At 70.9% G+C, this 112646-nt stretch carries 97 protein-coding genes, 1 tRNA gene and 5 pseudogenes (1 of these 103 cut by a window edge); 42 read left to right on the forward strand and 61 right to left on the reverse strand.

Going from position 1 to position 112646, the window contains the following annotated elements:
* Positions 1 to 26, forward strand: the 3' end of a protein-coding gene (locus QA634_RS13720; RefSeq protein ID WP_012332552.1) for a lysylphosphatidylglycerol synthase domain-containing protein. It extends 1063 nt beyond the left edge of the window; only the last 26 of its 1089 coding nucleotides appear in the window; its start codon lies off the left edge, out of view; it ends in the stop codon at positions 24 to 26.
* A 126-nt stretch (positions 27 to 152) separates the two neighbouring features.
* On the opposite strand, the gene QA634_RS13725 is transcribed toward QA634_RS13720, so the two are convergent.
* From QA634_RS13725 to QA634_RS13750, 6 genes are all read right to left on the reverse strand, one after another.
* The gene (locus tag QA634_RS13725; RefSeq protein WP_043702381.1) at positions 153 to 2240 is read right to left on the reverse strand and encodes a methyl-accepting chemotaxis protein; all 2088 of its coding nucleotides are present in this window, start codon (positions 2238 to 2240) and stop codon (positions 153 to 155) included.
* 470 nt (positions 2241 to 2710) lie between these two features.
* The gene (locus QA634_RS13730) at positions 2711 to 4051 is read right to left on the reverse strand and encodes a cell wall hydrolase (protein ID WP_012332554.1); all 1341 of its coding nucleotides are present in this window, start codon (positions 4049 to 4051) and stop codon (positions 2711 to 2713) included.
* Positions 4052 to 4310: 259 nt separating this feature from the next.
* Positions 4311 to 6986, reverse strand: coding sequence for a pyruvate, phosphate dikinase (gene ppdK, locus QA634_RS13735; protein WP_012332555.1), 2676 nt, complete (start codon positions 6984 to 6986; stop codon positions 4311 to 4313).
* 150 nt (positions 6987 to 7136) lie between these two features.
* The gene (locus QA634_RS13740; protein ID WP_012332556.1) at positions 7137 to 7796 is read right to left on the reverse strand and encodes a L,D-transpeptidase; all 660 of its coding nucleotides are present in this window, start codon (positions 7794 to 7796) and stop codon (positions 7137 to 7139) included.
* A gap of 271 nt (positions 7797 to 8067) precedes the next feature.
* On the reverse strand, positions 8068 to 10449 hold the full coding sequence (locus QA634_RS13745) for a putative bifunctional diguanylate cyclase/phosphodiesterase (RefSeq protein ID WP_012332557.1): 2382 nt from the start codon (positions 10447 to 10449) through the stop codon (positions 8068 to 8070).
* A gap of 143 nt (positions 10450 to 10592) precedes the next feature.
* Positions 10593 to 12140 (reverse strand): acetolactate synthase large subunit, encoded by a 1548-nt coding sequence (locus QA634_RS13750; RefSeq protein WP_012332558.1) that lies wholly within the window; start codon positions 12138 to 12140, stop codon positions 10593 to 10595.
* A 240-nt stretch (positions 12141 to 12380) separates the two neighbouring features.
* On the opposite strand from QA634_RS13750, the gene QA634_RS13755 reads away from it, so the two are divergent.
* From QA634_RS13755 to QA634_RS13770, 4 genes are all read left to right on the forward strand, one after another.
* On the forward strand, positions 12381 to 13439 hold the full coding sequence (locus QA634_RS13755) for a zinc-binding metallopeptidase family protein (RefSeq protein WP_012332559.1): 1059 nt from the start codon (positions 12381 to 12383) through the stop codon (positions 13437 to 13439).
* 127 nt (positions 13440 to 13566) lie between these two features.
* Positions 13567 to 14559: a fumarylacetoacetate hydrolase family protein gene (locus QA634_RS13760; RefSeq protein ID WP_012332560.1), complete on the forward strand. Its 993-nt coding sequence runs from the start codon at positions 13567 to 13569 to the stop codon at positions 14557 to 14559.
* Positions 14560 to 14635: 76 nt separating this feature from the next.
* The gene (locus QA634_RS13765) at positions 14636 to 15079 is read left to right on the forward strand and encodes a VOC family protein (protein WP_012332561.1); all 444 of its coding nucleotides are present in this window, start codon (positions 14636 to 14638) and stop codon (positions 15077 to 15079) included.
* Positions 15080 to 15355: 276 nt separating this feature from the next.
* The gene (locus QA634_RS13770; RefSeq protein ID WP_012332562.1) at positions 15356 to 16654 is read left to right on the forward strand and encodes a pilus assembly protein TadG-related protein; all 1299 of its coding nucleotides are present in this window, start codon (positions 15356 to 15358) and stop codon (positions 16652 to 16654) included.
* A gap of 31 nt (positions 16655 to 16685) precedes the next feature.
* Here QA634_RS13770 and QA634_RS13775 read toward each other — a convergent pair whose 3' ends face one another.
* From QA634_RS13775 to QA634_RS13790, 4 genes are all read right to left on the reverse strand, one after another.
* The gene (locus QA634_RS13775; RefSeq protein WP_012332563.1) at positions 16686 to 17447 is read right to left on the reverse strand and encodes an SDR family NAD(P)-dependent oxidoreductase; all 762 of its coding nucleotides are present in this window, start codon (positions 17445 to 17447) and stop codon (positions 16686 to 16688) included.
* 20 nt (positions 17448 to 17467) lie between these two features.
* A complete protein-coding gene (locus QA634_RS13780; RefSeq protein ID WP_043701180.1) occupies positions 17468 to 17914 on the reverse strand; it encodes a Crp/Fnr family transcriptional regulator in 447 nt (148 codons plus the stop codon).
* An 85-nt stretch (positions 17915 to 17999) separates the two neighbouring features.
* A complete protein-coding gene (locus tag QA634_RS13785) occupies positions 18000 to 20894 on the reverse strand; it encodes an ABC transporter ATP-binding protein/permease (protein ID WP_043701185.1) in 2895 nt (964 codons plus the stop codon).
* A 314-nt stretch (positions 20895 to 21208) separates the two neighbouring features.
* Positions 21209 to 21412 carry a hypothetical protein gene (locus QA634_RS13790; RefSeq protein ID WP_012332566.1) on the reverse strand — a complete coding sequence of 68 codons (204 nt, stop codon included), beginning with the start codon at positions 21410 to 21412 and terminating at the stop codon, positions 21209 to 21211.
* A 236-nt stretch (positions 21413 to 21648) separates the two neighbouring features.
* On the opposite strand from QA634_RS13790, the gene QA634_RS13795 reads away from it, so the two are divergent.
* Entirely contained in the window at positions 21649 to 21843 is a 195-nt protein-coding gene (locus QA634_RS13795; RefSeq protein WP_012332567.1) for a general stress protein, read from the forward strand.
* A 142-nt stretch (positions 21844 to 21985) separates the two neighbouring features.
* Here QA634_RS13795 and QA634_RS13800 read toward each other — a convergent pair whose 3' ends face one another.
* The 3 genes from QA634_RS13800 to QA634_RS13810 all read right to left on the reverse strand — a co-directional run bounded on the left by QA634_RS13800 (position 21986) and on the right by QA634_RS13810 (position 23981).
* Positions 21986 to 22183, reverse strand: coding sequence for a hypothetical protein (locus QA634_RS13800; protein WP_012332568.1), 198 nt, complete (start codon positions 22181 to 22183; stop codon positions 21986 to 21988).
* Between the two features lie 37 nt (positions 22184 to 22220).
* Positions 22221 to 22724 (reverse strand): hypothetical protein, encoded by a 504-nt coding sequence (locus QA634_RS13805; protein ID WP_012332569.1) that lies wholly within the window; start codon positions 22722 to 22724, stop codon positions 22221 to 22223.
* Between the two features lie 453 nt (positions 22725 to 23177).
* Positions 23178 to 23981 carry a response regulator gene (locus tag QA634_RS13810; protein WP_012332570.1) on the reverse strand — a complete coding sequence of 268 codons (804 nt, stop codon included), beginning with the start codon at positions 23979 to 23981 and terminating at the stop codon, positions 23178 to 23180.
* Between the two features lie 189 nt (positions 23982 to 24170).
* Here QA634_RS13810 and QA634_RS13815 point away from each other — a divergent pair, with 189 nt between their 5' ends.
* Positions 24171 to 24389 carry a NepR family anti-sigma factor gene (locus QA634_RS13815; protein ID WP_012332571.1) on the forward strand — a complete coding sequence of 73 codons (219 nt, stop codon included), beginning with the start codon at positions 24171 to 24173 and terminating at the stop codon, positions 24387 to 24389.
* A gap of 229 nt (positions 24390 to 24618) precedes the next feature.
* Here the strand turns inward: QA634_RS13815 and QA634_RS13820 are convergent, their stop codons facing one another.
* Positions 24619 to 24795: a DUF1328 domain-containing protein gene (locus QA634_RS13820; protein ID WP_012332572.1), complete on the reverse strand. Its 177-nt coding sequence runs from the start codon at positions 24793 to 24795 to the stop codon at positions 24619 to 24621.
* 182 nt (positions 24796 to 24977) lie between these two features.
* Between QA634_RS13820 and QA634_RS13825 the strand changes: the two genes are divergently transcribed.
* The gene (locus tag QA634_RS13825) at positions 24978 to 25181 is read left to right on the forward strand and encodes a hypothetical protein (protein WP_018260782.1); all 204 of its coding nucleotides are present in this window, start codon (positions 24978 to 24980) and stop codon (positions 25179 to 25181) included.
* Positions 25182 to 25717: 536 nt separating this feature from the next.
* Entirely contained in the window at positions 25718 to 26668 is a 951-nt protein-coding gene (locus QA634_RS13830; RefSeq protein ID WP_012332574.1) for a DUF2865 domain-containing protein, read from the forward strand.
* Here the strand turns inward: QA634_RS13830 and QA634_RS13835 are convergent, their stop codons facing one another.
* Positions 26669 to 27106 carry a DUF4332 domain-containing protein gene (locus tag QA634_RS13835; protein WP_012332575.1) on the reverse strand — a complete coding sequence of 146 codons (438 nt, stop codon included), beginning with the start codon at positions 27104 to 27106 and terminating at the stop codon, positions 26669 to 26671.
* 136 nt (positions 27107 to 27242) lie between these two features.
* Here QA634_RS13835 and QA634_RS13840 point away from each other — a divergent pair, with 136 nt between their 5' ends.
* Complete coding sequence (locus QA634_RS13840) at positions 27243 to 28166, forward strand: MBL fold metallo-hydrolase (protein ID WP_012332576.1); 924 nt, start codon at positions 27243 to 27245, stop codon at positions 28164 to 28166.
* 124 nt (positions 28167 to 28290) lie between these two features.
* Here QA634_RS13840 and QA634_RS13845 read toward each other — a convergent pair whose 3' ends face one another.
* The 5 genes from QA634_RS13845 to QA634_RS13865 form a co-directional block, all read right to left on the reverse strand.
* Positions 28291 to 29070, reverse strand: a complete 780-nt coding sequence (locus QA634_RS13845) for a DUF1499 domain-containing protein (RefSeq protein WP_012332577.1) — start codon at positions 29068 to 29070, stop codon at positions 28291 to 28293.
* 75 nt (positions 29071 to 29145) lie between these two features.
* Positions 29146 to 30774 carry a long-chain-fatty-acid--CoA ligase gene (locus QA634_RS13850; RefSeq protein WP_012332578.1) on the reverse strand — a complete coding sequence of 543 codons (1629 nt, stop codon included), beginning with the start codon at positions 30772 to 30774 and terminating at the stop codon, positions 29146 to 29148.
* A 267-nt stretch (positions 30775 to 31041) separates the two neighbouring features.
* Entirely contained in the window at positions 31042 to 31530 is a 489-nt protein-coding gene (locus QA634_RS13855) for a DUF3429 domain-containing protein (protein ID WP_012332579.1), read from the reverse strand.
* Positions 31527 to 32162, reverse strand: coding sequence for a TspO/MBR family protein (locus QA634_RS13860; protein WP_341850695.1), 636 nt, complete (start codon positions 32160 to 32162; stop codon positions 31527 to 31529). Before QA634_RS13860 ends, QA634_RS13855 begins: the two co-directional genes overlap by 4 nt.
* 195 nt (positions 32163 to 32357) lie before the next feature.
* A complete protein-coding gene (locus tag QA634_RS13865) occupies positions 32358 to 33449 on the reverse strand; it encodes an FUSC family protein (RefSeq protein ID WP_012332581.1) in 1092 nt (363 codons plus the stop codon).
* Between the two features lie 191 nt (positions 33450 to 33640).
* Between QA634_RS13865 and QA634_RS13870 the strand changes: the two genes are divergently transcribed.
* Positions 33641 to 34411: a transporter substrate-binding domain-containing protein gene (locus QA634_RS13870; RefSeq protein WP_012332582.1), complete on the forward strand. Its 771-nt coding sequence runs from the start codon at positions 33641 to 33643 to the stop codon at positions 34409 to 34411.
* Positions 34412 to 34420: 9 nt separating this feature from the next.
* On the opposite strand, the gene QA634_RS13875 is transcribed toward QA634_RS13870, so the two are convergent.
* The 9 genes and pseudogenes from QA634_RS13875 to QA634_RS13915 form a co-directional block, all read right to left on the reverse strand.
* Positions 34421 to 36109, reverse strand: a complete 1689-nt coding sequence (locus tag QA634_RS13875) for a methyl-accepting chemotaxis protein (RefSeq protein ID WP_012332583.1) — start codon at positions 36107 to 36109, stop codon at positions 34421 to 34423.
* Positions 36110 to 36474: 365 nt separating this feature from the next.
* A pseudogene (locus tag QA634_RS13880) lies at positions 36475 to 36900 on the reverse strand (methyl-accepting chemotaxis protein); the annotation flags it as partial.
* Positions 36901 to 37115: 215 nt separating this feature from the next.
* Positions 37116 to 39095 carry a transketolase gene (gene tkt, locus QA634_RS13885; RefSeq protein WP_012332584.1) on the reverse strand — a complete coding sequence of 660 codons (1980 nt, stop codon included), beginning with the start codon at positions 39093 to 39095 and terminating at the stop codon, positions 37116 to 37118.
* Positions 39096 to 39249: 154 nt separating this feature from the next.
* The gene (locus QA634_RS13890) at positions 39250 to 41130 is read right to left on the reverse strand and encodes a TRAP transporter large permease (protein WP_012332585.1); all 1881 of its coding nucleotides are present in this window, start codon (positions 41128 to 41130) and stop codon (positions 39250 to 39252) included.
* Positions 41131 to 41142: 12 nt separating this feature from the next.
* Positions 41143 to 42156, reverse strand: coding sequence for a TRAP transporter substrate-binding protein (locus QA634_RS13895; RefSeq protein ID WP_012332586.1), 1014 nt, complete (start codon positions 42154 to 42156; stop codon positions 41143 to 41145).
* Between the two features lie 127 nt (positions 42157 to 42283).
* The gene (locus QA634_RS13900; RefSeq protein WP_012332587.1) at positions 42284 to 43183 is read right to left on the reverse strand and encodes an NAD(P)-dependent oxidoreductase; all 900 of its coding nucleotides are present in this window, start codon (positions 43181 to 43183) and stop codon (positions 42284 to 42286) included.
* On the reverse strand, positions 43174 to 44202 hold the full coding sequence (locus QA634_RS13905; protein ID WP_012332588.1) for a transketolase family protein: 1029 nt from the start codon (positions 44200 to 44202) through the stop codon (positions 43174 to 43176). Before QA634_RS13905 ends, QA634_RS13900 begins: the two co-directional genes overlap by 10 nt.
* Positions 44199 to 45059, reverse strand: coding sequence for a transketolase (locus QA634_RS13910; RefSeq protein WP_012332589.1), 861 nt, complete (start codon positions 45057 to 45059; stop codon positions 44199 to 44201). The genes QA634_RS13905 and QA634_RS13910 overlap by 4 nt, the downstream gene beginning before the upstream one ends.
* A gap of 11 nt (positions 45060 to 45070) precedes the next feature.
* A complete protein-coding gene (locus QA634_RS13915) occupies positions 45071 to 45820 on the reverse strand; it encodes an SDR family NAD(P)-dependent oxidoreductase (RefSeq protein ID WP_012332590.1) in 750 nt (249 codons plus the stop codon).
* Positions 45821 to 46184: 364 nt separating this feature from the next.
* Here QA634_RS13915 and QA634_RS13920 point away from each other — a divergent pair, with 364 nt between their 5' ends.
* Both QA634_RS13920 and QA634_RS13925 read left to right on the forward strand, forming a co-directional pair.
* On the forward strand, positions 46185 to 48038 hold the full coding sequence (locus QA634_RS13920; protein WP_012332591.1) for a tetratricopeptide repeat protein: 1854 nt from the start codon (positions 46185 to 46187) through the stop codon (positions 48036 to 48038).
* 243 nt (positions 48039 to 48281) lie between these two features.
* Positions 48282 to 49199 carry a 4-(cytidine 5'-diphospho)-2-C-methyl-D-erythritol kinase gene (locus QA634_RS13925; RefSeq protein ID WP_012332592.1) on the forward strand — a complete coding sequence of 306 codons (918 nt, stop codon included), beginning with the start codon at positions 48282 to 48284 and terminating at the stop codon, positions 49197 to 49199.
* A gap of 133 nt (positions 49200 to 49332) precedes the next feature.
* Here QA634_RS13925 and QA634_RS13930 read toward each other — a convergent pair whose 3' ends face one another.
* The 4 genes from QA634_RS13930 to QA634_RS13945 form a co-directional block, all read right to left on the reverse strand.
* Positions 49333 to 50370: a polyprenyl synthetase family protein gene (locus QA634_RS13930; RefSeq protein WP_012332593.1), complete on the reverse strand. Its 1038-nt coding sequence runs from the start codon at positions 50368 to 50370 to the stop codon at positions 49333 to 49335.
* 138 nt (positions 50371 to 50508) lie between these two features.
* Entirely contained in the window at positions 50509 to 51126 is a 618-nt protein-coding gene (locus tag QA634_RS13935) for a TetR/AcrR family transcriptional regulator (RefSeq protein WP_012332594.1), read from the reverse strand.
* Between the two features lie 51 nt (positions 51127 to 51177).
* Positions 51178 to 54303 (reverse strand): efflux RND transporter permease subunit, encoded by a 3126-nt coding sequence (locus QA634_RS13940; protein ID WP_012332595.1) that lies wholly within the window; start codon positions 54301 to 54303, stop codon positions 51178 to 51180.
* 17 nt (positions 54304 to 54320) lie between these two features.
* Positions 54321 to 55418 carry an efflux RND transporter periplasmic adaptor subunit gene (locus QA634_RS13945; protein WP_012332596.1) on the reverse strand — a complete coding sequence of 366 codons (1098 nt, stop codon included), beginning with the start codon at positions 55416 to 55418 and terminating at the stop codon, positions 54321 to 54323.
* A gap of 356 nt (positions 55419 to 55774) precedes the next feature.
* On the opposite strand from QA634_RS13945, the gene QA634_RS13950 reads away from it, so the two are divergent.
* The 3 genes from QA634_RS13950 to QA634_RS13960 are packed head-to-tail and all read left to right on the forward strand — an operon-like array spanning position 55775 to position 57760.
* The gene (locus tag QA634_RS13950) at positions 55775 to 56752 is read left to right on the forward strand and encodes a sensor histidine kinase (protein ID WP_012332597.1); all 978 of its coding nucleotides are present in this window, start codon (positions 55775 to 55777) and stop codon (positions 56750 to 56752) included.
* 38 nt (positions 56753 to 56790) lie between these two features.
* Positions 56791 to 57024: a putative signal transducing protein gene (locus tag QA634_RS13955; protein ID WP_012332598.1), complete on the forward strand. Its 234-nt coding sequence runs from the start codon at positions 56791 to 56793 to the stop codon at positions 57022 to 57024.
* Positions 57008 to 57760 carry a tRNA1(Val) (adenine(37)-N6)-methyltransferase gene (locus QA634_RS13960; protein ID WP_012332599.1) on the forward strand — a complete coding sequence of 251 codons (753 nt, stop codon included), beginning with the start codon at positions 57008 to 57010 and terminating at the stop codon, positions 57758 to 57760. Before QA634_RS13955 ends, QA634_RS13960 begins: the two co-directional genes overlap by 17 nt.
* Positions 57761 to 57922: 162 nt before the next feature.
* Here the strand turns inward: QA634_RS13960 and QA634_RS13965 are convergent, their stop codons facing one another.
* The gene (locus tag QA634_RS13965; RefSeq protein ID WP_265576603.1) at positions 57923 to 58222 is read right to left on the reverse strand and encodes a hypothetical protein; all 300 of its coding nucleotides are present in this window, start codon (positions 58220 to 58222) and stop codon (positions 57923 to 57925) included.
* Between the two features lie 292 nt (positions 58223 to 58514).
* Between QA634_RS13965 and QA634_RS13970 the strand changes: the two genes are divergently transcribed.
* The 3 genes from QA634_RS13970 (at position 58515) to glyS (ending at position 62603) form a co-directional block, all read left to right on the forward strand.
* On the forward strand, positions 58515 to 59378 hold the full coding sequence (locus QA634_RS13970; RefSeq protein ID WP_012332601.1) for a S49 family peptidase: 864 nt from the start codon (positions 58515 to 58517) through the stop codon (positions 59376 to 59378).
* Positions 59379 to 59455: 77 nt separating this feature from the next.
* Entirely contained in the window at positions 59456 to 60397 is a 942-nt protein-coding gene (locus QA634_RS13975) for a glycine--tRNA ligase subunit alpha (protein WP_012332602.1), read from the forward strand.
* Positions 60398 to 60488: 91 nt separating this feature from the next.
* On the forward strand, positions 60489 to 62603 hold the full coding sequence (glyS, locus tag QA634_RS13980) for a glycine--tRNA ligase subunit beta (protein ID WP_012332603.1): 2115 nt from the start codon (positions 60489 to 60491) through the stop codon (positions 62601 to 62603).
* A 364-nt stretch (positions 62604 to 62967) separates the two neighbouring features.
* Here the strand turns inward: glyS and QA634_RS13985 are convergent, their stop codons facing one another.
* Both QA634_RS13985 and QA634_RS13990 read right to left on the reverse strand, forming a co-directional pair.
* On the reverse strand, positions 62968 to 64731 hold the full coding sequence (locus tag QA634_RS13985) for a hypothetical protein (RefSeq protein ID WP_012332604.1): 1764 nt from the start codon (positions 64729 to 64731) through the stop codon (positions 62968 to 62970).
* A 132-nt stretch (positions 64732 to 64863) separates the two neighbouring features.
* Positions 64864 to 65073, reverse strand: coding sequence for a hypothetical protein (locus tag QA634_RS13990; RefSeq protein ID WP_198293010.1), 210 nt, complete (start codon positions 65071 to 65073; stop codon positions 64864 to 64866).
* A gap of 310 nt (positions 65074 to 65383) precedes the next feature.
* Here QA634_RS13990 and QA634_RS13995 point away from each other — a divergent pair, with 310 nt between their 5' ends.
* Both QA634_RS13995 and QA634_RS14000 read left to right on the forward strand, forming a co-directional pair.
* Positions 65384 to 65518: a hypothetical protein gene (locus QA634_RS13995; protein ID WP_012332606.1), complete on the forward strand. Its 135-nt coding sequence runs from the start codon at positions 65384 to 65386 to the stop codon at positions 65516 to 65518.
* A 153-nt stretch (positions 65519 to 65671) separates the two neighbouring features.
* Positions 65672 to 65980, forward strand: a complete 309-nt coding sequence (locus QA634_RS14000; protein ID WP_012332607.1) for a hypothetical protein — start codon at positions 65672 to 65674, stop codon at positions 65978 to 65980.
* Positions 65981 to 66263: 283 nt separating this feature from the next.
* Here the strand turns inward: QA634_RS14000 and QA634_RS14005 are convergent, their stop codons facing one another.
* The gene (locus QA634_RS14005; protein ID WP_012332608.1) at positions 66264 to 66458 is read right to left on the reverse strand and encodes a hypothetical protein; all 195 of its coding nucleotides are present in this window, start codon (positions 66456 to 66458) and stop codon (positions 66264 to 66266) included.
* A gap of 677 nt (positions 66459 to 67135) precedes the next feature.
* Here QA634_RS14005 and QA634_RS14010 point away from each other — a divergent pair.
* Positions 67136 to 67861, forward strand: coding sequence for a class I SAM-dependent methyltransferase (locus tag QA634_RS14010; protein WP_265576604.1), 726 nt, complete (start codon positions 67136 to 67138; stop codon positions 67859 to 67861).
* 80 nt (positions 67862 to 67941) lie between these two features.
* Here the strand turns inward: QA634_RS14010 and QA634_RS14015 are convergent, their stop codons facing one another.
* Positions 67942 to 68097 carry a hypothetical protein gene (locus tag QA634_RS14015; protein WP_012332610.1) on the reverse strand — a complete coding sequence of 52 codons (156 nt, stop codon included), beginning with the start codon at positions 68095 to 68097 and terminating at the stop codon, positions 67942 to 67944.
* A gap of 262 nt (positions 68098 to 68359) precedes the next feature.
* On the opposite strand from QA634_RS14015, the gene QA634_RS14020 reads away from it, so the two are divergent.
* On the forward strand, positions 68360 to 68545 hold the full coding sequence (locus tag QA634_RS14020) for a hypothetical protein (RefSeq protein ID WP_012332611.1): 186 nt from the start codon (positions 68360 to 68362) through the stop codon (positions 68543 to 68545).
* An 8-nt stretch (positions 68546 to 68553) separates the two neighbouring features.
* On the opposite strand, the gene QA634_RS14025 is transcribed toward QA634_RS14020, so the two are convergent.
* Positions 68554 to 68772, reverse strand: a complete 219-nt coding sequence (locus QA634_RS14025) for a hypothetical protein (protein ID WP_012332612.1) — start codon at positions 68770 to 68772, stop codon at positions 68554 to 68556.
* Positions 68773 to 69022: 250 nt separating this feature from the next.
* Between QA634_RS14025 and QA634_RS14030 the strand changes: the two genes are divergently transcribed.
* Positions 69023 to 69178, forward strand: coding sequence for a hypothetical protein (locus QA634_RS14030; RefSeq protein WP_012332613.1), 156 nt, complete (start codon positions 69023 to 69025; stop codon positions 69176 to 69178).
* 76 nt (positions 69179 to 69254) lie between these two features.
* Here QA634_RS14030 and QA634_RS14035 read toward each other — a convergent pair whose 3' ends face one another.
* Positions 69255 to 69500, reverse strand: a complete 246-nt coding sequence (locus tag QA634_RS14035) for a hypothetical protein (RefSeq protein ID WP_012332614.1) — start codon at positions 69498 to 69500, stop codon at positions 69255 to 69257.
* Positions 69501 to 69837: 337 nt separating this feature from the next.
* On the opposite strand from QA634_RS14035, the gene QA634_RS14040 reads away from it, so the two are divergent.
* On the forward strand, positions 69838 to 70545 hold the full coding sequence (locus QA634_RS14040) for a hypothetical protein (protein ID WP_012332615.1): 708 nt from the start codon (positions 69838 to 69840) through the stop codon (positions 70543 to 70545).
* A gap of 51 nt (positions 70546 to 70596) precedes the next feature.
* Here QA634_RS14040 and QA634_RS14045 read toward each other — a convergent pair whose 3' ends face one another.
* A complete protein-coding gene (locus QA634_RS14045) occupies positions 70597 to 71184 on the reverse strand; it encodes a hypothetical protein (RefSeq protein WP_012332616.1) in 588 nt (195 codons plus the stop codon).
* Between the two features lie 971 nt (positions 71185 to 72155).
* A complete protein-coding gene (locus QA634_RS14050) occupies positions 72156 to 73049 on the reverse strand; it encodes an FkbM family methyltransferase (RefSeq protein ID WP_265576605.1) in 894 nt (297 codons plus the stop codon).
* Between the two features lie 211 nt (positions 73050 to 73260).
* Here QA634_RS14050 and QA634_RS14055 point away from each other — a divergent pair, with 211 nt between their 5' ends.
* Entirely contained in the window at positions 73261 to 73524 is a 264-nt protein-coding gene (locus QA634_RS14055) for a hypothetical protein (RefSeq protein WP_265576606.1), read from the forward strand.
* 36 nt (positions 73525 to 73560) lie between these two features.
* Here the strand turns inward: QA634_RS14055 and QA634_RS14060 are convergent.
* A pseudogene (locus QA634_RS14060) lies at positions 73561 to 73879 on the reverse strand (transposase); the annotation flags it as partial.
* 235 nt (positions 73880 to 74114) lie between these two features.
* On the opposite strand from QA634_RS14060, the gene QA634_RS14065 reads away from it, so the two are divergent.
* Positions 74115 to 74954, forward strand: coding sequence for a class I SAM-dependent methyltransferase (locus QA634_RS14065; protein WP_012332619.1), 840 nt, complete (start codon positions 74115 to 74117; stop codon positions 74952 to 74954).
* 977 nt (positions 74955 to 75931) lie between these two features.
* Complete coding sequence (locus tag QA634_RS14070) at positions 75932 to 76909, forward strand: AraC family transcriptional regulator (protein WP_012332620.1); 978 nt, start codon at positions 75932 to 75934, stop codon at positions 76907 to 76909.
* 211 nt (positions 76910 to 77120) lie between these two features.
* On the opposite strand, the gene QA634_RS14075 is transcribed toward QA634_RS14070, so the two are convergent.
* Entirely contained in the window at positions 77121 to 77303 is a 183-nt protein-coding gene (locus tag QA634_RS14075; RefSeq protein ID WP_012332621.1) for a hypothetical protein, read from the reverse strand.
* A 379-nt stretch (positions 77304 to 77682) separates the two neighbouring features.
* Between QA634_RS14075 and adh the strand changes: the two genes are divergently transcribed.
* The 4 genes from adh (at position 77683) to QA634_RS14095 (ending at position 83478) form a co-directional block, all read left to right on the forward strand.
* A complete protein-coding gene (gene adh / locus QA634_RS14080; protein ID WP_012332622.1) occupies positions 77683 to 79203 on the forward strand; it encodes an aldehyde dehydrogenase in 1521 nt (506 codons plus the stop codon).
* A 668-nt stretch (positions 79204 to 79871) separates the two neighbouring features.
* Positions 79872 to 81110 (forward strand): acetamidase/formamidase family protein, encoded by a 1239-nt coding sequence (locus tag QA634_RS14085; RefSeq protein WP_168169153.1) that lies wholly within the window; start codon positions 79872 to 79874, stop codon positions 81108 to 81110.
* Positions 81111 to 81151: 41 nt separating this feature from the next.
* Positions 81152 to 82081, forward strand: coding sequence for a metal ABC transporter substrate-binding protein (locus QA634_RS14090; RefSeq protein ID WP_168169154.1), 930 nt, complete (start codon positions 81152 to 81154; stop codon positions 82079 to 82081).
* A complete protein-coding gene (locus QA634_RS14095; protein ID WP_012332625.1) occupies positions 82078 to 83478 on the forward strand; it encodes a metal ABC transporter permease in 1401 nt (466 codons plus the stop codon). Before QA634_RS14090 ends, QA634_RS14095 begins: the two co-directional genes overlap by 4 nt.
* Before the next feature lie 191 nt (positions 83479 to 83669).
* Here QA634_RS14095 and QA634_RS14100 read toward each other — a convergent pair whose 3' ends face one another.
* Together QA634_RS14100 and QA634_RS14105 are read right to left on the reverse strand one after the other, a co-directional pair.
* Positions 83670 to 83861: a hypothetical protein gene (locus QA634_RS14100; protein WP_283027501.1), complete on the reverse strand. Its 192-nt coding sequence runs from the start codon at positions 83859 to 83861 to the stop codon at positions 83670 to 83672.
* A 446-nt stretch (positions 83862 to 84307) separates the two neighbouring features.
* Positions 84308 to 85004: pseudogene (locus tag QA634_RS14105) on the reverse strand (IS5 family transposase).
* A 200-nt stretch (positions 85005 to 85204) separates the two neighbouring features.
* Here QA634_RS14105 and QA634_RS14110 point away from each other — a divergent pair.
* Positions 85205 to 85417: a DUF6494 family protein gene (locus tag QA634_RS14110; protein ID WP_012332626.1), complete on the forward strand. Its 213-nt coding sequence runs from the start codon at positions 85205 to 85207 to the stop codon at positions 85415 to 85417.
* A gap of 1080 nt (positions 85418 to 86497) precedes the next feature.
* Here the strand turns inward: QA634_RS14110 and QA634_RS14115 are convergent.
* The 4 genes from QA634_RS14115 to QA634_RS14130 form a co-directional block, all read right to left on the reverse strand.
* Positions 86498 to 87064, reverse strand: coding sequence for a c-type cytochrome (locus QA634_RS14115; protein WP_012332628.1), 567 nt, complete (start codon positions 87062 to 87064; stop codon positions 86498 to 86500).
* Positions 87065 to 87120: 56 nt separating this feature from the next.
* Positions 87121 to 88407: a PQQ-dependent sugar dehydrogenase gene (locus QA634_RS14120; RefSeq protein WP_265576607.1), complete on the reverse strand. Its 1287-nt coding sequence runs from the start codon at positions 88405 to 88407 to the stop codon at positions 87121 to 87123.
* 875 nt (positions 88408 to 89282) lie between these two features.
* The gene (locus tag QA634_RS14125; RefSeq protein WP_012332630.1) at positions 89283 to 89465 is read right to left on the reverse strand and encodes a hypothetical protein; all 183 of its coding nucleotides are present in this window, start codon (positions 89463 to 89465) and stop codon (positions 89283 to 89285) included.
* A 306-nt stretch (positions 89466 to 89771) separates the two neighbouring features.
* Positions 89772 to 90233, reverse strand: coding sequence for a cupin domain-containing protein (locus QA634_RS14130; protein WP_012332631.1), 462 nt, complete (start codon positions 90231 to 90233; stop codon positions 89772 to 89774).
* A 128-nt stretch (positions 90234 to 90361) separates the two neighbouring features.
* On the opposite strand from QA634_RS14130, the gene QA634_RS14135 reads away from it, so the two are divergent.
* From QA634_RS14135 to QA634_RS14150, 4 genes are all read left to right on the forward strand, one after another.
* On the forward strand, positions 90362 to 91894 hold the full coding sequence (locus tag QA634_RS14135) for a winged helix-turn-helix domain-containing protein (RefSeq protein ID WP_012332632.1): 1533 nt from the start codon (positions 90362 to 90364) through the stop codon (positions 91892 to 91894).
* 354 nt (positions 91895 to 92248) lie between these two features.
* Positions 92249 to 93086, forward strand: a protein-coding gene (locus tag QA634_RS14140; RefSeq protein ID WP_085984491.1) for an IS5 family transposase whose coding sequence is annotated in 2 segments (ribosomal slippage) — positions 92249 to 92605 and positions 92607 to 93086 — 837 coding nt in all. Because the reading frame shifts where the segments join, the coding sequence is not laid out codon by codon here.
* 71 nt (positions 93087 to 93157) lie between these two features.
* On the forward strand, positions 93158 to 94282 hold the full coding sequence (locus tag QA634_RS14145) for an IS630 family transposase (protein ID WP_012332633.1): 1125 nt from the start codon (positions 93158 to 93160) through the stop codon (positions 94280 to 94282).
* 314 nt (positions 94283 to 94596) lie between these two features.
* Positions 94597 to 95220 carry a DsbA family oxidoreductase gene (locus QA634_RS14150; RefSeq protein WP_012332634.1) on the forward strand — a complete coding sequence of 208 codons (624 nt, stop codon included), beginning with the start codon at positions 94597 to 94599 and terminating at the stop codon, positions 95218 to 95220.
* 8 nt (positions 95221 to 95228) lie between these two features.
* On the opposite strand, the gene QA634_RS14155 is transcribed toward QA634_RS14150, so the two are convergent.
* The 6 genes and pseudogenes from QA634_RS14155 to QA634_RS14180 all read right to left on the reverse strand — a co-directional run bounded on the left by QA634_RS14155 (position 95229) and on the right by QA634_RS14180 (position 100949).
* Entirely contained in the window at positions 95229 to 96497 is a 1269-nt protein-coding gene (locus tag QA634_RS14155) for an adenylate/guanylate cyclase domain-containing protein (protein WP_283027502.1), read from the reverse strand.
* Positions 96494 to 96892, reverse strand: coding sequence for a response regulator (locus QA634_RS14160; RefSeq protein ID WP_012332636.1), 399 nt, complete (start codon positions 96890 to 96892; stop codon positions 96494 to 96496). Before QA634_RS14160 ends, QA634_RS14155 begins: the two co-directional genes overlap by 4 nt.
* Positions 96889 to 97317, reverse strand: a pseudogene (locus tag QA634_RS14165) (sensor histidine kinase); the annotation flags it as partial. The pseudogene QA634_RS14165 and the gene QA634_RS14160, both read right to left, overlap by 4 nt.
* A complete protein-coding gene (locus QA634_RS14170; protein ID WP_012330561.1) occupies positions 97295 to 98695 on the reverse strand; it encodes an IS30-like element ISMtsp4 family transposase in 1401 nt (466 codons plus the stop codon). The pseudogene QA634_RS14165 and the gene QA634_RS14170, both read right to left, overlap by 23 nt.
* A gap of 47 nt (positions 98696 to 98742) precedes the next feature.
* A pseudogene (locus tag QA634_RS14175) lies at positions 98743 to 100356 on the reverse strand (GAF domain-containing protein); the annotation flags it as partial.
* 260 nt (positions 100357 to 100616) lie between these two features.
* Positions 100617 to 100949 (reverse strand): hypothetical protein, encoded by a 333-nt coding sequence (locus tag QA634_RS14180; RefSeq protein WP_012332637.1) that lies wholly within the window; start codon positions 100947 to 100949, stop codon positions 100617 to 100619.
* A 35-nt stretch (positions 100950 to 100984) separates the two neighbouring features.
* On the opposite strand from QA634_RS14180, the gene QA634_RS14185 reads away from it, so the two are divergent.
* Positions 100985 to 102580, forward strand: coding sequence for an adenylate/guanylate cyclase domain-containing protein (locus tag QA634_RS14185; protein WP_012332638.1), 1596 nt, complete (start codon positions 100985 to 100987; stop codon positions 102578 to 102580).
* A 116-nt stretch (positions 102581 to 102696) separates the two neighbouring features.
* Here QA634_RS14185 and QA634_RS14190 read toward each other — a convergent pair whose 3' ends face one another.
* Genes QA634_RS14190 through QA634_RS14200 form a run of 3 tightly spaced genes read right to left on the reverse strand, consistent with a single transcriptional unit; the run spans position 102697 to position 106683 of the window.
* Complete coding sequence (locus QA634_RS14190) at positions 102697 to 103083, reverse strand: response regulator (protein ID WP_012332639.1); 387 nt, start codon at positions 103081 to 103083, stop codon at positions 102697 to 102699.
* Positions 103080 to 105863, reverse strand: a complete 2784-nt coding sequence (locus QA634_RS14195) for an ATP-binding response regulator (RefSeq protein ID WP_012332640.1) — start codon at positions 105861 to 105863, stop codon at positions 103080 to 103082. The genes QA634_RS14190 and QA634_RS14195 overlap by 4 nt, the downstream gene beginning before the upstream one ends.
* Positions 105864 to 105906: 43 nt before the next feature.
* On the reverse strand, positions 105907 to 106683 hold the full coding sequence (locus tag QA634_RS14200) for a Tll0287-like domain-containing protein (protein ID WP_012332641.1): 777 nt from the start codon (positions 106681 to 106683) through the stop codon (positions 105907 to 105909).
* A 284-nt stretch (positions 106684 to 106967) separates the two neighbouring features.
* Here QA634_RS14200 and QA634_RS14205 point away from each other — a divergent pair, with 284 nt between their 5' ends.
* The 4 genes from QA634_RS14205 to QA634_RS14225 all read left to right on the forward strand — a co-directional run bounded on the left by QA634_RS14205 (position 106968) and on the right by QA634_RS14225 (position 110524).
* Complete coding sequence (locus tag QA634_RS14205) at positions 106968 to 107288, forward strand: DsbA family oxidoreductase (RefSeq protein ID WP_050777484.1); 321 nt, start codon at positions 106968 to 106970, stop codon at positions 107286 to 107288.
* A 203-nt stretch (positions 107289 to 107491) separates the two neighbouring features.
* Positions 107492 to 109003 carry an FAD-dependent tricarballylate dehydrogenase TcuA gene (gene tcuA / locus QA634_RS14215; RefSeq protein WP_012332642.1) on the forward strand — a complete coding sequence of 504 codons (1512 nt, stop codon included), beginning with the start codon at positions 107492 to 107494 and terminating at the stop codon, positions 109001 to 109003.
* 322 nt (positions 109004 to 109325) lie between these two features.
* A tRNA-Arg gene (locus QA634_RS14220) sits at positions 109326 to 109402 on the forward strand.
* Between the two features lie 420 nt (positions 109403 to 109822).
* On the forward strand, positions 109823 to 110524 hold the full coding sequence (locus tag QA634_RS14225; protein WP_265576608.1) for a site-specific integrase: 702 nt from the start codon (positions 109823 to 109825) through the stop codon (positions 110522 to 110524).
* A 437-nt stretch (positions 110525 to 110961) separates the two neighbouring features.
* Here QA634_RS14225 and QA634_RS14230 read toward each other — a convergent pair whose 3' ends face one another.
* Positions 110962 to 111294: a hypothetical protein gene (locus QA634_RS14230; RefSeq protein ID WP_150108648.1), complete on the reverse strand. Its 333-nt coding sequence runs from the start codon at positions 111292 to 111294 to the stop codon at positions 110962 to 110964.
* Positions 111295 to 111314: 20 nt separating this feature from the next.
* Positions 111315 to 112280, reverse strand: coding sequence for a transporter (locus QA634_RS14235; RefSeq protein WP_012332644.1), 966 nt, complete (start codon positions 112278 to 112280; stop codon positions 111315 to 111317).
* Positions 112281 to 112646: the final 366 nt, after the last annotated feature.

Genomic DNA, 112646 nt, shown 5'->3' on the forward strand with positions numbered 1-112646 from the left:
GGTCGCTGCCGCGGGTGGAAGGCTGAGCGGGATCCGGATCGGTCCTCGCGGCCGTCCGGAGCCTTGCCGGGCCGGCGCGCGCCGCGGAAGCGGTGCGTCGGGCCCGGCGGCCCGGCGAATCCTCGTCCGCGGCGACGCCGCGGCACCGTCGGTCAGGCGGCCCGGACCGAGGCCACGAAGCGCACCATCTCGGCCCGCAGCACCTCCGCCTGGCGCGCCAGCTCGCTCGCCGAGGCCAGGATCTGGTCCGCCCCCGCCCCGGTCTCGGCCGCGGCCCGGGCCACATCCGCGATCGTGGTCGTCACCTCCGAGGTCCCGGCCGAGGCGTGGCTCACCGACTGCACGATCTCCCGCGTGGCCGCGCTCTGCTGCGTCACCGCCGCGGCGATCGCCGCGGCCGTGGCGTTGATCGTCGCGATCGTGCGCGAGATGCCCTCGATCGCCGGAACCGCCCGCTGCATCGTCCCCTGGATCGCCGAGACCTGCCCGGCGATCTCGCTGGCCGCCTTGCCGGTCTGCTCGGCCAGGCTCTTCACCTCCGCGGCCACCACCGCGAAGCCGCGCCCCGCCTCGCCGGCCCGCGCCGCCTCGATCGTGGCGTTCAAGGCCAGCAGGTTGGTCTGGCCCGCGATCCCGGAGATCATCTCGATGATCGCGCCGATCCGCGAGGCGCCCGCCGGCAGGTCCGCCACGATGGCGGCGGTCGCCGTGGCCTCGTGGACGGCCCCGCTCGCCAGCTGGGCCGCGTGCTCGACCTGCCGGCCGATCTCGACGACCGAGCTGCCGAGCTCCTCGGCGGCGCCGGCCACCGCGGTGACGTTGCCGGCGGCCTGCCCGGCGGCGGCGGTGACGGTGCGCGACTGGCGCGAGGCGTGGTCGGCCGAGCCGGTCAGGTGCTGGGCGGTGGCCTGGAGTTCGGTGGCGGCCGAGGACACGACCTGCACGATGCCGCCGACCGAGTGCTCGAAGGCGTCGGCCAGCTCGGTCATGGCGCGCCGGCGCACGGCCTCGCCGTCGCGGCGGGCGGCCTCGGCCTCGGCCTCGAGGGTGCGGTTGCGGGCCAGCCCGTCGCGGAAGACGTGGACGGCCTCGGCCATCGAGCCGATCTCGTCGCGCCGGCCGACGCCCGGGATGGCGGCGTCGAGGTCGCCCGAGGCGATGCGGTGCATGCTGGCGGTCATGGCGGCGAGCGGCCGGGTGACGCGGGTCCGGATGAGCCAGAAGGCGGCGGCGGCGATGGCCAGCATGGACGCGAGGGTGAGCCAGGCCAGCCGGGCCTCGGACCGCGCCCGGGCCGAGAGGTCCTCGATCCGCGCGATCGCGCTGTCGAAGGCGGCGTCGCGCGCCTCCAGCACGATCCGCCACATCTTGAGCGTCACCTCGCGGAAGCGCGGCGCATCCATGCTGAACTGGCCGGTAGCGAATTCCGTGCCGAGCGAGGCGCGCAGGGCCTTGAAGGGCTCGTGGTAGCCGGCGGTGGCCTGCCGGATCGCCTCGCGCAGGGCGGGCGCGGTGGTCGGGCGGGCGCCGGTCGCGGCGATGCGGGTCCAGATCGGGTGCAGCTGCCCGTCCAGCTGGGTGAGCGTGGTGCGGGTCGCCTCGGGCACCGGCTTGCCCTGGACGATCAGGTTCTGGAGGACGCCGCCGATGCGCCCGGCCACGTCGCGCAATTCCCACACGGTGAGAGCGAGATCGCCGGCGCCGAAGGCGACGCCGTCGACCTGCGCGATCGCTGCCAGCTGCGCGTGGATCATGCCGATGATCGCCTCGTTCATCCGGCTCGTGGTGTCGATCGCGGCCTCGGCGGCGTTGCCGCGCTGCGCGATCGGCACGCCGCGGATCATCTCCTCGCTGCGTCGGCGCAGGTCGGCGAAGACCTCCCGCTGGCGGTCGAGTTCGGCCCGAACGGGCGCGAGTTCAGGCAGCGCCTCGACGAGTTGCCCGACCGCGGCCTGCGCGGCCCGGAAGGCGGCGTCGGCCGGCTTGCGGGCGTCGATCAGGGCTTGGCTCTGGGAGGTGTCGCCGGGCGCCACGGTGCCGAGCTGCAGCTGCATGAGGCCGCGCTCCGGATCGGCCGCGGCCGGGATGTCGGCGAGCGCCTTCGCGGCCTTCAGCCGGGTCAGGGTGACCGCGTAGGTGTCGAGGTGCTGCTGGTGTCCGAGGCCGATCCAGAGCGCCAGCCCGCAGCCGAGCAGGGCGAGCGCGAGTACGATCGTCGGAAGCAGCCTTGCGAGCCTCATCATTGTTCCCTGTTCGGCAGATCGACAGCACACGGGTCGGGCGCCGTCCGCGCGGAACGGCGCTGCGCGGATCTGGCCCGACTTGGGACGACGACCGCCGGCGGCTATGCCGGGGCCGACCTTGAGACAAGCCACGTTCCTTGCGGAAATACGTATAAGGCGCGTTTCCTTACGTTTAGTAAGATGCGGTTGGCGTTGTGCTTCGTGCCTCGGGGGCAGCGCCCCGCGGCGGGGCAATGCCGAGCGCTCCTCCCCATCGGTCTTTCCGCCGCTCTCGCCTCGCCCGCGAGGGCGGCGCGAGCCGCGCGGGTGCCGCGCCTCGCCGCGCGGGTGCCTGCGAGCCCTCCGGCCCGGTTCCCGGCGGCCTCGGCCCGGGAGGGGCGTGCGACGGGTTTCGACGCGGCGCGATCGATCGTCGCCGCGCGCCGCGCGCGGCGGGCCGCCCCGCAAGGCACGGGCGGCGCCGGCCCTCAGGTCTGGCCGGGCTTGAGCTGGTAGAAGATGTGACGGCCGATCACGTCCATCTTCTTGAGCCGGCGCGACCAGCGCGGGCGGACGTAGTCGGCGTGGTAATGGGTCGCCCCGCCGACATCGGCGAGGTAGGTGCGGCCCTCGACGACCTCCCGGGCCACGCGCGTCGCGGTGGTCCAGGCGCTCTCGTCGGTGATGCGCAGCGAGCGGCCCTCGCAGGCGAAGGAGAACTGGCAGCCGAGGTAGCGGTGCCGGTTCTGGTAGACCACCCCGCAGATGTTGGACGGGTAGAGCCCGCTCTTGGCGCGGTTGAGCACCACTTGCGCCACCGCCGCCTGGCCCTGCTCGGGTTCTCCGCGCGCCTCGAAATAGACCGCCTCGGCGAGGCAGCGCTGCTCCTTCTCGGCATTGTCGGGCGTGATCAGGGCCGCGTAGCGGCGCCGCGCCTCCTCGGTCGGCAGCACCTCGGGGCTGATCCGCGCCGCATGGGTGAGGCCGGGGCGCGCGTCGAGGCGCGAGGACGGCAGCCCGCCCACGACCGGGGCCGCCGCGACCTCGATCGGGATGGCGTCCGCCGGGGCCGGCGTCGTCGAGGACAATGCGACGGCGCGGGGCACCGCCGGGGTGGCGCCGTCCTGGCGGGCGTCCTGGGTCCGCCCGCCGGTCGAGGCGCCCCGCGTCTCGTCGCTGGCGGCGCTCGACGGGGAACTCTCGGAGGACCGCTCGCCGCCCACCGGCGGGCTCCCGCCCGGTGGAAACGGCACGAAGCCGGTCTCGTCGGGGTCGGGCGTCCAGGTGGCCGGCCCGGGCGTCAGGGCGGCGGCGACGCCGCTCCCGGCGCCGCCGAGCCAGCCCCTGCGCAGGGAAGCGAGGCGCCGCCGCGCGCTCTCCTGGCGCCCAGGCGCGAGGGCGTCCGCCTTGGCCGCGCGCTGCGGCAGCGGCGTCGGCCCGGCATGGGACTTGAGGTCGGGATGCAGCGGCGCCGCGTCGAGGGGCTCGGCGAAGAGCCCGCTTGGCGGGACCAGCCCGCTTGGCGGGACCAGCCCGCTTGGCGGGACCAGCCCGCTTGGCGGGACCAGCCCGCTTGGCGGGACCAGCCCGCTTGGCGGGACCAGCCCGCTTGGCGGGACCAGCCCGCTTGGCGGGACCAGCCCGCTTGGCGGGACCAGCCCGCTTGGCGGGACCAGCCCGCTTGGCGGGAGAGGCGGCGACGCGTGGGCCGAGAGGAGCGCCACCGTGCTGGCCCCGAAGGACGAGTCGACGCCGGCCGCCGCCGTGAACGAGACCAGGACCCCCCCGGCCACGAGCCACGGCGCCGTCGCGGCGCCGATCCAGCGCACGCCTCGCCCTCTTCTCCTGCGCCCTGCTCCCACGTTCCGATCCCACGGCTGTTGCGCCAGAAGCCGCGTGACGGCCGGGGACGATGATCGGGAAGTATGGTTGAGCGGGCGTTAACGGCGGCGCCTCGCCCAGGCGGCGAGGTGCCGGACGGCGTCATCCGCTGTCCGGACGATCACGTCCGGACAGCGGATGAGAAGCCCGCGCGGCGCGTGAGCCAGGCCGACATCCGCCTGGCGACGCAAGCCGTCGGATTCCGGATCAGGCCTCTCCGCGCGGCCTGATCGAGAGCGCCGCCTGGGCGGCGGCGAGCCGGGCGATCGGCACCCGGTAGGGCGAGCAGGACACGTAGTCGAGGCCGACCTCCTGGCAGAAGGCGATCGAGGCGGGGTCACCCCCGTGCTCGCCGCAGATGCCGAGCTTGATGCCCGGGCGCACCGCCCGGCCGCGCTCGACCCCGAGCCGCACCAGTTCGCCCACGCCCTCCTGGTCGATCGACACGAAGGGGTCGGAGGAGAGGATGCCGCTCTTCGTGTAGGGCCCCAGGAAGGTGCCGGCGTCGTCCCGGCTGATGCCGAGCGTCGTCTGGGTCAGGTCGTTGGTACCGAAGGAGAAGAACTCCGCCGTCTGCGCGATGTCGCCGGCCCGCAGGGCCGCCCGCGGCAACTCGATCATCGTGCCGACCTGGTACTCGACCGACGCGCCGGTCTCCTGCGCCACGGCCTTGCCCATGGCGTCGATGCGCGCCTTGACGAGGTCGAACTCGGCCTTGGTGAACACCAGGGGCACCATCACCTCGGGGATGACGGGCTTTCCGGTCCGCGTGGCGGCCTCGACGGCGGCCTCGAAGATCGCGCGGGCCTGCATCTCGGCGATCTCCGGGAACAGGATCGCCAGCCGGCAGCCGCGGAAGCCGAGCATCGGGTTGGTCTCGTGCAGCTCGGTCATCCGGCGGCGCAGCTTGTCGGCCGGCAGGCCCGTCTCGGCGGCGAAGGCCGCGACCTCCTCCTCCTTGGGCAGGAACTCGTGCAGCGGCGGGTCGAGCAGCCGGATCGTCACCGGCAGGCCCGACATGATGGTGAAGAGCTCGACGAAATCCGCCCGCTGGTAGGGGAGGAGCTTGGCGAGCGCCGCGCGCCGCCCCTCGGCGTCGTCCGAGAGGATCATCTCGCGCACGGCCGTGATGCGGCCCTCGTCGAAGAACATGTGCTCGGTGCGCGACAGGCCGATGCCCTCGGCGCCGAAGGTCCGCGCCGCCCGCGCATCCGCCGGGGTCTCGGCATTGGCGCGCACCTTCATGGTGCGGACCTCGTCGGCCCAGCCCATCAGGGTGGCGAAGTCGCCCGAGAGTTCGGGCTCCAGCATCGGCATCTCGCCCTGGATCACCTGCCCGTTGGAGCCGTCGATCGTGACGAGGTCGCCGGCCTTCAGAGTCACGCCGCCGACCGAGAGGGTGCGGGCGTTGTAGTCGACGCGGATCGCGCCCGCGCCGGAGACGCAGGGCTTGCCCATCCCGCGCGCCACCACGGCCGCGTGCGAGGTCATGCCGCCGCGGGTGGTCAGGATGCCCTCCGCCGCGTGCATCCCGTGGATGTCCTCGGGCGAGGTCTCGACCCGCACCAGGATGACCTTGCGCTCGGCCTTCCTGGCCGCCTCGGCCTCCTCCGAGTTGAACACGATCTCGCCGCAGGCCGCCCCCGGCGAGGCCGGCAGGCCGGTCGCGATCACGCGGCGCTCGGCCTTCGGGTCGATGGTCGGGTGCAGGAGCTGGTCGAGCGAGGCCGGCTCGACCCGCCCGATCGCCTCCTGGCGGGTGATGAGCCCCTCGCCGGCGAGTTCGACGGCGATGCGCAGGGCCGCCTTGGCGGTGCGCTTGCCGTTGCGGGTCTGCAGCATCCAGAGCTTCCCGTTCTCGACGGTGAACTCCATGTCCTGCATGTCGCGGTAATGCTTCTCCAGCAGCCCGTAGATGCGCACGAGCTCCGCGTAGGCCTCCGGCATCGCCCGCTCCATCGAGGGCTTGTCGGAGCCGGACTCGATCCGGGCCGCCTCGGTGATGTCCTGCGGGGTGCGGATGCCCGCCACCACGTCCTCGCCCTGGGCGTTGATCAGGAACTCGCCGTAGAGCGCGCGCTCGCCCGTCGAGGGGTTGCGCGTGAACGCGACGCCGGTCGCGGACGTGTCGCCCATGTTGCCGAACACCATGGCCTGCACGTTGACCGCGGTGCCCCAGCTCTCCGGGATGGCGTGCAATTCGCGGTACTTGTTGGCTCGCGGGTTCCGCCACGAGCCGAACACCGCCCCGATCGCGCCCCAGAGCTGGGCCTGCGGGTCCTGCGGGAAGTCCTGCCCGAGCTCGCGCTTCACGATGCTCTTGTACTCGCCGATCAGGTGCTTCCAGTCCTGGGCGGAGAGGTCGGTGTCGAGGTCGAGCCCCTTCGTCTCCTTGTAGTGCTCGAGCGCCTCCTCGAAGGTGTGGTGCTCCACCCCGAGCACCACGTTCGCGTACATGGTGATGAAGCGCCGGTAGCTGTCGTAGGCGAAGCGCGGGTCGCCCGCGCCGCGGGCCAGCGCCTCGACGGTGACGTCGTTGAGGCCGAGATTGAGCACCGTGTCCATCATGCCCGGCATGGAGGCCCGGGCGCCGGAGCGGACCGAGACCAGCAGCGGCGTCTCGGAATCGCCGAAGCGGCGGCCGGTGAGCCCTCCCACCGCCTCCAGGGCGGCGTCGACCTGATCCTTGAGCTCGGGCGGGTACTCCCGCCCGTGGTCGTAGAAGTAGGTGCAGACCTCGGTCGTGATCGTGAAGCCCGGGGGCACCGGCAGCCCGAGATTCGACATCTCGGCAAGGTTCGCGCCCTTCCCGCCGAGCAGGTTGCGCATCGACGACTGGCCCTCGGCCTTGCCGTCGCCGAAGGTGTAGACCCACTTCGCCATCGTGTTCGTCCGTTTGTCCGGGTTGCGACCCCACGCGTCGCCGGGGTTGGACCATCCCAAGGCACAACGCAAGCTGAACGGCGCGCCACGCGCCTGACGCGCGGGCGGTGGGGGCCCTGCTCCGCGACGCGCCGGGGCCGGCGCGGGACCTCAGACCCGGTACCGGCCGTGCCGCTTAACCAGGACGGTCGTCCCGACCGGCACGCGGCCGTAGAGGTCGACGATGTCCTCGTTGAGCATGCGCACGCAGCCCGAGGACATCTGCTCGCCGATGCTCCAGGGCTCGTTGGTGCCGTGGATGCGGAAGAGGATGTCGCGCCCGCCCTGGTAGAGGTAGAGGGCGCGTGCCCCGAGCGGGTTGTCGAGCCCGCCCTTGCGCGAGCGGGGCAGGTCCGGGTTGAGGCCGACCATGGTGCGGGTCGGCCCCCAATCGGGCCAGACGCCCTTGCGGCCGATCGTGGCGGTGCCCTTCCAGGAGAAGCCGAGCTTGCCCACGCCGACGCCGTAGCGGATGGCCTCGCCCCCGTCCTGCACGAGGTAGAGCAGGCGCTCGTCGATATCGACCACGATCGTGCCGGGCTTCTCCGGGCCCGCATAGGCCACGACCTGGCGCCGGTACTTCGGGTCGATCCGGCCGCGGTCGACCAGCGGCACGTCGAAGGGCTGGTCGGGCATCGTGCCGATGTACCAGGCCGCATCCTCGTCGGTCGCCGCGACACCGGTCACCGCCACCTGGGCCGGCCCGCGGGCTTGGCAGGCGGCGAGCGACAGGCTCGCCAGGAGGAGGGGGATCAGGCGGCGCGGCGTCATGGCGGGGAGCGATCCTCGGCGGGCGGTCGGATGCTCCTGCCTAGCCGCTCGCGCGGGCCGCGTGTGTGTCCCGGGAGCCGCAGCGCGCCGCCGAGCGCCCGTCCGGCGGCGACCCCGGCGCGGAACCCGGATCCGAGCCGAACGGCCGCGGCGCTTGAGCGAGGCCGACATCCGCATGGCGACGCAATCCGTCGGATCGCGGATCACGAGCCCGCGCGGCGCTTGAGCGAAGCCGACATCCGCATGGCGAAGCAATCCGTCGGATGTCGGATCAGGCCGCGAGGAGCGGGCGCAGGGCCGCGGCCGGGACCGGGCGGCCGAGAAGGTAGCCCTGCACCACGTCGCAGCCGAAGGCGCGCAGCTGCTCCAGCTGCCGGGGCGTCTCGACGCCCTCGCCCACCGTGACGATGCCGAGGCTGCGGCCGAGATCCGTGACGGCCCGGACGATGGCGGCACTCTGCGGGTCCTCGCCGAGGCGGCCGACGAAGGAGCGGTCGATCTTGATCTGGTCGAACGGGAAGGCGCGCAGGTAGCTGAGGCTGGCGTAGCCTGTCCCGAAATCGTCGATGGCGATCCGCACGCCGAGCGCGCGCAACTCGCTCAGGATCGCGACGTTCGCCGCGTCCTCGGAGAGCAGGACCGTCTCGGTGATCTCCAGGTCGAGGCGCCGGGGGTCGAGCCCGGTCTCGGCGAGGATCGCCGTCACCGAGAGGGCGAGGCCCGGGCTGCGGAACTGCGCGGGCGACAGGTTCACCGCGACGCGCAGCGGGACGCTCCAGCCGGCCGCCTCCCGGCAGGCCGCGCGCAGCACGAAGGCCCCGAGCTCGCCGATCAGGCCGAGATCCTCGGCGAGGGGCACGAATTCGCCCGGGGGGACGAAGCCGCGCGCCGGGTGGCGCCAGCGCAGCAGCGCCTCGCAGCCGAGGATGCGCAGCGTGCGGCAATCGTGGAGCGGCTGGTAGTGCACCTCGAGCGCGCCGGCCTCCAGGGCGGCGCGCAGGTCGGCTTCCAGGATGCGGCGGGCCTGGATCGCCTCGTCCATCGCCGGCTCGAACGCGACGGCGGTGCCGCGCCCGGCCGCCTTGGCGGCGTAGAGCGCCATGTCGGCCCGGCGCAGCAGCACGTCCGGATCCGTGCCGTCGGCGGGCAGGAGCGCGACGCCGACGCTCGCGCCCACCTGGACGGCCTGGCCCGCGACCAGGAAGGGCTGCTGCGCGAGCGCCGCGATGACGCGCCGCGCCGTCGCCATCACCGCCTCCGGCCCGTCCGCGGGCGCGAGCAGGGCGAATTCGTCGCCCCCGAGCCGCGCCACGCTGCCGTCCTGCGCGCAGGAGGCGAGGCGCTGGGCGGCCTGGCGCAGCAGCTCGTCGCCGGCCGGATGGCCCAGCGTGTCGTTGACGAGCTTGAAGCGGTCGAGGTCGAGGCAGAGCAGCCCGGCGCTCCGCCCGTCCCGGGCCTGCGCCTCGAGGGCCGCCACGATCCGCTGCCGGAACAGCACCCGGTTGGGCAGGTCGGTCAGCGCGTCGTGATGCGCCATGTGGGTGATCCGCGCCTCGGCCCGGCGCCGCTCGGTCACGTCCACCAGGGCGGTGAGCGTCGCCGACCGGCCCTCGAAGGGGATGCGGCGCGAATAGGCCGCGACCTCGATCACGCTGCCGTCGCGGCGGCGGTGGCGCGCGGGCGCCTCGCCGCTGCCGGCGCCGCCCGCGACCGCGAGGTCGCGCAGGCTCATGCGCAGGAAGTCCGGCGACGCGTAGCCGTAATGGCCGATCGCGGCGTCGTTCACGGCCAGGAAGCGGCCGGCCTCGTCCGTCACCCACATCGGCAGCGGGTTGGTCTCGAACAGCAGGCGGGCGGATTCCTCCCGCGCCTTGACGTCGCCGATGTCGGTCAGCGTGAGGCCCAGGTGATCCCCGAGGGAGGCGGCCTCGATCTTGAGGTGGAGCACGGCCCCGTCCGCGCGCCGATAGGCCGCCTCGAAGCTCAGGCGCCCGGACGCGCCGGCGATGGGGCGCAGGCGCGCCGTGGTGGCCTCGGCGACGGGGCCCGGCAGGATCGCGGACAGGCGCTGCCACATCAGCGCCGCCGGCCCGCCGATCATCTCGGCCGCGGCCTCGTTCAGCGCCACGACCTGGAAGTCGACGACGCCGCCGGCCTCGTCCCGCACGGCGCTGAGCGCCAGGATGCCCTGGCCGGTGGCGCGCAGGATCGCCTTGAGGAGGTTGGTGCGGCTCGTCTCGCCGAGCAGGCAGAGCAGGACGTAGCGGCCCCCCGTCCGGTCGCGCAGCGGCAGGCCGAGGATCTCGGTGGAGAGCACCATCCCGCCGCTGACCTGGTTGCAGCGCGCCCGCACGGGCTGCCCGCCCGCGAGCGCGTCCCGCAGGATCGCCCCGAGGGAGTGGCCGAGGCCCTCCCCCAGCGCCGCGACCGCGACCCCCTGCGGCGGGCGCCCGAGCCAGGCCTCGAAGGCCTCGCCGCTCCACAGCACGTGCGCCGGATCCTCGCCGGGCAGGGCCACGAGGGCGGCGCGCGGCGCCGCCCGCCGGAGATTGCCGAGAACCACATCCTCGTAGAAGGGCAGGCCGCGCGCGGCGGCCTGCGCGGAAGACCAGCCGCGAAGCAGCGCGTCGGTTGCCGTCGGATCGGTCGCCATGGTCACCGTAATTCCACGCAGAACCGAACCATGTCTCGCGCGGCCGGCGTTACGCTCTGCTGAAATTTTGCCGGCTTTACCCAGAGAATCTGCAGTGCCGGCGCGATTTTGCGCGTCCGGCGTGTTTTGTGCGCCCCTCTCAATCAAAGGGCCACTTCGATCAGGAAGGGTCCGCGCCGCGCGAGGGCGCGCGTCAGGACGTCGACGAGGCGCGGCAGGGTCTCGACCCGGCAGCCCTCGACGCCGTAGCCGCGCGCGAGGCTCGGCCAATCGATCGGCGGATCGTCGAGGGTGAGCATGTCGAGGGCCTTGCGGCCCGGATTGGCCCCCACATGCGCGAGTTCCGCCCGCAGGATGGCGTAGGAGCGGTTCGACCAGATCAGGGTGACGACGTCGAGCCCCTCGCGGGCCTGGGTCCAGAGCGATTGCGCCGTGTAGAGCGCGCTGCCGTCCGCCTGCAGGGCGATGACCTTGCGGTCCGGGCAGGCCACGGCGGCGCCCGTCGCCATCGGGATCCCGAGCCCGATCGCGCCGCCGCTGAGCTGCAGCCAGGTATGGGGCGCGGCGCCCTGCGTGACGGGGAAGAAGTTGCGGCCGGTGGTGATCGACTCGTCGCAGATGATCGCTCCCTCCGGGATCAGGGCACCGAGCACCTGCCCGACGCTGTCCTGGTCGAGGCGCTCGCCGCCCGGCAGGACCGGGCGGGCGGGGGCCGGGAGGTCCGCCGCGGCCGGCGCGCCGACCGCCTCGGCGAGGCGCTCCAGCGCGTCGATCTGGTCCTGCTCGGGGGCGGCCAGGGCGAAGACGTCGCAGGTCGGCGCCGCCAGCGCGGAAGGCTTGCCTGGATAGGCGAAAAAGGCGACCGGCAGCGTCGCCCCGACCAGCATGATGTGCCGGAAGGGGGCGAGCACCGCCCGGGCGGGATCGACCGGGTAGGGCAGCCGCTCGATCGGCACGCTGCCGGCGCCGCGGTCGATCCGGGCGTTCGACGTCATGGCGAGGAGCTGCGCCCCGGTCCGGGCCGCGATCCGGGCCGCGATCCGCCGTCCCTCCCCGCGCACCGCCCGGTCGCCGAGATGCAGCAGCACCGGCTCGCCGCTGGCGAGCGCCGCGGCCGCGTGGGTGATCGCCTCGTCCGGCACCCGCGCCCGCGCCGGGATGGCCGGCACGGGCGCCACCCCGCCTCCCTCCTCCCAGGCGGTGTCGGCGGGCAGGATCAGCGTCGCGACCCCGCCGGGCGGCGTCAGGGCGGCGGCGACCGCCGCCGCGCCGTCCCGCGCCACCTCCCGGGCGCTCAGCCCCGTGCGGAGCCAGGCCGAGACGGGCCGCGCCAGCCCCTCGATGTCGGAGGTCAGGGGCGCGTCGAAGGCGCGGTGGTAGGTCGCGTGCTCGCCCACGATGTTGACCATCGGCGAGCGTGCCCGCCGGGCATTGTGGAGATTCGCGATGCCGTTGCCGAGGCCGGGGCCGAGGTGGAGGAGCGTCGAGGCGGGCCGGTCGGTCATCCGGGCGTAGCCGTCCGCCGCGCCGGTCGCCCCGCCCTCGAACAGGCACAGCACCGCGCGCATCCCCTCGACCCGGTCCAGGGCCGCCACGAAGTGCATCTCGGACGTGCCCGGATTGGTAAAGCAGACCTCGACGCCGCCCGCGACCAATGTGCGGACCAGGCTCTCGGCACCATTCATGGTCATCGGCGGGCGCTCCTCCGTCCCTGTGACGTCGCCGCCGATATAGCGCCGCCCGAGGGATCCCAAAGCCCGCCCGCCCGTTACGGGTGCAAGGCTCGGCCGTTCGGCCCGCGGCCGCTTCCCGGACGCGCCCGCGGTTCCCGCCGGAACCGGGGCGCGCCGGGCTTCCACCCTTACGGCACCGCCCTCGACGAACCGGCATCCGCGTCGTCGGGCGGTGCCCTGCATGGCGGCGAGGCTCCGATGCGACTGTTCCAGTGCCAGTTCTGCGGCAACATCCTGTACTACGAGAACCACACCTGCGAGCGCTGCGGGCACCGGCTCGCCTACCTGCCCGAGACCGGCACGCTCTCGGCCCTGGAGCCGGTGGGCGACGGGTCCTGGACGCCGCTCGCCGCCCCGGACCGGCCCGGCCTGTTCTGCACCAATGCCGAGCACGACGCCTGCAACTGGCTGGTGCCGCCCGGCACGCGCGACGCGTTCTGCCTCGCCTGCCGCCACAACGGCACCATCCCGGACATCTCCGATCCGGGCCGGCTCCTGGCGTGGCGGAAGATGGAATCGGCCAAGCACCGGCTGTTCTACACCCTGCTGCGCTGGAACCTGCCGCTCCACACCCGCGCGGAGGATCCCGAGCACGGGCTGATCTTCAACTTCCTGGCCGATCCGCCCGCGGACGGCCCGAAGGTGATGACCGGCCACGACAACGGCGTCATCACCATCGCGCTCGTCGAGGCGGACGACGCCGAGCGCGAGCGCCGCCGCGCCGCGATGGGCGAGCCCTACCGCACGCTGCTCGGCCATTTCCGCCACGAGGTCGGCCACCATTACTGGGACGTGCTGGTCCGCGACGCCGGCAAGCTCGACGCCTGCCGGGCCGTCTTCGGCGACGATTCCGAGAATTACGAGGAGGCGCTGAAGCGCCACTACGCGGAGGGCGTGCCGCCGAACTGGCAGGAGAACTTCGTCTCGGCCTACGCGACGACGCATCCCTGGGAGGACTTCGCCGAGACCTGGGCGCATTACCTTCACATCGTCGACACGCTGGAGATGGCGAGCGCCTTCGGCATGCAGGTCCAGCCGCTCCTCGACGCGACCGGGACGCTCGCCGCCCGGATCGGCTTCGACCCCTACAGGGCCGACAGCATCGAGCAGGTGGTCAGCACCTGGCTGCCGGTCACCTTCGCGCTCAACAGCGTCAACCGGGCGATGGGCCTCAACGACGTCTATCCCTTCGTGCTGGCGCCCCCGGTCATCGCCAAGCTGGGCTTCATCCACGACCTCGTCCATCGGCGGATCTGACCGGGGCGCCGCCGCCGAGGCCGCGCTGGCGCCGGCTCCCGGACCCGTCCATGATGGGCCGCATGCCCCCGGGGGATGCGCCGACGCCATCGGCGCCTCCCGGCCAGCGGGGCCGGGAGGACAGGACATGAAGCTCGCCAGCCTCGCGCACGGCCGGGACGGCCGCCTCGTCGTCGTGTCGCGGGACCTCACCCGCGCCACCGATGCGTTCATCGTGGTGCCGACCCTGCAGCAGGCCCTCGACGAGTGGGACCGCCACGGCCCGGCCCTGGAGGCCCTGGCCGAGCAGCTGGAGCACGGCTCCGTCCCCTCCTTCCGCTTCCACGAGCACGCCTGCGCGGCGCCGCTGCCGCGGGCCTTCGCGCGCCGCCACGCCGCCGCCTGGCCGGGGCACGTCCGGCTCCTGCGCCAAGCCGAGGGTGCCGAGGCCCCGTCCGATTCCGGCACGCCCCTGCGCCACGCGGCCTCGGACGGGTTCCTGGCCCCGCGCGCGACGCTCCCGGCCGATCCCGCCGCCTCCCTCGACGTCTCCGCGGGCCTCGCCGTGATCACCGGCGACGTGGCCCAGGGCACCGCGCCCGCGCAGGCCGCGGGCGCGGTCCGGCTCGTCACGCTCGTCACCGAGGTGATTCGCCGCGACCGCCTCAAACCGGACGGGCTCGACCTCGACGGCCCCCTGGCGGCGGGCTTCGCGGCGAGCCTCGGCCCGGTCGCGGTGACGCCCGACGAGCTCGGGCCGGACTGGCAGGACGGCATGGTCCAGCGCCCGCTCTGCGTCACCCGCAACGGCGCGCTCCTCGGCCGCCCCGAGGCCGGCTCCGATCTCGGGTCGGGTTTCGGCGAGCTGATCGCCGAGGCGGCGCGCCTGCGCCCGCTCGGGGCCGGCACCATCGTGAGCGCCGGGCCGGTCTCGAATCGCGGCATCGATGGCGGGCCGGGCCGCTCCGTCGCCGAGGGCGGGGCGGGCTTCGCCTCCCTGGCCGAGGCGCGCGCCGCCGAGATCGTCGCGTCCGGCTGGGCGCGCCTGCCCTACCTGGCGCCCGGCGACCGCCTGCGGGTCGAGGTGAAGGACCGCGGCGGCCACTCGGTGTTCGGGGCGATCGAGCACGAGGTCGCCTGAGGCCGGCGCTTCTCGCCGCAAGCGGGCGCCCTCCCTCTCCGGCGCCCGCCCCCTCCTCGACCGCGAGCACGTCCCGATGCCCGATCCCGAACCGCTTCCCGAACTCGCCGAGGTGCTGACCGAGGGCGTCCTGCGCCCGGCGATCCACCTCGACCACTGCGTCATCCACGTCTCGGACTGGGACCGCGCCACGGCCTTCTACAGCGACGTGCTCGGCGCCGAGCCGGTCCCGGTCGGCCGCGGCTTCGCCTACCGCTTCGGCGGCGTGCAGCTCAACGTGCACGGCCCGGGGCAGATCGGCGAGCCGCGCGCCCGCCTGCCGGTGATGCCGGGCGGCAGCGACCTGTGCTTCCGCTGGTCGGGGCCGATCGAGGAGGCCGTCGCCCACCTGGAGCGCCACGGCGTCGCGGTGGAGCTCGGGCCGGTGCCGCGCAACGGCGCGGCCGGCCCGGGGCTGAGCGTCTATTTCCGCGATCCGGACGGGTCGCTGATGGAATTCATCACCTATCCGACGCCGTGAGGCCCGTCCGCGCGGCCGCGTCATCCGCCATCCGCCGCGCGCCGCACGGTCCCGGGCGCCCGCGCGGCGCTGCCACCACCCAGCCGCCTTGATAAGTGCCGTCCCTCCGGCGAGAGACATCTTGTCCCCGGGTCGTCTGCATTCTGTGCCGATCTGCTGGTCAATGAGCCGCTGATTCGGCGAACGGCTTAAATTTTCCGAAAGCCGTGCCGAGTCAGGACTCGCCTATACGGCAGCGCCCCCGGGGCGCCGGCGTGCGGGCGCGTGGAGGCCGGGATGCGGTCCGAGGGCGGATGGGTTCGGCGCGGGGTGACCCGGTCGCGTCGCGTCTTCGCGGCGGACCGGAGCGGCAGCATCGGCATGATGTTCGTCGTCACCCTCGTCCCGGTGCTGCTGCTCGTCGGGGCGGCGGTCGACTTCACCTCCTACCAGAAGGCCCGGACGGAGCTCGACGCTGTCGCGGACCAGGCGGTCCTCGCCGCCGTGAGCGCGGCGGGGATGAAGATGAGCCAGGCGGATGCCGAGGCCGCCATGGCCAAGCTGTTCACGGACGCGGCCGCCGCGCTGCCGAACGTCTCGGCCAGCCCGCGCGCGGCGACGGCCCCGACGACGGACGGGGTGCGCACGGCGAGCCTCACCTACAGCGCCACGATCCGCACGGGAATCATGCGGCTCGCCGGGTTCTCGACGGTCGCCTTCGGGGGCACCGCGACGGCGGCCTCGCCGAATCCGATCTTCACGGATTTCTACCTGCTCCTCGACAATTCGCCGTCGATGGGCGTGGCGGCGACCACCGCCGACATCGCCACCATGGTCGCCAACACCTCCGACCAATGCGCCTTCGCCTGCCACGACATGTCGGCGGGCGGGAACGACTACTACGCCAAGGCCAAGAACCTCGGCGTGAAGATGCGCATCGACGTGGTGCGCGACGCCACCCAGCAGCTGATGGACACCGCGAGCGCCAAGGCGATCGCGGCGGGCCAGTACCGGATGGCGATCTACAGCTTCGGGACGAGCTGCTCCGGGATCGGGCTCAACCAGGTCTCCGCGCTGACCGCCAATCTCTCCACCTCGAAGACCGACGCGGGCGCGCTCGACCTGATGACGGTGCCCTACCAAAATTACAACAACGACCAGTGCACCGACTTCGACGGAATCTTCGCGCGGCTGAACAGCGCGGTGCCCAATCCCGGCAGCGGCGCCAGCGCGGCCTCCCCGCAGAAGGTGGTCTTCTTCGTCTCCGACGGGGTGGCCGACGCGAATTACCCGAGCACCTGCACCAAGCCGACCACCAACGGGCGCTGCCAGGAGCCGATCACGCTCGCCAATTGCCAGGCCCTGAAGGACCGCGGCATCCGGGTCGCGGTGCTCTACACCACCTACCTGCCGCTGCCGACGAACGGCTGGTACAATACCTGGATCGCCCCGTTCTCGAGCCAGATCGCCACCAACATGGCGGCCTGCGCGTCGCCGGACCTGTACTGGCCGGTGAGCCCCTCGGAGGGGATCGCGGACGCGATGAAGGGCCTGTTCAAGAAGGTGGTCGATTCGCAGCGGCGCATCACCAACTGACGCGGCCGGACGTGATCGTCCGGACAGCGGATCACAGCCCCGAGACGAGGTGCCCCCCATCCACAGGCAGCGTCACCCCGGTCATCCAGGCGGAGGCGTCGGTCGCCAGGAGCAGGAAGGCGGCGTCGAGATCCTCGGGCTGCCCGAGCCGGCGCATCGGGATCCGCCTGACGAGCGCCTCGCCGGCCGGGGTGGCGAAGAAGTCGCGGTTGATGTCGGTGTCAATGTAGCCCGGCGCGAGCGCGTTCACCCGGATCCCGTACCGGGCCCATTCGAGGGCGAGGGCCTCGGTCATCTGCACCACCCCGGCCTTCGAGACCGTGTAGGGGCCGACGCCGCCCGCGACCCGCAGGCCGAGGATCGAGGCGACGTTGAGGATCACGCCGCCGCGCGCGGCGCCGCGCCAGCGCCGCGCCGCCGCCACCGACACCGCCCAGACCCCGCGCAGATTGGTCGCGATCACCCGGTCGAAGACCGACAGGTCGGTGTCGAGGGCGGGCCCGCCCTCCGCCACGCCGGCATTGTTCACGACCACGTCCGGCAGCCGGGCGAGGCCCGCGAAGGCCGCCTCGACCGAGTCGGCGTCCGCCACGTCGAGGGCCACGGCCGAGGCCCGGGGGGCACCGGCTTCGCGCAGGGCCTCGACCAGGCGGTCGAGCCGGTCGCGGCGGCGCGCCGCCACGGTGACCTCCGCGCCGCTGCGCGCGCAGAGCCGGGCGAAATGCGCGCCGAGGCCGCTCGACGCGCCCGTCACGAGCACGTGGCGGCCCCGCAGGCCGGCGGCGAGATCCATGGCGCGCTCCCTGTCTGCCCTCAGCCCGACCGGCTCTGGGCGAGCTGCTGGTTCGTCATCTCCAGGCGGTGGGCGAGTTCGCGCATCACCGCGATGGCGATCTGCGGGAACTGGCTCAGCAATTCGAGGAAGACCCTGCGGTCGATGCGCAGCGCCGTGGTGGGCACCACCGCCGTCACGGTCGCCGAGCGGGGCTGATCGGCCAGGATGCCCATCTCGCCCACGAGGGCGTTGACGCCGAGCACCGCCACCCGGATCGGCCCGATCGGGCGGTCGAGGGTGACGGCGGCCTCCCCCTCCAGGATCAGGTAGGCGGCGTCCGCCGCGTCGCCCTGGTCGAAGAACTTCTGTCCGGCCGCGAAATGCACGCGTTCGCTGGTGAAGGCCAGGAGCTTCAGGCGCGGAGGATCGACCTCCCGGAACATCGGCACTTGGCGCAGCGACTGCACCTCGGTCTCGAGCGTCATGCCCCGCATCCCGGCCCCTGACGCGCCGACCTTGCCGCAGCGCGGGTCCGGGCGCCAGCCCCCCGGGGCGGATGGGCGGCCGGCCTCAACCGGAAGTTCGCGCATCCGCGGCGACGGAGGTGCCCCGGGCCCGCAGCACCACGTCGAAATGCGAGGCGAAGCGCTCGTTGGGCAGGACGGCGACGAGGCTGCCCTCGCGGCCGAAATGCTGGACCAGCAGCGTCAGCACCGCCCGGGCCCGGTTCTCGCCCATCGGGCCGAGCGCGCCGTCGAGGACGAGGAGGTCGGGCCGGCGCACGAGGCCGCGCACGAGGCTGATCGCCGCCCGCTGGCCGCCGGTGAGGAAGCGCCCGGCCGGGCCGACCTGGTGGTCGAGGCCGACGCGGGCGACGGCGTCCGCGAGGTTCATGGCCTCGACCGTGGCGGTGATGGCGGCGGTCACGGCGGCGGCGGCGTCCGCGGCCGACTGGTTGATCCGCCCGAACAGCAGGTTGTCGCGCAGCGGGGCCGCCGCGCAGACCGCGTCCGGCTCGTAGAACTCGACCCCGCCCTCGCCGGCCTCGGCGAGCGCCGCGCGCAGGGCCGCGCGGGCCTCGACCAAGCGGGCGCGCAACGCGTCGTCGAGCAGGCCGAGGCGGTGGCGCGGCTCGATATAGGCGAGCGGCAGGGCGATGAGCCGCGTCGCGTCCGCCCCGCCGTAGCGCTCCAGCCCGAGCCAGCGACGCCGGACCCGCGCGAGCCAGGACGAGCCGTGGCGCGCCTCCGAGGCCTCGGTGGCGGTCCGGCGCGCCAGGATCGCCTCGTATTCCGGCAGCTCGTCCGCCGACAGGAAGGAGAATTGCTCGAAGAGCGGGTGGCCCATCGGCAGGCCCTGGAAGATCTCCAGCATCGTCTGGGCAATCTGCTCGCCCATGGTGACGAAATCCTCGGCGAGCCCGCGCTCGTCGAGCACGGCGCGCACCACCGGGTGCTCCGCCATGGCCCGCCCGGTCAGGCTCGCGGTGGTCGGCACGCCGAACAGGAGGTTCTCGCCCACCGTCGCCTGGCTGTTGTAGCGCTCCGGGTCGAAGGGCTCGACGAGGTTCTCCATGCCCTGCGCGGCGAGCCGGGCCCGCAGCGCGCCGCGCGCCTCGATCATGCGGGAGGCGAGGTTCGGATGCCGCTCCGGATCGACCTGCCCGAGGAGGCCGAACCGGTAGACCTCCTCGCCCATGCCGATGCGGCGCAGCCAGCCCAGGATCACCCCGTCCAGGGCCGCCGCGTCCGGCACGCCCGCCTGCGCGTAGTCGATCCAGTCCCCCGACAGGCTCGCCAGCGGGTTGCCGGTGCGCCGGGCCTCCGCGAGGCGGCGGCGGTCCTCGAGGGTCTCGGGCGGCGGCACCTGCTCGGGCGGGCGCTGCAGCCCATAGACGATGTTCTCGCGCAGCGACCCTGGAAACAGGATGGGCTCGACGCTGGCGTAGGCGATGCGGCGCGCCAGCGCCAGCGAGCCCCATTCGCCGAGGTCGTGGCCGCCGACCGTGATCCGCCCGCGGCTCGGCGCGAGGCGGTGGGCGAGGACCCGCGCGAGGGCGCTCGCGGCCTGGCTGCCGTCGCTGACGATGCCCAGCCGCAGGGGCAGCGTGACGGAGAGTGAGACCCCTTCCAGGAGCGGGCCCTGCGATTCCCTGACCCAGAGGTCGTCGGCCTCGAGCGGGCCGACGAGGGGCGTGTCGCGTCCCGGGACCTCGGCCGGCAGCAGGCGGTCCGGCAGGAATTGCTGCACCACCTGCTCGTACTTCACCTGCACGTCGAGCCGCTGCTGATCCCAGTCGATCAGTTCCTTGAGGGGCGGCGGCAGGTCGCGATAGGCGGCGATCACCGCCACGAGCTGGCCGATGCTGAGCTGGCCCTTGAGCGCGAAGTAGCCGCCGATGCAGTAGAACAGGAACGGCGTCATCTGCGCGAGCAGGTTGTTCAGGAACTTGACCATGAACTTGCGCCGGTAGATGCGCAGGCGCAGGTCGAAGAGGCCGAAGAGGCGCTGGCCGATCTCGGCGCGCTCCCACGGCTCGGCCCCGTTGGCGTGGACCGCCTCGATGCCGTCCACCACCTCGCCGACCCGCCCGGCGAGGCGGCGCGAGGCGAGCTGGCGCCGCCGCCCGAGGCGCAGGAGTTCCCGCCGCAGGCGCGGGATGACCACGAATTGCACGCCGACGACCGCGGCCGCCATCAGTCCGAGCCAGACGTTCTGGAGCAGGATGAAGGCCATGGCGGTGGCCGCCTGGGTTCCCAGGAAGGCCGGCAGGATGTAGGCGTCGCCGATGAAGCCGCCGATCGGCTCGACCTCGTCGCGCACGATCGTGGCGAGTTCGGAGGCCTTCGCCTGCCGGATCGACTCGGGCGAGAAGCGCAGGATCAGCGAGAACAGCTGGAAGCGCAGGCGCCGCAGCATGCGCTCGCCGAGCGCCCCCTTGGCCACGTTGATCCAGTACTTGAAGGCGCCGTTGATCAGGACGAGGAGGAGGAACAGGGAGGAGAGCCCGAACAGGAGTTCGAAGCGGTCGACCTCGAACCCGTCGAAGAGCGCCCTCTCGCCGCCGAACCAGTCCGGCACGCGCAGGCGCAGGACGAGGAAGTGGGCGGTCGCGTTGCCCTTCTCGAAGGCGTGGCCCTGGATCGCCTCGTTGACGATGCGCCGCGGCAGGTCGAGGGACGCGAAGTAGAGCGGCAGCGAGGCCAGCACGACGGCGCAGATCAGGATCTGGTCGCGCTTCGAGTGGCGCCAGATGTAGCGGAACAGGCTGCGGTCGAGCCCGCCCGCCGCGTCGGCCGCCTCCGGATCGGTCCCGATCATGGGCGCGGCCCGCGGCGTCGCCCGATCGGCCACCGGCGCGGCGACCCCGTTGCGTCTGAGCGCTTCTGCCCCGTCCATCCGCTCCTGCCCGCTCCGCGCGACGACCCCGTCCCTGTGGCGCCCGCCCCGCGCCGGCACCCGCATGGCAGGATCGCCGACGGTTCGGGGCGGAGCGGGCGGACGCCGCCGGGCCGCCGGCCCGCGCCGTTCCGCAGGTCCCGGCCCGGCCGGACGTCCCTGCCCGAACGACCGAGCGTGACCTCCCGCGCCGGCTCAGTCTAGGCGGGAACCCGGCGGGAGTCGCTAGAGGCTGTGATGGACCGCTCCCGGCGCCCGGCGGGACGTCCGCCCCGGCACGTTGCGGCGACCGGCCGGAGCGGGAGCCGGCCGGGCCGGCGCCGGGGCCGCCCGCCGCCCGCTCCGCGCGGGGCGCGGGTCCCGCGCCCCCCGGGCCGGCCTCACTCCTTCCGGGTCGTCAGCCCGCCGGCCCGCCGCGTGACGACGAGGTCCTGGGCGTGCGGCGAATCCTCCGGGTCGTGGTCGGTGGTCGGCGTAGGGCTGTCCTCGGGCGCGGGCACGGGCGGCACAGCGTCGCAGTTGGGGGCCGGGGCGGTGTCGGGCTGCGTGGCGGCGCGGCGCTGGACCATGTTGGGATTCGTCATCGGGGAGGCTCCTGGCTCGACCGGAGGCGCGGCCACCGCGTCGGCGACGCCCGCTCATGCCGGTCCGGGCGGGATTCCGGCCCGGACCGGCACCGGGGCGAACGTCAGCGCCGGGACACGGTTCCGGCCCCGGCGCCCCCGCCGCCGTCCCAGGCCGGGACGGGGCCGAAGGGGATTAGGAACCATCATTTGCGCTGAAGGTTGAGAGCACGAGGACACCGGCCAAGGAGGCATTCATGGCAACCGGCAATTCGACCTCGAAGCGCGGCTTCGCTTCGATGGACATGGAGCGGCAGCGCGAGATCGCCAGCAAGGGCGGCCGCAGCGTTCCCGCCGAAAAGCGCTCGTTCTCCCAGGATCGCGAACTCGCCTCGTCCGCGGGGCGCAAGGGTGGGCAGGCCTCCGGGTCGGGCCGCTCGAGCGAGGATTGAACCTCATCTGACGCTTCGCCGTGGTCCGGCATGGTTGCCGGGCCACGGCGTCGGCATGCCTCGCCTCACCTTCGCCGGACAAACGAAACGGGCGCCTCGCGGCGCCCGTATCCGTGTCGTCCTCGCCCCGCCGGGGGCGGCCTCAGGCCGCGAGTTGCGTCACCACCAGGTTGCGCTTGAGCAGGGCCGGACAGACCGTGTCGTCGGACGGGCGCGTGACCACCAGCCCGGCCAGCAGCCGCTCCAGGCGCTCGCCCTCGGGCAGGGTCGCGGGCTCGCGCCGGACGCGCTCCGCCGCGGGCGGGGGAGCCGGGTCGTCGATTTCGCGGTAGCCGAGCATGTCTCTCTCTCCATGAACGCGCGTGCGGGGCCGCGGCTCAGCCCGCGGCCGGAGCCAGAGCCGCCTGGGCGAGGCAGCGGCTCGGCAGCAGCCGCCGGGCCTCGTGGCCGGCGAGGCCGCTGATCGCGCCCTCGCAGCCCTCCGGCATGGTGCGGCGCGTGCCGACCTCGCCCGCCGGCGGGCCGGGTGCCCGCTGCACCACCGGCACGCCCTCCCGGGTGCGCAGGGTGACGTGCGGCAGTGCCGTGTCCCGGGCCACCAGCGTGGTGTTGGCGGAGGAATCGGTCTCGAAGACCACGTCGCCCGCCGCGTTGCGCAGCGTGACCTTCGCGGCCCCGAGCCCCGTGATCTCGACCGCCACCGGCTTCTGCGGCAGGCCGGCCGGCCGCGGTGGCGCGATCCGGTCGCCCTTGACAAGCTGAGCCGGGGTCTTGGCCGGCCCGGCCATCGCCGCGAGCGAGTGTTCGACCACTGGCTGCGCGATCAGGGCAAGCAGCGCGGCCGGGGCGGTGATGCTGAAGAAGAGGTGAGCGCGAAGCATACGCGGGTCCTCGGAGCGAAGCTTGACACGTCGATCCGATAACGTCGCGACCGGCCCAGTCGTTCCGTGTGGCCGTGCACGAACGGCACAGTTTTTGGGGCGGATCCGAGTGAGGCCCTTCACGCTTCGTTGACCATGTGCAGGCCGCCCGCCGGCGGCGCATGCGGCCTCGCCGCAACACTCGCCGAAAATCAACGCGCCGGCGCGGGAACCCCGCCGGGCGGGGCGACGTTGATTAGGCAACCCGGCCACCTGGTCCTCCCCGCATTCCCCTTGTGCATCGGCCGGAAACTCAGAACGGGCTGGAGCCTATCCGGCCCGTTTCTTTATGTCGGAGCGACGCAGCGCCCGAGATGATCCCAAAGCCACCTGATGATCCCAAGACCATCTCATGACAAAGGGCCGCCCCGGTGGGACGGCCCTGGCAGGTGTCGCTGCGAGGTCCGGGCGAGATCAGGCCGTTGCCTTGGCCTCGCGGCGGCGGGCGCTCTGCTGGAAGAAGAGGGCTTGGCTGATCACCGCGGAGACGTTGGCGGGCTGGAACGGCTTGGCGATCAGGAAGGCCGGCTCGGGCCGCTCGCCGGTGAGGAAGCGCTCCGGATAGGCCGTGATGAAGATCACCGGCACCTCGAAGGTCTTGAGCAGGTCGTTGACCGCGTCGAGGCCGGAACTGCCGTCCGCCAGCTGGATGTCCGCCAGGATGAGGCCGGGCCTGCGGCCCTCGGCGAGCTTGATCGCCTCCGACCGCGTGCGGGCGACCCCCGTGACGTTGTGGCCGAGCCCCTCGACGAGGGCCTCCAGGTCCATGGCGATCAGCGGCTCGTCCTCGATGATCAGGATCTCGGTCGCCATGTCGGCGGCCAGTTCCCGGCCCGCCTCGTCGACGAGGTCGCGCACCTCCGAGATGTCGACGCCCAGGATCGTCGCGGCATCCTCCTCGGAGAAGCCTTCGAGGCAGGAGAGCAGGAAGGCTTGCCGCGGCAGGGGCGTGATCTGGCCGAGCCGGACCTCGGCGGGCAGGTCGTGCTGCACTTGGTCGCTCTGACCGTTCACCGACAACGAGTTCCAGATCCGCGTGAAGACCCTGAACAGATCGGCCTTGACGTTCGCGCTGCGGCCCAGTGTTTCGGGCTCGTTGACGAGCGTTTCGAGCGTCGCGGCCACGTAGGCATCGCCGGCCACCTGGCTGCCCGTGAGCGCGCGTGCGTAGCGGCGCAGGTACGGCAGGTGCTGCACGACGAGTTGTGCTGTCGACATTCAGTTCCCCTTGAGAGTGGTGTCCGTGTGCGAAGACCCTGATCCACAACGCCGCGCCCGCGCGATCGTTCCGGTTCCGTGGAACCGCCCCGGCCCGGACGCGTTGTCGGCGCAAGAGCGCGTGTTGGTCAACAAGCGCCGCAGTATCGCCCTGCCCGTCTGCCCGGGGGCGGGGCGAAGGGGATTTGCATGATCGATGGCAAGGGGATGGGCGGCGCGCAGACGCCGGCGGACCACGGGGTCGCAGGCGGGTCCGATCAGCCTGGGCTCGATCGACTCACTCAGGGCAGGCTCGGCTCCCACCTTCGCGCCATGTACGACGAGCTCGTGCAGCAGCCGATTCCCGAGCGCTTCGTCGAGCTGCTGGCCAGCCTCGACCAGCCCGCCGAGACCTCGAAGAACTCCTGAGGCGCGCGGCCGCGGCTCGTCCGCTCCCGCACGACGAGGCTCCGGCCATCCTGGGCCGGGGGCCGGCTCGCCATCGTCGGGCTGACATTGCGACGACGTCCCGGAGCAAGCCTCCTTGGGCCCGGGGCCCCTTGGGCCCGCGCCCGCGCAGTTGCGGGGCAAGACCTGTTCAGGTCTGGTCCCGCACGTTGCTGGCCGCCGAACCGATGACGACTTCGGCGGCCGAGGCTCAGAGCGTGGAGGAGCGTCCGCGCAGCAGGCCGACGATGGCCGAGATCGCGAACAGCACCACCGCGACGAAGAAGATGATCTTGGCGGCCTCGACCGCCGTCCCGGCGATCCCGCCGAACCCGAACAGCGCGGCCACCAGGGCCACCACCAGGAAAGTAACCGCCCAACCCAGCATGGCGCGAACCTTTCGTATGGTCGGATCATCGGCCCGCGGCCGATCTTGAGCTTACAAACGTCAAGCCTGTCTCCCGGTTCCGCTTTGTCGCAGCGACAGGGGCCGAATCCGCCCCCATCTTGGGGAAGCGGAACCCCGGTTTCGTGCCGCACGTTGCCGAGGCGAACCATTGGAGGCGCTCGATGAACCGATCCCTTGCCCTGCAGGCCGGCCTGGCCCTCCTGATCGGGCTGATCCTGGTCGGGTTCGTGGAGGCCGGCGCCCTCATCCCGGCCATCGCAGCGGGTGCGGCCCTCGCGGCTGCCGCGGCGGCCCTGCGGGGCGTGGCGCAGCCCGCGCCGGTTCCCGTCCCGGTGCGGGCCCGTCGCGGAAGACGCGGCGGCTGAGCCCGGCCCGACACCCGTCGCGGCCCGCCTCCCGCGCCCGGCCGGGGCTCGCGAGGGCGAAGAACCGTCGCATGCGGGCGTGCCTGTCCGACGCGGCTCTGCCCCGAACCGGAGATCATGAAGCGAGACAGTCGCGGTACCCGAGCCCTCCCCCGACACGAGGGAGAGCGTGGGCACCGCGGGCGGCGTGACACGGTATTCCGTTGCCGGGGGAGCAGGGGTCGGGCAAGGCTGCCGTCCGCCGTATTGAGTTAGTTCCTAGACATCGGCATTGCAAACTCGACACCGCGAGACCGGACGATCGATTTCAAGTCTCCTCGCAGAATAGCTCGTGAAATTATGCTTGAGTTGTTGTTTCCGCGCCATTCTTGACGCGGTGCCGGCGACCACTTTCGGTGAATGACGCCGGCAGCGGAACCCTCTGCCCTTCGTCTGGCCGGGCGGCGCCTGAAATTGATGCAGCCCTCGGTGTTTCGTGCCGATTGCTTGCCGGCTCGACTCGGTCGTATCAGCGCCGAGCTTGTCGGGGAGACGTCATGGGCATGCGGTCTTTGTCGAGCGGCCGGTCGGTGCTGCGCACGAGCCTGCTCGGGGCGCTGATCGGGCTCGGCGGGGCGGTGGGAACGACGACGCTGGTGCGCGCCGCGGATGATGCCGGACTCTTCGAGTTCCTCTTCGGCACGGCTCCCCGCGCGGCCGCCCCGCGCCTCTTCGAGGTGCGGCCGGCCCCGCCGCGCGCCGCGCGCGCCTCGCAAGCGCCGCCGCGCCGGCGCTGGGCGTCGCGCCCGGCGCCGCGCGCGGTCCAGACGATGCGGCCGAGACTCGCCGCCGCCGGCCGCGCCGCCCCGCCGGCGCCGCACGAGAGGGGCGGGAGCCGCTCGGTCTGCGTGCGCACCTGCGACGGCTACATGTTCCCCTTGGCGACCCTGCGGACGAGGGCGGATGCCCCCGCGCACGAGGCGGCCTGCGCGGCCGCCTGCCCGGGCGCCGAGACCCGCCTCTACACCGTCGATCCCGGGCAGGAGCTCGACCGCGCGGTCGGCCTGGACGGCCGGCCCTACCGGGACGGCGCGAGCGCCTTCCTGTACCGCAGCCGCGTCGTCGCCGGCTGCTCCTGCCGGCCGGACGGGGCCCTCGTCGCGGCTCCCCTGCCCCTCGACCGCGACCCGACCCTGCGCGCCGGCGACGCGGTCGCGACCCGGAGCGGCGGGCAGGTCTTCACGGGGCGCAGCGGGACGGTGCGGCCGCGCTTCGTCGAGTTCCGGCGCGCCGAGATCCTCCCGGCGGCGTGGCGCCGGGACCTCGACCGCGCCCTCGACGTGTCGCGCCGCGAGCGCGAGCAGGCGAGCTTCCGCGCAGAGCTCGGCCGGGCGCAGCGGGCCGAGCTGCGCCCGGTCCGCGTCGCCCAGATGGCGAGCTTCGCGGTGCTGGCGACGGATGCCGGCTTCGCGCCGGTGCGCGTCGTGGTCCCCTCGCCCTTCCGCTGATCAGGGCGCGGGCTCCCCCGCGATCCCGGGCTCCCCTGCGATTCGCGGCGCGAGCCGGCGCGCCCGCGCGATCCAGTCGGCGACCATGCGCGGCGTCGGCGACACCGGGCAGTGGCCGCGCTCGGCGTTGAGCGCCGCGAGCCGCCCGCCCAGGGAGGCCGGCTCCTCGCGGGCGAGGTCGCCGACCGTGCGGATGCCGGCGGATTCGAGCAGTTCCGCCATCGGGCGGGCGAGGCCGTGCACCCGGAAGAGGTCGCAGCGCTCCGCCCAGCGCAGCAATTGCGCCGCGTCGATCCCGGTGCTGTCGGCGAGGCGCCGCCGGTCCGCCGGGTCGCCCGCACGGGCGAGCAGCGCGTCGCTGGTCGCGATCCCGGCCGCCCGCAGGCGATCCGCCAGGAAGGGCGCGATGCAGCCGATGGTCTCGATCAGGTACGCCACGACCCATCCAGCGGGATCACGTCGCTCGCGTCACGGTAGCGCGGCGGGCCCGCACGGTCCAGTTCGGCGCGGCGCTCGACAGCCGCCGCTCGCGCCGGTAACCCGGGACGGTGCCGAGGACGAGGGGGGACCCCGGGTGAGCGCTTCCGACGACGCCGAACCGCCGGCCTTCTCCCGCGACGCGCCCGCGCCCGGGCGGGTCGAGGCGGTCTCGCCGCTGATCCGCCGCCTCGTCTGCCCGAACGGCGGTCCCTTCACGCAGACCGGCACCTGCACCTACATCGTGGGGCACGGCCGGGTCGCGGTGGTCGATCCCGGTCCCGAGGAGCCGAGCCACGTCGAGGCCCTCCTCGCCGCGCTCGGCGACGAGACCGTGGCGGCCATCGCGGTGACCCACACGCATCGCGACCACTCGCCGGCCGCGCGCGCGCTGAAGGCCGCGACCGGCGCGCCGATCGTCGGGTGCGGCCCGCACCGCGCCGCCCGGGCGGTGCGCGGCGGCGAGAGGACCATCCTCGACGCGGCCGCCGACCGCGACCACGGGCCGGACGTCGCGCTCGCCGACGGCGAGCGGATCGACGGGCCGGGCTGGACCCTGGTCGCCGTCGCGACGCCGGGCCACACCATGAACCACCTCGCCTTCGCGCTGCCCGAGGACGAGGCGCTGCTCTCGGGCGACCACGTGATGGGCTGGTCGACCAGCATCGTCGCGCCGCCGGACGGCGCCATGGGGGCCTACATGGCGTCCCTGGACCGCCTGAGGGGCCGGCCCGAGCGCACCTACTGGCCGGGCCATGGCGGGCCGGTGCGCGAGCCGCAGCGCTTCGTGCGCGCCCTCGCGCATCACCGCCGCGCCCGCGAGGCCGCGATCCTCGACCGCCTGGGCGCGGGCGGGCGGACCATCCCGGCGCTCGTCGCGGAGATCTACCAGGGGCTCGATCCCCGGCTCGCCGGGGCGGCCGCGCTGTCGGTCTACGCCCATCTGGAGGACCTCGTCGCCCGCGGGCAGGCCGCGACGGACGGGGATCCGGCCCTCGACGGCACCTACCGGCCGGCGTGACGCCTCGTACCAACGCCCCAGAATGCTGACGCATCGGGCCGTTGACCATCCCGGATCGTCGACACCAGAGGCTCGGCGACGATCCGAGAACGGACCCAGCGGTCATGAGACATGACCGCCGGTGTCACTTCACCGCCAGCGCGAGGTTCGACAGCTCCTCCAGGTAGGAGCGGATGTGGTCGGCGTTCTGGCCGAAATCGCGGTCGCCGTAGCGCGAGGCCGAGCGCACGTCGATGCGGGCGCCGTCGGCGCGGGGCCTGACCCGGACGGTGACGTCGTAGGGCAGCCCGAGCAGGCGCGAGCGCACCACCGCCTCGATGCGGCCGTTGCCGACCCGCCCGCCCGGCTTGATCGCCTCGATCACCTGCCACTTGCGGTTCCCGGCCGCCTTGAGGGCGAGGGCGAAGGCCTCGTTCGGCCCGAGATCCAGGGTGAGCGGGGCGATCTGCGGATAGGCCTCGCGCTGCAGGGCGCGGGCGGCGGGTGGGATCTCCGGCGGCAGCGCGCCGCCCCGCGCCGCGTAGGCGGCGCGCGAGCGCGAGTAGGAGGGCGGATCGGCGACGTCGGTGGCGATGTCGGTGAGCCGCGGCAGCACTGCCCCGCGGACCGCCATGTAGCCCGGATAGGCGAGGACGAGCGCCGCGAGGAAGAGGCCGCCCAGGGCGGTGCGCAGGCCCCGCGCCCCCTCGTTCCAGACCCGCACGAAGGCCCCGAGCGCGAGCGCCACGGCGAGCAAAGCCACGGCGATGCCCGCCCCGAGGGCGGCGAGGGCCGGCCCGGTCTCGGCCCGCGGATCCCGCACCAGCAGGAGCGCGATGGCCACCACCGCGACGGCGAACCAGCCGCAGCGCAGCGCCCACGGCGCCGCCCGGGTGACGGGCTCCTCGACGATCAGGCGACGCATGCGGGGAGCGCGGGATCAGCGGTCATCGCCCCTCCCTAAAGCGGTCCGCGGCGCCGCGAAACCCCTCCTGTCCCCTCACGCCGTCCCGGGGAACCGATAGTCCCGGAACTGGTCGCGCAGGGCCGTCTTCTGGATCTTGCCCGTCGCCGTGTGGGGGATCTCCTCGACCAGCACGACGTCGTCCGGCAGCCACCACTTGGCGATGCGCGGGCTCATGAAGGCCAGGATGTCGTCCTTGTCCGGGACGCGCCCGGGCTTGGGCACCACGACGAGGAGCGGGCGCTCGTCCCATTTCGGGTGCGCCACCCCGATCACCGCCGCCTCCGCGACGTCCGGGTGCCCGACGGCCAGGTTCTCCAGGTCGATGGAGGAGATCCACTCGCCCCCCGACTTGATCACGTCCTTCGAGCGGTCGGTGATCGTCATGTAGCCGTTGGGGTCGATCGTCGCGATGTCGCCGGTGTCGAAGAAGCCCCGGTCGTCGAGGATCGGCGTGTCGTCCCGGAAATAGGCCGCCGCCACGGCGGGGCCGGCCACCTTGAGGCGCCCGAAGGTGGTGCCGTCCCAGGGCAGGTCGCGGCCGGCATCGTCGGTCAGCCGGAACTCGACCCCGAAGGGCGGGTAGCCCTGCTTCATCTTGAGGTCGAGGCGCGCCTCGCCCTCCAGCTGCGACACCTCCGGCTTCAGCGAGCAGAAGGAGCCGATCGGACTCATCTCGGTCATGCCCCAGGCATGGGTGACGCTCACGCCGAACTCCCGCTCGAAGCGCTCCGTCATCGCCCGCGGGCAGGCCGAGCCGCCGATCAGCACGCGCTTCAGGTGCGTGATCCGGCCCCCGGTCGCGTCGAGGTGCTGGAGGAGGCCGAGCCACACCGTCGGCACCGCCGCCGTGACGGTGACGCCCGTCGACTCCAGGAGGTCGTGCACGGAGGCGCCGTCGAGTTTCGGCCCCGGCAGGACCAGGGCCGCCCCCGCCATCGGCGCCGCGAAGGCGAGCGACCAGCTGTTGGCGTGGAACAGCGGCACCACCGGCATCGCCACGTCGCGGCTGGAAAGCCCGATATAGTCGGGCCCGTTATTGGCCATCGCGTGCAGCACGTTGGAGCGATGCGAGTAGAGCACGCCCTTCGGATTGCCGGTCGTGCCCGACGTGTAGCAGAGCCCCGCCGCGCTGCGCTCGTCGAGCTGCGCCCAGGCGAAATCCGCGTCCGCCTCGGCGAGCCATTCCTCGTAGGCGACCGCGTTGCGCAGGGACGTGTCCGGCATCCCGGCCGCGTCGGTCAGCACCACGAAGCGCTCGATCGTCGGCAGCTGCTCGGCGAGCCGCTCCACCAGTGGCACGAAGGTGAGATCGAGCAGGAGGATGCGATCCTCCGCGTGGTTGATGATGTAGGCGATCTGCTCGCCGAACAGCCGCGGGTTGACCGTGTGGTAGATCGCTCCGAGCCCGGTGATGCCGTACCACGCCTCCAGGTGCCGCCAGGTGTTCCAGGCCAGGGTGGCGACCCGGTCGCCCGCGCGGATCCCGTCCCGCTCCAGCCGCTTGGCGAGCCGCAGCGCCCGCCCCCTCACCTCTCCGTAGGTGGTCCGGTGCATCGGTCCCTCGACCGAGCGGGAGATCACCGCGCGGTCCCGGTGCTGGGAGGCGGCGTAGTCGATGATGCGGTGGATGAGCAGGGGCCAGTCCTGCATCAGGCCGAGCATGGCGTCGTGTCCTTCCCTCTGGCGGGCGCGTCGGCACGCCCTGTCCGGCCGGCCGAGCGGCCGGCGACGGGCGGCGAGGCCCGTCGCGCCCAGTCTAGCCGATTTCCCGCGCCAGGGGATCGCGGCGAGAGCGTCGCCCGCGCCGTCGCGCCTCGCCGCGCGTCCCGGCGCGCAAGGGTCGGGGTCGCTGCGCGCGCTTCGCACGGTTGGTGTCGGTCGTGCGAAGGGGCACCGCGTGCCGGCCCGACCGGGCGATCGACCCCGCGCTCAGACCCGGCCGGCGAGTTCGATCGCGAGCAGCGCCGCGAGGCTGAGCAGCGCGAGCGGGATCTGCATCGGCCGCAGCCGCGCGAAGTGGCGCGGGGCCTCGCCGGACCGGGCCGCCAGGGGATCGAGGACGACGATGAGGCCGTAGCCGGCGAGGAGCAGCGCCGTCGTGGCGGTGGCGCGCCCGAACAGCAGGCCCGCGAGGGCCGCCAATCCGAGCCCGAACAGGACCATCATGGTGGCGATCTGCGTGGCGGTCGGTCCGCCGACCGTCCGGAAGCTGAGGCCCCGCCGCACGCCCGACAGGAAGGTAAGGATGGCGCCGCCCCACAGGAGCGTGAGGCTGACGATCAGGCGCCGGGTCTCGCCCGCGCTGGCGAGCGCCGCCGCGGCCCCGGCGACGAGCGGCAGCATCGGCCCGAAGCCGTAGAGGAGGCTGAGCCAGGGGATCCGCGGCGAGGCGTCCTCGCGGGTGGGGTGGGGTCTCATCGGGCCGGGGCCCCCGGGGGCTGCCGCCCGTCGAGGTCCGGGTTGCGCCGCCGCAGATCCTCCGTGAGGACGTCGCCGAACACCGACCACAGGGTGAGCGGCAGGCCGCTCGCCGCCGCGAGGCCGTCCACGCGCCCCGCCCGGGCGATGAACCCCGCCCCGGCGGCCACCACGAGCGCGCCCTCCGCGACCCCGCCCGTGAGGCTGCGCGCGCCGAAGAAGACCTTGTTGTAGGCGGTGACCAGGGCGAGGGTGAGGGCCCAGAGGGCGATCGCCTCGTCGCGGGCCGGCGAGCGGGGCTGGCGCATCAGCCGGTAGGCGCCCGCCGCCATCAGCGTGAGCAGGACCGGCCAGCCGCCGGCGAAGACGGGGTCCGGCGGCTTCCAGGACGGGGTGTCGAGGCGGCCGTACCAGCGGGCGATGTCCGGGTGGCTCGGATCGGGGCTGTAGCGGCGGCTGACCAGCCCGCTGAGCAGGAGCGCGCCCCCGACCGCGACGAGCGCCGCGCCCGGCGACAGCGCACCGTCGCGCCGCGGGGGCGGCGCCGCGCGGGCGCCCGGCGCCCCGCGGGGGCGCGGATCGGCGATGCGCCGCCCGCGCGGCGCCGGTGGAGGATTCGGCCATCGGGTGATTCCGGGACTGCGCGGCCCTGCCGGCCGCCCTCCCCCAACGTCCCGCCGCGCGGCATGTTCAAGCGGGGCCGCCCGTGCTGGTCCTCGACCGGGACCGGACCGTCGTGAAGACGGTCTTCGGCCAGCGCCCCCGGAAGGTCCTGCTCCGGGGCGAGATGGTGCTGCGCAAGCGCGCCGCGCCGTGAGCCGCGCGCCTCACCCGGCGGGCGCGGCCCGCCCCTCGGCGGCGCGCTCGGCGAGGTCGTCGAGGTTGCGCCGCATCTGGTCGAGCGAGAAGGCGATCCAGAAGATCTGCCCGACCTCGTCGGTCGGGAGGTCGCGGGTGAGCCGGCGGCGGCGCATCTCGTCGATCGCCGCCCGGTAGGCGGCGATCGCCCGCGGCAGGGCCGGATCCTCCTCCGGGGCCCGGGCGTCCTGCTCGAGGCAGGCGGCGATGCCCCGCAGGCGCGCGGCCGCGGCCGAGGCCGCCGCCGCCCAGGGGGCCGCGAGGTCGGCGCCGAGATCCGCCTCGCGCGCGGCCCGGCGCAGCATCACGACGTCGTGGCGCAGGCGCAGGAGCGTGCGGGCGAGCGGCTCGGGATCCGGGGCGGCGGCGAGGCGGCTGCGCCGCTCGCGGGCGGCCTCCCCCACCAGCACCTCCAGCCGGTCGAGGCTGCGCCGCGTCGCGAGCGGCAGCCCCTTCGCGTCGATGGCGGCGTCGTCGCGGCGCGCCAGCACCTCCAGCTGATCGGCGAGGAGGCGGGCGGTCCGCGCCGCCTGCTCGCGCACCACCCGCGCCGCGCGGGCCGGCGCGACCACGAGCGAGACCGCGAGGCCGATCGCGCAGCCGAGGCCGACCTCCAGGATCCGGTCGAGCGCGAAGGCGATCGGGCCGAGCGTGCTGCCGGTGGTGCTCAGGAGCACGATCACCGCGGTGATCGGCGCGACCCGGAACCCCGCCGACTGCGCCGCCGCGACGGAGAGCGGGCCGATCGCCAGCAGGAGGGCGACCGCCGTGGTGATCCCGCCCTGGTGCGGGACGGCGAGGGCGACCGCGCCCCCGTAGACCGCGCCGAGCACCGAGCCGAGGAAGCGGTCGAGGGCAGCCTTCAGCGAGGAGCCGACGCTGCTCTGGGTCACGATCAGCGCGGTGATCACTGCCCAGAAGGCCTGCGGCAGGCCGAGCCCGGCGGCGAGCCCGAAGGTGGCGAGGCTCGACACCGTCATGCGGGCGGCCTGGACCAGCTTGGCGCGGTTCCGGGACAGCCAAGCCTCCAGGCGCGCGGCGCCGCTCGCGTCGATCGTCATCGTGCCTCCGCGGATGGCGCCTCTTCGACGCCAGCGGGGGCCGGCCTGTCAACCGCGCCGGCGCGCTTCGCCCGCCGCCCCGTTGCAAGCGTGTCCGCTCTCGGCTCTGTTAGGCGGGAAGAACGGGCCCGCGATGATGCGCGGCGCGTCGCCGGGCGCGCCGGGGCCGGGCAGAGCGCAGGGGGTGGGTGATGGGCCGGACTTTGTGGGCCGGGATCGGGATCGTGGCCGCGGCGCTCGCGGCCGCGCCGGCCGCGGCGAGACCCCTCGCGGCGATCCGCGAGGCGGGGGTGCTGCGGGTCGGCCTGACCGGCGACTACGCGCCCTATTCGCTGAGGCGCTCCGAGGGCGACGTGAAGGGCGCCGACGTCACGATGGCGCGGGATCTCGCCCGCAGCCTCGGGGTCTCGCTCGAGATCGTCCCGACGACCTGGAAGGGCCTCAAGGACGACCTCCTCGCCGACCGGTTCGACATCGCCATGGGCGGCGTCTCGGTGACGTCCGACCGCGCCGCGGTGGCGGATTTCTCGGTGCCGGTAATGACCGACGGCAAGCGCCCGATCGTGCGCTGCGCCGATGCCGGGACCTACACGAGCATCGCGGCGATCGACCGGCCCGAGGTGCGCGTGGTGGTCAATCCCGGCGGCACCAACGAGCGCTTCGCGGCCGCCCACTTCCCGCACGCCGCCGTGCGGCTGCACCCGGACAACCGCACGATCTTCGAGGAGGTCGCGGAGGGCCGCGCGGACCTGATGGTCACGGACGGGGCCGAGGTCGATTACCAGGCGCGGCGCCACCGCGGCGTGCTCTGCCCGGCCACGGTGGCGGATTCCTTCGACCACGCCGACAAGGGCTACTGGATGAGCCGCGACCCGGCGCTCAAGGCGGCGGTGGACGGCTGGCTCAAGGCCGCCCTGGCCTCGGGCGCCTACGACAGGGCGCTCGAGGCCGCGGCCGAGTAGCGGACCGCCTCAGGCGGCGCGGATCTCGGCGAGGAAGCGGTCGGTCCCGGCGGAGAGCTGCTCGGATTGCCGCGACAGCGCGCTCGCCGCGCCCAGCACCTGGGAGGCGGCCTCCCCGGTCTGCGCGACCGCGCCCGCCACCGCCCCGATCGTGTCCGTCACCGCCCGCGTCCCGCGCGACGCCTCCGCCACGTTGCGCACGATCTCCTGCGTCGCCGCCCCCTGCTCGGTCACCGCCGCGGCGATCGCCGAGGCCACGCTGCGGATCTGCCCGATCCGCTCCGTGATCCCGCCGATCGCCGTCACCGCCTGGCGCGTCGCGCCCTGGATCTGGCCGATCTGTCCCGAGATCTGCTCGGTCGCCCGCGCGGTCTGGCCGGCCAGTTCCTTCACCTCCGCGGCCACCACCGCGAAGCCGCGCCCCGCCTCCCCGGCCCGCGCCGCCTCGATCGTGGCGTTCAGCGCCAGCAGGTTGGTCTGGCTCGCGACCGAGGAGATCAGCCCGACCATGTCGCCGATGCGCGCGGTGCTCTCGCTCAGCGCCCGCACCAGCTCCTGCGTGTGGTCGGCCTCCCGCACGGCCGCCTCGGCCAGTTCGGCCGAGCCCTCGACCTGCCGGCCGATCTCGCTCACCGAGGCGCCGAGTTCCTCGGCCGCCGCCGCCACGGTGCCGACATTCGCGCTGGCCTCGTCGGCGGCGCGCGCCACGGCGGTCGAGCGCCGGGCGGTGTGGTCGGCGGTCGCCGTCATGGTCTCGGCGGTCGCCTGCAATTCGGTGGCGGCGGCGGCGACCTGCGCGACGATGCCGCCCATGCCGCGCTCGAACTCCTCGGCCATGCTGCGCATCGCGTCGCGGCGGGCGCGCTCGGTCTCGGCGCGGGCCGCCTCGTCGCGGGCACGCTCCTCCAGGGCGCGGCTCTGGAGGCCCTCGCGCAGGGCGACGACGGCGGAGGCGATCTCGCCGATCTCGTCGCGGCGTCCGACGCCCTCGACCGCGGCGGCGATCTCGCCGGCGGCGAGGCGGCGCAGGGAGGCGGTGAGGCTGGCGAGCGGCCGGGCGACGCCGCGCCCGAGCACGCCGGCGACGGCGACGAACAGGAGGGCGACGGGCAGGATCTTCCAGGCGAGCGAGCGCACCTCGCCCCACAGGGCCGCGTCCACATCGTCCACGTGCAGCCCCGAGCCGACCAGGATCTGCCATTCGGGGATCCCGATCACGTAGGTCACCTTCAGGGTTTCCTCACTCTCTCCCGGTTTCAGCCAGTAGAACTGCGAGGATCCCCGGCCGTTCCGATTGACAAGATCGACCATTTCTCGGGTGATCTGGGTGCCGAATTTATCTTTCAGGTCCAGCATGCTCTTGCCTTCGAGCTCGCGCCGGATCGGATGCATGACGCTGCGGCCATCGAAGTCGTAAACGTAATAGTAATTGCCGCCGTCGAAGCGGGCCATCCGGAGGGTCTCGAGGGCGGCCCGGCGCGCCTCGCCCTCGCTCATCTCGCCCGCCCTCGCCCGGGCGAGGTAGCCCTGCAGGATGGTGGCGGCGGCCTCGACGGCGTGCTGGATCTCGCCGCGCTTCTGCTCCAGCATCGCACTGCGGATCTGGGTCAGGGCCAGCCCCATCGAACCCCCGAGAAGGAACAGGGCGGCGAGCGCGAGCGCCACGAAGCGGTGAACGAGGCGAAATCTGAGCGGCATGGAGACCTCGGTTGGGTATGGCTTCATGCAGTTTGGTCAACTTGCCTTAAAAACTTCGTAACCTGCGCTTCAATCATCTTCGTCACAGCTTCCAGCCCAGTGTGTAATTTCTCCAATAATTTTTTTCGTACATCGCGATGACTTTGCGAGAACGATTGATCCTATCAGTTTTTTGCGAGTATATTTTGACAAATTCCACTGAATTGTCGGGTAAAGCATCGTCCCTATGCGGCATGTGAGGGCTGATTCTGCCTCGCCTTATTGGTTCGAGAGGGGTTCCTGGCGGGTGGGATGCGCGCCGCCTGGCTCGGACTGATAACGGGATCCGGGTGCGCCGTCCTCGGATCCCGCGCGAGCGTCGCGCCTCAGGCGGCGCGGATCCCGGCGAGGAAGCGGTCGGTCCCGGCGGAGAGCTGCTCGGATTGCCGCGACAGCGCGCTCGCCGCGCCCAGCACCTGGGAGGCGGCCTCCCCGGTCTGCGCGACCGCGCCCGCCACCGCCCCGATCGTGTCCGTCACCGCCCGCGTCCCGCGCAACGCCTCCGCCACGTTGCGCACGATCTCCTGCGTCGCCGCCCCCTGCTCGGTCACCGCCGCGGCGATCGCCGAGGCCACGCTGCGGATCTGCCCGATCCGCGCCGTGATCCCGCCGATCGCCGTCACCGCCTGGCGCGTCGCGCCCTGGATCTGGCCGATCTGCCCCGAGATCTGCTCGGTCGCCCGCGCGGTCTGGCCGGCCAGCTCCTTCACCTCCGCGGCCACCACCGCGAAGCCGCGCCCGAGCACGCCTGCGACGAAGCACGCCTGCGACGGCGAACAGGAAGGCGAAGGACAGGATCTTCCAGGCGAGCGAGCGGACCCCGCCCCGCAGCGCCGCTCCACGCGAAGCAAGCTCGAAAATCGGCGCAGAGTGGCGGCGTCGAACTGGTCGCAGCACGGCACCGTCCGGCGCCCCGGGCCATCGGCCCGCAAGGCCGATGCCGCGCCGCGGGCTCGGCGGCTCGGGCTCAGAGCCGCGCCCGCACCTCGCGAAGGACCGCCTCCGGCGTGATGCCGAAGTGGCGGAAGAGCTCCTCGCCGGGCCCGGAGGCACCGAAGCCGGTCATCCCGACGAAACCGCCCTCCTCGCCGATCCAGCGCTCCCACCCGAGCCGGATGGCCGCCTCGACGGCGACCCGCACGGTGTCGCGGGGGATCACCTCGCGGCGGTAGGTTTCCGGCTGGGCCGCGAAGGCCTCCCAGGACGGCATCGACACCACGGCGGTCGGGATCCCCTCCGCCTGCAGCGCCGCGCGGGCGGCGAGCGCCACCGCCACCTCGGAACCGGTGCCGACCAGGGTGACCCGCCTGCGCCCGCCCGTCGCCGGGGCGAGCAGGTAGGCGCCCCGCGCGCTCAGGTTCTCCGCGCCCGCCTCCCGCCGCAGGGCCGGCAGCGGCTGGCGGGAGCAGATGAGCGAGGTCGGCCCGTCCCGGTGCGCGAGCGCCATCTCCCAGGCCTCGGCGGTCTCGACGGCGTCGGCCGGGCGCAGCACCAGCATGTTGGGGATCGCCCGGAGCGAGGCCAGGAACTCCACCGGCTGGTGGGTCGGCCCGTTGCGGCCGATGCCGATCGAATCGTGGCTGTAGACCGTGATGACCGGAAGCTCCATCAGCGCCGCCATCCGCAGGGCGGGCCGCAGGTAGTCGGAGAAGACCAGGTAGGTGGCGCCGACCGGGATCAGCCCGCGATGGGCCGCCATCCCGTTCATCATCGCCCCCATGGCGTGCTCGCGGATCCCGTAATGCAGGTAGCGCCCGGCCCTTTCCGTGGCCGTGAAGGCGGCGAGCCGCTGCTTGTGGCGCGTCGGGCCCTCCAGGTCGGGGGCGCCACTGAACAGGTCCGGCACGGTCTCGGCGAGGGCCGCCAGGATGTCGGCCGCCACCTCGATGGTCGGGCGCTCCGGGGCGGTCTCGGACCAGTGCCGCCTGAGGGCGAGCAGCGTCTCGCGCCAGGACGGGGGCAGCCGGCCCGCCATCCTCCGGTCGAACTCCGCCCGCCGGGCCTCCGGCAGGGCGGCCCGGCTCGCCTGCCAGGCCGCGTAGGCGGCCCGGTTGCGCGCCCCCGCCCCGGCCCGCCAGGCGGCGGCGACATCCTCGGGCACCGCGAATGCCGGATGGTCCCAGGCGCGGGCGGCGCGGGCCTCCGCGCAGTCGCTCTCGAAGACGCGCCCGCCATGGGCCCCGCGCTGGCCTTCGAGCCGCGGCAGGCCGCGGCCGATCACCGTGCGGCAGGCGATCAGGCTCGGGCGCGGATCGCCCCTGGCGAGGAGCAGCGCCGCCGAGACCGCCTCGACGTCGTGGCCGTCGCAGTCGATCACCTGCCAGTCGGCGGCCCGGAAGCGGGCCCGCACGTCCTCCGAGATCGACAGGTCGGTGCTGCCGTCGTCGGTGATGCGGTTGTCGTCCCACAGGAAGGTCAGCTTGCCGAGGCGCAGGTGGCCGGCGAGCGAGACGACCTCGTGGGCGATGCCCTCCTGCAGGCAGCCGTCGCCGACCAGGGCGTAGGTGCGGTGATCGACGAGGTCCGGGCCGAACTCGGCCGCGAGCTTGGCCTCCGCCACCGCCATGCCGACCGCGTTGGCGATGCCCTGGCCGAGGGGGCCGGTCGTCGCCTCGATGCCGTGACGGGGCGCGTATTCCGGGTGGCCGTGGCAGGGCGAGCCGAGTTCGCGGAAGCCGCGGATCGCCTCGATCGAGATCGCCGCGTAGCCCGCGAGGTGGAGGGCCGCGTAGAGGAGCATCGAGCCGTGGCCGTTCGACAGCACGAAGCGGTCGCGGTTGGGCCATTCCGGATCGTCCGGGTTGCAGACGAGGTGCCGGGTGAACAGGGCGGTGGCGATCTCGGCGCAGCCGAGCGGCGCGCCCGGATGTCCGTCCCCGGCCCGGGCGATGGCGTCGAGGGCGAGGAACCGGACGGCATCGGCCATGCGGCTCGGCGCGGCATTCATGGTGAGGTCCTCTCAGGCAAGGCGGGGGCGTCCGCGGCCGCCGGGAGGGGCGGCCGCGCGGGGTCGTGATCCGCTTGGATCAACCGGATCCCGGATCATGCGCTGTCCGGACGTGATCGTCCGGACAGCCGATGACCGCTTCGGCGAATGACGCTCAGCCGAGGAAGCCGATGGAGATCCAGGGCACCAGGATGACGACGACGAGGCCGAGGATCATCGCCAGGATGTAGCCGACGATCGGGCGGATGCCCGCGTCCGGGTGGATCCGGCTGATCGCGCAGGCCGCGTAGTAGCCCACCCCGAAGGGCGGCGCGAACAGCCCGATCCCCATGGCGAGGATCACCACCATGGCGTAGTGCACCTCGTGCACCCCCACCGCCCGGGCGATCGGGAACAGCAGCGGGCCGAACAGCACGATCGCCGGGATCCCCTCCAGCACCGAGCCCAGCACGATGAAGGCCAGCGCCGAGACCACCAGGAAGCCCAGCGACCCGCCGGGCAGGCTCTTCATGATCACCGCCAGGCTCTGCGAGAAGCCCGACTGCGTCAGCGCCCAGGCCATCCCGGTCGCCGCCCCGATGATCAGGAGGATCGCCCCCGACAGGGATGCCGTCGAGACCAGCATCGGGTAGAGCCGCCTCCAGTCGAACTGACGGTAGATCAGCAGCCCGGCCAGGATCGCGTAGACGATGCCGATGGTCGAGACCTCGGTGGCGGTCGCCACCCCCTCCACCACCGCCGCCCGGATCACGAAGGGCAGCGCCAGGGCGGGCAGCGCGATCACCAGCGAGCGGCCGATCTCGCGCCCGCGCGCCCGGCGCACGTGGCTGAGATCCTCGCCCCGGTAGCGCCACCAGACCAGCGCGCACAGCATGATCCCGAGCACCACGCCCGGCAGCATGCCGCCCGTGAAGAGCGCGGTGATCGACACGCCCGTCACCGACCCGATGGTGATCAGCACCAGCGAGGGCGGGATGGTCTCGGTCTGGGCGCCGGTGGCGGCGAGCAGCGCCACGAGGTCGCCCTCCTTGGCGCCGCGCGCCTTCATCTCGGGAAACAGCACCGGGGCGACCGCGGCCATGTCGGCGGCCTTGGAGCCGGAGATGCCCGAGACGAGGTACATGGCGCCCACCAGCACGTAGTGCAGGCCGCCGCGCACGTGGCCGAGCAGCGCGGCGAGGAAGCCGACCATGGCCTTGGCCATGCCGGTCATCTCGATCAGCAGGCCCAGGAAGACGAAGAGCGGCACGGCGAGCAGGATGAGGTGGCTCATGCCCTCGTCCATGCGCCCCACCACCACCATGGAGGGGGCGCGGGTGGTGAAGGTGAGGTAGCCGAAGGTGGCCAGCCCGAACGCGAAGGCGATCGGCACGCCCGAGAAGACCAGGGCGCCGACGCCGAGGACGAAGAAGATCAGCAGGTTCCAGTTGCCGAGGGTGCGCAGGGTCGGCTCGGCATAGAACAGGCCGGCCACCACGGCGCCGGTGAGCAGGAGGGCGCCGAGGGAGGTTTTCCAGTCGGTGCTCTCGACGAGGCGCAGCACCGCGATGGCGAGCATCAGCACGAAGCCGACCGGGAGGGCGGCGGCGCGCCAGGCGTTGGTGATCTCCAGCGCCGGGGTCTGGACGAAGAGCTCCTCGCTGGCGAACTCGTAGGCGGGTTCGAGCAGGATGCCGATGAAGACGAGGCCGGCGGCGAGCGAGAGCGCGTCCAGGAAGGCGCGCACCTTCGGGGAGGCGAGGCTGACGACGGCGGTCATGCGCATGTGCTCGGAGCGCCGGTAGGCGACCACCGAGCCCAGCATGGCGAGCCAGAGGAACAGGATCGAGGCGAGTTCGTCCGCCCACACGATCGGCTGGTGGAAGACGTAGCGGCTCACCACGCCCGAGCCCAGGACCACGATCTCCAGGACGACCAGGAGCGCCGCGGGCAGCTCGATCAGCAGGCCGAGCGTGTCGTCGAGCCATCTCAGCCGGGCCCGGCGGCCGGTGAGCGCCGGTGCGACCGGCGACTCATCCGCGAGTTCGAGATGCATGCGTCTCCTCCCTCAGGCCAGCTTTCCGGACACGGCTTCCAGGTGACCCCAGGCCGCGTCGCCGAACTTGGCGCGCCAGTCCTTGTAGAAGGTCGTGCGGCCGAGCGCATCGCGGAAAGGCTCGCGGTCGACCTCGATGAAGGTGATGCCCTTGGCGGTGAGGTCCTGGCGCAGCGTGGTGTTGAGGCGGAGGATGTCGGCGCGCTGATCGTCGGCGGACTTGTCGAGTTCGCGGGTGACGAGGGCGCGCAGGTCCTCGGGCAGGCGCTGGACCGCGCGCTTGTTGCCGAGGATCCAGTAGCCGTCCCAGACGTGGCCGGTGAGGCTGCAGGATTTCTGCACCTCGTAGAGGCGCGTCGTCGCCGTGATGGCGAGCGGGTTCTCCTGACCCTCGAAGATCTTGGTCTGCAGGGCGGAGTAGAGTTCGTTGAAGTTCAGGGGAGCGGCGCCCGCATCGAGGGCCTTGAACAGGGAGGTCAGCATCGGGGCCGGGGGCACCCGGATCTTGAAGCCCTTGAGGTCCTCGGGGGTGCGGATCTCGCGGGTCGAGGAGGTGATGTGGCGGAAGCCGTTGTCCCAGACCTTCGAGACGGCCTGGATCGGCGTCTTGGCGATCTGGTCGCGGATGTAGGCGCCGAGCCCGCCGTCCATCGCCGCCCAGACGGCGGTGTAGTCCTTGAAGGCGAAGCCGGTATTGGGAAGGCTCGCGGCGGCCACGAAGGTGGCGAGGATCGAGGTCGAGAGGTTGAAGAACTCGACGCTGCCGTTGCGGACCTGCGAGAGCAGGTCGGTGTCGGAGCCGAGCTGGTTGGCCGGGAAGAGCTTGATGTCGAGTCGCCCGTTCGAGGCCTCGCGGATGCGGTTGAGGGCCTCCTGCGCGCGGATGTTGACCGGGTGGGTCGGGTCCTGGCCGGTGGCGAGCTTGTACTCGAACTCGGCCGCGTTGGCGGGCCGGCGCAGGACGGTGACGAGGGGGATGCTGGCGGCGCCGGCGAGGAGCGTGCGGCGCGAGAGGGTCGTCGACATGGCGTTCTCCCTGGATTTCCATTGATTGCGAAGCGCCGGTTCGTCCGGCGGTGTTGCCCTGGTCGAGTGGGATGGGAGCCGCACGCGGGGCCGGATCCGCTGGCCCTCGGGCGGGGACGGGCCCGCCCTATCCCGTGCCGTTCAGCGCCCGGTAGGACCCGATCACCTGGCTGTCGTCGGCCGCGCCCTCGCCGCGGCCGGAGGCGGCGAGGAAGAGCTGGTGGGCGAGGCTCGCGAGCGGCAGAGCCGCCTTCTGGTCGCGGCCGGCCTCCAGCACGATGCCGAGATCCTTCACGAAGATGTCGACCGCGCTGGTGACGCGGGGCGCCTCCTCCAGCATGCGCGGCCCGCGGTCGCGCAGCATCCAGCTCGCGGCCGAGGAGCCGGAGAGGATCTCCAGCACGACCGGCAGGTCCACCCCGACCCGCTCGGCCAGCGACAGCGCCTCGGCGGCGGCCGCGATGTGCACGCCGCACAGGAGCTGGTTCACCGCCTTCACGGTCGCGCCCTGGCCGGGCCGCGTGCCGACGTGGAAGATCCGCGCGCCGACCGCGTCGAGCAGCGGCCGGACCGCGCCGAACACCTCCGCGGGGGCCGCCGCCATCACCGTGAGGCTGCCGGCCTCGGCGCCGACCACCCCGCCCGAGACGGGCGCGTCGACGAAGCGGCGGCCGGCCGCCGCGACCCGCGCGGCGAGGCCCTCGACGGCCTGCGGCGGGCAGGTCGCCATCAGGATCACGGCCGCGTCGGGGGCGAGGACCTCCAGCGCGCCCTCGGCCGGGGCGCCCCCGCCGAAGAGCACGGCCTCGGCCTGGGCGGCGTTCACCACCATCAGGACGAGGGCGCCGGCGCCGGCGGCGGCGGCGCGCAGCGTGTCGGCCGCCTCGCCGCCGGCCCGCGCCAGGGCGGCCCGGCTCTCGGGCCGGACGTCGTAGCCGCGGACCGGGAAGCCCTTGGCGACGAGGTTCTGCGCCATCGGCAGGCCCATGGCGCCGAGGCCCACGAAGGCGACCGGCGTCAGAGCCATGCGCGGATGCTCCGCACCATCGCGGCGGTCGAGAGTCCGTAGCGGTCGTGGAGGGTGGGGAGCGCGCCCGCGTCGAGGAACTCGTCGGGAAGCCCGATCTGGCGGAAGCCGCGCTCGACGCGCGTGCCGCCGCGCATCAGCAGGCCCGCCACCGCCTCACCGAGGCCGCCGATCACCGTGTGGTTCTCGGCCACCACCACGAGCCGGCCGCCGCGGCCCGCCTCGCGCAGGATCGTCTCCTCGTCGAGGGGCTTGATCGTCGGCACGTGCAGCACCCCGACATCGACGCCGTCGTCCGAGAGGGCGTCGGCCGCCTCCAGCGCCCGCATGGTCATCAGGCCGCTCGCGATGACCAGCACGTCCCGCCCGTCCCGGATCGTCTTGGCCTTGCCGAGTTCGAACCGGTAGCCGTACTCGTCGAGCAGGAGCGGCACGTTGCCCCGCAGGAGCCGGAGATAGACCGGGCCCTGGTGGGCCGCCATGGCGGGCACCACCTGCTCGATCTCGTGCGCGTCGCAGGGATCGATGATGGTGAGGTTCGGCAGGCCGCGGAAGATCGCGAGGTCCTCGGTCGCCTGGTGGCTCGGGCCGTAGCCCGTGGTCAGGCCCGGCAGGGCGCAGGCGATCTTGACGTTGAGGTTCTCCTCGGCGATCGCGAGGCAGATGAAGTCGTAGGCCCGCCGCGCCGCGAACACCGCGTAGGTCGTGGCGAAGGGCGTGAAGCCCTCGCGGGCGAGGCCCGCCGCCGCGCTGAACAGCAGCTGCTCGGCCATGCCCATCTGGTAGAAGCGGTCCGGATGGGCCTGCGCGAAGATATGCAGGTCGGTGTACTTGCTCAGGTCCGCGCTGAGGCCGACGATGTCGGGCCGCTCGGCGGCGAGCCGCGCCAGCGCGTGCCCGAACGGCGCCGCCCTGGTGCGCTGCCCCGGCGCCGCCAGCGAGGCGATCATCGCCGAGGTGGTGAGCCGGGGCCCGCCCTGCAGCAGGTGGGTCGGCCGCTCGTACTTGGATCGCCTCATTCCGCCCTCCCCTCGGCCAGCACCGCGAGCGCCTGGCTCCACTCGGCCGGCTCGACGCGCAGGAAATGGTTGCGCTCGCGCGCCTCCAGGAACGGCACGCCCTTGGCCATGGTCGTGTCGCAGATGATGATCCGGGGCCTCGGCTCCGGATGGGCCTTGGCGGCGTCGAAGGCCGCCACCAGGGCCGCGATGTCGTTCCCGTCGACCCGCTGCACGAACCAGCCGAAGGCCTCGAATTTCGGCGCCAGCGGCTCGAAGTTGAGGACGCCCCGGGACGGGCCGTCCGCCTGCATGCCGTTCACGTCGACGAGGCCGATCAGGTTGTCGAGCCCGAACGAGGCGGCCGACATCGCGGCCTCCCAGGTCGAGCCCTCGTCGAGTTCGCCGTCGGAGAACAGGTTGTAGACGAAGTTCTTCGAACCCTTGCGCTTCAGCCCGAGCGCGAAGCCGACCGCGATGCCGAGCCCGTGGCCGAGCGAGCCGCCGGTGATCTCCATGCCGGGCGTGTAGGCGGCCATGGCGGACATCGGCAGGCGGCTGTCGTCGCAGCCATAGGTCTCGAGCTCGTCCTCCGGGAGGATCCCGGCCTCGATCAGGGCCGCGTAGAGCGCGATGGCGTAGTGGCCGATCGAGAGCAGGAAGCGGTCGCGGCCCTCCCATTCGGGGTCGTCGGGCCGGTAGGTCATGGCGTGGAAATACGCGACCGCGAGCACGTCCGCGATGCCGAGGGCCTGGGCGATGTAGCCCTGGCCCTGGACCTCGCCCATGCGCAGGGCGTTGCGGCGGATGCGGTAGGCCCGCTCGGGCAGCGAGACGTTCGAGCGCTCGCGCGCCGCGGTGGCATGTGCCGGTGACATGGATTCCTCCGTCAGTGGATCAGCATGCCGCCGTTGACGTCGATCACCGCGCCGGTGGTGTACGCGGAGAGGTCCGAGGCGAGGAACAGGCAGGCCTTGGCGACGTCCTCGGCCACGCCGAGGCGGGCGAGCGGGATGCCCTTGACGATCTCGGCCTTGAGCTCGTCCGTGAGCTTGCCGCCGGTGATGTCGGTCTGGATCAGGCCGGGCGTGACCGCGTTGGCGCGGATGCCGTCGGGGCCGAGTTCGCGCGCCATCGCCTTGCACAGGCCGAGCACGCCGCCCTTGGCGGCGCTGTAATGCGGCCCGCCGAAGATGCCCCCGCCGCGCTGGGCCGAGACCGACGACATGCACACGATCGAGCCGGACTTCTGCGCCCGCATCTGCGGGATCACCGCCTGGCTCATGTAGAGCGTGCCGCGCAGGTTCACGTCGGTCACCGCGTCGTAGTTCTCCGGCGCGATGTCCATGATCCTGAGCGGCTGGGTGATGCCGGCGTTGTTGACGAGGACGTCGATGCGGCCGAGGCGGGCGACCGCCTCGTCGGCGGCGGCCTGGCAGGCCTTCCGGTCGGTGACGTCGCAGGCGAGGCCGAGATGGCCGGCGCCGATGGCCCGGGCCGCCTCCTCCGCCTGGCCCGCGTCGAGGTCGAGGACGACCACCCGCCCGCCCTGCTCGGCGAAGAGGCGGGCGGTGGCGCGGCCGATGCCGCGCAGCGAAGCGGCGCCCGTGATCAGGCACACCTTGTCGGACAGAAGCAAAGCACCCTCCCTGATGCGGCCGGCTCGGCCGCTGGGCCGTGACGGCCCGCGATCGCTCGCGACGGCGGAGGGGCGTGGGCGGCGCGTCGCCGCAGCCCCCGGGCGGGACCCGATGTCCCTCCGGCGGCGTGATCGCCCGGCGTTTCCTCTCGCTGTCGTTGAGGAGACGGTGCCAGCCGGGCGCCGCGTGTTCAAACGCACAGTTTGCAACGTCAGATGAATGCCATTCATCTGACCGGGCGGTCCCGCCGCGCCCTCGCCCCGGTTTGGTCTTGCCGCTGCCCCGTCCAGGGTTCAATGTCGCGCCCGATCTCGCGTGCCGTCGCCGCGGCCGGCACGCCGCTGGAGCCGTCGCTTGGTGCCCATGTCCCGTCCTCTTTCGTCCCGCCTGCGCGGCGGCGCCGCCCTCCTGGCGCTGTTCCTCGCGGCCCCCTCGCCCGTCCTGGCCGCCCGCCTGACGCCCCGCGACGTCCCCGGACCGACCACCTACGAGCCGGCCGACTCCCTCGAGGGAAATTTCCTGGCGGCCTACATCGCGGGCGCGTCCCGGGATACGACGGCGGCGGCCTCCTACTATCGCGAGGCGGTGAAGGGCGACCCGCGCAACGCCGAATTGCTGGAGCGCTCCTTCGTGGCGCTGCTGGCGGACGGGTCCCTGCAGGAGGCGTTCCGGGCGGCCGAGAAGCTTACCGCCCGCGACACGTCGAACGGCCTCGCCCAGCTCGCCCTCGGGGTTCAGAAGCTGAAGGCCAAGCAATGGGGCGCGGCGCGCCAGAACCTGCAGCGCGGCGGCCGGGGCGCCACCGCGGACCTGACCTCGACCCTGCTGACCGCGTGGTCCTACGCGGGCGAGGGCCAGGGGAAGAAGGCCTTCGAGACCATCAACAAGCTCAAGGGCGAGCGCTACATCGGGGTCTTCCGCGACTACCACGCGGGCCTGATCGCCAGCGTGGTGGGCGACAAGGTCGAGGCCGAGCGGCGCCTGAAATCCGCCTACGACGCGGACCGCAACACCCTGCGGATCGTCGACGCCTACGCGCGCTTCGAGGCCGATTCCGGCCGGCCCGACCTCGCGGTCGCGGCCTACGAGGCCTTCGACGCGGTGCTGCCGCGCCACCCGATCGTGCGCGACGCCCTCGAGAAGCTGAAGGCCGGCAAACCCCTGCCGCCGCTGATCGCGAGCGCCCAGGAGGGCGCCGCCGAGGTGCTGTACGGGCTCGGCACCGCCGGCACCTCGCAGGGCGAGGAGCTGCCGGCCGTCATCTACCTGCGGCTCGCCCTCTACCTCGCGCCCGAGCATCCCCTGGCGCTGCTCACCCTCGGCGACACGCTCGAGCGCATGAAGATGCCCGAGCGCGCCAACGAGATCTTCGCCCGCATGCCGGCGACCTCGCCGCTGAAGCTCAACACCGACATCCAGATCGGGCTCAACCTGGAGCAGCTCGGCAAGAACGACGACGCGCTGGCCCATCTCGACCAGGTCGCCAAGGCCAACCCGAAGGACGTCGACGTGATCTCGGCGCTGGGCAGCGTGCAGCGCCTGCGCAAGCAATACGCGGAGGCCGCCGAGACCTACTCGAAGGCGATCGCCCTGATCGGCTCGGAGCCGCCCCAGAATTACTGGAACCTCTACTACTACCGCGGCACCGCCTACGAGCGGGCCAAGCAATGGCCGAAGGCCGAGGCCGATCTCAAGAAGGCCCTGGAGCTGGTGCCGCAGAATCAGCCGAACGGGCGCGCGCAGGTGCTGAACTACCTCGCGTATTCCTGGGTCGACCAGAACATGAACATCGACGAGGCCTTCCGCATGCTGGAGAAGGCGGTCGACCTGCAGCCGCGCGACGGGATGATCGTCGACAGTCTGGGCTGGGCGTATTTCCGCCTCGGCCGCTGGGACGACGCCGTGCGCGAACTGGAGAAGGCCGTCGACCTCAAGCCGGGCGACCCGACCATCAACGACCATCTCGGCGACGCGTACTGGCGCAGCGGCCGCCGGCTCGAGGCGAAGTTCCAGTGGCAGCACGCCAAGGACCTGAACCCGGAGCCCGAGGATCTCGCCAAGATCGAGCAGAAGCTGAAGGACGGCCTGCCCGACGCGGACAAGCCGGCCGCCACCGCGGAGAGCCGGCCGACGCCGGACCAGCCGGCGATGCCGAAGGGCTCGCCCGCCCCGAGCGATCCGCCCGCGATGGGCTCGACCCCGAAGGGCGGCGGCTAGAGCGACGCCCGATCGCGGTGCCGTCGGACGCCGCTCTCGTTCTTTGATTCCGCCGCATTTTCCGCGACGAAGCGGGATCCGCTTCGTCGAAAACGCTCTCGCCTCCTTCGCTCCCGGACGCGCGGGGCCGGTGCGGCCCCGCGCTATCCTCTCGAGACTTGCGGCCGTCGCGGACAGCCTCCGCCAGGGCAGGACACCCGAGCCCGCCCGGCATTCCGGTCGCGCAGCCCCACGAGCCCGACCGTGACGTCCCCGACCACCTGCCCGACCACCTGCCCGACCACTTGCCTGACCACCCGCGCTCCCGCGAAGATCAACCTCACGCTGCACGTCCTCGGCCGGCGACCGGAGGACGGCTATCACGCCCTCGAAAGCCTGGTGGCCTTCGCGGGGGTCGGCGACACGCTGACGCTGGAGCCCGGCCCGGACCTCGCGCTGGTGGTCTCCGGCCCGACGGCCGGGCCCGCCGGCCCGACGGCCGACAACCTCGTGCTCCGCGCGGCCCGTCGCCTCGCCGCCCTGGTCCCCGGCCTCGCGACGGGGCGGTTCTCGCTGGTGAAGCGCCTGCCCGTGGCCGCCGGCATCGGCGGCGGCTCGTCGGACGCGGCCGCGGCCCTGCGCCTGCTCGGGCGCCTGAACGACCTGCCGGCCGATCACCCGGCCCTGATCGAGGCGGCGCGCGGCACCGGGGCGGACGTGCCGGTCTGCCTCGACCCGCGCGCCCGGATGATGCGGGGCGCCGGCGAAGCGATCGGACCGGCGCTCGCCCTGCCGGGCCTGCCCGCCGTGCTGATCAATCCCGGCGTGCCGGTCGAGACCGCACCGGTCTTCCGGGCCCTCGGGCTGAAGGTCGGCGAGGCCAACCCGGCCGCGTCGGTGCCGCATCCGACGATCGGTCCGCGGCTCGACGGCCCGGCGCTGCTCGCCCTGATCGGCCCGGCCCGCAACGACCTCGAAGCGCCTGCCCTGACGGTGGCGCCGGTCATCGGCGAGGCGCTCGGCGCCCTGCGCGAGCGGCCCGGCTGCCGGCTCGCCCGGATGTCGGGCTCGGGCGCGACGGTGTTCGGCCTGTTCGGGCATCGCGGCCGCGCCGCCCAGGCGGCCCGCGCGATCGCGCAGGCGCGGCCGGGCTGGTGGGTCCGCGCCACGATCCTGCGCTGAAGCCCGGGGACCTGCGCGCCCCGCGCCTGCCGGCCTCGCGAGGTCCGCGGCCGGCGCCGCGACCTCGCGCACGCCCTCGGGCGGCCCGGATCCCGAGGAATCCGGCCGGCGGGATCCTCGCCGATCCCGACCCTCAGCGCGCCCGGGCGATGCAGAAATCCACGGCCTGCAGCAGCGCCCGCTTCATCGGCGCGTCGGGGAAGAGCGCCAGCGCGTCGCGGGCGATGGCCCCGTAGTGGCGCGCCCGCTCGACCGTGTCCTCCAGGGCCCGGTGGCGGCGCATGATGCCGATCGCGGTGTCGAGGTCGCGCGCCTCGTCGATCTCGCCCTGTTCCAGGGTGCGGCGCCAGAAGGCGCGCTCCTCCGCCGAGCCGCGCCGGAAGGACAGCACGACCGGCAGCGTGATCTTGCCCTCGCGGAAATCGTCGCCGACGTTCTTGCCGAGCGCCGCGCTGGTGCCGCCGTAATCGAGGGCGTCGTCGATCAGCTGGAAGGCGACGCCGAGATTCATCCCGTAGCTGCGGCAGGCCGCCGCCTCGGATTTCGGCCGCTCCGCCAGGACCGGGCCGACCTCGCAGGCCGCCGCGAACAGCTCCGCGGTCTTGGCGCGGATCACCGCCAGGTACTCGTCCTCGGTCGTCTCGGTGTTCTTGGCCGCGCCGAGCTGCATCACCTCGCCCTCGGCGATCACCGCGGCGGCCGAGGAGAGGATGTCGAGGGCGCGCAGGCTGCCCACCTCCACCATCATCTTGAAGGCTTGGCCGAGCAGGAAGTCGCCGACCAGCACGCTCGCCTGGTTGCCCCACTTGATCCGCGCGGCGACGCGGCCGCGGCGCATGTCGCTCTCGTCCACCACGTCGTCGTGCAGGAGCGTCGCCGTGTGCATGAACTCGACGCTGGCGGCGAGCTTCACGTCGCCGTCGCGGCCGGCCTCCCCCGCCCGGTAGCCGCAGAGCTGGGCCGTCGCGAGCGTCAGGATCGGCCGCAGGCGCTTGCCGCCCGAGGCGATCAGGTGGTTGGCCACCTCCGGGATCATCGCGACGTCCGAGCCGGTGCGCGACAGGATCATCGCGTTCACCCGCTCCATCCCGCTCGCGACCAGCGCGACGAGGTCGTTGAGGCTCGCCTCCGGATCGGAGGAGGTGTCTTCGAGGGGGATGACGACGCCCACGCGCGGCAGATCTCCGATGAGGTGAGGCCCCCGCCGCCGGGCCCGGGACAACGTCTCCCCGCCCGCGGCGCACCTGCCCCTTTGCACGCGTTCCGCCCCGGCGGCAACACGCAAGCTTGCCGCAAGTGGGGCGGCGGGTCAGCGCGCCCGCAGGCCCGCGAGGAGGAAGTCGATCATCTGCTCCAGGGTCGGGCCGACCTCGTCGGCGCATTGGGCGATCAGCGCCGGGTGGCAGAAGCGCACGAAGGCGGTCTGGACGCAGCGCGCCGCCGCCATCGGGTCGCAGACGTCGAATTCGCCGGACGCGGCCCCCTCGGCCACGAGGCGGCAGAGGATGCGGTCGACCCGGTCGATGTGGCGGTGCACCACCTCCCAGCTCTCGGCCATCGCCACCTCGACCATCTCGTGCATGCGGCGGTTGGCGGTGAACTGGCTGGCGTTGCGGTGGTGCATCGTGGTGAGGAGCGCGCGCAGCCGGGCAGAGGCCGGAACCTCGGATTGCGCGGCGATGCGCTCCAGCTCCGTCCCGAGTTCGGTCAGCAGCCGGTCCGCCACCGCCTCGTTGAGGGCCTTCTTCGAGGGGAAGAAGCGGTAGACGTTGCCGGGGCTCATGCGCAGGTCCGCGGCGATGTCGGCCACCGTGGTCTTGCGATAGCCGAGGTCGCGGAACAGGCGCTCCGCGATCGCCAGGATCCGGCAGCGCAGGTCGCCGGACCCTGCGCCCTCGGGCTCCCGGATGAGGTTCCGTGTCGTCATGCGCGGGTTACGCTCTGCGGCCGCGTCGCGGCCCGGGATGTCGGGGTCCTGTCATTCGGCCGCCATCGCCAGCGGCACGACAGTCTGCCGCACCGGCGCCGGTTGTCCAGCCTCGTCGAGGCGCTTGCGGTACCAGAGGGCGTAGAGGGCGGGGAAGAAGAACAGGGTCAGGAAGGTCGCCACGAACAGGCCGCCCATGATGGTGATCGCCATCGGTCCCCAGAAGGCGCTGTGGGTGAGCGGGATCATCGCCAGGATCGCGGCCAGCGCGGTCAGGATCACCGGCCGGGCCCGGCGCACGGTCGCCTCGACGATGGCCTCGCCGCGGCGGTGGCGGCCCGCCGCCACGTCGGCCTCGATCTGGTCGACCAGGATGACCGCGTTGCGCATGATCATGCCGGCGAGCGCGATCAGGCCGAGCAGGGCCACGAAGCCGAAGGGCTTGGCCGCGACGTTGAGGCCGAGCGAGGCGCCGATCAGCCCGAGCGGCGCCGTCAGGAAGACCAGGATCAGGCGCGAGAAGCTCTGCAGCTGCAGCATCAGCAGCGTCAGCATCGCCAGGATCATGACCGGGAAGAGGATGAACAGCGAGGCGTTGGCCTTCTCCGATTCCTCGACCGCGCCGCCGATCTCGATCCGGTAGCCGGGTTCGAGCGCGTCGCGGAGCGGCTTGAGGCCGGGCCAGATGGCGCTCGTCACGTCCGGCGGCTGGACCCCGTCGACCACGTCGGCGCGCACCGTGATCGCCATGTCGCGGTTGCGCCGCCACAGGATCGGCTCCTCGTGGCTAAAGTCGAGCCGGGCCACCTGCGCCACCGGCACCGGCACCCCGCCCCTCGACACCACCGTCAGGTCGCCGATGCGGCCGAGATCGAGCCGCTCGGCCGGCACCGCGCGGGCGACCACGCCGACCTGCTCGACGCCGTCGCGCACCGTCGTCACGGTGATCCCGGAGAGCAGCGTCTGCAGCGTCTGCCCCACGTCCTGGACGTTGAGGCCGAGCGCCCGGGCCCGCTCCTGGTCGACGACGAGGCGCAGGGAGGGGGTCATCTCGTTCCAGTCGAGCTGCGGCTCCACGACGTCTCGGTTGAGACGAACGAGGTCGCGCACCTTATAGGCGAGTTCGCGCACCCGCGCCGGATCGGGGCCGACGACGCGGAACTGCACGGGGAAGCCCACCGGCGGGCCGAAATTGAAGCGGTCGACCCGCACCCGGGCCTGCGACAGGGCGCCGGCCGCCAAAGCCGCCTCGATCCGGGCCTTGACCCGCTCGCGCGCCTCGACCCCGCGGGCGACGACGACGATCTCCGCGGAGGCCTCGTTCGGCAGTTCCGGGTTGAGGCCGAGCCAGAAGCGCGGGCTGCCCTGCCCGACATAGGCCGTGTAGGTCGCGATGTCGGGATCGTCCCGTCCGAGCAGCGCCTCGGCCTCCCGCACGGCGGCGGTCGTGGTCCCGATCGCGCTGCCCTGCGGCAGGCGCAGCTGCAGGAAGAGCTCCGGCCGCTCCGAGAGCGGGAAGAATTGCTGCTGCACGTGGCCGAATCCGACCACGGCGGCGACGAAGATCCCGCAGGTCGCCAGCACGGTCGCGAGGCGCCGGCGCGTGCAGGCCCGGATCAGCCGCCGCAGCCCCCGGTAGAGCCGCGTGTCGTAGAGCGCGTCGGGATCCTGGTGGGCCCCGTGCTTGGCGAGGTCCTTCGGCAGCAGCAGCACGCCCAGATAGGGCGTGAACAGGACCGCCACGAACCAGGAGGCGACGAGGGCGATCGCCACCACCCAGAAGATGCCGCCCGCGTACTCGCCGACCGACGAGTTGGCGAAGCCGACTGGCAGGAATCCCGCCACCGTGACCAGGGTGCCGGTCAGCATCGGGAAGGCGGTCGAGTCCCAGGCGAAGGCCGCGGCGCGCAGCCGGTCCCAGCCCTGCTCCATCTTCACTACCATCATCTCGACCGCGATGATGGCGTCGTCGACGAGGAGCCCGAGGGCGATGATCAGGGCCCCGAGGGTGATGCGGTGGAGGTCGATGCCGAGGGCCTGCATCACCACGAAGGTGAGGGCGAGCACCAGCGGCACCGACAGCGCCACCACGATGCCGGTGCGCCAGCCGAGCGAGAGGAAGCTCACGGCGAGCACGATCACCAGCGCCTCCGCGAAGGAGCGCTCGAACTCGAACATCGCCTCGTCCACCACCTTGGGCTGGTCGGCCACCCGCGTCAGGTCGATCCCCTGCGGCACCGCCGCCATGAACTCGCGCGAGGCCGCCTCGACGCCCGCGCCGAAGGCCATGATGTTGGCGCCCCGCGCCATCACCACGCCGATCCCGAGGGCGGGCTTGCCCATCTGCCGCACCAGGAAGTCGGGCGGGTCGACGAAGCCCCGCGTCACCGTCGCGACGTCGCCGAGCCGGAAGGTGCGCCCCCCCGCCTCCACCGGCGTCTCGGCGACCGCCTGCACCCCGTCGAGGGCGCCGGTGACGCGCAGCGGGATGCGCTGCGCCGCGCTCTCGACCGTCCCGGCGGGCGTCACCGCATTCTGCCGCCCGAGCGAGTCGAACAGGGTCTGGGGCGTGATCCCGAGGGTGGCGAGCTTGGCGTGACTGAATTCGACGAAGATGCGCTCGTCCTGCACGCCGTAGAGGTTGACCTTGACGACGCCGTCCACCTTGAGCAGGCGCTGACGCAGGCCCTCGGCGACCTTCTTCAACTGCGCGTAGTCGGCGCCCTCGCCGGTCAGCATGGAGAGGATCGAGTCGACGTCGCCGTACTCGTCGTTCACGTTCGGGCCGATGATCCCGGCCGGAAGGTCGCCGCGCGCGTCATCGAGCTTCTTGCGGATCTGATAGAACAGGGACGGCACCAGCGCGCCCGGGGTGCTGTCCCGGAAGGTCACCTGCAGGGCCGCGAAGGAGGGCTTCGAGAAGGTGACCACCTTCTCGAAATAGGGCAGCGTCTGCAGCTTCTTCTCGATCCGGTCGGCGACCTGGTCCTGCATCTCGCGGGCGGTGGCGCCGGGCCAGAGCACGGTGACCACCGCGACCTTGACGGTGAAGTTCGGGTCCTCCGCCCGGCCGAGGCGCAGGAAGGCGAGGCTGCCGCTGAGCGCGACCGCCAGGATCAGGAACAGCACCACGGCCCGGTGCTGGACCGCCCAGGCGGAGAGGTTGAGGCGCGGCATCGGACCCTTCCCCCCGGTCAGAAGCGCAGCGCGTCGACGACGCGCACGCGCTGCCCGGCATCGAGCTTGTGCACGCCCAGGCGCACGAACCGCTCACCCTCCGCGAGTCCGCCCGCCACGAGCGCGTCCTGCGCCTCGTAGGCGGCGACGCTGACCGGCTTGAGGCTGAGCCCGCCGGCCTCGTCCACGGTCCAGACCGCCGGCCCGCCGCCCTGATTGTACAGGGCCGAGAGCGGGACGCGGACGATCCGCTCGGCCGAGGCGCCGGACAGCGTCACGGTGGCGGTCATGCCGAGCTGGACCCGCGCATCGGCGTCGGGAAGCGAGAAGCGGGCGAGGTAGGTGCGGGTGGCCGCGTCGGCCGCCGGCGCGAGTTCGCGCAGCCGCGCCGCGAGCTTCGCCTTCGGGTCGGACCACAGGCCGACCGTGGCGGCGCCCTCCCGCACCTGCCCGATCAGGGCCTCGGGGACAGCGATCACCGCCTCCTTCTCGGCCGTGCGGGCGAGGCGGATCGCGGCCTGGCCCGGCGCCACCACCTGCCCGGGCTCGACCAGGGCCGCGGTCACGACCCCGTCCGCGTCCGCCGCCAGCACCGCGTAGGAGACGGCGTTGCGGGCGAGCATCAGGGCGCGCTCGGCCCGCAGCAGCCGGCCGCGCGCCTCCTCGGCCGCCGCCTTCTGGCGGTCGAGGGAGGCGGCGGCGCTCCAGCCCTGGACCGCCAGCGTGGCGGTGCGCCGCAGATCCGCCTCGGCCTGGGCCAGGGACGCCGTGGCGGCGGCGAGTTCGGCCTGCGCCTGCTCGGTCTGGAGGCGCAGGTCGACCTCGTCGAGCCGCGCCAGGGGCTGGCCCGCCCGCACCACGTCGCCGACATTCACGAGGCGCGTCTCGATCTTCCCTTGCACGCGGAAGCCGAGATCGCTCTCGATGCGCGGCCGGATCGTGCCCACGAAGGTGCGGCTCGGCACCCGGTCCTCGAAGGTGGCGCGCTGGACCAGGACTGGCCTGGCCCCGCTGCCCTCCCCCGCGGCCGGCGCCTTCTGCTCGTCGCAGCCCGCGAGGGCGAGCCAGCCGAGGGCGGCGGCGAGGCGGATCGGGGTCACCAAGGGGCGTGCCATGCCGGCGGCTCCGCGAGAGAGGTGCCGCAGCCGGGCCGGGACCGGCCCCGGCCGAGGGGCGGATGACCGCGGTCCGTCCGGCCCGGCTGCTGCGGCGGGACCCTATCCTGAAATTGACGATTGTCAACAATCGTCAATTCGCCAGCCCGGCAGCCCGCAGCGGATTAGGGAAGCAGGCCGGTCGGCCCGCAGCGGGCTTCCGGGCCGCTGCTCGGACTGCTAAGCAGTTCCGAGGGTATAAACGTGTTGGTTGAGCGTCGAAATCCTGAGGCGGATCAGGGGCTCCGGCCGGCCGCGTGCGGACGCGCCGGGGCCGCGGCGCGCGGCGACGCCGCGCATCGGGGCGGGATGCGGCCATGACGCTCATCCGGGCGATGCAGCGCTTTCGCCGGAATCCCTGGCTCGGGCACGGGATCGGCCTCCTCCTGTTCCTGACCGCCGTGGCGCTGCGCGCGGCCCTCGGCAGCAGCGTGCAGGGCGTGCCCTTCATCACCTTCTTCCCCGCGGTGGTCGCGGCCGCGGTGCTGGGCGGGGTGCGGGCGGGCGCGGTCACGGTCCTGCTGACCGCGGGCGCCGCGATCCTGCTGTTCTGGCCCACCGCACCGGCGAGGCCGGTGGGCTGGCCGGGCGGCGCCGTCGCCCTCGGCCTCTACCTGTGCACCACCGGCGCCGTGCTCTGGATCATCGACGCGCTCAACCGCACGCTCGACGACCTGATCGAGGAGCGGGACCGCTCCGCGGCCATGTTCGAGGAATTGCAGCACCGGGTCGCCAACAATCTCAGCCTCATCGCCAGCCTGCTGCGGCTGGAGCAGCGCCGCCTACAGGAGGGCGAGCCCTGCGACCCGGTCGAGGTGCTGGAGCGGGCGCAGGGACGCCTCGCCCTGATGGCCCGCATCCACCGCCGCCTGCACGACCCGCAGGCGGCGGAGCGCCCGGTCGAGGAGCAGCTGCGCGACCTCTGCGCCGACCTGCTGGAGGCCGTGGGAGCGGCCGGGCGGATCCGCTGCGATGTCGCCGCGCCGGGGGTGCGCCTCGACCTGCGCCGGCTGGTCCCGCTCGCGCTCATCGTCGCCGAGACCGTGACGAACGCGGTCAAGCACGCCTTCCCGGACGAGCGGAGCGGGCAGGTGGCGATCACGCTGGACCGGGCCGGGGACGACCTCGAACTGGCGATCCGGGACGACGGGGTCGGCCTCCCGCCCGGCTTCGACCCGGAGACCAGCCGCAGCCTCGGCCTCCGCATCGTGCGCTCGCTGGCCCGCCAGCTCGGCGGCGAGGTCGAGATCACGAGCGGGCCCGGGGTGACGACGCGCGTGCGCTTCCCCGCCTGAGGCTGGCGCCGCCGGCCCGGCCGGGGCAAGACTGCGCCATGGTCGAGATCCTGCGCACCAACGACATCGTGCTGATCGGCTTCGCGCAGTCGCTGCTGGAGGGCGCCGCGATCCCGGTGCTCGTGGCCGATTCGCACATCAGCGCCCTCGAGGGCATGATCGGCGCCTTCCCGCGCCGCCTGCTCGTGCCCGGGGACCACGCCGCCCAGGCCCGCCGCCTGCTCACCGACGCGGGACTCGCCCACGAGTTGCGCGATGCCGCCCGGCCCTGAGCCGCAGGCCTGGCTCGGCGGTCGGCTGCGCCTGCGCCAGCCGCCGCCGGGCGCGCACCGGGCCGGCACGGATGCGGCGCTGCTCGCCGCGGCGGCCGGCGCGCCGGAGGGGGACGTCTACGATCTCGGCGCCGGAACCGGGGCGGTCGGCCTCGCGGTGGCCCTGCGGGCGCCGCTCTGCCGCGTCGTGCTGGTCGAGCGGGATGGGGAGGCCGCCGCCCTCGCGCGGGCCAACGCCGCCGCCAACGGCCTCGCCGGGCGCGTCGCCGTGCTCGAAGCCGACGTCACCGCCCCCGCCGCGGCGCGCCGCGCCGCGGGCCTGATGCCGGACGCGGCCGATCTCGTGCTGACCAACCCGCCCTTCTTCGAGGGCGCCGGGCACCGGCCCTCGCCGGTGGCCGCGCGCGCGGCGGCCCACGCGCTGCCGGAAGGGGGGCTCGACGCGTGGCTGCGCACCTGCGCGGATCTCCTGCGCCCCGGCGGCCGCCTCGTGCTGATCCACCGGGCCGACGCGCTGCCGACCTGCCTGCGCGCCCTCGCCGGGCGTTTCGGGGCAGTCGCGGTGCGCCCGGTCCAGCCCCGCGCCGAGACCCCCGCCTCGCGGGTGCTGATCGCGGGCCGGCGCGGCAGCCGGGCGCCGTTCGCGCTCCTGCCGCCGCTGGTCCTGCACGGCCCGGACGGCCGCTTCACCGCCCTCGCGGAGGCGCTGCATCGCGGCGAGGCGGTGCTGGCGTGAGGCTCCCCGCGCGGGGCTCTCCGCGCGGCCGGGCGCCGCGAGGCGCTCGTCCGGTCATCCCGCGAGCGGGATCCGACCGGGTCGCGATCGGCTCCTGCTCCGGGTTCTTGCGCGTGCCGCATGGCCTGCGGCGAACCGGCGGCCGCTTCGTCGGACAATGCTCTAGAAGTAGAAGCGCGGCCCGTAATAGCGCCGGTACGGCCGGTAGTAGTAGTAGCGCCGATACGGCCGGTAGTAATAGTAGCGGCGGTACGGCCGGTAGTAGCCGTAGCGACGATAGGGCCGGTAGTAGTAGCGCCGGTAGTAGTAGGCCTTCTCGACGTGCGAGGCCGCCGTCGAGAGGTCGCCCGCGGCGATGGCGCCGGCGGTCGGCAGGGCCGCCGCCTCGCTCCGGCCCACCGTGAGGCCGAGGCTGCCCAGGACGAGGGTCAGGACGACCGTCACCCAACGAAGAACACGCATCCACGCTCTCCCGAGTTCCGTCCCCGGCGCGGCCTGCGGCGGGCACGCGAGACAAGACGAGGGCGCCCCTGCGCGGACGCCCGACCTCATGCGCGCCCGCGGGCCCCCCTCGGAAACGGGTTGGACCGGTGAGCCGCCGCCCGATTCTAGGCTTTCCCTGTGAACATTCAATCAAGACTTGGCACAATTCTGCCGGACATCTGTCCGTAATAACCACCGAGAGGTCGCGCTTGCGGGCGGCGGCGGCGCGGCCTACCTCCGCCGGGTCGACCCGAGGGAGACCCGACCCGCCATGCCGTCCGCGTTCCGCTCCGCCCTGCGCGCCCTCCTGCCCGCGCGCTGGCGGCGCGATCACCCGCTCGTCGCGGTGGTGCGTCTCAGCGGGCCGATCGGCGCGGTCTCGCCGCTGCGCCAGGGCCTGTCCCTCGGCACCTGCGCGCCGGCCCTGGAGCGGGCCTTCGGGCTGCCGGGCCTCAAGGCGGTGGCGCTCGTCATCAACTCACCGGGGGGCTCGGCGGCGCAGTCGCACCTGATCCACCACCGGATCCGGGCCCTGGCCGAGGAGAAGAAGCTGCCGGTGCTCGCCTTCGTGGAGGATGTGGCGGCCTCCGGCGGCTACATGATCGCCTGCGCGGCCGACGAGATCGTCGCGGATCCCTCCTCCCTCGTCGGCTCGATCGGGGTGGTCTCGGCCGGGTTCGGCTTCCAGGGCCTGCTCGAGCGGCTCGGCGTCGAGCGGCGGGTGCACACGACCGGCCCCTCGAAGGCGATGCTGGATCCCTTCCGGCCGGAGGACCCCGCCGACGTCGCCCGGCTCAAGGGGATCCAGGCGGACATCCAGGCCCTGTTCACCGACCTCGTGCGCGCCCGCCGGCCCTCCCTGTCGGGGGAACCGGCCGACCTGTTCTCCGGCGCGGTCTGGAGCGGGCGCCAGGCCCTCGCCCTCGGCCTCGTCGACGCCCTCGGCGACCTGCGCGGGGTGCTGCGCGCCCGCTACGGCGACAAGGTCGAGATCCGCGTCGTCGAGCAGGTGCGCGGCGGCCTCCTCGCCCGGCTGCTGCGGCGCAGGGAGCCCGGCGCGGAGGGCCTCGCCCTGGTCGAGGGCGCGCTGGCCGTGCTGGAGGAGCGCGCCGCCTATGCGCGCTTCGGCCTCTAGAAGGATCGGGTTGAGAGCTCCGGGTTGACTTGGGGAGGCCCGCCCGTAAACGGGCCGGGCCTGTCCGCGAGAACCCGATGACCGCCACCGACGACGCCCTTCAGCCGACGCGCTCGTTCCAGGGCCTGATCCTGACGCTGCAGCGCTTCTGGGCCGCGCAGGGCTGCGTAATCCTGCAGCCCTACGACATGGAGGTGGGCGCCGGCACCTTCCACCCGGCGACGACCCTGCGGGCGCTCGGGCCCCGGCCGTGGAAGGCCGCCTACGTGCAGCCCTCGCGCCGCCCGAAGGACGGGCGCTACGGCGAGAACCCGAACCGGCTCCAGCACTATTACCAGTTCCAGGTCATCCTGAAGCCGAATCCGCCCGACCTGCAGGACCTCTACCTCGCCTCGCTGCGGGTAATCGGGGTCGACCTCGCCCTCCACGACATACGCTTCGTCGAGGACGACTGGGAGAGCCCGACGCTGGGCGCCTGGGGCCTCGGTTGGGAATGCTGGTGCGACGGGATGGAGGTGAGCCAGTTCACTTACTTCCAGCAGGTCGCGGGCTTCGAATGCGCCCCGGTGGCGGGCGAGCTCACCTACGGGCTCGAGCGCCTCGCCATGTACGTCCAGGGCGTCGAGAACGTCTACGACCTCAACTTCAACGGCCTCGACGGGCCGGAGCGGGTCAGCTACGGCGACGTGTTCCTGCAGGCCGAGCAGGAATACTCGCGCCACAATTTCGAGGCGGCGGATACCGAGATGCTCTTCCGCCACTTCCGCGACGCGGAGGCGGCCTGCCGCCGCTACCTCGACTTCGGCGAGCCAGGCCCGGCGGCGAACGACGCCCGCCACCGGATGGCGCAGCCGGCCTACGACCAGTGCATCAAGGCGAGCCACGTCTTCAACCTGCTCGACGCGCGCGGGGTGATCTCGGTGACGGAGCGCCAGAGCTACATCCTGCGGGTGCGCGACCTCGCCAAGGCCTGCGGCGCGGCGTGGCTACGCACCCAGGCGGGGGGCGCGGCCGGCTGAGGCGCCCGAGGATCCTCTTCCGCGACGCCCCTCCCCAGCTCTCCGCCGTCCCGTCCGAGGCCCGCCCGCCTCCCCCGATCCCCGGTGCCCGATGCCCGACCTCCTGCTCGAACTCTTCTCCGAGGAAATCCCCGCCCGCATGCAGCGCAGGGCCGCCGAGGACCTGCGCAAGCTCGTCACCGACGCGCTGGTCGAGCGCGGCTTCCTTTACGAGGGCGCCAAGGCCTTCTCGACGCCCCGGCGCCTCGCCCTCCACGTCGCGGGGCTCCCCGTGCGCGGCCAGGACGTGCGCGAGGAGCGCAAGGGACCCCGCGTGGGCGCGCCCGAGGCCGCCGTGCAGGGCTTCCTCAAGAGCGCCGGGCTCGCGAGCCTCGACCAGGCCCGGGTCGTCGCCGACCCGAAGAAGGGCGAGTTCTACGTGGCGGTGATCGAGCGGCCCGGCCGCGAGACGCTCGACGTGCTGGCCGAGATCCTGCCCGCGATCATCCGCGCCTTCCCGTGGCCGAAATCCATGCGCTGGGGCGCGGCCTCGGCCGAGCCCGGCGCCCTGCGCTGGGTGCGCCCGCTCCACGCCATCGTGGCCACGTTCGGTCCCGAGACCGAGACGCCCGAGCGGGTGCCCTTCCGGGTCGACGGGATCGAGGCGGGTTTCACCACCTACGGCCACCGCTTCCTCAGCCCCGGCCCGATCGAGGTGCGCCGCTTCGCCGATTACCTGCCGGCGCTGGAGCGCGCCAAGGTCGTGCTCGACGCGGATCGCCGCAAGGACATCATCCTGCACGATGCCCGCGACCTCGCCTTCGCCCGCGGCCTCGACCTCGTCGAGGACGAGGGCCTGCTGGAGGAGGTGGCCGGCCTCGTCGAGTGGCCCGTGACCCTGATGGGCGCCTTCGACGCGAGCTTCCTCGACATCCCGCCCGAGGTGATCCGCGCCACGATCCGGGCGAACCAGAAGTGCTTCGTCCTGCGCGCGCCCGCGGCGGATCCGGCGGCCAAGGGCCGCGAGCGGCTCGCCAACGCCTTCATCCTGGTCTCGAACCTCGCCGCCTCGGACGGCGGGGCGGCGATCGTGGCGGGCAACGAGCGCGTGGTGCGGGCCCGGCTCTCGGACGCCAAGTTCTTCTGGGAGACCGACAGGAAGATCCCCCTGGCGGAGCGCCTGCCGAAGCTCGACGACATCGTCTTCCACGAGAAGCTCGGCACCCAGGCGGCGCGGGTCGGCCGCATCGCCGCCCTGGCCCGGGCCTTCGCCCCGGTGGTCGGGGCCGATCCGGCCGAGGCCGAGCGGGCGGCGCGCCTCGCCAAGGCCGACCTCGTCACCGAGATGGTCGGCGAGTTTCCCGAATTGCAGGGCCTGATGGGCCGCTACTACGCGGAGCTCCAGGGCGAGCCTGAGGCGGTGGCCGCCGCGATCGAGGAGCACTACAAGCCGCTCGGGCCCGGCGACCGGGTGCCGACCGGGCCGGTCTCGGTGGCGGTGGCGCTCGCCGACAAGCTCGACACCCTGGTGGGCTTCTGGTCCGTCGACGAGAAGCCGACCGGCAGCAAGGACCCCTACGCCCTGCGGCGGGCGGCGCTCGGCGTGATCCGCCTCGTGCTCGGCGCCGGGGCGCGCCTGCCCCTCCTCCCCGCCCTCGCGGCGGCGGCGGGCGGGCACGGGGCCGCGCCGGGCGGCTTCGCGGCGGACCTCCTCGGCTTCTTCGCCGACCGCCTCAAGGTCCACCTGCGCGACCAGGGCGCCCGCCACGACCTGATCGACGCGGTCTTCGCCCTGCCGGGCCAGGACGACCTGCTGCTGGTCGTCCGGCGGGTCGAGGCGCTCGGCCGCCTCCTCGACACCGAGGACGGCACCAACCTCCTGGCCGGCTACCGGCGCGCGGCCAACATCCTGCGCATCGAGGAGAAGAAGGACGGCCGCGCCCATGACGGCGCGCCCGACCCGGCGCGCTTCGCCCTGCCCGAGGAGACGGCGCTCGCCGAGGCCCTCGCGGCGGCGCGGGGCGCGGCCGAGCGGGCGGTGGCGGCGGAGGATTTCGAGGGCGCCATGCGGGCCCTCGCCGGCCTGCGCGCCCCGGTCGACGCCTTCTTCGACAAGGTCACGGTGAATGCCGAGGACCCGGCCATGCGGGAGAACCGCCTCGCGCTCCTCGGCGCCCTGCGGACCGCGACCCTGGCGGTGGCGGATTTCTCCCGCATCGAGGGGTGATCCGTTTTCCGCAAAGTCAGTTCCGGAAAACGTATGATACGGGATCCGCTTGATCGAAGCGGATCCCGTCTCACGCGCCTGAGCGGCGCCTGAGCGAAGCCCAAATCCGCCATCCCGGAGGGATCGAGCGGATTGGGTATGAGTTGCGCACCGGCTTCGCCGTCCCTCACGGATGAAACCTGAGCGTGTATAAGATCAGAGTCTCGCACGCCAGCATAGCGAGTTTCTATTTAGAGGCTGCCCGAGCAGCCGCATGCGGGCGGGCCGGCGGCACCCTCGGGCGGATCGGGCCGCGAGACGGCCGCTCGGGTCATCGTCCCCGCGCGGTTCCCGCCGCCGAGCCGAGGCCCCCTCGCATGCAGGTTCAGGGCACCGGGACGGGCGTCGTCGCGCAGGGGATCGGCAGCGGCACCCGCGCCCGCGGGGTCACGAATTCGGGGATGCCGAGCCGGTGGCCCTGCTCCGCCGCGAAGGTGGCGATCCGCCCGCGCCCGCACAGGGTTTCGAGCTGCGCGGCGTCCATCGCCTGCAGGTGGAGCCGCAGCGGGCGGTTCGAGAGGTCGGGCGCGTTGCGCACGAGGTCGGCCGCGAAGGCGAGCCTGTCGTCGTTGACGACGACGATGTCGGCCTCCGCGCGGGCGATCGCCGCGTCGGCCGCCACGTAGGGGGCCGCGAAAGCGTGCGCCACGCGCGCGTGCACCGGAAGCACCAGGGCGAGGCAGGCGAGGCAGGCAAGGCCCACGCTGCCGCGCGCCCGCGCGAGCGCGTCGGGCGCGAGGCCCCGCGTCGCCTCGATCCAGCCGGCGGCGGCGAGCAGGCAGGCGCTGCCGATCATCCCGTGCAGGTAGCGGTAGCCCCAGCCGTGGCCCTGGAAGGGCGAGAGAACCGCCATCGCCGCGCAGGTGAGCAGGAGGCCCGCCGCGAGCGGCCGCAGCACCCCGTCGCCCCGGCGCAGGGCCGGCCAGGCCAGGAGGCCGAGCGGCAGGACCAGGGGATTCTCCCAGATGAGGAAGCGCACGAGGTTCTTGACCATCTGGTCGCGCGCGAAGGGGCCGACCGTGCCGATCTGCTCGGCGGCGCGCGCCGCGAGGTAGCCGCCCCCCAGGCCGGCGCCGCCGTCCTGCTGCGCGAGCCCGGAGGCTGCCACGGCCAGCTTCCAGTACAGCACCCAGACTATTCCGATCAGGGCGTAGGCCGCGAGGTAGAAGCCGGCGAGGCGCCAGCGCCGGGCCGGCAGCAGGCCCGCCAGGAAGGGAAGCGCGAACAGGGGGTGGAAGACGATCTGGTGCAACCCGCAGGCCAGGAAGGCGACCACGGCGGCGCCCGCGTGGCCGAGCCGCCCGCCCCGCAGGAAGAGGCGCAGCCAGAGCAGGTTGAGGGTGAGGTGGGCGGTCATCGCGTAGGCGGTGGTCGCCGTCACCAGCACCTGCGGGGCGGTGGCCAGGAGCAGGCCCGCGAGGATCGCGGCGTCGGGTCTGGCCGGCCACAGGCGCCGGGCGACGGCGACGACGAGCCACGCCGCCGCCGCGGCCAGGATCGGTCCGGTCAGGGCTTCGAGGCCGAGGAGCCCGAAGCCCGCCCGAAGGGCCGCGTTGACCGGCAGGTAGGACGAGACCCAGCCCGCGTGCCCCGGGACGGGGAGCAGGAAGAAGGGCGCCAGGGCCGGGGCGTAGTCCCGCCACGCCTCCGGCAGCGGCGCGACGAGGTGCCCGCTCCCGATGATTCGCGCGTCGAAGACCGCCATCGCCTCGTCGTAGGAGAGCGGGTGGCCGCGATGGAGCAGGAGGGTGAGGCCGGCAGCCGCCGCCGCGACGCCCGCGGCGAGGACCGCGCCGCCCCGTCCGGGCCGGGCCGCCAGCCGATGCCAAGCGGCCGGCACTCCGGCGCGCGCCCGGAGCCCCGCGAGCGCCAAGAGGAGGCTCAGGGCGACGGCGCCCGAGGCCGCCCGGTCGGTGTTGAAGAACACCGTCACGAGGCTGCCCTCGGCGAGCAGCCCGAGGGGCAGCAGGAGCGCGACCGCTGCGACCGTGAGGAGCCCCGCCAGCAGGCCGAGTCGCAGGCCGCGGAGCGCGGGCGAGGGTCGACCGAGGGACCAGCCGTCGACGGACGGTGCTTGCGGGAGAGACATGACGCACCGCGGTGATCGGGCGTCGCCGCGGTGCGCCGACGCGGGAACGGCCGCGGCGACCCGCCGCGAGGCACGTGCCCAGTCTAGGCGGGCCTCGGTAAACGATTCCCGACCGCGCGCCGGCGGCGCGGCTCAGGCAGCGTTCGGGATGGCGTCCGGGATGGCGTCCGGCCGCGCCCGCCGCATCACGGCGAGGCCCCAGGACTGGAACAGGTAGTAGCCGTTCCACCGTGCCGCCTGCCGGGCCGCCGCCGAGACGAAGCCGCGGGGCGCATCGGCGACGTCGTCGATGACCGTCACGAACTGCCAGGCCGGCATCCGGATGAATGACGGAACGGGCATCCAGGCCGGCACTGCACAATAAAGCTCCCGCTTCTGTGCACTGCAAAACAGATTATATGAAGCCGCCTCGCTATTCATGCGCGTCATCCCTGGCCGCAAGTTTTCGTACTTTGGTCGAAGATGACGTGTCAAGCCCAATAGAGTGCGTTGCGCCGGACTTGCTGACGGAGGATGTCGGAGAGTTTGCGGTCGGTCCGGCCGGGCGGCGGACCGATGATCGGCTTTATTGGTCGGGTGCGGCCATATCGCGCGCGACCGGAGCGCGTGCCGGGGCGTTGCCCCGCCGGATCCCGCCAACCAGGAGATCGTCATGGATTCCGATACGTTCCGCGACCGGTCGGGCCGCACGCTCGACGACGCCGATCAATTGAGCAGCGTGATCCTGCTCGGTCTCGCGGTCGCGGGCGGTGCCGTGGCGGTGGCCGTCCTGACCTTCCTGGCCTGAGGCGCGCGCCGGCCCGGATTCGCGCCGATCGATTGTGCGCAGAAAAATTGCTCGCACGACGCGAACCCTCGCCTGGCTGGCGACTCGCCTGGCTGGCGACTTGGCCCGGCAGGTCGGCGGCCCACCGCCCCTCCCCTCACCTCAAGGAACACCATGATCAGGCTCGCCACGGCCGCGCTCGCGCTCGGCCTCCCCACCTGCGCCCTCGCCCAGATCGTCGAGACCCCGGTTCGGATCCCGGGCGGTGCCGTCCTGGTCGCCCCCGCCTCGCCGGACGTCACCGGCTCGCTCGGCGCGCCCGACAAGAGCGGCCCGGGTGCGGTGGAGGTCGTGCCCGGCCGGACCGGCGCGAGCACGCTGGAATCCGATTCCGCGGCGGGCGCGAACGCCGAGCAGACGACCCGTCCCGTTCCCCAGTACGGTCGGAACGGCGGCAACGGGTCCGGCGGCGGCGGCCAATAGCCGCCCGTCCTTCCGCGCATCGCCCCCTCCCCATGCTGAGCTGCAGACGCGGGCTGCCTCGCAGCCCGCTCGACGGTCACCCGTTCGGATCACCGTTCAGGATGCTTCGGGGCGCAGCTCTCGCTCGCCGCCCGTCATGAGGAAGGGGGGAGTGCCGGCACCGTCCGGCCTCATCGCCTGTTTCTTCTCGAGGGAGATCCGCGCCAGACCGGCCCGCGGCCCGAGACGACCCCTCGAATTCCGGCGGGGCGATCGCGCCGGACATCGCGGGATGTTCGCTTGCTCAGTCGAGGTGCTGGCGGGGGAACTCGGCGAGCGAGGCATCGATCGCGTCCGCCACGCTCAGGGCGGTCCCGATCACCAGGAGCGTCAGTCCTGCCGCGATGAGGCCGATCGCCTCGACCGGCCGCCACGCGCCGCGCCGGGTCCTCCGGCGGGCCTGTCCCGGACGGGCCGGGTGGGCGATGACACGGGACATGGGCGACCTCACCTCGCTCCCGGCCCGCTGCCGCCATGGCCCGGACCGGCTGGTATCAGCGTAGCGTTATGCCGTGGTGGTTAACGTCCGGTTTCACGCCAGCTCTCGGCAAGGTTTGTCCGCTCAGGCTGCCCGCTCGATGCTTCACGAACCGCGTCGCCCATCAGTTGAGAGCGGAGGTCGACCGTGGTCGTGCAGCGCATCCGGGCTGGGATAAAGGTCGGCGGGCGACGCGCCCGGATCTCCTGGCCGTTCGCGCCGCGAGACCGTGCGCGCGTGAACCCGCGGGCGGTTCCCGTATCCTGCGTTCACCCGAGGCCGGATGCGGCGGGCGAGAACGATGTTCCGTAGAGTTTGAGAGATGGATGCGGCGGGAAATCTGCGCGATATGCGCTACGCAGTCTGACCGTCTGTATCCGTCAGCTTCGCATGGTATCGCTCGTCCGACCGGGAGCGGTTTCGTAGGGGCAGGCGATATGAGTATTGCACGGACGGATCGCGCGCGCGGACCCTGTGCTGGCCGTTTTCGTCCGGATTTCGTGCGGTCAATCGGGCGTTCCGGCCCGCGGCACGACATCGTGTCCTTCGCTGTCTCGGCTTTCAACGCGATGGATCGCGACCTCTTCGGAACGCTGAGCGCCGCTTCCCGGGATTGGAATCGGAGCAACGGGCGACGCGTGGTTCGGCTGCTCGACGTGATCCTCGGACAGGTCGCCGAGCGGCAGCTCGACCGCGTCGCGGTGCTCAACCTGTCGGGCCTGAACGAGGGCAAGCCGGATCCCCTGCTGTTCGACCTCGTCGCCGAGCGAATCGGGCCGGGGCGCCTGTCCTGGACGGTGGTCGATCATCCGCTCTCGCAGACCTTCACGGAGCCGACGATCCGCGGCTGGCTCGACGCAAGGGGCATCGCGCGCCTGCCCCGCGATCTGCGGGATCCCGATTGCCGGTTGCCGGAGGGCGACGCCGACGTCGTGATCTGCACCGAGATCCTGGAGCACCTCGACTACACGGTGGCGATGCGGCTGCTGCGCGGCGCCTGCGGGGCCCTGAGGCCGGGCGGGCTGCTGGTGATCACCACGCCGAACGCCGTCTTCCTCGAGCATCGGATCCGGTTCGCCCTCGGCCAGTGGGATTTCCTGCACTTCATGGACGGGCCGGACGATGCCGAGCGCGGCCTGCTCGGCCACGTGATGTACTACGACGGCGCCCGGCTGGCCCGCATGCTGCGGCTGATCGGCTTCGTGGGCGTGACGCCCGGCACGTTCAACGTCGGGCACGGGCCGGGCGAATTCCGCAACATCCTGACGCGCATCGCCGCGCTCACGCTGCACGCGATGACGTGGCTGGTCCCGCATTCGGGCCAGGTCCTGATGGTGCGGGCGGAGAAGCCGCTCGACGCGTGACGCGCGGGCGGGAGCCGACCGCGGCGCGATCGGATCCCGCAGCGGGTCTCGGAGCCGCGCGGCGGGAGGTCGTGCGTCGCTCAGCCGATGCTGTAGGTGCGCTCGATCACCACGCCGCAGCTCTCCGCGAGGCTGAAGGCGAGTTCCCGCGTGAGCCCGAAGATCAGCGGACGATCCCCGCGCAGGAGGGTGTAGCTGCCGTCAGGTTTCACGGTGATGCGCACAGGCTCGGACATCGGCGTCTCCCTGAATCCGGCCAGCTCACCCAGCGGTGGCCGGCATCTTATCCAGCGCAGGCTAAGCTGATTCGCGTCCGGGAAGAAGACCTGCCGATTCGGGAAGAAGGCCCGCCGATTCGGGAAGACCTGCCGATTCGGGAGGAGGCCGAGGGGAGGCGCCGTGCCGTCCGCGTCCCGAACGGCGCGCCCTGGACGGGGGGGCGCCGCGACCCGATCTTCCGCGGGTCGGGCCGCGCGCCCGCCGGTGCGGGACCGGACGATGCCGACGGATGATCCTCGGGAGGATGCCGATCAGCGCGGGCGCGCGCTCCTCGCCCTCGCCCTCGTCGCCGCGCTGGTGCTCGGGAGCGTCTGGGTGTTCACGACCCTGCGGCGCGAGGCGCAGCGGGAGGATTGCCTCGCCGCGCACCGGCGCGATTGCGACCGGCTCGCGGATTCACCCTGACGCGGCGCTCAGCGGCCGGGATTCAACAGGCGCCGCACCTGATCGTAGAATTCCACGGTCTTGTCCTTCTCGACCGGACCCTTGTCGTCGTTCGACGCCACCGCCATGGTCTGGGCGTCGAGCCGCCCGTTGACGTTGACGCCGAACCTCGGATCCGTGTCCTGAAGGTGCTTCGCGATCATGCGCAACGCCGTTTCGATCACGCGGATCCTGATCTCGTCGTCCATGGCCTTGTCCGGGTGCGGGGCAGCGAAACGCGGGCGGATTTCGCACGGGCGAGAGAGTGGTCCGGGCGTATTAAGAAAGCGTTGACTCTCGGGCGCGCGGGCCGGTCGCGGCAGGCGCGCCCCGGCAGCCGGGCCGGAGCGGCCCGGGCCATGCCCGCGGCGCATGCCTGACCGTTGGCATCTGGCATACCAACGAAAATGGTGCGGTGCCATATATGGTGCATCGCACAACGCAGACCGAAAGCCTCCGATGATCGCCTTCGCCCTTCTCGGCCTCGTCGCCGCCCTCGCCGCCAACGCCTCGCTGGTCCTCGTCGCGGCGGACCGGCTGACGCCTCCGGCGGATCGCACCCCGCTGGTCGCCGGGAACGAGAACGACCTGCTGGCGGCGAAGCTCGCGGCCTGACCGGCCGCCTCCCCGGACAGGATCGCCCCCGCGCGGCTGGAGCTGCGCGGGGTTTTTCGCGCGCGGTCCGGGCGGCTCAGTTGCGCGCCGCCCGCATCCGGTGACGCTGGATGCCGATCACGCGGCGATCCCGGTCCCATAATTCGATGTCGAACGGCACGTCGAGGCCGCGCGCCTTCAGCAGCGCCTCGACGTCGTCCTCCGCGTCGATGCGTTCGACTCCGACGATGTGGTCCTGTCCGTCGATGAGGTAGGCGCGATAGCTCAGTCCCGCGAGCGATTCCGCCTCGCGCGGGCGCGGACGATTGCAGCGGCAAGTCATTGGTACCCCGCCTCGTTCGGGCGGGAGATTCTGGTCTCCCCGAGAGGCAGGTTTTACTTACTTTGAAGCGCTGTCAAGTGGTAATCGGCGTTATCTCGAAAGAGTAATCCGGTATATCAGCGCCCCGCCGGTCCACTCGGCCGATCCCGGCGGGTGCGGATGGTGGGTCGAGGGTGGCCGGAGCCGGACGTCAAGGAATCGCGGCCTCGGTACTCTTTCGGCTTCGCCCGCCGCCGCAAACCGGGTAGGTGTCAGGCCGTCCGCGCGCGCCGGACCTCGCCGCCGGCGCGCGACGAGTCCTGCCGACGCCGGGTGCGCCGCTGATGACATCCGATCGATGATCAGTTCATCCGATTTCGTGACCCGGTTGCTCGAGGCCAAGCAGTGGATGCTCGATCTCGCGGCGCCCGCCATTCAGGCCGTGCGGACGCTCGATCGCGACACCTGGCTCCTGGGCGGCGTGGCGGCCGGCCTGCTGGTCCTGGCGCTCCTCCTTCGCGTCCTGGCCCGGCGCGACCGCACCGCCCGGGACCTGGTCGAGGCGACGCAGCGCGCGGTCGCCCTCCAGGCGGCCGGGATGGAGCTGCAGCGGGAGGCGAGCGAGCGTCAGCTGCGGGCCTATGTGGGGGTGACCTTCGCGTCCTTCCAGCGCTTCGCGCCGGGCCAGGACCTCGTCGTTCAGATCGAGCTGCGCAATCACGGGCTGACGCCGGCCCTCGACCTCGTGGCGAATTTCACGCTCGCGGTCGAGCCCTTCCCGGCGGCGAGCCTGCCGAGCGTGACCGCGGCGGCGGACCGCCTCCCCTGCATCGTGGGTGCGCGCGAGACGCGCCTGGTGACCCGGCGGGTCAACCTCCAGGCGGCGCCCGGCGTGGCGGAGCGCCTGCTGAGTTCGGAACTCGGCCTCTACCTGGTCGGTCAGGTGACCTACCGCGACGTGTTCGGCCGCGAGCACCTCACCAGCGCGACCCTGGTCGCGAGTGGGGACCGGATCCGCGGCCGCGAGCCCTTCGTCCTGTGCGAGGGCGGCAATGCCGTGACCTGAAGCGGGCCGCAGGTCGACCGCCGCGGCGGCGGCCCGCTTCCGACCCTGGGCTCAGCGGCAGACGCGATCGAGCTTGAAGCCCCCGGGTCCGCTGAACCCGGCGAAGCGGCAGCCGCCGAAGGTGCCCTCGAAGCCGTAATCGTTCTTCCCGGTCTTCCAGGTGGCGCCGCGGCCGCCGTTCCAGCTCGCGGTCCGGTAGCCGGCGGGCCGCTCCGCCCGCCGCGGGGCCTCGACGAGGTCGCGGTCCGCGACGCGGCCGCGGCGCGGCGCGGCGACGGGCTCGGGGGCCGGGGCGGGCTCCTCCACGGCGGCGACCGGCCTGGCCTGCGGCGCGGATTGCGGGGCCGGCGGGGCGGCGACGTAGGCCTGGTTCTGCCCCTCCGCCCGCGGCAGGTCGATCACGCGCGGCGCGGGCCGGGTGCCCTGAAAGCGCTCGTCGGCGTCGGTCTGCGTCGTGGGTGCCAGGGTCTTCACCTCGGCGTAGCGTTTCGGCGCGGGGCGCGCCGGAGCCTCGGCCACGGCCGGCCCGGGCTGGGCGGCGGGCAGCGCGCTCGGCGGGCTCATGGTGAGGTTCGCGTGGGCGACGGTGCCGAGCCCGACGGTGAGGATCGCGGCCGTGGCAAGCGACTTGCTGATCATGGTGAACTCCCGTGCGGCGGCCCGGGCAGGGCGCGCCCCGATGGTGTCTGATGCCACCCGTCGGGCTCGTTCCTCCTCGCCCTCCAGGACGCGAACACCTTCGCACCGCTCGCGCCGGCGCGCCGTGCCGGGGCGCACGCGCGCCGCGCGGTCCGCGGCCGGCGCCGTGCACGTCCGGATCCGAGAACGCCCGCCATCCCGGGCCGCCTCGCCCGACGCGACGGCTCATCCGAACCGGAACACATCCGAGTCGCCGGATTTCACCGCGCCGAGCGGTCCGCCTCCTGCGACGAATTCAGGGTGATGTCCGCTTCGACGCTGCGCCAGCCGACCCAAGTCGTTGACCGTCCAGGACGCGGTCGCCGCAGCCGCTCCGCATTCCACCCGATGCGATGCAGGCGATCCGCGCCATGCCGCCGCGACGCCGGAGGAGGCTCATACGCCATCCGGTTGATGGCTTCGCCATCTCCCCTTTCGGCAATGCGGATGTCGGCTTCACTCAGGCACCGCGCGGGCTTGGGATACGGGATCCGCTTCGATCAAGCGGATCCCGGATCACTTGATCTTTGTTCGCCACCTCGACTTCGGCGCACAGCGTCGCGCCGTCGTGCCCGTCCCGTATGCGCGGCAGCGGGGAGCGTCGCGGCTCCCGAGGCGCCGGCCCCGGAATCGTTCGTGCCGGCCCTCGCCGCCCGGCCCGCTGCGCGCGCCCGGCCAAGCCGTCGATGGTGGACGGGACCCACTGTCCATTGACAGTCCAACCGGGCCACCTCCTGGCGGCTGATCACCCTTGGGGCTGATCGCCCCGGCGCCGAACCGTTCGAGCGTGGCGGCCCCCGGCGCCGGGGGCAACCAGACTTCGACGTGACTCGGCACGATAGCGAGGCCATCGGCGCCCTGTACCGGGACCTCGCTGACATGGCGCCGCTGGATCCTCGTGAGGCGCAGGCCACTCGTCGGGAGCCAACCGGTCAGACGTGGCGACCGGGCGGAAGCAGCAGGACGTCCTGCGGGCGCATGAAGGACGGGCGGTCCCTGATCTCCGTGAAACTCAACCGCGTTCCGAGCGGCCGCAGCACGCTCTGCCGATGCAACCCGACTGCCAGGAATCGATAGTCGGGCGGCAACACGGCACGGACCCTCTCATAGAAATCGACCCCCTTGCGTTCGTAATAATTCGGTTCGACTTCCATCAGAATGACGGGGCGGTTCCGGGCGATTGTCTCATTTCCACCGGCGAGCACCTCGTCTTCATGGCCTTCCGTATCGATTTTTATGACGCTGATCGGCAAAGCGATCTCGTGCGCGACATAGTCGTCGAGCCGCATCGTCACGATCCTGGTTGTTTCAAATAAATTATCCTCAGTGCTAATGACGATCGCGGCGTTGCCGGTGCGCGATCCGTTCTGGAAATCCTCGCGCAGCGAGATTTCGACCGTTCCCGGCTTCGAGGAGAGCGCAGCCGGGATGATTGTCACGGTCTCATCGAGCGCGTTTATCAGGATGTTTTCCTGCAGGCGGTCGCGGTTCCCTGGGACTGGCTCGAAGGCAAAGACCCGCCCGAAGCGCCGCTGGTCTCGAACGAAGATGCCGAGCGGGACTGTAAAGAAGCCAACATTGGCTCCAATGTCGAGCACCGCCGTCCCCGGCTCGATGAACCTCCTCAGAAGCTCTATTTTCTGCTGGTCGTAGGTGCGCAGATAGAACGGGCCCCGCTCTGTCGTCGAGCGCCGATCAACGAGCATGCGGTGCCCGGCACTCATCGTCACTTGCCGAACAGGGTCTCTTCCCAGAATTTGCTCGGTCGCGTTCAGGGCATCAGCAAGACGACGTGCTCCACGGACGTTCGGAAGGTGAAGCGGCATTGGATGCTCCCCACTGAGACCGAGGCTCAGCGAGTAAAATCTACATAAATTATGTAGTCAATTGCCGATTTAAACTCGTACCTACGAATGGCGATTGCAATCTCAGCGCAACTTGATTTCCCGCGAGTTATAAGGGCCCAAGTCGAACGCTTTCCGCTCAGCGGTGGGGCGCCGGTCGACGAGCATGCAGTGGCCGGCGCTGGTCGTTATCGTGCGGGCCGCCAGCGGGATCTGTGCCTCGCGGCAGGGCTCCGATCGGCTCGCCCGCCTCGCCGAGAAGGACGGGGCCGACACGCCCCTCGAGCGCGTGCTGGAGGGCGTCGCCCACGACTGCCCCTATCCGCCGCCCGACAGGGTGCGTGGGAACGCGTACGTGGCCCGCCGTCACGCCGGCTTCCCCGACCTGACCGGGCCGCCGAAGCCGCCCGTTCTGCCGCCGGCGCGCTGGGTGGGCCCTGGGCACGTCCGTCAATGAGACCGCGTTTCGGGGTCGAGTTGGAGCGGCCACCGGTCAGGCGGCCTGCGGCGGAAGAGTGATCGCCTCCTCGATCAACGCCGGGGTGAGCCCGGCCATGCCCTCGACCTGCACGTAGCGGTGCTGCAGCGGCCACTCGTCGTTGGCTTCCGGCAGAAGCGCGCCGATCGGGCGCCTGATCACCCGCCCCGTTGCGGAAGATGCCGGCCACCTCGGTGCGCCGCTTGGTCTCGCCGTTGAGGCGCTTCAGCGGGTTCGTGCTGCGGAGCTTGGCCCGATATTGGGCCGGGAAGCCCATGGAGGCCGGCACGTCCGGTTCGGCGGCGTCCATCAGGGCGGCGCGTTTCGGCACTCGAACAGGAGCACCGCCCAAAGCCCGCAACCGGCACCCTGGTCAGCCAAGCCCACTCACCGTCCACATAAAGAGCCGGGGCAATCCCACCAGAGCGGGCGTGGACGCACGAGCATGAAGTCTGGCGGCCCGGTCATTCGCTTGGCCGGTCGGCGGCAGTAGTGGTGATCCCCGCAAGGCCGACGCATCGGCGGACGGCCGGAGCGAAGAAGACCACGCAGGAAGACGAGGGCATGCCATGAGCACCGTCATCGATTGCCGCCCGACCGCGGCCGCGCCGGATCTCGCGGCCATCAAGGCCAGGCAGCAGCTGGCTTGGTCGTCAGGAGACTACGCCGTCGTCGGCACGACGCTTCAGATCGTCGGCGAGCAACTCGCGGAGGCGATGGACCTGCGCGCGGGGCAGGACGTGCTGGATGTCGCCGCCGGTAACGGCAACTTCACGCTTGCAGCCGCCCGCCGCTGGTGCAACGTGACCTCCACGGACTATGTCGAGCCCCTCCTGGAGCGCGGGCGGCTGCGGGCCGAGGCCGAGGGCGTGGCCGTCACATTCCGCAAGGCCGATGCCGAGAACCTTCCGTTCGCAGACCGGTCCTTCGACGCGGTCGCTTCCACCTTCGGCGCGATGTTCAGTCCCGACCAGGGCCGCACCGCGGGCGAGATGCTCCGCGTCTGTCGGCCCGGGGGGCGTATCGGCTTAGCCAACTGGACACCGGACGGCTTCATAGGCCAGATGTTCAAGATCATCGGCAAACACCTCCCACCACCGCCAGGCCTCAAGTCCCCAGCCCTGTGGGGAACGCCGGAGTGGATTGACACGAGCTTTGCTGCCGAGGCGTCCTCGCTCATCGCGCAGTCCCGGCACTTCACCTTCCGTTACCGCTCAGTACAGCACTTCCTCGGCACCTTCCGCACCTTTTACGGCCCGATGCTGAAGGCTTTCGAGGCGCTCGGGGCTACCGCCAGGATAGCGCTGGCGCAGGATCTCACCGGCCTGATCGGGCACTTCAACAAGTCTGGTGACGCGACCGTGGTCGTGCCGAGCGAATACCTGGAAGTCGTCGTGACACGACGGTGAGGATGCGGCAGGCCACAGCAGCCGACGGCACCCGCCACCCTGTGCTGTGGCCCGAAGGCCTTATTCCGTCGCCCGGATCAGAAGCGGCGCGGGACGTCTCCCGACCCTGTCATCCGCTGTCCGGACGATCACGTCCGGACAGCGGATGACACGTCCGCGCGGCGCTTGAGCGACGCCGGCATCCGCATGGCGACGCAAGCCGTCGGATGTCGTATCACATTCCCACCGCGGGCCCGTAGCGCCAAGCTGATCGGTGGTGCGTGGATGGCGACAGCCGCCGCACGGGCCTCGACTTGCGCCATCTCGGCTCGGCGACCGCGCGGAGCGCCATGGCCCGCGCGCCGTCATCGCGGCAGCGTCCAGTTCCCGGCCGTTGCGGTCCGACGGAGCAACCTCGCCCTGACGGCATTCCACTCCGCTACCTCGGTCATGGTGCCCTTCCTCGGCGCCATCGCGGGCGCGGTGCAGTTCGTGCACCGCCACGTCGGCCGCGCTAGAGCATTGTCCGACGAAGTGGATGCCGGTTCGTCGCAGAAAATGCGGCAAGATCAAAGACCTAGAGCAGTACCCGATGGCCACGTGATCGGGTGCTGCTCTCACTCACGCCGGCCGCGCCGGTGCTGTATACTCGGCGCGATCCGATGGCCGCGGAGCTGCTCGGGATCGGAGCTCACGACGAGTCGCAGCACCGAACTCTTCGCCAGCACGGCGCTGGATTTAACGCTCGACCTGGCGCTCGACTTGGGGCAGCGGCGCCTGAGCGCCCCACGGATGTGCAGCGCCCCGGCGATCCGGCCGAGCTTCGGTTCGCACGGGGATCGAGGCTGCTGCCCATGGAGGCTCTTGCCCATGGAGGCTCTTGCCCATGGAGGCTCTTGCCCATGGAGGCTCTTGCCCATGGAGGCTCTTGCCCATGGAGGCTCTTGCCCATGGAGGCTCTTGCCCATGGAGGCTCTTGCCCATGGAGGCTCTTGCCCATGACGGCGGACGTGCTTTCGGATGTGCTCTCGGCGGTCCGGCTGACCGGCTCGGTGTTCTTCGACGTCACCGCCACCGCGCCCTGGGTCGCCGAGGCGCCTCCATCGGCGCAGATCGCGGGGGCCGTTCTGCCCGGTGCCCAGCACGCGATCGAGTACCACGTGCTCACGCGCGGCTCGTGCTGGATCTCCATCGTCGACGGTGCGCCATTTGAGCCCGTGCGGTTGCACGAGGGCGACATCGCCATCATCCCGCATGGCGAGCCGCACGCCGTTTCCAGCGCGCCGGGGATGCGCGCCGGGCCCGATCTCGATGCTCACCGCCGGCCGAACGAGGTCGGCGGCCTGCCGATACGGTTGCGGGCCGGCGCGGGCGGCGCGGACGATGCCCACGTGATCTGCGGATTCTTCAGCTGCGATGTGCGCCCGTTCAATCCGCTGCTCGACGCGTTGCCACGCTTCGTGCGCGTCGGACGGGGCGCGTCGCCGGCGACGGACGGGTTGCTGAACCAGTTCGTTCTGCTCCTCTCGCACGAGACGAAGCACCGGCGCCCGGGCGCCCAGAGCGTTCTCAACCGGCTCTCGGAACTGATGCTCATCGAGGCGGTGCGGACCTACATGGACCAGCTCGACCCCGGGCACATCGGCTGGCTGTCCGGGCTGCGCGATCCGCTGGTGGGTCATGCCCTCGGGCTGCTGCACGCCGAGCCGGCCCGGGCCTGGACGCTTGAGGACCTCGCCGCCGCGTGCGGCGCGTCGCGCTCGGCGCTCGCCGGCAGGTTCACCCAGCTGACCGGCTATCCTCCCATCCAGTATCTCACCCGGTGGCGCATGCAGCTTGCGGCCAAGCGCCTGAGCGAGGGGGGCGCCAAGGTCGCCGCCGTGGCCCAGGACGTCGGCTACGACTCCGAGGCGGCGTTCAGCCGCGCGTTCAAGAAGTTTTCCGGCCGGTCGCCGAGCGAATGGCGGTCCGGCTGAGGCGATCCCACGGCGTCGGGCGCATGCCTCGCCAGGCCCCCGTTCCGCGCAGACGAACAGGGGGCAAGGTCGCAACGCACGGCGCCGCTGGCGGGTCTGGAGCCCCTGCAACGAGCCGGATGGCGGGCAACGCTCCCGGGCCTCTCCGCCGTTCCGAGTGCACCACACGTTCGCGAAGGCGAACAAGCCTCGCAATCCGCGAGCCTGCCCCTCACTCTTCGTCGAGCTGGTCGCGAATGTCGAAGGATGGCGGGCACTTGACGTTCGGGTTGTGGCACGCGTGACCCTCGACCTTGAACGAGAGCGAGCGGCCATCCGGCAGCGTCACCACGAAGCGGTCCCCTGCGATCTCGACCTGCGCGTCCGGGTGGAAGAAGTCCTCGTAGAGCTTCATGCCTCCCCTCCTCGTTCTCGAGGTCGGGGTCGCCCGCCCTCGGCCCCGGCCACCGGCCTCATCCGCCCGCCATTCCCGTCGTCAGAGGTGTGCGTCGAGATCTACGACGCGGTCGTCTCGTCTCGGAACAACGCCTGAGGCGGTTCGCGGCAGCCGCCAGGTGCGAGAGAATTTGCGCTGTCGCGCACGGCAGGTCGGCGCCTGCGCCGGCATCATCCTGGCCGCGAAAGTAATCTCATCGCGCGCTGATGTTGAGCTGGATCAATGCCGCTCATGGTCAGGCGTCCATACAGCAGGCGAAGCAGCTACCGTTTCAGCACATCAACGACGGCTCAGCATTCCACGGCTCCACCGTGGGAGGTAGCTGCGGAGGAACGCCATGAACAAGCCGGAATTCCTGCGCGGCCAGACCGCCTCGCCGTTCGCGGCGCGCTACGACAACTTCATCGGCGGGCAGTGGGTGGCGCCGGCGGCGGGGCGCTACTTCGAGAACACGTCGCCGCTCACCGGGCGGCTGATCTGCGAGGTCGCCCGCTCCGACGCCCAGGACATCGAGCGCGCCCTCGACGCCGCCCACGCCGCCAAGGACGCCTGGGCCCGCACCGCCCCCGCCGAGCGCGCCCGCATCCTCACCAGGATGGCCGACCGCATGGAGGACAACCTCGACCTGCTGGCGCTGGCCGAGACCTGGGACAACGGCAAGCCGATCCGCGAGACCACCCACGCCGACATCCCGCTGGCCATCGACCATTTCCGCTACTTCGCCGGCTGCGTGCGCGCCCAGGAGGGCTCGCTCTCCGAGATCGACCACGACACCGTCGCCTACCACTTCCACGAGCCGCTCGGCGTGGTCGGCCAGATCATCCCGTGGAACTTCCCCATCCTGATGGCGGTCTGGAAGCTCGCCCCGGCCCTGGCGGCCGGCAACTGCGTGGTGCTCAAGCCCGCCGAGCAGACCCCGGCCTCGGTCCTGGTCCTGGCCGAGATCATCGGCGACCTGCTGCCGGCCGGCGTGCTCAACATCGTCAACGGCTTCGGCCTGGAGGCGGGCAAGCCGCTGGCCTCCTCGCCGCGCATCGCCAAGATCGCCTTCACGGGCGAGACCTCGACCGGGCGGCTGATCATGCAGTACGCCAGCCAGAACCTGATCCCGGTGACGCTGGAGCTGGGGGGCAAGTCGCCCAACATCTTCTTTGAGGACGTGATGGCGCGGGACGACGCGTTCCTGGACAAGGTGCTGGAGGGCTTCGCGATGTTCGCCCTCAACCAGGGCGAGGTCTGCACCTGCCCGAGCCGGGCGCTGGTGCAGGAATCGATCTACGAGCGCTTCATCGAGAAGGCGGTGGCGCGGGTGGAGGCGATCCGGCAGGGCTCGCCGCTCGACCCGGCCACGATGATCGGCGCCCAGGCCTCGGGCGAGCAGCTGGCCAAGATCCTGTCCTACATCGACATCGGCCGCCAGGAGGGGGCGCAGCTGCTGACCGGCGGCGAGCGGGCGGTGCTGGCGGGCGAGTTCGCCGAGGGCTTCTACGTGAAGCCGACGGTGTTCCGGGGCCACAACCGGATGCGGATCTTCCAGGAGGAGATCTTCGGGCCGGTGCTGTCGGTGACGACGTTCAAGGACGAGGCCGAGGCGCTGGCGATCGCCAACGACACGCTCTACGGGCTGGGCGCCGGGGTGTGGACACGGGACGGGACGCGGGCCTACCGGTTCGGGCGGGAGATCCAGGCCGGCCGGGTGTGGACGAACTGCTACCACGCCTACCCGGCCCACGCCGCCTTCGGGGGCTACAAGCAGTCGGGCATCGGGCGCGAGACCCACAAGATGATGCTCGACCACTACCAGCAGACCAAGAACCTCCTGGTCAGCTACTCGCCCAAGGCCCTCGGCTTCTTCTGAGACCCCGCTCCCCCGCCGGCCTTCGGGCCGGCGGACCGCCCTCCTTCGAGCCATCGACCGGGCAGCGGCGCATCGCATGGCGGCTCAACCGAAGCGTGAAGAGTCGAGCGCGTCGGAGCGTCTCGCCTCGCCTCCTTGAGCCTGCGCAGGGCTTCCGCCGCCGGGACATTCCTCCGCCCGCCCTGCCAGCGCCGCTGCGCGCCCGCAACGCTGTTCGCAAGCGCGTCGCCCGATCGGATGCGGGCCGGCACTCTTGCGGGCGCTGACGTGCCCCCACGGCGCTCGTCGGTGGCGGCCCCGCTCTCGTCGCCGCATCACCACCACGCTCTCTCGAAGAATAACTGCTGTCGGCCGATCGCCGGATTTCAAGCCAACCTCACGAGGTGGACTGGACGGACTGCTCGATGACGAGGCATGCTGCCTCCCGAAGAACAGAGGGAGGAAGTTATCCGATGCGGCAGAACCTCCTCTGTGGCGCTGCGGCCGTTGCCGCATTGGCCCTCGCGGGATCGGTCACTCCGTCTCGGGCTCAAGCCCCCCAGATCTTACCAACGCCCTCGGGGCGCCCGCAGGCGCCGAGCCCGGGTGCCCCGGCTCCCACCTCGCCTGCGCCGGCTCCCGGCCAGACAAAGCCGGCATCGCCCGACCTCAACGATCCCACGACGTTCTTGCCGTTCGTCTACGGCCCACTGCAGCAACAGGGCATGAACGCGCCCTCGCATCATGCCAAAGGCAAAGTTCATCTTCTGCCAGCCACCCCTGCCACGACGCAGTGGGGCTGGTTCGACAACTCCCAGCCGCCCGTGCTGAGAATTCAGTCCGGCGACACGGTCGCCATGGAAACAATGATGCACGCCCACAATCAAGTGGTTCCGGGCATCACAATCGATCAAGTCAAGAAAACCCGCACTGACTACCCGGGCCGGGGCCCTCACACGCTCACGGGACCTATTTACGTTGAAGGGGCAGAGCCTGGAGATGTTCTCCGCGTGCACATCAACAAGATCGTGCCGCGCGCCTACGCGACCAATTTCAATCTTCCAGGCCTGTTCGGTGAGTTTCCGAAAGAATTCCCGGAAGGACAGATCAGATTCTTCTACCTCGACCTCGACCGCAAGACCATGGAGTTCGCGCCAGGCATCGAGATCCCGCTCAGGCCGTTCCCGGGCACGACCGCGGTAGCCCGCGCGGAGCCTGGCCGGTACAGCTCGGTGCCACCCGGCCGCTTCGCCGGGAACCTCGATATCCGCGAACTCACGGAAGGCGCGACGCTCTACATACCGGTCTTCGTCCAGGGAGCCCTGCTGTGGTCCGGCGACAGCCACGCCGGTCAGGGCAATGGCGAGGTGAACCTCTGCGCCATCGAGACGGCGTTCAAGGAGTTGAACGTCACGGTCGAGGTGATCAAGGGTGCGACGCTCGACTGGCCGCGCATTGAGACCCCAACGGACTGGATCACGGTCGGCTACGATCAGGATCTCAACAAGGCTCTCGACCTCCTGCGCGACCAGACCACGAGATTCATCATTGAACGCGACAAGGTCTCACAGGCGCAGGCCGAGCAGTCGATGCTGGAAAATTGGAATTGCCCGATCTCTGAGGTCGTAAACGTCGTCAAGGGCACATACTGCATGCTGCCCAAGGATGGAAGGAAGCCGACGCAGCTGCCGCGAGCCGAGACGCCCGAGGTTTTCGTCACGACGGGCAGGGACGCGGACCTGAACAGGGCGATGGACACGGCGTCGATGGCGATGATCAACATGCTCGTCGAGCGCAAGGAACTGTCGCGCCTGGACGCGTATGCGCTCGCGAGCATGGCGATGGACTGCCGCATCGCGGCACCCCGGGATGCCGAGAAGGAGGTCAGCTGCATGGTTCCCAAGAGCCTGTGGGTGAACCAGCGCTAGCCGGCCTGGCACCAGTGGGCAGCGACCGGAACCTCCGGCGCTTGGGCGCGCTCGCTCTCCTGGTGCTGCCGCTTCTGCTCTGCCCCGCAGCGGTGCGTGCGGCCCAGGGCGGACCGGTGCGGGTCGTCGCGACCACGCCGGACCTGAAAAGTCTCGTCGAGGCGGTCGGCGGTGACGCTGTCGTTGCGGCGAGCCTCGTCCCACCCGGTGCCGACCCCGAGGCTTACGAGGTGCGGCCGGGCGACCTCCTTGGGCTGCGTGGTGCCGACCTGGTCGTCCGCGTAGGCCTCGGCTACGATCACTGGCTCGACCCGCTGCTGGCGCGCCACGCCGATCCGAAGCTCATGCGGGGCGGCGCGGGGCAGGTGGACGCCTCGGCGGGCATCCCACTCCTCGAAGTGCTGGGGAGCAGCGTGGAGGCGGGAGCCACCGGCGGCCATGCTCACGGCTTGGCGAACCCCCATTACTGGCTCGACCCCGCGAATGCCGAGACGATCACCGCCGGTATTGCGGATGGGTTGGCACGGGTCGCGCCGGGCCGAGCCGCCCTGGTCGCCGAGAACCGCGGGCGCTTTCTCGCCGGCCTCGCCCGGCGGCTCGCGTCGTGGCAGGCCCGACTGGCGCCCTACGCGGGCGCACCGGTCGTCGCCTATCACAACGACTGGCCCTACTTCGCCCGCCGCTTCCGCCTCAACGTGGTTGCCGTCGTGGAGCCGAAGGAGGGGATCGCACCGAGCCCGGCCCAACTCGCCCGAGTTGCCGGGCTGATGCGCGAGCAGGGCGTGCGCGTCGTGCTCGCGAAGCCGAACGCGCCGCGCGGGCCGGCCGAGGCCGTGGCGGCCCGAACCGGTGCCCGGGTGGTTGTGCTCGCCGGGTCGGTCGGCGAGCTATCGGGGACCGGCGACTACCTTGGGTTGTTCGAGGTCGATGTCGACGTGCTCCACGACGCGTTCGAGGCGGGTGGGCGTTGATCGCCGATCTCGCCGCCCTGCTCGCGGTGCCCCTCGCCGTGACGGCGATCTTCATCGGGGTCCACACTTACTTGGGCCTCCACGTTCTGCGCCGAAGGGTCGTGTTCGCGGATCTCGCGCTCGCGCAGCTCTCCGCGCTGGGGGCCACGCTCGCCGTGGCCCTCGGCCACGCGCCGAGCGATCTGGCCGCGTTCGCATACGCGATGCTGTTCGCGTTCTCCGGCGCGGTGGCCCTGACCGCGAGCCGTTCGGTGTCCTGGGCGGTGAGCCAAGAGGCGCTCGTCGGTGTCCTCTACGTCGCCGCCAGTGCGGCCACGGTGCTCGTCATCGATCGCGCGCCGCAGGGGGCGGAACACGTCAAGAGGATGCTCGTCGGGACCCTGCTCGACGCGCGACCGGAGCAGCTCGCGAAGATCGTCCCGCTCTATTCGGCCGTCGCATTGCTGCACTGGGCCGCCCGGCGCCCGCTGCTCGACGCTTCGGAGAACCGACTCACCGGCGCCCGTGGCGTCCTGTGGGATTTCGTCTTCTACGCCTCGTTCGGCGCGATCGTGACCAGCTCCGTCGCCGTCGCGGGCGTCCTGCTCGTGTTCTCGTTCCTCATCATCCCGGCCGTCACCGGGACGTTGTTCGCCGCCGACAGAATCGGCTTGGCGCTCCTCATTGGCTGGTGCGTTGGTCTGACGGCCTCACTGGGTGGCTTCGCGAGCTCGCTGGCATTCGACCTTCCGACTGGCGCGTGCGTGGTCCTCACGCTGTTCGCCGCTCTCGGTCTCGCCGCATTGGCGCGCTTTTTGTGGATCGGTGACCCAAACGAGACGACGCAGAGGCGCGCTCGTGCACGCCAGGCATCATCGATCGGTCTGCTCTCACTCATGCTCGCGGGCAGTCTCTGGTCCTTCATCAGGCCCGGGGCCGATCAGCCGCTGCTCGCGGCCCTGAACCGGATTGGCTTGCGGCCTGAGCGCTTCATGGACGATGCCGAGGCGGCTCGCTACGCCGAAGCGGCTGCGATGGAGCGGCGGTATCGCGCCGAGGTCGAGGCCCTCTCCAACCAGGAGAGGCAATCGCGCTGGCGCGGGGCGGGCCTGACAGACGATGAGGTTCGGCGCATTGCGTCCTACCAGCAGACCTACAACGAGATGGCTCGCGGCGAGCGCTTCGTTCAGGACCACCTTCTGGCCCGCGCCCATGCGCGGGAGCGCTGGCAGGTGTCGCTGCCGCTCGCGGTGGTCTCTGCGGCGGCATTGCTCGTCCTCGTATTCCGCACGCGCGTGATGCGTCGACCGACGCGCACGCCCTCGGACGGGGCAGGCGAACCTCTCGACGACGCAACCCGTAAGCCGCCGCTGACCGGTTCGCTGAACGCATTCAGGTGGAGCAAGAAATCCTTGTAGCAGTTCATGCTTGTCGTTTGGACCAGAGCTTGGCTGCTCGCGGCCCGTTCTACGGTTCAAATCCGCGGGGCGCGGGCCCTCAACAGGCTATTTTACTGAGTTTGAGAGCGGCAGACTGAAAGCGACGAGCGGGCAGCGGGCGTGGAGGGCCTCTGTCATACGGGATCGGCTTGATCGAAGCGGATCCCGGATCACGAGCCCGCGCGGCGCCTGAGCGAAGCCGACATCCGCATTGCGAAGCAATCCGTCGGATGTCGTATCCCAAGCCCGCGCGGCGCCTGAGCGACGCCGACATCCGCATGGCCGAAAGGGGAGATGGCGAAGCCATCAACCGGATGCCGGATGAGTTCCTCGGACTGCTGGCTGCGCACCATGGCCAGCAACGCAGGCTGTCGCTCGGCTGCCGCCGGGCAGTGGTGCGTGAGGGAGGACCCTCTCCGAAATCGCGCACCGCCCCGACCGCCGTCCGCCGAGGTGCATCTTAGTTTTCCGGAAGCCCGGCCTTACGGAGCCCTTCAACGGTGCGCCGATACTCCTCCGGGAAGATCGGATTGCGCGACCAATCAGCTTTGGCCCATTTCTGGACTGTGTATCCTGGCATAAGACGGACAAGTTGTTTGACCGCCTCCTGGGCATCATGTTTTCTGTCGAGCCAAGCACGCGCTGCAGCAAAATCAAGATACGTTATCCAGTAGGGGCCATCCGATATAGATTGATTACACCACGAAACAGCTTGCTCCCACATGCCCTGGTCTGTGTGTAGGCGTGACAGATCCAGTATTTCCAAATGTTAGTCAACGGGTCGCGCGGGCTTAGGGTCAGGACTCAATCAGCACCAGAACGCGATCACGGCGGCGAGGGCGAGAGCGGAAGCGTAGTTGCGAGCCAGCTTGTCGGAGCGGGTGGCGATCCGGCGGAAGTCCTTGAGACGGCAAAAGGCAGCCTCGATGCGCCAGCGTTCCCGGTCGCGGCGCTTGTCGTGGCGCAGCCGGCGCTTGCGGGCGCGGGTGCCGGGGATGACGGGGGTGATGCCCTTCTCCCGCAGATCAGCACGCAGCCTGTCGGCGTCGTAGCCCTTGTCGGCAATCAGGCGCTGGATGGGGCCTCGGCCAGCACCGCCGGGGCCGTGCGCACGGCGCTGGTGTTGCCCGGCGTCAGCAGGAGGACGCCAGGGCGGCCGAGCACGTCGACGAGGGCGTGGATCTTGGTCGTCTTTCCGCCGCGCGACGCGCCGATCGCCTGCGCTGTCGCCCCCCTTTGCCGCCCTGCGCCGAGCGGTGCGCCTTGACGTAAGTCGCGTCGATAGCAGCCGCCTCACCGACCCACCCGGCCCTAGCCAGGGCGGTCAGCATCGCCGTCCAGAAACCGCGCCGCGACCATGTGTTGAAGCGGTTGTAGACCGTGGTGCGATGTCCATCCGCGGCCGGGCCGTCGCGCCAGCGGCAGCCGGAGGTGAGCACGTGCAGGATGCCGGGGATGATCCGCCGATCGTCCTCGCGCTCGGGGCCGGGCTGGTTTGTGGGCATGAACGGCACGAGGCCCAGACGTTCAGCCCCTTCCGGGGACGGCGGGGAACGAGGGGCGACGTGCGAAGCACGGAGCGGGCGTGGTTCACCGCCCCCGAGCCGAAGGCGAGGGTTCGAGCACGCACTCCACCGGACCCCGGAAATAGATTTCCTCTTCCGCGTTGCCGATTCGGCGACCGAAGCACCGGAGGAACAGCAATATGGACGAGGACCGCTTCAACATCGAGCTGCGCAAGTTCCTGAAGGAGGTCGGCGTGACCTCCCAGCGCGAGATCGAGCGCGTTGCACGGGAGGGTCTCGTGTCCGGCAACACGCTCAAGCTCCGAATGACGCTCACGGCCGAGAACGCCCCGCTGCAACACGTGGTCGAGCGGACGATCGCACTCGACGGCGAGACCGATCCAGCGTCGTAGGAGCGCCGAGCTCCTTCGCGTCGCGGCGCCCCTCAATGCGGCTCCGCGCGAGAGCAGCGCCCGATCACGTGGCCATCGGGCGCTGCTCCAGGTCTTTGATCTTTCCGCATTGTCTTCGACGAACCGGCATCCACCTCGTCGGACAATGCTCCAGCCGCTCCACCACTGGGCGCATCTCCTTAAGCTGATTAGAGATTCAAGATTGGGAGCGACTTCATGCTGCCATGCTGGTCCAGATCGATTTGGTGTTCGAGAACCTCCTCCCGGGTGAGTTCGCGCATCACGGTCGCGCTGGATCCTGGGCCAGCAGACTCCGAGACCAAGAGCTCCGCGTCCATCTCGTCACGAGCAACCACGAGCACAGGCGCCGTTCTGGGCTCCGACGAGTGAGCTTGCTTGACAGTGACTTGCACTCCGAATGCCTTGTTCATGTGGTAGCGCCTCTTCCCAGATCGGGCCGAAACGATCCCCGCACCCGACCGTGATCCGCGTCCGGCTCATGCCTCTTGCGGCACCAAAGGTTCCTTGACGCCGCCGTCCGTCTGCGCCCCGGGAGCCATGTCCGGGAGCGCCCATCCAGCAAGACCGCGGTTCTGATCTGACAGGAGCCGCTCGTTGCCGGACAGGCCGGCCGGAAGGCCGAGGCGAGTGCGGGCGCGCCGGAGACCGGCTGCTCACGGGCGCGTGCCCGGTTTCGAGGTTCCTCGACGACCCCGAAGCGCAGCCTGCCTGACCCGGATTCTCCCGGTCCGAGGCGGAGATGACCCGTTGCTGGCGCGTTTGATCCGCTGTCCGGACGATCGCGTCCGGACAGCGGATGACAAGCCTCGCGACCGCGCGGGGCACCTTCTCGAACCTGATCGCCGGCCGCCCAGGTTCCGCGCTCTTGCGGCCTGGAGGCCGACGACACCGGTGCTGCAATCGCTGGACTGAGGCGCTGATCCCCTGCCCCGACGCCCGTGGCGAGATCGTCGGCGGCGTGTTCCTCAATGATTGCCCGGGCGGCCCCGGCCTGACCTCCGGGGCGGTGCTCGGCCGCCGCGCCGGCGCGGGCGCCGCCCGTGAGCGGCTGATCCGCGCTCAGCTGCGCGACAGGAAGGCGGCGAGGACCTCGATGTCAGCCTCGCTCAGGCCCTGCGCGACCTCGTTCATCGCGGGGTCGTAGCCCGGCCGGGCGTTGCTCTTGTAGCCAGCGAGCGCCTTCAGCAGGTAATCCTCACGCTGCCCGCGGATGCGCGGGATCGCGTCCCGCCCGGCGAGGTCGGCGCCGTGGCAGGAATTGCACTGGTGGCGCCCGACGAGCGCTCGCGCCCGCTCAGCGAGGGTTGAGTCAAGCGCAGTCTCGCCTGGTGAGGGCGCCGGCAGTCTTGAGAGCTCCTCGGCAAAGGAACGGAGGTCATCGTCCGAGAGGCCGGCCGCCATCTCGTTCATGGGCGGCGCAACCCGCTGGCTCTCACGAAACTGGTAGAGCTGCGTGACGAGATAGTCGGCCGGCTGGCCGCCGAGGGAGGGCACGCCCGGCGTCTCGGAGCGCCCGCTCTCACCATGACAGCCGAGGCAGGGGGCGAGACGCTCACCCACGGGTTCAGCGAGCGCCGGGCTGGCGGTGCTCGCGAGCAGCGCAAGCGCAAATGGAAAGAGCCGCATCGTCTGTCCAAGTGAGAGGGGCCTGCACGCGGGCCGACCCACGTGCAGGATCGCAGTCACGGCTGGTAGCTGATCCTGTAGATGGCGCCATTGTAGTCATCCGAGACCAGCAGCGCGCCATCCTGCGCCACGAGCACGTCGACAGGCCGCCCAAGGTAGCGGTTGTCCTCGATGAAGCCGGTCAGGAATGGCTCGATCGACGCGACCTTGCCGTCCGGCCCGAGCTTCACCGCCACCACGTCGCCGCCGAGTTTTTTCGTGCGGTTCCACGAGCCGTGCCGGGCCACGAAGATCGCGTTGCGGTAGGCCTCCGGGAACTGCGTGCCGGTGTAGAAGCGCAGGCCGAGCGCGGCGGTGTGCGGCCCGAGCAGGGCCGCGGGCGCGGTGAACTCGGCGCAGGAGCGTCCCCAGCCGTATTCCGGGTCCGTGAAGGTGCCCTGATGGCAGAACGGGAAGCCGAAATGCTGTTTGCCGGGTTCGGTGAGCACGTTGAGTTCGTCCTCCGGAATGTCCTCCGAGACCCAGTCGCGGCCGTTGTCGCTGAACCACAACTGCTTCGTCGCCGGGTTCCAGTCGAACCCGACCGTGTTGCGCACGCCGCGGGCCACCACCTCGACGCCGCTTCCGTCGAGGTTCATCCGCCGGATCTGCGCGTGGGTGTCGGGTGGCATCAGGATATTGCCGGGCGAGCCAACCGGCACGTAGAGCTTCTCGTCTGGGCCAATGGCGATGAATTTCCAGCCGTGCGCCTCGTCCTTCGGCAGGTCGTCGTAGACCAGAACGGGCTTGGGCGGCTCGTCGAGGTGCGCCTCGATGTCGTCGAAACGCCAGACCTTCGACAGTTCGGCGACGTAGAGAGCGCCCTTGTGGAAGGCGAGGCCGTTCGGCCGGTGCAGCTTCGAGGCGATGACCTTCACCTCCCGCTTCCCGTCCCGGTCACGGATGGCGTAGACCCGGTCGAGGAGCCGTGTGCCGGCGAAGACCGTGCCTTTGTCGCCCTGGCGCAGCGAGCGCGCGTTGGCGACACCGCTCGCGAAGACCTCCACTTTGAAGCCCGCCGGCACCTTGAGCCTGTCCACCGGCAGCTTCGCCGCCGGCGTCGGCAACGGCGGGCCCGCGACCGGGGCGAGCTTCGCCGCCTCCCCGGACTCTGGGCGGCCGTAGAGGGCCGAGCCTCGATCCTGTGTGGCGGCGGGGGCCGTGGTGTTTACAGGAGCGGTGGGCGCACTGCCGGGGGTTGGGGCTCCGCTCGGCTGCTGTTGCGCGGAAGCACCGTGCAGCGCAGCGACGAGCGCAGCGCCCACGAGCGTCGCACGCAGGCCGCGCGATCGATTGATCGGCATCTCTCCTCCCTGATGTTCGATACCGCCGAGGCGCGGCTTGCGGGTGGTTGTAGTGCGCAAGCGCCCGCTGTCATGGGGCTGTCATGGGGGAGTGTGACGGCGCGCAGGGACGAGGCTCCGGCACCAGTTGGTCGAGGCACACTGGCGGCACACGCCGCCCCCGCGGCGCACTCCGTCCGCACCCGGGGCACGAGGCCGGACCATCGACACCTCACCCCCCTCCCCGCGCACCCGACACGGCTCGACCGTGTGACCTTTGCCTGAGGAGCCGGCGCCCGATCCCTTTGAGCGGACTCACGTCCCTCTTCGCCGTTGCGCCGGCCCGCGTCATGCGCGAGTGAAGTGCCGCGGTCAGCACCCGTAGCTCAGCTGGATAGAGCGTTGCCCTCCGAAGGCGGAGGACCCGTAGAGCTGGTGTTCAAGGCGCCCCCTACCCTATCAAGGACTTAGCGCTTCGCGAGCTCGTCTTGAGTTCATAGAAGCACGCCAGAGGCACAATTGGGCCACATCGGGCCGCGGGCAGCGAGGCGGACGCGAAGATCTTGCTCGCGACATAGCCCGCGCCCGTAGGCGGATGTGATCGACGTCATCCCGGACGTGCGCCCCGCGACCCCGCCGCGGAACACGAAGCCCTAGGAAAACCGAGGCTGCGCGTGGGGAATGCCTTCTGTGTCCACGACGATCCTGACCCAGTCCTTGGCGACGTTGCCGTTGGCGCACACGAAGGCCTTGGAAGCCCATGGAAAGCCGCTGGCTGTGCTGGAGCATCGCCCGCCTGGGGGACTAGGGACAACGCCTCCCGAGCCTCTACGGCGTTCTGAGCGCCCCTCAGGCTCGCGAAGGCGAGCAAACCTCGCAGGCCACGAGATTGGCCCTTACTCCTCGTCGAGCTGATCGCGTATGTCGAAGCACGGCGGGCATCTGGCGTTCCGGTTGTGGCACTTGTGGCCCTCGGCCTTGAACGAGAGCGAGCGGCTATCCGGCAGCGTCACGACGAAGCGGTCACCGACGATCTCGACCTGCGCGTCCGGGTGGAAGAAGTCTTCATAGAGCTTCATGCCTCACCTCCTCATCATCGAGGTCAGGGTTGGTCGCCCGCAGCCCCGGCGACCTCGTTCGTCCGATCGCCGCGCCGGCCGCCCGGGGTGTGCATTGAGATCTACACAGCGGCCTTCTCGCATCGGAACAACGTCTGAAGCGCCTCAACGTCGATGGGCCAGCCCCGCACCGGCATTATCTTGGCCGTATGCAAGAGCGGCCCTTCATGCCTCTCGGCACCACGCGGAAGGCGGCGATTCGGCAATCCACCTGTTCACAGTGCAGCCGGGCGATGCTGATCAGCAGCATCAGCTTCGTCGAGGCGATCACCCCGTGACTGTGAGGCTCGAGAGCTGATCGGTGTCGAAGCGCCGTCGCAAGGCCGCCAGGGTTCGTGGGTCTGGCGGTCCTGAGCCCGCTAGTCCGGCCAGCTCCTCGAAGTAGGCCTCGTGACCGGGCGGGGATACCGTCATCAGCAGCCGCGCCGGCACCGCACTCGGGTTGCGGATGTCGTGCGGGACGCCGGGCGGAATGAAGAGGTAGGCGCCACGACGGGCCGTCACCACGCGATCCTCAACCTGCCATTCGCAGGCACCGTCGAGGACGTAGAAGGTCTCCTCCTGCACTCGGTGCACGTGCAGGCCAGTGCTGAAGCGCGGCGGCACCACCCAGTCGAACATGCAAGCGTAGCGGGACTCCCGAGCGGTCACCAGGACTGCCATGGGGTGGCCCGCCACCGTCAGGCGAGGTGCCTCATCAGGCAGGTGGATCACGGGGACTGCATGCATCACTCTCATCCTCTCACTGAGGGGGCGGTGGTCAGCCGCGGAAGGCAGCGTGTCACTCGCGCGCGCCCAAGTCGTGAAGGCCGTCGGAAAGAGTTGCGAAAGATCCGCTGTCTTGGCTGAATCTCGGCATGGCGCTGTGGCTGGACTTCGGGCCGTTCCGGCTCGACACCGAGATGAAGCTGCTTCTGCGCGACGGCGCGCCCGTGGCCCTCGGCCCGCGTGCGGTTGCGGTGTTGCAGGCGCTGGTAGCGCGCGCCGGCGCGCCCGTCTCGAAGGAGGAGTTGTTCCGCGTCGCTTGGCCGGACCTCGCGGTCGAGGACAGCAACCTCACGGTCCAGATCGCCGCGCTGCGCCGCGCATTAGCCGGTAGCGAGGACGGCGCCCGCTGGATCGAAACCCTGCCGCGACGCGGCTATCGCTATGTCGGGCCAGTTGGCGCCGCCCCGTCCATGCCGCCGGTGATGCCGAGGTTCCCGGACCGGCCCTCGGTCGCGGTTCTCCCCCTGCGCAACCTCAGCGGTGATCCGGCAGAGGACTACTTCGGCGACGGAATGGCGGAGGACATCACCGCCGGTCTATCGCGCATCAAGTGGCTGTTCGTTACCGCCCGTAGCTCCGGCGCAGTCTACCGCGGCCGGGAGATCGATCCGTGCGAAGCCGGGCGCGCGCTCGGGGCGCGCTACCTTCTGCTGGGTAGCCTCCGTAAGGAGACCGCCCGCATCCGGGTCGCCCTCCGGCTGGTGGAGAGCGAGGCTGGTGGTGTTGTCTGGGCCGAGGCCTACGACCGCCCCCTGGAAGGCGTGTTCGCGCTACAGGACGACATCGCGATGTCGGTGGTGGGCGCGATCGAGCCGAACCTCCGGCAGGCCGAGGCCGAGCGCGTTCGGCGCCTCCGCCCTGAGAGCCTCGATGCCTACGACCTCGTGCTGCGTGCGCAGTCCGACGTCTTCACGGGCATGCCGGCCGAGTCGTCGCGTGCCCTCGGACTGCTCGGGCGAGCTCTGGAGCTCGAGCCGCGCTACGGGCTAGCGCACGCCTTCGCGGCGATGTGCCACCACAACCTGTTCCTCCGCGCAGGTCTTTCGGAGGTGGATCGCGCGGCCTCGATCCGGCACGCGGAGAAGGCGATCGCCCACGGGCGCGACGACGCCCTCGCGCTCACATTCGCGGGTTTCTCGCTGGCGATGGACGCGCATGACCGCCGAGCTGGGTCGGCCGCCTTCGAAGCGGCACTCGCGGTCAGCCCGTCCTCTGCCACCACCTACATCCTTGGCGGGGTCGTGCACGGCTGGGCGGGGGATGCGGAGCGGGCCATTACCTGGGGCGAGCGAGCGTTGCGGCTCAGCCCCTTCGATCCCTGGGCCTTCGCCGCCTATCACGCGCTGGCGCTCGGCCACCTCGTCGCAGGTCGAGCTGAGGCCGCGGCGGCCGCGGCCTACAAGGGTGTCCATGCGAACCCGGTGCACAGCATCTCGCACATGATTCTCGCGGCGACGCTGGCGCGGCTTGGCAGTCTCGACACCGCCCGCGCCGCGGCAGCGCGCGTGATGGCGCTCCAGCCGGTGTTCCGGTTTAGCCGTCAGCTGGCAGGCGTGGATTGCGCGCCGGACCTGGCTGCGGCGCTCGGCGAGGCGCTGCGCGCCTGCGGCCTGCCGGAATAACGGCGCGTCCATCCCAGCGGGCGCCTCCTCCTTCACAATTCAATACGGTCGAATTCTCTTTGTGAACTGCCCTAGGGCGTCTCGAAGCGGATCAGCAGCACGACGCTTGTTCTCGCCCTTTGGCAGCTCCAATCCTTCCGCCATCGCCTCCCTCCAAATCAGCCTGGATCTCAATGCAGGCGGCGCCGTTCTAAGATCCGCTTAGTTGGCGCACGCGCCGCGGGAAGGGAGTCTGACGTGGAAGCGACGGCTCAGACGGCCGAGATCCGCTCCCACGTGCCGCGCTTTCCCGCGGCTCTAGGGCGTCTCTGCAAAGGGGTTCACACGGGTGGGGTGAGCGCCCATGTGGGCGGGATGCGACGCTTTGAACTGACCGATGCGCAGTGGGAGCAGATCGCCCCGCTGCTGCCGCCGCAGAAGCCACGCACGGGCCGGCCGGCCGAGGATCACCGGCAAGTCCTCAACGGCATGCTGTGGATCCTGCGCACGGGCGCGCCCTGGGAGGATCTGCCGGCGCGCTACGGCCCTGTCGGAACCGTATCGAGCCGGTTCTATGGCTGGCGCAAGGCGGGCGTGTTCGACCGGGTGCTGCAGCGCCTGCAGGCGCAGGCGGATGCTCGCGGCGACCTCGACTGGGACCTGCACGTCGTGGACGCGACGGTGGTGCGCGCCCACCCGCACGCCGCCGGGGCACGCCGGTCCGGCGCCATCGGGGGGTGAGGGGACGGTTGAGGGCGTAGGCGAGGCGCTCGGGCGCAGCCAGGGCGGGTTCTCGACCAAGCTGCATCTGCGCGCCGAGGGCGGAGGCAAGCCGATGGCGGCCGTCCTCACGGCTGGCGAGCGGCACGAGCAGTTCGCGCTGGACGCGCTGATGGACAAGGGCGCCGTGCGGCGCCGGGGACGTGGCCGCCCCCGCCTGCGTCCGCGCCGGGCAGCGGGAGACCGAGGCTACTCCAGCCCACCCGCCCGCCGCCGGCTGAAACAGCGGCGGGTCGAGCCGGTCATCCCGACCCGCAAGGATCAGCCGCGTCAGCCGGACTTCGACAAGGCCGCGTACCGGGAGCGCAACAGGGTCGAGCGGCTGATCAACCGGCTCAAGCAGTATCGCCGCATCGCCACCCGTTACGAGACGCGCGCCGCCAACGACCTCGCCATGGTCACCCTCGGCATGACCATGCTCTGGCTCTCATGAGTTTGCAGAGACGCCCTAGTATCCTGCGCCTGAAGTTTGTGGCAAAGTATGGGGAATGCTGGGAGGCGTCGATGGCCTACCGCGTTCCTACGTCCCTCGATCTGAGCGCAGAGGAGCGAGCCGAGCTTGAGAGCTGGGCTCGCCGCCGCAAGACAGCCCAGGGCCTCGCCCTGCGCGCCAGGATCGTGCTGCTGGCCGCCGACGGGCTGAGTAACACCACCATCGCGGCGGAACTGGCCACCGGCAAACACACGGTCGGCAAGTGGCGCGAGCGGTTCGCCAGCCAGCGCACGGACGGGCTCCTCGACGAGCCTCGCTCAGGAGCACCGCGCCGGATCGGCGACGACCAAGTCGCCGAACTCATCGACCGCACGCTCTGCGAGCGGCCGCCGGGCGCCAGCCACTGGAGCCGGCGCAGCATGGCCAAGGCTAGCGGGGTGTCGAGCACGACGGTCGGGCGTGTGTGGCGGGCGTTCGGGCTCCAGCCGCACCGGTCCGAGACCTTCAAGCTCTCGACCGACCCGCTGTTTGCCGAGAAGGTGCGCGACATCGTCGGGCTCTACCTGGCTCCGCCCGCCCGCGCCCTGGTTCTCTGCGTGGACGAGAAGTCCCAGGTTCAGGCGCTCGACCGCACGCAGCCGCTCCTGCCGCTGCGGCCCGGGCAGGCGGAGCGGCGCACTCACGATTATGCCCGGCACGGCACCACCAGCCTGTTTGCGGCGCTCGACGTGAAGGCCGGGACGGTAATCGGGCAGTGCTACCCGCGTCATCGCGCCAGCGAGTTTCGCCGCTTCCTGGACGAGATCGAGGCGACCGTGCCGGCCGACCTCGACGTGCATCTGGTGCTCGACACCTCGGCGACGCACAAGACCAAGCTTATCCGCGACTGGCTGGCGCAGCGCCCGCGCTACCACGTGCACTTCACGCCGACCTCGGCCTCGTGGATCAACCAGGTCGAGCGGTGGTTCGGCCTGCTCACCGACCGAGCCATCCGGCGTGGGGTGCACTGCTCGGTGGAGGAACTTGAACGCGACATCCGCGCCTTCATCCAGGCCACGAACGCCGACCCCAAGCCGTTCCGCTGGGTGAAGTCGGCCGACGCCATCCTGGCCAGCGTCAAACGCTTCTGCCTGCGAACAATCGACCCTGAAACAGATGATGCGCCTTTGCCGCAAACTTCAGGCGCAGGACACTAGTGGATCGCCGCCCACGTCGCCGCGGAGGTCGCCTGTGCTGCCAACCCCTCCGCCAATGTCGCCCGTGCCGCCACCGGCAACACCGCCCTGATCGGCACCGAGGTCACTCCCGAGATCGCCGGTGCCACCACCGGCGAGGTTCGTGCGACTTCCCAGCCCGTCAATCGTGGCGCAGAGCGCCTCTCGCGATAAGGAGAGCGTTCGTGCTGGCCGGCCGGTCGCTGGCGACTCGGATCAGGGCCCCACAACTCGTGACGCGAGCCTGGTCTTGCAGTTCGGCCCGCTCCATCTCGTGCGCGAACAGGAGCACGCCCATGCCGCTGACCATCTCCGTGTTCTCCGACGTGATCTGCCCCTGGTGCTACGTCGGCAAGCGCCGGCTCGAACGCGCCCTTGACCAACTCGGTATGCGCGAGACCACCGCGGTTGAGTGGCTGCCCTTCGAGCTTAACCCCGACATGCCGGTTGAGGGCATGGAGCGCGCGCATTACCGTGCCCGGAAGTTCGGGGTCGAACGTAGTGCCCAACTCGACGCGCAGATGGCCGAGCTTGGACGGCAGGAAGGCATTCACTTCGCCTTCGATCAGATGCTCCGGACGCCGAACACGCGACGTGCCCACATGCTGATCGCGTTCGCCACGCAGCACGGACGAGCGGGGGCGGTCGTAGACGGCCTGTTCCGCGCCTACTTCGAAGCAGGCCGAGACGTCGGCGACCCTGATGAGCTCCTCAATGTCGGTGTCGCGGCAGGCCTTGATCGTGCCCTCGTCGACGAGGCACTCAACAGCGAGCAACTTGCGCAGTTCGTGGAGCACGTCGAGCAACAAGCGGCCCATATGCAGGTCACCGGCGTGCCGTTCTTCATCGTCCACCGCAAGTGGGCCGTCTCCGGTGCGCAGTCGACCGAGCAATGGATCGAGATCCTCAGCGCTGCGTGAGCAGCGGATCAGGCCGTGCGCAAGTCGATCCGGGTGCCGGACACGCCGTTGAGGAGCCGCCGCAGGTGAAAGCTCGCGAGGTGATCATCGGCGTTGAGGCCCACGAGCGAGGCGAAGGCCGGCAGGGCGCCCGGATCGCCCGCCGCGAGCTTCTCGAAGGCCTCGCCGTAGCGCGCGGTGCCGGGATCCGCGAACGCCGCCTCCGAGAGCGGCTCGAAGGTGCGCAGGGCCTCCGTCCTGCCCCGCAGGACGAGATCGCCGATCGGACGGCCGCGAAAGCCCTCCGCCCGCTCGGCCACCGCCGCGCTCACGCAGAGGCGCGTGCCCAGCACCTTATTGGCGGCCTCCAGCCGCGCCGTGATGTTGATGGTGTCCCCGTAGGCCGTGTAGTCGAAGAAGCGGCCCCCGCCGAAATTGCCGACGATGGCCGGTCCGGCGTGCACGCCGATGCGCGTCGACCCGAGCACGACGCCGCGCTCGGCCCAGCGCGCGCGGAAGGCTTCTGCCGCCGCATCGAGGGCGAGCGCGCACGACACCGCCCGCGTGGCGTGATCCGGCTGCTCGCCCGGTGCGCCGAACAGGACGTGGATCGCGTCGCCGACGATCTTCGCCACCGTGCCATCGTGCGAAAAGACGAGGCCGGTCATCTCCGCGAGGTAGCCGTTGAGGAGTTCGGCGAGGAGAGCGGGATCGAGGCTCTCGACGAGGGTCGTGAAGCCGGCGATGTCGGTGAACAGCGAGGCCACGTCGCGCCTGTGGCCGCCAGCCAGGGCCGACGCGTCGGCCGCCAGCCGCTCGGCGAGGTTGGGTGAGAAGTAGCGCGACAGGCTCGCATGCGCCCGCTCGGCCGCGGATTGCCGCCGGCGCGCCTCGCGCAGGGTGCGGACGTGGAGCACGGTGCGGTCGACCGTGGTCTCGAAGTCGGAAAAGTCGATCGGCTTGGTGAGGAAGTCGAAGGCGCCGCGGTTCATCGCCGTGCGGATGTTGGCCATGTCGCCGTAGGCCGAGACGATCACGGTCGAGAGTTTCTCGTCCGCCTCCTGGAGCTTGGCGAGCAGCGTCAGTCCATCCATCCGCGGCATGTTGATATCGGAGACGACGAGGTCAACGTCCGGGTGTTCGGCGATGACCGCCAGCGCCTCGAGGCCGTCGCGGGCGAACAGGAAGCGGATCGCGCCCTCGCGGATGCGGCGGCGGAACTTCTGCACGATCAGCGCCTCGAGGTCCGACTCGTCGTCGACGACGAGGACCTTCGTCGGCGAGGTCACGCCGGTCATGCGGCCCGGCCGATTTCCAACAGCCGCCGGTCGACCTCCGCCCGCAGGGCCGAAAAGTCGATCGGCTTGGTGAGCAGGCCCGCCGCCCCGCCCTCCGTCGCGCGCCTTCGCGTCTCGGCGTCGCCGTAGGCGGTGATCATGATCACCGGCACGTCGGGCCGGGCGCTGCGCACGTGCGGCAGGAGGTCGAGGCCGGTCATGCCCGGCATGTTGATGTCGGAGAAGATCAGGATCAGGGTCTCCTCGCCCGGGGCGCTCAGGCGCGCCAGCGCCTCGTCGGCCGATTGCGCGAAGGCGAGCGCGAAGCGGCCCGCCCGCAACTCGCGGCGGAACTGCTGGCGGAACAGGTCGGCCACGTCGGGTTCGTCGTCGACGACGAGGATCAGGACGCTCATGCCGGGCTCTCCGGCGCAACGGATCCGCCGCGGGGCAGGAGGATGCGGAAGACCGCGAAAGCCCCGGGCTCGGTCTCGACCTCGATGGTGCCGCCGTGCTGCTTGACCACGATGTCGTGGCTGAGCGAGAGGCCGAGGCCGGTGCCCTCTCCGGCCGGCTTCGTGGTGAAGAAGGGGTTGAACATCTTCGTCCTCACGGACTCCGGAATGCCAATGCCGTTGTCGCGAACCAGAATCTCGATTTTGTCGCCGCGGTCGCGCGTCGCCACAAAAAGGCTCGGCTCGTAGCCCGTTGGGTCAGCCTCCGCCTTGCGTTTCATCACGGCGTGGAAGCCGTTCGAGAAAAGATTCAGGAGCACCCGCGAGATCTCCTGCGGGTAGAGGTCGGCGCGGCCCTTGGGTTCAAGCGGTCGTCGCAACACCATCTTGCACGGCAGCCAGCACAGCGTCGAGCGCCTCTGCCGGCGTCTTCCAGTTCAGCGTCTTGCGCGGTCTGCTGTTGAGGGCTGCGGCCACAGCAGCAAGATCGTTCGCGCTGTGGGCGCTCAGATCCGTTCCTTTCGGGAAGTACTGTCGCAGTAACCCGTTCGTATTCTCGTTCGTCCCCCGCTGCCAGGGTGAGCGTGGATCGCAGAAGTAGACCTGCAGACCCGCGTCGATCCGCAAGCGCGCGTGCTCGGCCATCTCGGTACCCTGGTCCCAGGTCAACGAGCGCCGCAGCTGCTCGGGCAAGCGCGCGATCGTGCCGGCGATCGCCTCGCGCACCGCCTGGGCCCCGTGCCCCGCCAGCGCCGGGCCGTTCTTCGCACGCGGTGTCACCCCATGGCCGTCCATCGGCGGAAGATGCAGCAGCATCGTAAAGCGCGTCGTGCGCTCGACCAGGGTCCCGATCGCCGAACTCTTCAGACCCAGGATCAGATCTCCTTCCCAGTGCCCCGGCACCGCGCGGTCCTCCACCTCGGGCGGACGCTCGCTGATGAGCACCTCGGGGGTGACGAACGACCTGCCTCGGCCCAGGCTGCGGGCCCGCGGCACACGCAAAGCCCGTCCTGTGCGAAGACACGCGGTCAGCTCACGCTTCAGCGCGCCCCGGCCCTGGATGTAGAGCGCCTGATAGATCGCCTCGTGACTGATGCGCATCGTCGTATCGCCCGGAAAGTCGAGCCGTAGGCGCTCGGCGATCTGCTGCGGACTCCAGGATCGACCCCATCGCCGGCTCTGGCGTCGCCCGTGCCGCCGTCCCTTCCAGGCAACGCTAGGGCCAGGCAGAGCGCTCCCGCCCGGTGTCGCGACAGTTCCGGCGAGCCGCTCCTGCACGTACGTCCGCAGCGCTGCGTTCCCCGCCAGTTTTGCTGGCTTGGGCCGGCGTGCCGCGCGTTCAGCGTGCCACTGCGCGGTCGTGGCGCGATAGTCCAGGCCGCCACTGCGGGTCGCCGCATTGCGGCGCAATTCCCGCGAGATGGTCGACGCCGCCCGTCCCAGACGCCGAGCGACGTCCCGGACCCCGTGACCTTGCGCTTGTAGGATCGCGATCTCCTCCCGCTCAGCCAACGACAGGTAGCGCGCAGAAGGCGACTTGGATGATGGTGACAGGTGGGAAGGTGCCATTCCGCCTGCTGTCCGGAACCACCGCGAGCCGACCGGTGGCGAGATCCCGAGCTTCATCGCTGCGACCTCGCTGGAGAGACCCTGCGCGAGGAACGCCCAGAACCCCCGCCGCGTCTCGCGCAGACCGACCCCGGGACGACCCGGTGACCGCAGCTTCTCGCGAAGTGCCCGATCCGAACGCCGCCGACCTGCCATCACAACCGCCCTCCGCCAAGCCGTTGCGACGACCACTTGAATCCACCGCCGGCGCCGGGATCGAGGTCGCGAGCGAGTGTCACGGTGAATCCCGGCTTCTCCGCCCGGGCGCCGTGGTAGGCGAGGTTCAGGCTCTCTTCCACGAGGGCGTTGACGTCGACAAGCCGGCGCTCGCCCGAGCCCTCCCGGGAGTGCAGCAGCATGTTCTTGACGATCGAGTCGGCGCGCTTGCCGTGCTGGACCACCTTCTCGAGGTTGCCCCGCAACAGGCCGGTCAGCGCGTCGACCTCCTCCCGGACCGGGCCGTCGAGAGCGGCTGGGGCCAGCGCCTCGTTCAGTTCGTCGATCAGCTCCGCCGCCAGGGCCGCGAAGTTGTTCACGAAGTTCAGCGGGTTCTTGATCTCGTGCGCGATGCCGGCCGTGAGCTGGCCGAGTGAGGCGAGCTTCTCGGTCGCGACAAGGCGGTCCTGGGCCGCCCTCAGGTCATCGAGTGACTGGGACAGCTCGCGCGTGCGCTCCTGGACCTCATCGAACAGGCGAGCGTTCTCGATGGCGATCACCACCTGGTCGGCGAAACTCTCCACGAGGTCGATCTGCCTCTGCCCGTAGGGTGTGGCGTCCGGCTTCGCCAAGGCGAGAACGCCGATCGCCTCGCCCTGGCGAAGCAGGGGAACTGCCAGCACCGACTGCCAGCCTCCGAGGTCGACAGACTCGCGAAGTCGGAAGTCGGCATCCTGATTGATGTCGGGCACGTGAATGGTGTGCCCCGACAAGGCGGCGCGTCCCGCGATGCTCGTTCGGTCAACCGTCAGCGGGTGGTGAGCGTGCCACGCGATGAATTCCGGTCTGCCGCCGAAGCTGGCGGTTAGGTGCAAGAGGCCTCCGTCGCGCCTAAACAGGATACAGCTTGTCGCGTCGCACAGCCTTACTGCCGATTCGGTCAGCGTTCCGAAGACATCTTTTAAACTGAATCCTGACTGACGGACAATTCTCAACCCCTCCGCCATCGCTGTTTGTTGCCGAAGCGCCTGACTAAGCTCCTCAGTTCTGGCATTAACCTCCCTAAATAGGCGAGCATTTTCGATTGCCACGAGGGCTTGATCGGCGAACAGCTGAACAAGCTTGATCTGGTTGTTCGTGAAGGGCGTCGGCTCCCGTCGCGTGAGTGAGAATACTCCCTCGATCACGCCGTTGCGGAACATAGGGATCCCGAGTAGCGCACTCGAGTTGCTCAGCCCCGATCCCAGCCGCGTTTCGCTCGCACCTGGGAAGGCGTAATCGGGATCAAGGAGCTTGTCGGGGATGTGGACGACGGATCCGGCCAGGACGACCTTCGGAACCAAGGATTTGTGCCAGAGCCGCCGCGGGTTAGCGGCCATGAAGGCCCTGAATTCGGGCGACGTGCCCCAGCTCGCGTCGGCGTAGAACGCGTCCCCGATTTCGTCGGACCTGCGGAGGAAGATCGTGCTGTCGTCGGCCTCACACAGTTCTGCCGACGACTGGGCTATAGCCTCGAGCACAACAGTGAGGTTAAAATTTGAGTTGCTTATCGCCTTCAGCACGTTGGAGAGTGCGGCCAGATGGTGAAGAGCCTGATCCCGCTCGCGGATCGCCTTCGACAGCGAATCGGGCAGTGGAGAGCCGTTGTCGGAAGAACGCATCGGGGACACAAGCGCACCTGATGGAGGCGATGTATCAAGCGGACACTTCAGTGAAGGCGTCAATAGGGAACGAGCTTCTCGAAACCGAACGCCACCTGGTCTACGTCGGCTGCACGCGCCCGTGACCGGCTGCCATCGCCGGTATGCGACCCAGTTTCGGGCTTCCTCAACGACCTTCTGGCGCACTCTGCGTGACCCGGCTCGAAGCCACGTTTAGCCTCCGCGCCGCTCCCGTCGCGCTGAATCACCGTCCGGCCTCGTTACGACGACGGCCATCGGCGCGCCCTGAAGGTGGTCTCGTCGCCGTTCCAGAAGGCGATCTCGCCGTGGATCGTGTCGGAACCGTCGAACTCAGCCCAGCCGTCGCCCCACACTTCGTCACCCTCGTCTGAGCCATGAAACCGGAAGCCCACATCCGTCTGGCTGTAGGAGCAATCGAGGCTCGCGACGACCACCCCGAAGCGGAACTCGCCCGTGCCGCCTCGTTCGAACGCGATGAAGGCCGGCTCAATCATGTCGAGATAGTCGTTGTCCCAGGTGCCGGTCTCGGTGATGCGCCACCGCCCCCGAAACCGCTCGCGGATGCTGCTCATGCGACCTATCTCCTGACCGGCATGGAGGACGGACCATGGCCAATGAGCGCGCGCCGATGCTGCGGCCCGACGACGCGAGTCACTTGAACGGTCGCGTTGCACGCGTCCTGAAGTCCTACCTGGACCAAGCACTCTCCGCGCCGAGCGCGGCGATAGACGGCTTCGTCGGCATGATGATCGAGGATGCCGGAGGGGATCAATACGCGGAATTCATGGCCGATCTCGAGCGCATCAAGGTAGCGAACATGCAGTTGTCGCTCCTGATTGCAGAAGCCGGCTCGTCGGGTGTCCTGCTCACCGCGGATGCCGAGAACCGCGCGCTCGTCCTCAGCCGCCTGAAGCACGACCTTCGCACGCCCCTGAACGCGATCAAGGGCTACAGCGAGATGTGGATCGAGGACATGTCGACACTCGAAGGCCGCCCCTTCGTCGCCGATCTCACGCACATTCGGGACTGCACGGACCAGATGCTCGCCCGGATCGAGCAGCTCACCCAGGTCGGAGAGCTGCGCGGCGAGTCCGACGCCGAGGTGCCGATGGCGACCTCGGCCGCCATCGCGGAGTTCCTGCGCGCGGTCTCTCCGGCCGCAGCCGAGATGGACGCGCCCCGGCTGACCGGCCGGATCCTGGTGGTGGACGACGACCCGACGAACCGCGACCTCCTCCGGCGTCGGCTCGCCCGCGAGGGCCACGACGTCTCGCTCGCCGACGATGGCGCGACCGCGCTCGCCAAAGTCGCCGCGGAGGACTACGACCTCATCCTGCTCGACATGATCATGCCGGGCATGTCGGGCTTCGAAGTTCTCTGCCGCCTCAAGGCCTCCGAGACGTCCCGTCACGTTCCCGTCATCGTCATCTCGGGCATCGACGACATCGGCAGCATCGTGCGCTGCCTGGAGGCCGGGGCCGAGGATTACCTTCCCAAGACGTTCAATCCAACGATCCTGCGCGTCCGAATCACAACCTCGATTGAGAGAAAATTCCTGCGCGAGCGGGAAGAACGGCTCCTGCTCAACGTTCTTCCTCGGCCGATCCTCGCGCGAATGCGCAACGGAGAGGCGGCGATCGCGGACCGCTTCGCGCAGGTCACGGTCCTGTTCTGCGACCTCGTGGGGTTCACGCCGCTGGCCGGACGGCTCACGCCCGGCGGCACCGTCGATCTCCTCAGCCGGGTCTTCTCGGCCTTCGACCGGTCCGTCGCGCGCCGCGGCGTCGAGAAGATTAAGACGATCGGCGATGCCTATATGGCGGCGGGCGGCATCCCGGAGACGACGCCCGATCACGCCCGGCGCATCGCCCTCCTCGCCTTCGACATGATGGCGGATGTTGAGGAGGTCGGGCGAGCGCTCGGCGTGGAGCTTGCGGTGAGGGTCGGCATCCACTCGGGCGAGGCCGTGGCGGGCGTGATCGGGCAGAGCCGGTTCGCCTACGACGTCTGGGGCGACAGCGTGAACATTGCTGCCCGCATGGAATCGCACGGGCAGGCCGGGCGGATCCACATCTCGGAGAGCACCCGCCGGGCGCTCGGCGGCGATTTCTTCTGCACTCCGCGCGGCGTCACGCACATCAAGGGCAAGGGCCCGATGGAGACCTACTTCCTCGATGGAGCCTCGCACGCTGGCAACACCTGACGCCGTGCGGCGTCTGGCCGACGGCGCGGCGACGGCCGCCGCGCGACGCGCCGGACAGGTGCCCCGGCCCGCGCGGGGCGGAGCCGGCGGCCGGAACGCGCCGTCCGGGAGCGCGGTCAGCCCTCCGCCGGCTTTCCGGCAGGATCGAGCAGCGCGTGCATCTTGCCGAGGAGACGGGGAAGGTCGACCGGCTTCGTGTCATAATCGTCGCAGCCGGCGGCGAGCGCGCGCTCTCTGTCGCCCGACATCGCGTGCGAGGTGAGCGCGATCACGCGCAATCCGGCCGTCTTCTCGTTCGCCCTCAGCGCCCGGGTCGCCTCGAAGCCGTCCATCGTCGGAAGGCTCAGGTCCATCAGGATCAGGTCCGGCATCTCCGCCGCCGCCGTGTCCACCGCCTGCTGGCCGTCCTCCGCGAAGAGAACCTCGAAGCCGCTGCGCTTCAACCGCCGACTCAGCATGTCGCGGTTCAACTCGTTGTCCTCAACCAGCAGGACGCGGGTCATGTGACCTCCTCTGCCGCAGGTCGCTCGCTAACCGCCCCGGCTGCCGGCGGCCCGTTATGGCCGAACAGCGTCTCGTGAAGAACCCATTTCAGATCGAGCCTCCCGGCATCCGCCTTCGACACCACGCCCTCGGTCATGGTGACGAGCTCCGCACGCTCCGCCTCAGTCAACGACTTAGCGGTCAGGACGATCACCGGGATCTCCCGGCTGTCGGCGCAGGAGCGCAACTCGCGCAGGAACTCGAAGCCGTTCATCACCGGCATCATGAGGTCTAGGAGAACGAGCCGGGGCTGCGGGTGGGTTGCGAGCCAGTCCAGGGCCTCTCGACCATTGCCAACGATCTCCGCACGGCAGCCCAGGCGCTCGACCGTGCGGGCGGTCACGGCCTGCATGGCGCCGTCGTCCTCGACGATGAGGACGAGTTCACCCGCGCCCTGCAGCCGGTGCGTCCGGATGGCGGCGGCGAGCTGGGCGCGGTCTACGGGCTTGCTCAGCACCGCCGAGGCGCCGAGCGAGAAGCCGAGCCCGCGGTCGGCCGCGATCGAGACGAGGATCACCGGGATCGGCGTCAGGTCCGGATCGGATTTCAGCGCCTGCAACACGGCCCACCCGTCGAGGCGGGGCATCATGATGTCGAGCGTGATGGCGGCGGGCTGCCTCTCGCGAGCCACCTGAAGCGCGTCCTCGCCGGACTCGGCGTAGATCGGTCTGTAGCCCTCGCGAATCAGGAGCGAGCCGATGATGTGGCGCGAGGCCGCGTCGTCATCGACGACGAGGATCGTCGGCCCCGGCAGGTCGGCCTGCTTGCCGTCGGGCAGGGTCCTGGCGGCCGCCTCGCCCGCGCGGCCCTCCGCGGGGGGGGCCTTGACGGGCGGATGCGCGGGCAAGGTGATGACGAAGGTGCTGCCCGCGCCGAGCGCGCTCGTAACCGCGATGTCTCCCCCCAGCATGCGGGCGAAGCTGCGCGTGATCGCGAGGCCCAGGCCCGTCCCGCCGAACTTCCGCGTCGTCGAGTTGTCCGCCTGCTGGAAGGCCTGGAAGAGGCGGCCGACCTGCTCCGGCGAGAGACCGATGCCGGTGTCGCTGACGGCGAAGCAGAGATTGCCGGCCCGGTCGGGATCCGGATCGACCGACAGCGTCAACAGACCACCCTTAGTGAACTTTGCAGCATTGCTGAGCAGGTTCAGAAGACTCTGCTTCAACTTCGTGACATCCGTGACCATCCGGGACGCCCCCGCTGCACAGGCGACCACCAGCCGATTGTCGTTTCGCGCCGCAACTGGCTCAATCAGCAGGCGCACATCCTCCAGCAACTCAGGAATATTGATCTCTTCGAGGAAGACATCCATCTTGCCGGCCTCGATCTTGGAAAGATCGAGAATGTCATTGATCAGGTCGAGGAGGTGCTTGCCGGCTCCCTCGATCTTGGTGAGGTCCGCGACCGCGCCGTCATTGCCATCGTCGGCCGCATCCTCCCGCAGCATCTGGCTGTAGCCGATGATCGCGTTGAGGGGTGTGCGCAGTTCGTGGCTCATGTTGGCCAGGAACTCCGACTTCACCTGGTTGGCCCGCTCGGCTTCCGCCCTGGCTTGGTCCAGCTCGATCTCGCGCTGCTTGAGATCGGTGATGTCCATCACGAGGGTTACCGTGCCCCCGTCGTGGGTCCGGTGCTTGGCGATCTGGAGCCAGCGCCCGCGCACCCGTGTCTCCGTCGTGCTCCCAGACCGACGATGCTCGGCGAGGCGTTGGGCGATCCACGCGTCGTGATCCAGGTCCGCCTCGGCGTCCGACTCGTCGCGCCGCGCCGCGACCTGCTGGATCAGTGTCTCGAACGGCAGCCCCATCGCGGCAGCGGCGGACTGGCCCATCAGCATCTCGCTGTAGCGCGCGTTCGCCATGACGAGGCGGTCGTCGCGATCGTAGAGGGCGAAGCCCTCCTGCATGCAGGCCACCGCGTCCTCGAGGATGAGCCGCTGGTGCTCCGCTTCGCGCGTCAGGCGCTCGCGCTCCGCCTGAGCTGTCCGAAGCAACGCGATGACCCGCACGATGCCGCGGATCTCCGCGTCCCGGGTTTCAGGCAGCGGCACGTCGAAACGCCCCTCGCTGATCGCGCTCAGGGACTTCACCACCTGTCGCAGCGGCACCAGGATGGAGTGCAGCACCAGCGCGGTCAGCCCGATCCCGAACACGATCGCCAGACCCACCACGATGAACGAGACCCGCGTCGCCGTCATCGTCCGCGCGAGCACGAGGTCGCGCGCGCTGTGGGCCTGCCCGGAGAGCTGATCGTCGAGCTGAGCGAGGATGCGGTCGACCGCGATGCCGTGACGCCGCGCCTCAGCGACCAGGGAATTGCCGATCACGCGCTGGTCGTTGGTGTAGGCGTCGACCCCCTTGTTGGCCGTTTCGGCGAAAGCCGCGACCTCCGTGGCGATCTGGGCAGCCGTGGTTGGGTCGGTCTTGGCCAGGACAGACAGCTGCGCGTCGAGCTTCTTGCGCGCCTCGGCCGCGTTGCGCTCGGATTGCGTGAGCAGGCTGACGGCGAGGTCGGTCGTCCAGTAGCGCAGGTCCGCGAAGGCATTGCGGACGTCGTTCGCGACCTCGATGCGAACCATGGCACGGTCCGCGCGGGCGGCCGCCTCGGCCGCCCGGTTCAGGGCAGTGCAGAGATAGAGGTTGGTTCCGATGATGCCGGCCATCAGGATGAAGGCGAGGAGGATCAGCCGTGTCCTGATGGAGATGTGATCGAGGAGGTGCGTCGGACTCACCGCGAGCCTCATCGTTGCGGCACTCTCCGCCGTCCCGGCGCGGCGAGCGCCGCCGTCACGAGCGCCTCAGCCTGATGCTGATGACGCTGCCGAGATCGCCCACGCGCGCGCCTTCCTTGGGGTAGCCCGTGATGTCCAGGTCCCCCTTCGGGCCGCCGTGGCAGCTCAGGCACGAGGCGGTATAGTATTCCGGCACGGCGATGCGGAAGAGCGGTCCATTCTGGTCGTCCATGATCATCTCGTAAGACTTGCCATGCGGCCAGTCCGGGGCCTGGAAACGGTCCTTAATCACCTCCGCCTCCCAAGCGTCCGGCCGAACCTTGCGGTTGCGGACCAGGCTCAGGGGCGCCGTGACTTTCATGTCTGCCTCGCCTTGGGCCCGGCGCGAGAACGCCTCGCTGACGAGGCGAGCGAAGACCGCCGGGATGAACCCCTTGAAGCCGGTCCCGGCGGCGTTGATCGTGCCTTGGTTGGCGTCCACCACTTCCTTGATCGCCGCCATCTCGTATTGCAGGAGCCGGCCCTCCCGGCTTCCCGCCGGAAGCGCGCCTGGATCCATGCCCGTCGCCTGGCGGTAGACCTCGACGGAACGGGCCAGCACGGTGTCTCCGTCGAGACCCTTGTGACGAGCCGTCGGATCGTTGATCACGTCCTGGGATTGCGAGATGACCGTCCTTCCCGCGCGCAGCATGGCCGCCAGCATCTCGGCGATGCGCCGGTCATCCCGACCGGCATCGTCGATGGCCTTGGCCGAGGGAGCCGCCACGACGACCATCAGCATGAGGGCGAAACTGGTGACGGCGCGTTTGGTCCTGCCATGTTTCGCAACCATGCCATGAGCCCTCGCATCAGCTCAGCATTATCAACTGACGATCGCATGGCAAGCAACAACCTGCTCGGCCGCAAGGTTACGATACGAGGAGTCGGAGCGAGTTACGGCCGAACTGACGGGACTGCCGGTGGAGGGCGCGGTCGGCGCTGGCGCCCGCCTCAGGAACGTGAGTTCCCGCAGTTGCACGAGCGGGCGCACTCCGTCCGCCGCAACCTTGGCCGCCGGGAGTGCATCAGCATCGCCTTCACTCGGTGCTCCGGACCCCGAACACACGGCGTGCCCACATGCTGATCGCGGCCGGGACGCACGATGGGCGAGCCGATCCGTTCGTGGACGCGCTGTTCCGCGCCTACTTCGACGAGGGCCGGGATATCGGCGACCCCGATGTGCTCATCGTCATCGGCGAAGCCGCCGGGCTCGGCCGCCCCGTCATCGAGGAGGCGCTCAGCAACGAGCAGCTGAGAGCGCTCGTCGAGGCCGTAGAACAGCAAGCTGCCGGGATGCTGGTCGCGGGCGTGCCGTTCTTCATCGTCGACCGCAAGTGGGCGGTCTCTGGCGCGCGGCCGACCGAGCAGTGGCTCAAGGTGCTTGGCTCTGTCGGCTAATTTCTCAACGAAAGCGGCGGCCCTATTCGGCACCGCGACGCCCCTGGTCTCAACCTCGCTCATCAGCGCTACCGGCGACAAGGCCGCCCCAGCCTACTGGCTGATGCTTGCCGCTGCATGCGGGCTTGGTGCCGCCCTAACATTCTACCGCGGCCACACGGCTGTGCGGCCCGCCGCGGCCGACCATCATGGAGAGATCCCCCATGCAGACCGAGTGGGACATTATCGTCGTCGGCTCCGGCAACGCCGCGATGAGCGCGGCCATCGCGGCGCGCGAGCAGGGCCGCCGCGTGCTGATCATCGAGAAGGCGGGGCCCGATCTCGCCGGCGGCAACACCGCCTACACGGCGGGCGCAATGCGCTTCGTCTACGAGGGCAAGAATGACCTCCTGCCGCTCCTCGAAGATCCGCACGACCCGCGCCTGGCTCGCACGGAGTTCGGCGCTTACACGGCCGAGCGCTTCGCGGCAGACCTCCTCGGCTTCAATGATGGGCGCCCGCTCAGCCGCGAGCAGCAGACGCTGATCGCCGAGAGCTACGACGCTGTGCGCTGGCTCGCCTCGAAGGGTGTGAAATTCGAGCCGATCTACGCCCGCCAGTCCTACGAGAAGGACGGGCGTTTCGTGTTCTGGGGTGGCCTGACGCTCGCGACCCGCGACGAGGGCCTGGGCCTCGTCCAGGCCGAGCGCGCCGCGTTCAAGGCACTTGGCGGCGAAATCCGTTTCGGCTGCGCGGCCGAGGACCTGATCGTCGAAGATGGGCGCGTTTGCGGCGTGCGCACGCACGCCGCCGCCGGCGAGGCCGGGACGATCCGGGCGCGTGCCGTAATCCTGGGCTGCGGCGGCTTCGAGTCGAACCCCGAATTGCGTGCCGAACTCATCGGCCCAGGCTGGGAGGACGCCAAGGTGCGCGGCACGCCCCACAACCGCGGCGACGGGCTCGCCATGGCGTTCCGGCTCGGGGCGCGGCGGCACGGCTTCTACGGCGGCTGCCACGCCACGCCGATGGACCTCTACACACCACCCTACGGCAACCTCGCCCTGCCCCACCTCGAGCGCAAGCACTACCGCAAGATCTGTTACTTCCTCGGTGTCATGATCAACGCCGAGGGGCGCCGCTTCGTCGACGAGGGCCGCGACTTCCGCAACTACACCTACGCGCAGTTCGGCCGCGCGATCATGGAGCAGCCGAAACACATCGCGTGGCAGATCTTCGACTCGAAGGTCGATTCCCTGCTCTACAGCGAATACCGCTTCCACGACGCGCATTACGTCGAAAGTGACACTCTCGACCGGCTGATCGACAAGCTCGACGGACTTAACAACAAGGAGCAGGCCCGCGCCACGCTGGCCGCTTTCAACGCCGCCGTAGACGAGAGTGTCCAGTTCAACCCGACCGCCAAGGACGGCCGCGGGACGAAGGGCCTCGATCTCCCGAAATCGAACTGGGCGCAGACCCTCGATACCCCGCCGTTCAAGGCCTATCCGGTCACCGGCGGCATCACCTTCACTTATGGCGGCCTGGAGGTGGACGAGGCCGGCGCAGTGATCGCCGAGAACGGTGCGCCGATCCCCGGCCTCTACGCCTGCGGCGAGATCGTCGGCGGGGTGTTCTTCAACGGCTATCCGGGTGGCTCCGGCCTGACCTCCGGCGTCGTGTTCGGCCGGCGAGCTGGAGCCGGCGCAGCCGCTCAGACCGGCCGCGGAGCACCTTGAGCTCCACGGCGTGTCAGCCGGGCCGCGATAAGCCCGCTACTATCAATCCGGGCACGCGCCATGGCGTCGCCCGGGACGGCGTCCGGGAGGCAGCACTGCGGCACACCCGCGGTGCACGCGCCTCAACCGCGGCGCAATCCGTCCGCACCCGAGGCACAGCGCCGGCCCCTTCCTGCCCCTGCCTCCCCTCCCCGCGCACCCGACACGGCTCGACCGTGTGACCTCTGCCTGAGGAGCCGGCGCCCGATCCCTTTGAGCGGATTCACGTCCCTCTTCGCCGTTGCGCCGGCCCGCGTCATGCGCTAGTGAAGTGCCGCGGTCAGCACCCGTAGCTCAGCTGGATAGAGCGTTGCCCTCCGAAGGCAAAGGTCACACGTTCGAATCGTGTCGGGTGCGCCACCTAACTCTTTGACAAAGATAGCATTTCTGTCAGAGAGGGTCGGGGAATCAGCCCATATCGGTCGGTCTGTCACGCTGCTGTCACAAGCTGTGTGGGCACGACCAATGGCGACCATTCGAAAGCGCGGCACATCCTGGCAGGCTCAGGTCCGACGCGACGGCTTTCCTCCCCTATCCAGATCCTTCCGCACCAAGGCCGAGGCTGTGGCGTGGGGCCGGGACAGGGAACGCGAGATTGAAGGCGGCAGCCTCAGCGTTGCCACTCGTGAACCCAAGGGGCTGACGGTCGCAGAAATTCTCAGGCGCTACCAGGCGGCCGTCAGCTGCAAGAAGCGAGGCGCGAGGTCGGAGCGATCGCGGATCGGAACTCTCCAGGCCCACCCGATCGGTCAGGCACAGGTGCGAAGGCTGTCCGCTTCGATGGTGGCCCGCTATCGGGATGATCGGCTGGAGATCGTCGCCGGGGACTCCGTCCGTCGCGAGTTGACCATCCTTCGTCACTGTCTGGAGGTGGCTCGCCGGGAGTGGGGCATTCCACTACCCTCGAATCCGGTAGGGCAAATCAAACTCCCCGAGCCGTCAAAGGGGCGTCAGCAGCGACTGGAAGCGGAACAGGCGCAGGCTCTCATCCTGGCGCTGAAACGGTCTCGCGTCTGGTACCTTCGACCACTCGTTAACCTCGCGATCGAAACGGGCATGAGGAGGGGTGAGCTCCTGACTCTCAGGTGGGCCAACGTGGACCTATCAAGTCGAATTGCATATCTCGAAACGACCAAGAATGGGCACTCCAGGACCATCCCACTGAGCCCAGGAGCGCTGAGTGTGCTGAAGGGATTGCCAAGGACGGACGCGCGCGTGTTTCCCTTGACCGGCAATGCTGTAAGGCTTGCGTGGGAACGCCTAAGAAACCGAGCCGGACTACCAGAACTAAGATTTCACGATCTGCGACATGAAGCGATTTCACGGTTCTTCGAAATAGGCCTGAGCATACCAGAGGTCGCCCTGATCAGTGGTCACCGGGATACTAGAACGCTGATGCGGTATACCCACCTGAGGCCGGAGGTACTCGCTAAGAAGTTGCAGCAAGCCAGGGATGTCGGTCAATCAGGCGCTTCGGAATAGTGACAGTGGGGCGTTCGGCGATGCTTGTAATGGGTATCATTTTACGGATTGCGACCGGACGGGACCAGACTAATGCCAACCAGATTACCGAGTTGAGTGGAATAGCGGGCTTCTATCGCATGTCCCCGACTACGAACACGCACAAGAGCACGCGGGAATGGCTTGGAGCCGGGGTATAGCTTTGGTACGAGTTCTTGAATTCTACGCCTACGATTTGAGATGCGAGCCAGCCCCAAGGTCCCCGATCTTATACCGGTCTACTATAAAGACTCCACTCCGACTGTTATTCACCGTATATTTCAGATCACTAGAAGGATTGACTACCTGACCTATTCGCTATAGAAATTTGTTGCATATATACAGCAGTTACGACTTGATTACGATTTATGCCTCTCTTGCTATTTTTGAATACGAACTTGCTCGACGGCTCGTAATAGCTATGTATTCGTAATACGATTCGGATTAGATAATTGGGTCCATTCGGCGCGTTTCAATGGCACCTTTCGCTCCTTCGGCCGCTTGTCGAAACGGAGTACCTCAAGCAGTGTCCAGGCCCTACCACGCACATCAGATATGCCACGTGCATTGAGAGCTGAAGCGATCTCCGCCGGATCCGAGATCCCTCCAAGGCGGAGATCTTGGATGACGACTGCGACCCGAGCTGCGTGATCGATGCGATTTTTTTGACGCTGGTCCATGAAATTGCCGTGCAGCGAAGGGTGCGCGCATAGCAAAAAACCCACGCTGATACCAGCGTGGGCTTCGATCACGTAACGAACTCAGGAACCAATCAGTACTTGCGAATGATCGGTGCCGGAGCCGGGGCCGGAGCAGCCGCTGCGGTATAAAGCGGAACGATGATGCGGCCCCACACTTCGGTGCTCTCGGAGTTCGGCACCGAAACAGCTACGTCGCGGGCAGCGTACACCTGGACCGTCGCGAAGCCGAAATCGTAGCCGACCAGGCCGCCGAGGGCGAAGCGGCCCCGATTGCCGGCCGCGAGGCTGACCAACCGCGTATCGAAGTTGTAGGTGCCGTAGCCGATCGCACCAATCTCGAACTTACCGAACTTCTTCGTCGCAGTCAGGTCGAGGTTCAGCGAGTCGGAGATGATGAACGGGCCACGGGTATTGCCGAAGCCGATTGTATTCAGGCCCGGGAACTTGGCCGGAGAGTCATAGATGTTCGCCGTCAGGTTGGCGGTCAGGTTCCAGCCGTCGCCGGTGTAGCTGCCCGCGATGCCGAACCGGTAGGTGTTCGAAGCGAGCTGGCCGAGCACCGGAGCGCCCACGAAGTTGCCGGCATTGTTGACCAGGACGCCGCGGTCGCCATTCAGCTCGTTCAGGTAGGTACCGCCGAGCAGGCTGACGCCGAAGTTGTTGCCGAGATCGAAGGCCCAGATCGCGCCGATGAATGTGCCGACGTTGATCGACAGGTCGCGGATGCCGTTCGGGCCGCCGTTCTTACCGAACACGAAGACGGTCGGCGGGGCGAGGGCGAGTTCGACGCGACCGCCGCCGAGGACGACCGGGGTCGACCACACAAGCACTGGGATGTTAACACCGACGTCGACAGGGCCGTTGTCCGGCATACCGTAACGGAAGGTATTAATTGCGTACACACCCTCGGGCAGCGGTGCACCGACGGCGAGACCGACCTGCTCACCGGGCACCGTAGTCGTTTGCGCGAACGACGCAGTCGCGGTCATACCAATCGTGAGCGCGGCCGCGCCGGCTACAAGCCAGTTCTTCATCATTTGGCGTTCCATTTCTGTGTCTAAGGCGTCCGCGCCGCAGCCCTGGTATGGTGTTTCAGACCGTCTTGTCCCGCGGCCCTCTTCAACAGCACCCAAGCGCCCCCTTACGGCCCTACCTCGTGTCTGAACGATTCTGAATATCCAACAGCTTTGCGCGAAAGGACAGCGGAAACAGCTCAGCTCGTGGGCGTCCGCGACCCGCCGTGGCAGAAATGCATCATTTTTGCGGCGCTGCGGCATGCAGGTTGGCAGCCCTGCTAATCGAGACTTCGGCCGCAGACGACGGAACCACCCTGCGCGTAGCCACAGCTTGAGTGTCAGTCCGCTCGGGACCGCCTTTTGTCTCGCAATCGGCCGCCATTCTGT

The organism is Methylobacterium sp. CB376 (assembly GCF_029714205.1).
In the GTDB taxonomy this organism is placed as follows: domain Bacteria; phylum Pseudomonadota; class Alphaproteobacteria; order Rhizobiales; family Beijerinckiaceae; genus Methylobacterium.

Coding starts and splice junctions, on each gene's coding strand:
- QA634_RS13870 (WP_012332582.1), top strand. CDS start 33,641: ATGGGCCGGACTTTGTGGGCCGGGATCGGGATCGTGGCCGCGGCGCTC.
- QA634_RS13745 (WP_012332557.1), bottom strand. CDS start 10,449: ATGGCGACCGATCCGACGGCAACCGACGCGCTGCTTCGCGGCTGGTCT.
- QA634_RS14195 (WP_012332640.1), bottom strand. CDS start 105,863: ATGAGGCTCGCGGTGAGTCCGACGCACCTCCTCGATCACATCTCCATC.
- ppdK (WP_012332555.1), bottom strand. CDS start 6,986: ATGGCGAAGTGGGTCTACACCTTCGGCGACGGCAAGGCCGAGGGCCAG.
- QA634_RS14135 (WP_012332632.1), top strand. CDS start 90,362: ATGGCGCTGTGGCTGGACTTCGGGCCGTTCCGGCTCGACACCGAGATG.
- QA634_RS14130 (WP_012332631.1), bottom strand. CDS start 90,233: ATGCATGCAGTCCCCGTGATCCACCTGCCTGATGAGGCACCTCGCCTG.
- QA634_RS14040 (WP_012332615.1), top strand. CDS start 69,838: ATGATCAGTTCATCCGATTTCGTGACCCGGTTGCTCGAGGCCAAGCAG.
- QA634_RS14030 (WP_012332613.1), top strand. CDS start 69,023: ATGATCGCCTTCGCCCTTCTCGGCCTCGTCGCCGCCCTCGCCGCCAAC.
- QA634_RS14070 (WP_012332620.1), top strand. CDS start 75,932: ATGACGGCGGACGTGCTTTCGGATGTGCTCTCGGCGGTCCGGCTGACC.
- adh (WP_012332622.1), top strand. CDS start 77,683: ATGAACAAGCCGGAATTCCTGCGCGGCCAGACCGCCTCGCCGTTCGCG.
- QA634_RS13905 (WP_012332588.1), bottom strand. CDS start 44,202: ATGAGGCGATCCAAGTACGAGCGGCCGACCCACCTGCTGCAGGGCGGG.
- tkt (WP_012332584.1), bottom strand. CDS start 39,095: ATGAATGCCGCGCCGAGCCGCATGGCCGATGCCGTCCGGTTCCTCGCC.
- QA634_RS13825 (WP_018260782.1), top strand. CDS start 24,978: ATGAACCGATCCCTTGCCCTGCAGGCCGGCCTGGCCCTCCTGATCGGG.
- QA634_RS13795 (WP_012332567.1), top strand. CDS start 21,649: ATGGCAACCGGCAATTCGACCTCGAAGCGCGGCTTCGCTTCGATGGAC.
- QA634_RS13810 (WP_012332570.1), bottom strand. CDS start 23,981: ATGTCGACAGCACAACTCGTCGTGCAGCACCTGCCGTACCTGCGCCGC.
- QA634_RS13910 (WP_012332589.1), bottom strand. CDS start 45,059: ATGTCACCGGCACATGCCACCGCGGCGCGCGAGCGCTCGAACGTCTCG.
- QA634_RS13785 (WP_043701185.1), bottom strand. CDS start 20,894: ATGCGGGTGCCGGCGCGGGGCGGGCGCCACAGGGACGGGGTCGTCGCG.
- QA634_RS13945 (WP_012332596.1), bottom strand. CDS start 55,418: ATGGCACGCCCCTTGGTGACCCCGATCCGCCTCGCCGCCGCCCTCGGC.
- QA634_RS14170 (WP_012330561.1), bottom strand. CDS start 98,695: ATGGCAGGTCGGCGGCGTTCGGATCGGGCACTTCGCGAGAAGCTGCGG.
- QA634_RS14075 (WP_012332621.1), bottom strand. CDS start 77,303: ATGAAGCTCTACGAGGACTTCTTCCACCCGGACGCGCAGGTCGAGATC.
- QA634_RS13755 (WP_012332559.1), top strand. CDS start 12,381: ATGCGACTGTTCCAGTGCCAGTTCTGCGGCAACATCCTGTACTACGAG.
- QA634_RS13820 (WP_012332572.1), bottom strand. CDS start 24,795: ATGCTGGGTTGGGCGGTTACTTTCCTGGTGGTGGCCCTGGTGGCCGCG.
- QA634_RS14025 (WP_012332612.1), bottom strand. CDS start 68,772: ATGGACGACGAGATCAGGATCCGCGTGATCGAAACGGCGTTGCGCATG.
- QA634_RS14160 (WP_012332636.1), bottom strand. CDS start 96,892: ATGAGCGTCCTGATCCTCGTCGTCGACGACGAACCCGACGTGGCCGAC.
- QA634_RS14155 (WP_283027502.1), bottom strand. CDS start 96,497: ATGACCGGCGTGACCTCGCCGACGAAGGTCCTCGTCGTCGACGACGAG.
- QA634_RS13865 (WP_012332581.1), bottom strand. CDS start 33,449: ATGACGATCGACGCGAGCGGCGCCGCGCGCCTGGAGGCTTGGCTGTCC.
- QA634_RS13875 (WP_012332583.1), bottom strand. CDS start 36,109: ATGCCGCTCAGATTTCGCCTCGTTCACCGCTTCGTGGCGCTCGCGCTC.
- QA634_RS13970 (WP_012332601.1), top strand. CDS start 58,515: ATGCCGTCCGCGTTCCGCTCCGCCCTGCGCGCCCTCCTGCCCGCGCGC.
- QA634_RS13995 (WP_012332606.1), top strand. CDS start 65,384: ATGGATTCCGATACGTTCCGCGACCGGTCGGGCCGCACGCTCGACGAC.
- QA634_RS14225 (WP_265576608.1), top strand. CDS start 109,823: ATGGTGGCCCGCTATCGGGATGATCGGCTGGAGATCGTCGCCGGGGAC.
- QA634_RS14020 (WP_012332611.1), top strand. CDS start 68,360: ATGCCGACGGATGATCCTCGGGAGGATGCCGATCAGCGCGGGCGCGCG.
- QA634_RS14000 (WP_012332607.1), top strand. CDS start 65,672: ATGATCAGGCTCGCCACGGCCGCGCTCGCGCTCGGCCTCCCCACCTGC.
- tcuA (WP_012332642.1), top strand. CDS start 107,492: ATGCAGACCGAGTGGGACATTATCGTCGTCGGCTCCGGCAACGCCGCG.
- QA634_RS14005 (WP_012332608.1), bottom strand. CDS start 66,458: ATGTCCCGTGTCATCGCCCACCCGGCCCGTCCGGGACAGGCCCGCCGG.
- QA634_RS13765 (WP_012332561.1), top strand. CDS start 14,636: ATGCCCGATCCCGAACCGCTTCCCGAACTCGCCGAGGTGCTGACCGAG.
- QA634_RS13900 (WP_012332587.1), bottom strand. CDS start 43,183: ATGGCTCTGACGCCGGTCGCCTTCGTGGGCCTCGGCGCCATGGGCCTG.
- QA634_RS13800 (WP_012332568.1), bottom strand. CDS start 22,183: ATGCTCGGCTACCGCGAAATCGACGACCCGGCTCCCCCGCCCGCGGCG.
- QA634_RS13965 (WP_265576603.1), bottom strand. CDS start 58,222: ATGCGTGTTCTTCGTTGGGTGACGGTCGTCCTGACCCTCGTCCTGGGC.
- QA634_RS13845 (WP_012332577.1), bottom strand. CDS start 29,070: ATGCGTCGCCTGATCGTCGAGGAGCCCGTCACCCGGGCGGCGCCGTGG.
- QA634_RS14190 (WP_012332639.1), bottom strand. CDS start 103,083: ATGACCCGCGTCCTGCTGGTTGAGGACAACGAGTTGAACCGCGACATG.
- QA634_RS13940 (WP_012332595.1), bottom strand. CDS start 54,303: ATGCCGCGCCTCAACCTCTCCGCCTGGGCGGTCCAGCACCGGGCCGTG.
- QA634_RS13725 (WP_043702381.1), bottom strand. CDS start 2,240: ATGAGGCTCGCAAGGCTGCTTCCGACGATCGTACTCGCGCTCGCCCTG.
- QA634_RS13920 (WP_012332591.1), top strand. CDS start 46,185: ATGTCCCGTCCTCTTTCGTCCCGCCTGCGCGGCGGCGCCGCCCTCCTG.
- QA634_RS13955 (WP_012332598.1), top strand. CDS start 56,791: ATGGTCGAGATCCTGCGCACCAACGACATCGTGCTGATCGGCTTCGCG.
- QA634_RS13740 (WP_012332556.1), bottom strand. CDS start 7,796: ATGACGCCGCGCCGCCTGATCCCCCTCCTCCTGGCGAGCCTGTCGCTC.
- QA634_RS14115 (WP_012332628.1), bottom strand. CDS start 87,064: ATGCGGCTCTTTCCATTTGCGCTTGCGCTGCTCGCGAGCACCGCCAGC.
- QA634_RS14045 (WP_012332616.1), bottom strand. CDS start 71,184: ATGATCAGCAAGTCGCTTGCCACGGCCGCGATCCTCACCGTCGGGCTC.
- QA634_RS13830 (WP_012332574.1), top strand. CDS start 25,718: ATGGGCATGCGGTCTTTGTCGAGCGGCCGGTCGGTGCTGCGCACGAGC.
- QA634_RS13960 (WP_012332599.1), top strand. CDS start 57,008: ATGCCGCCCGGCCCTGAGCCGCAGGCCTGGCTCGGCGGTCGGCTGCGC.
- QA634_RS13990 (WP_198293010.1), bottom strand. CDS start 65,073: ATGCCCGTTCCGTCATTCATCCGGATGCCGGCCTGGCAGTTCGTGACG.
- glyS (WP_012332603.1), top strand. CDS start 60,489: ATGCCCGACCTCCTGCTCGAACTCTTCTCCGAGGAAATCCCCGCCCGC.
- QA634_RS13775 (WP_012332563.1), bottom strand. CDS start 17,447: ATGGATCTCGCCGCCGGCCTGCGGGGCCGCCACGTGCTCGTGACGGGC.
- QA634_RS13850 (WP_012332578.1), bottom strand. CDS start 30,774: ATGCTCGGCCTGATGCAGGACTGGCCCCTGCTCATCCACCGCATCATC.
- QA634_RS14065 (WP_012332619.1), top strand. CDS start 74,115: ATGAGCACCGTCATCGATTGCCGCCCGACCGCGGCCGCGCCGGATCTC.
- QA634_RS14125 (WP_012332630.1), bottom strand. CDS start 89,465: ATGAAGCTCTATGAAGACTTCTTCCACCCGGACGCGCAGGTCGAGATC.
- QA634_RS14050 (WP_265576605.1), bottom strand. CDS start 73,049: ATGCCGCTTCACCTTCCGAACGTCCGTGGAGCACGTCGTCTTGCTGAT.
- QA634_RS13890 (WP_012332585.1), bottom strand. CDS start 41,130: ATGCATCTCGAACTCGCGGATGAGTCGCCGGTCGCACCGGCGCTCACC.
- QA634_RS14110 (WP_012332626.1), top strand. CDS start 85,205: ATGGACGAGGACCGCTTCAACATCGAGCTGCGCAAGTTCCTGAAGGAG.
- QA634_RS14145 (WP_012332633.1), top strand. CDS start 93,158: ATGGCCTACCGCGTTCCTACGTCCCTCGATCTGAGCGCAGAGGAGCGA.
- QA634_RS13770 (WP_012332562.1), top strand. CDS start 15,356: ATGCGGTCCGAGGGCGGATGGGTTCGGCGCGGGGTGACCCGGTCGCGT.
- QA634_RS13805 (WP_012332569.1), bottom strand. CDS start 22,724: ATGCTTCGCGCTCACCTCTTCTTCAGCATCACCGCCCCGGCCGCGCTG.
- QA634_RS13780 (WP_043701180.1), bottom strand. CDS start 17,914: ATGACGCTCGAGACCGAGGTGCAGTCGCTGCGCCAAGTGCCGATGTTC.
- QA634_RS14235 (WP_012332644.1), bottom strand. CDS start 112,280: ATGATGAAGAACTGGCTTGTAGCCGGCGCGGCCGCGCTCACGATTGGT.
- QA634_RS13975 (WP_012332602.1), top strand. CDS start 59,456: ATGACCGCCACCGACGACGCCCTTCAGCCGACGCGCTCGTTCCAGGGC.
- QA634_RS14200 (WP_012332641.1), bottom strand. CDS start 106,683: ATGGTTGCGAAACATGGCAGGACCAAACGCGCCGTCACCAGTTTCGCC.
- QA634_RS13855 (WP_012332579.1), bottom strand. CDS start 31,530: ATGAGACCCCACCCCACCCGCGAGGACGCCTCGCCGCGGATCCCCTGG.
- QA634_RS14205 (WP_050777484.1), top strand. CDS start 106,968: ATGCTGATCGCGGCCGGGACGCACGATGGGCGAGCCGATCCGTTCGTG.
- QA634_RS14120 (WP_265576607.1), bottom strand. CDS start 88,407: ATGCCGATCAATCGATCGCGCGGCCTGCGTGCGACGCTCGTGGGCGCT.
- QA634_RS14015 (WP_012332610.1), bottom strand. CDS start 68,097: ATGTCCGAGCCTGTGCGCATCACCGTGAAACCTGACGGCAGCTACACC.
- QA634_RS14185 (WP_012332638.1), top strand. CDS start 100,985: ATGGCCAATGAGCGCGCGCCGATGCTGCGGCCCGACGACGCGAGTCAC.
- QA634_RS13790 (WP_012332566.1), bottom strand. CDS start 21,412: ATGACGAATCCCAACATGGTCCAGCGCCGCGCCGCCACGCAGCCCGAC.
- QA634_RS13815 (WP_012332571.1), top strand. CDS start 24,171: ATGATCGATGGCAAGGGGATGGGCGGCGCGCAGACGCCGGCGGACCAC.
- QA634_RS13750 (WP_012332558.1), bottom strand. CDS start 12,140: ATGACCATGAATGGTGCCGAGAGCCTGGTCCGCACATTGGTCGCGGGC.
- QA634_RS14150 (WP_012332634.1), top strand. CDS start 94,597: ATGCCGCTGACCATCTCCGTGTTCTCCGACGTGATCTGCCCCTGGTGC.
- QA634_RS14035 (WP_012332614.1), bottom strand. CDS start 69,500: ATGACTTGCCGCTGCAATCGTCCGCGCCCGCGCGAGGCGGAATCGCTC.
- QA634_RS13760 (WP_012332560.1), top strand. CDS start 13,567: ATGAAGCTCGCCAGCCTCGCGCACGGCCGGGACGGCCGCCTCGTCGTC.
- QA634_RS13950 (WP_012332597.1), top strand. CDS start 55,775: ATGACGCTCATCCGGGCGATGCAGCGCTTTCGCCGGAATCCCTGGCTC.
- QA634_RS13895 (WP_012332586.1), bottom strand. CDS start 42,156: ATGTCGACGACCCTCTCGCGCCGCACGCTCCTCGCCGGCGCCGCCAGC.
- QA634_RS14180 (WP_012332637.1), bottom strand. CDS start 100,949: ATGAGCAGCATCCGCGAGCGGTTTCGGGGGCGGTGGCGCATCACCGAG.
- QA634_RS13935 (WP_012332594.1), bottom strand. CDS start 51,126: ATGACGACACGGAACCTCATCCGGGAGCCCGAGGGCGCAGGGTCCGGC.
- QA634_RS13985 (WP_012332604.1), bottom strand. CDS start 64,731: ATGTCTCTCCCGCAAGCACCGTCCGTCGACGGCTGGTCCCTCGGTCGA.